The sequence below is a fragment of the Azospirillum rugosum genome (genome assembly GCF_017876155.1).
Taxonomy (GTDB): Bacteria; Pseudomonadota; Alphaproteobacteria; order Azospirillales; family Azospirillaceae; genus Azospirillum; species Azospirillum rugosum.
In genome coordinates this window covers 57,672-173,014 of record NZ_JAGINP010000008.1, presented here as the reverse complement: position 1 = coordinate 173,014, position 115,343 = coordinate 57,672, and the positions used below count along the sequence as shown (strand labels likewise).

General features: G+C 69.8%; 94 protein-coding genes, 2 pseudogenes and 1 riboswitch (2 of these 97 cut by a window edge). Of the genes and pseudogenes, 64 read left to right on the top strand and 32 right to left on the bottom strand.

Features of this window, described 5'->3' with window-relative positions; translation table 11 throughout:
- The 6 genes from J2851_RS13160 to J2851_RS13135 form a co-directional block, all read right to left on the bottom strand.
- Positions 1–598, bottom strand: the start of a protein-coding gene (locus J2851_RS13160) for a hybrid sensor histidine kinase/response regulator (RefSeq protein ID WP_209766727.1). Its footprint begins 3,467 nt before the window's first position; the window shows 598 of its 4,065 coding nt (coding positions 1–598); it begins with the start codon at positions 596–598; its stop codon lies off the left edge, out of view.
- A gap of 46 nt (positions 599–644) precedes the next feature.
- Complete coding sequence (locus tag J2851_RS13155; RefSeq protein WP_209766726.1) at positions 645–4,919, bottom strand: response regulator; 4,275 nt, start codon at positions 4,917–4,919, stop codon at positions 645–647.
- A gap of 310 nt (positions 4,920–5,229) precedes the next feature.
- A complete protein-coding gene (locus tag J2851_RS13150; protein WP_209766725.1) occupies positions 5,230–6,327 on the bottom strand; it encodes an alcohol dehydrogenase family protein in 1,098 nt (365 codons plus the stop codon).
- Positions 6,328–6,352: 25 nt separating this feature from the next.
- Positions 6,353–7,732, bottom strand: coding sequence for an aspartate aminotransferase family protein (locus J2851_RS13145; protein WP_246500625.1), 1,380 nt, complete (start codon positions 7,730–7,732; stop codon positions 6,353–6,355).
- A gap of 28 nt (positions 7,733–7,760) precedes the next feature.
- A complete protein-coding gene (locus tag J2851_RS13140; RefSeq protein WP_209766723.1) occupies positions 7,761–9,254 on the bottom strand; it encodes an NAD-dependent succinate-semialdehyde dehydrogenase in 1,494 nt (497 codons plus the stop codon).
- Between the two features lie 286 nt (positions 9,255–9,540).
- A complete protein-coding gene (locus tag J2851_RS13135) occupies positions 9,541–10,056 on the bottom strand; it encodes an Lrp/AsnC family transcriptional regulator (protein WP_246500624.1) in 516 nt (171 codons plus the stop codon).
- A gap of 21 nt (positions 10,057–10,077) precedes the next feature.
- Here J2851_RS13135 and ehuR point away from each other — a divergent pair, with 21 nt between their 5' ends.
- The 10 genes from ehuR to ehuB all read left to right on the top strand — a co-directional run bounded on the left by ehuR (position 10,078) and on the right by ehuB (position 19,773).
- Positions 10,078–11,517, top strand: a complete 1,440-nt coding sequence (gene ehuR / locus J2851_RS13130; protein WP_484793078.1) for a MocR-like ectoine utilization transcription factor EhuR — start codon at positions 10,078–10,080, stop codon at positions 11,515–11,517.
- Positions 11,518–11,651: 134 nt separating this feature from the next.
- A complete protein-coding gene (gene ehuA / locus J2851_RS13125) occupies positions 11,652–12,437 on the top strand; it encodes an ectoine/hydroxyectoine ABC transporter ATP-binding protein EhuA (protein WP_211114316.1) in 786 nt (261 codons plus the stop codon).
- Positions 12,438–12,470: 33 nt separating this feature from the next.
- A complete protein-coding gene (ehuC, locus tag J2851_RS13120; RefSeq protein WP_209766721.1) occupies positions 12,471–13,130 on the top strand; it encodes an ectoine/hydroxyectoine ABC transporter permease subunit EhuC in 660 nt (219 codons plus the stop codon).
- Positions 13,131–13,138: 8 nt separating this feature from the next.
- On the top strand, positions 13,139–13,795 hold the full coding sequence (ehuD, locus tag J2851_RS13115; protein WP_209766720.1) for an ectoine/hydroxyectoine ABC transporter permease subunit EhuD: 657 nt from the start codon (positions 13,139–13,141) through the stop codon (positions 13,793–13,795).
- Positions 13,796–13,809: 14 nt separating this feature from the next.
- Positions 13,810–14,589: an ectoine utilization protein EutA gene (eutA, locus tag J2851_RS13110; RefSeq protein ID WP_209766719.1), complete on the top strand. Its 780-nt coding sequence runs from the start codon at positions 13,810–13,812 to the stop codon at positions 14,587–14,589.
- A 2-nt stretch (positions 14,590–14,591) separates the two neighbouring features.
- Positions 14,592–15,602: a hydroxyectoine utilization dehydratase EutB gene (eutB, locus tag J2851_RS13105; protein ID WP_209766718.1), complete on the top strand. Its 1,011-nt coding sequence runs from the start codon at positions 14,592–14,594 to the stop codon at positions 15,600–15,602.
- On the top strand, positions 15,590–16,582 hold the full coding sequence (gene eutC / locus J2851_RS13100; protein WP_209766717.1) for an ectoine utilization protein EutC: 993 nt from the start codon (positions 15,590–15,592) through the stop codon (positions 16,580–16,582). Before eutB ends, eutC begins: the two co-directional genes overlap by 13 nt.
- 53 nt (positions 16,583–16,635) lie before the next feature.
- Positions 16,636–17,817, top strand: a complete 1,182-nt coding sequence (gene doeA / locus J2851_RS13095) for an ectoine hydrolase DoeA (RefSeq protein ID WP_209766716.1) — start codon at positions 16,636–16,638, stop codon at positions 17,815–17,817.
- An 11-nt stretch (positions 17,818–17,828) separates the two neighbouring features.
- A complete protein-coding gene (doeB, locus tag J2851_RS13090; protein ID WP_209766715.1) occupies positions 17,829–18,836 on the top strand; it encodes a N(2)-acetyl-L-2,4-diaminobutanoate deacetylase DoeB in 1,008 nt (335 codons plus the stop codon).
- A 73-nt stretch (positions 18,837–18,909) separates the two neighbouring features.
- A complete protein-coding gene (ehuB, locus tag J2851_RS13085; RefSeq protein ID WP_209766714.1) occupies positions 18,910–19,773 on the top strand; it encodes an ectoine/hydroxyectoine ABC transporter substrate-binding protein EhuB in 864 nt (287 codons plus the stop codon).
- 61 nt (positions 19,774–19,834) lie between these two features.
- On the opposite strand, the gene J2851_RS13080 is transcribed toward ehuB, so the two are convergent.
- The gene (locus J2851_RS13080) at positions 19,835–20,356 is read right to left on the bottom strand and encodes a YgjV family protein (protein ID WP_209766713.1); all 522 of its coding nucleotides are present in this window, start codon (positions 20,354–20,356) and stop codon (positions 19,835–19,837) included.
- A 318-nt stretch (positions 20,357–20,674) separates the two neighbouring features.
- Between J2851_RS13080 and J2851_RS13075 the strand changes: the two genes are divergently transcribed.
- The gene (locus J2851_RS13075; RefSeq protein ID WP_209766712.1) at positions 20,675–22,270 is read left to right on the top strand and encodes an FAD-dependent oxidoreductase; all 1,596 of its coding nucleotides are present in this window, start codon (positions 20,675–20,677) and stop codon (positions 22,268–22,270) included.
- Between the two features lie 62 nt (positions 22,271–22,332).
- On the opposite strand, the gene J2851_RS13070 is transcribed toward J2851_RS13075, so the two are convergent.
- On the bottom strand, positions 22,333–22,653 hold the full coding sequence (locus J2851_RS13070) for a hypothetical protein (protein WP_209766711.1): 321 nt from the start codon (positions 22,651–22,653) through the stop codon (positions 22,333–22,335).
- 238 nt (positions 22,654–22,891) lie between these two features.
- Between J2851_RS13070 and J2851_RS13065 the strand changes: the two genes are divergently transcribed.
- Positions 22,892–23,647, top strand: a complete 756-nt coding sequence (locus tag J2851_RS13065; RefSeq protein WP_209766710.1) for an HpcH/HpaI aldolase family protein — start codon at positions 22,892–22,894, stop codon at positions 23,645–23,647.
- A 258-nt stretch (positions 23,648–23,905) separates the two neighbouring features.
- On the opposite strand, the gene J2851_RS13060 is transcribed toward J2851_RS13065, so the two are convergent.
- The 4 genes from J2851_RS13060 to J2851_RS13045 are packed head-to-tail and all read right to left on the bottom strand — an operon-like array spanning position 23,906 to position 27,071.
- On the bottom strand, positions 23,906–24,688 hold the full coding sequence (locus tag J2851_RS13060; protein ID WP_209766709.1) for an amino acid ABC transporter ATP-binding protein: 783 nt from the start codon (positions 24,686–24,688) through the stop codon (positions 23,906–23,908).
- A 25-nt stretch (positions 24,689–24,713) separates the two neighbouring features.
- The gene (locus J2851_RS13055; protein ID WP_209766708.1) at positions 24,714–25,499 is read right to left on the bottom strand and encodes an ABC transporter permease; all 786 of its coding nucleotides are present in this window, start codon (positions 25,497–25,499) and stop codon (positions 24,714–24,716) included.
- A gap of 24 nt (positions 25,500–25,523) precedes the next feature.
- Positions 25,524–26,231: an ABC transporter permease subunit gene (locus J2851_RS13050; protein ID WP_209766707.1), complete on the bottom strand. Its 708-nt coding sequence runs from the start codon at positions 26,229–26,231 to the stop codon at positions 25,524–25,526.
- Positions 26,232–26,258: 27 nt separating this feature from the next.
- Positions 26,259–27,071, bottom strand: coding sequence for a transporter substrate-binding domain-containing protein (locus J2851_RS13045; protein WP_209766706.1), 813 nt, complete (start codon positions 27,069–27,071; stop codon positions 26,259–26,261).
- Positions 27,072–27,529: 458 nt separating this feature from the next.
- Here J2851_RS13045 and speB (J2851_RS13040) point away from each other — a divergent pair, with 458 nt between their 5' ends.
- The 4 genes from speB (J2851_RS13040) to J2851_RS13025 all read left to right on the top strand — a co-directional run bounded on the left by speB (J2851_RS13040) (position 27,530) and on the right by J2851_RS13025 (position 30,536).
- Positions 27,530–28,492, top strand: coding sequence for an agmatinase (gene speB / locus J2851_RS13040; RefSeq protein ID WP_209766705.1), 963 nt, complete (start codon positions 27,530–27,532; stop codon positions 28,490–28,492).
- A 243-nt stretch (positions 28,493–28,735) separates the two neighbouring features.
- On the top strand, positions 28,736–29,638 hold the full coding sequence (locus tag J2851_RS13035) for a LysR family transcriptional regulator (RefSeq protein ID WP_209766704.1): 903 nt from the start codon (positions 28,736–28,738) through the stop codon (positions 29,636–29,638).
- Positions 29,639–29,748: 110 nt separating this feature from the next.
- Positions 29,749–30,198 (top strand): hypothetical protein, encoded by a 450-nt coding sequence (locus J2851_RS13030; protein ID WP_209766703.1) that lies wholly within the window; start codon positions 29,749–29,751, stop codon positions 30,196–30,198.
- A gap of 77 nt (positions 30,199–30,275) precedes the next feature.
- The gene (locus J2851_RS13025) at positions 30,276–30,536 is read left to right on the top strand and encodes a hypothetical protein (protein ID WP_209766702.1); all 261 of its coding nucleotides are present in this window, start codon (positions 30,276–30,278) and stop codon (positions 30,534–30,536) included.
- A gap of 20 nt (positions 30,537–30,556) precedes the next feature.
- Here J2851_RS13025 and J2851_RS13020 read toward each other — a convergent pair whose 3' ends face one another.
- The 3 genes and pseudogenes from J2851_RS13020 to J2851_RS13010 form a co-directional block, all read right to left on the bottom strand.
- Entirely contained in the window at positions 30,557–31,402 is an 846-nt protein-coding gene (locus J2851_RS13020; RefSeq protein WP_209766701.1) for a phytanoyl-CoA dioxygenase family protein, read from the bottom strand.
- Positions 31,402–32,751 carry an MATE family efflux transporter gene (locus tag J2851_RS13015; protein ID WP_209766700.1) on the bottom strand — a complete coding sequence of 450 codons (1,350 nt, stop codon included), beginning with the start codon at positions 32,749–32,751 and terminating at the stop codon, positions 31,402–31,404. The genes J2851_RS13020 and J2851_RS13015 overlap by 1 nt, the downstream gene beginning before the upstream one ends.
- 16 nt (positions 32,752–32,767) lie before the next feature.
- Positions 32,768–33,517: pseudogene (locus J2851_RS13010) on the bottom strand (aldolase); the annotation flags it as partial.
- A gap of 161 nt (positions 33,518–33,678) precedes the next feature.
- Here J2851_RS13010 and J2851_RS13005 point away from each other — a divergent pair.
- Positions 33,679–34,560 carry a TauD/TfdA dioxygenase family protein gene (locus tag J2851_RS13005; protein ID WP_209766698.1) on the top strand — a complete coding sequence of 294 codons (882 nt, stop codon included), beginning with the start codon at positions 33,679–33,681 and terminating at the stop codon, positions 34,558–34,560.
- A gap of 19 nt (positions 34,561–34,579) precedes the next feature.
- On the opposite strand, the gene J2851_RS13000 is transcribed toward J2851_RS13005, so the two are convergent.
- Together J2851_RS13000 and J2851_RS12995 are read right to left on the bottom strand one after the other, a co-directional pair.
- A complete protein-coding gene (locus J2851_RS13000; RefSeq protein ID WP_209766697.1) occupies positions 34,580–35,515 on the bottom strand; it encodes a 2-hydroxyacid dehydrogenase in 936 nt (311 codons plus the stop codon).
- Positions 35,516–35,665: 150 nt separating this feature from the next.
- Positions 35,666–35,851, bottom strand: a complete 186-nt coding sequence (locus J2851_RS12995) for a hypothetical protein (protein WP_209766696.1) — start codon at positions 35,849–35,851, stop codon at positions 35,666–35,668.
- Between the two features lie 229 nt (positions 35,852–36,080).
- Between J2851_RS12995 and speB (J2851_RS12990) the strand changes: the two genes are divergently transcribed.
- The 3 genes from speB (J2851_RS12990) (at position 36,081) to J2851_RS12980 (ending at position 38,417) form a co-directional block, all read left to right on the top strand.
- On the top strand, positions 36,081–37,040 hold the full coding sequence (gene speB, locus J2851_RS12990; protein WP_209766695.1) for an agmatinase: 960 nt from the start codon (positions 36,081–36,083) through the stop codon (positions 37,038–37,040).
- 180 nt (positions 37,041–37,220) lie between these two features.
- The gene (locus tag J2851_RS12985; protein WP_209766694.1) at positions 37,221–37,970 is read left to right on the top strand and encodes an SDR family oxidoreductase; all 750 of its coding nucleotides are present in this window, start codon (positions 37,221–37,223) and stop codon (positions 37,968–37,970) included.
- Positions 37,971–38,000: 30 nt separating this feature from the next.
- Positions 38,001–38,417, top strand: a complete 417-nt coding sequence (locus J2851_RS12980; RefSeq protein WP_209766693.1) for a cupin domain-containing protein — start codon at positions 38,001–38,003, stop codon at positions 38,415–38,417.
- Here J2851_RS12980 and J2851_RS12975 read toward each other — a convergent pair.
- Both J2851_RS12975 and J2851_RS12970 read right to left on the bottom strand, forming a co-directional pair.
- On the bottom strand, positions 38,401–41,505 hold the full coding sequence (locus J2851_RS12975; protein WP_209766692.1) for a multidrug efflux RND transporter permease subunit: 3,105 nt from the start codon (positions 41,503–41,505) through the stop codon (positions 38,401–38,403). The two genes, J2851_RS12980 and J2851_RS12975, sit on opposite strands and share 17 nt — an antisense overlap.
- The gene (locus tag J2851_RS12970; protein ID WP_209766691.1) at positions 41,502–42,716 is read right to left on the bottom strand and encodes an efflux RND transporter periplasmic adaptor subunit; all 1,215 of its coding nucleotides are present in this window, start codon (positions 42,714–42,716) and stop codon (positions 41,502–41,504) included. The genes J2851_RS12975 and J2851_RS12970 overlap by 4 nt, the downstream gene beginning before the upstream one ends.
- A 568-nt stretch (positions 42,717–43,284) precedes the next feature.
- Between J2851_RS12970 and poxB the strand changes: the two genes are divergently transcribed.
- The 11 genes from poxB to J2851_RS12890 all read left to right on the top strand — a co-directional run bounded on the left by poxB (position 43,285) and on the right by J2851_RS12890 (position 57,676).
- Positions 43,285–45,021: a ubiquinone-dependent pyruvate dehydrogenase gene (gene poxB, locus J2851_RS12965; RefSeq protein ID WP_209766690.1), complete on the top strand. Its 1,737-nt coding sequence runs from the start codon at positions 43,285–43,287 to the stop codon at positions 45,019–45,021.
- A 209-nt stretch (positions 45,022–45,230) separates the two neighbouring features.
- Positions 45,231–46,724 (top strand): sensor histidine kinase, encoded by a 1,494-nt coding sequence (locus J2851_RS12960; RefSeq protein WP_246500623.1) that lies wholly within the window; start codon positions 45,231–45,233, stop codon positions 46,722–46,724.
- Complete coding sequence (locus tag J2851_RS12955) at positions 46,721–47,356, top strand: response regulator transcription factor (RefSeq protein ID WP_209766688.1); 636 nt, start codon at positions 46,721–46,723, stop codon at positions 47,354–47,356. The genes J2851_RS12960 and J2851_RS12955 overlap by 4 nt, the downstream gene beginning before the upstream one ends.
- Positions 47,357–47,496: 140 nt before the next feature.
- Positions 47,497–47,868: a response regulator transcription factor gene (locus J2851_RS12950; protein ID WP_307420492.1), complete on the top strand. Its 372-nt coding sequence runs from the start codon at positions 47,497–47,499 to the stop codon at positions 47,866–47,868.
- Between the two features lie 419 nt (positions 47,869–48,287).
- On the top strand, positions 48,288–49,427 hold the full coding sequence (locus J2851_RS12945) for a DUF3734 domain-containing protein (RefSeq protein ID WP_246500622.1): 1,140 nt from the start codon (positions 48,288–48,290) through the stop codon (positions 49,425–49,427).
- Between the two features lie 29 nt (positions 49,428–49,456).
- Positions 49,457–50,200, top strand: coding sequence for an acetoacetate decarboxylase (locus J2851_RS12940; protein ID WP_209766686.1), 744 nt, complete (start codon positions 49,457–49,459; stop codon positions 50,198–50,200).
- A gap of 38 nt (positions 50,201–50,238) precedes the next feature.
- Positions 50,239–51,012 carry a 3-hydroxybutyrate dehydrogenase gene (locus J2851_RS12935; RefSeq protein WP_209766685.1) on the top strand — a complete coding sequence of 258 codons (774 nt, stop codon included), beginning with the start codon at positions 50,239–50,241 and terminating at the stop codon, positions 51,010–51,012.
- A 200-nt stretch (positions 51,013–51,212) separates the two neighbouring features.
- On the top strand, positions 51,213–52,691 hold the full coding sequence (locus J2851_RS12930) for an NAD-dependent succinate-semialdehyde dehydrogenase (RefSeq protein WP_307419785.1): 1,479 nt from the start codon (positions 51,213–51,215) through the stop codon (positions 52,689–52,691).
- 17 nt (positions 52,692–52,708) lie between these two features.
- Positions 52,709–53,083, top strand: a complete 375-nt coding sequence (locus J2851_RS12925) for a RidA family protein (protein WP_209766684.1) — start codon at positions 52,709–52,711, stop codon at positions 53,081–53,083.
- 212 nt (positions 53,084–53,295) lie between these two features.
- Positions 53,296–55,974 (top strand): calcium-binding protein, encoded by a 2,679-nt coding sequence (locus J2851_RS36320; protein WP_281416024.1) that lies wholly within the window; start codon positions 53,296–53,298, stop codon positions 55,972–55,974.
- A gap of 106 nt (positions 55,975–56,080) precedes the next feature.
- Positions 56,081–57,676: a glycosyltransferase gene (locus J2851_RS12890; protein WP_209766683.1), complete on the top strand. Its 1,596-nt coding sequence runs from the start codon at positions 56,081–56,083 to the stop codon at positions 57,674–57,676.
- 48 nt (positions 57,677–57,724) lie between these two features.
- Here J2851_RS12890 and J2851_RS12885 read toward each other — a convergent pair whose 3' ends face one another.
- Entirely contained in the window at positions 57,725–57,904 is a 180-nt protein-coding gene (locus tag J2851_RS12885; protein WP_209766682.1) for a hypothetical protein, read from the bottom strand.
- 470 nt (positions 57,905–58,374) lie between these two features.
- Here J2851_RS12885 and J2851_RS12880 point away from each other — a divergent pair, with 470 nt between their 5' ends.
- The 14 genes from J2851_RS12880 to J2851_RS12815 all read left to right on the top strand — a co-directional run bounded on the left by J2851_RS12880 (position 58,375) and on the right by J2851_RS12815 (position 76,727).
- Entirely contained in the window at positions 58,375–58,536 is a 162-nt protein-coding gene (locus J2851_RS12880) for a hypothetical protein (protein WP_209766681.1), read from the top strand.
- A 368-nt stretch (positions 58,537–58,904) separates the two neighbouring features.
- Positions 58,905–62,498 carry a pyruvate:ferredoxin (flavodoxin) oxidoreductase gene (gene nifJ, locus J2851_RS12875; protein ID WP_246500621.1) on the top strand — a complete coding sequence of 1,198 codons (3,594 nt, stop codon included), beginning with the start codon at positions 58,905–58,907 and terminating at the stop codon, positions 62,496–62,498.
- A 14-nt stretch (positions 62,499–62,512) separates the two neighbouring features.
- Positions 62,513–63,514: a dihydroorotate dehydrogenase-like protein gene (locus tag J2851_RS12870; protein WP_209766680.1), complete on the top strand. Its 1,002-nt coding sequence runs from the start codon at positions 62,513–62,515 to the stop codon at positions 63,512–63,514.
- Positions 63,515–63,695: 181 nt separating this feature from the next.
- The gene (locus tag J2851_RS12865; RefSeq protein ID WP_209766679.1) at positions 63,696–63,890 is read left to right on the top strand and encodes a hypothetical protein; all 195 of its coding nucleotides are present in this window, start codon (positions 63,696–63,698) and stop codon (positions 63,888–63,890) included.
- Between the two features lie 144 nt (positions 63,891–64,034).
- Positions 64,035–65,471 carry an FAD/NAD(P)-binding protein gene (locus J2851_RS12860; protein WP_307419782.1) on the top strand — a complete coding sequence of 479 codons (1,437 nt, stop codon included), beginning with the start codon at positions 64,035–64,037 and terminating at the stop codon, positions 65,469–65,471.
- Positions 65,472–65,693: 222 nt separating this feature from the next.
- Positions 65,694–65,815, top strand: a riboswitch (guanidine-I (ykkC/yxkD leader).
- Between the two features lie 111 nt (positions 65,816–65,926).
- Positions 65,927–66,652 carry an urea amidolyase associated protein UAAP1 gene (locus J2851_RS12855; protein WP_209766678.1) on the top strand — a complete coding sequence of 242 codons (726 nt, stop codon included), beginning with the start codon at positions 65,927–65,929 and terminating at the stop codon, positions 66,650–66,652.
- Between the two features lie 13 nt (positions 66,653–66,665).
- Positions 66,666–67,310 (top strand): urea amidolyase associated protein UAAP2, encoded by a 645-nt coding sequence (locus J2851_RS12850; protein ID WP_209766677.1) that lies wholly within the window; start codon positions 66,666–66,668, stop codon positions 67,308–67,310.
- Between the two features lie 10 nt (positions 67,311–67,320).
- Positions 67,321–71,013 (top strand): urea carboxylase, encoded by a 3,693-nt coding sequence (gene uca / locus J2851_RS12845; protein ID WP_209766676.1) that lies wholly within the window; start codon positions 67,321–67,323, stop codon positions 71,011–71,013.
- Between the two features lie 11 nt (positions 71,014–71,024).
- On the top strand, positions 71,025–72,842 hold the full coding sequence (atzF, locus tag J2851_RS12840) for an allophanate hydrolase (protein ID WP_209766675.1): 1,818 nt from the start codon (positions 71,025–71,027) through the stop codon (positions 72,840–72,842).
- A 28-nt stretch (positions 72,843–72,870) separates the two neighbouring features.
- Positions 72,871–73,950, top strand: coding sequence for a putative urea ABC transporter substrate-binding protein (locus tag J2851_RS12835; protein WP_209766674.1), 1,080 nt, complete (start codon positions 72,871–72,873; stop codon positions 73,948–73,950).
- A 3-nt stretch (positions 73,951–73,953) separates the two neighbouring features.
- A complete protein-coding gene (locus J2851_RS12830; RefSeq protein ID WP_209766673.1) occupies positions 73,954–74,778 on the top strand; it encodes an ABC transporter permease in 825 nt (274 codons plus the stop codon).
- Positions 74,775–75,530: an ABC transporter ATP-binding protein gene (locus tag J2851_RS12825; RefSeq protein WP_209766672.1), complete on the top strand. Its 756-nt coding sequence runs from the start codon at positions 74,775–74,777 to the stop codon at positions 75,528–75,530. Before J2851_RS12830 ends, J2851_RS12825 begins: the two co-directional genes overlap by 4 nt.
- A 61-nt stretch (positions 75,531–75,591) precedes the next feature.
- The gene (locus tag J2851_RS12820) at positions 75,592–75,771 is read left to right on the top strand and encodes a hypothetical protein (RefSeq protein WP_209766671.1); all 180 of its coding nucleotides are present in this window, start codon (positions 75,592–75,594) and stop codon (positions 75,769–75,771) included.
- A gap of 95 nt (positions 75,772–75,866) precedes the next feature.
- Entirely contained in the window at positions 75,867–76,727 is an 861-nt protein-coding gene (locus J2851_RS12815; RefSeq protein ID WP_209766670.1) for a DMT family transporter, read from the top strand.
- Between the two features lie 141 nt (positions 76,728–76,868).
- Here the strand turns inward: J2851_RS12815 and J2851_RS12810 are convergent, their stop codons facing one another.
- Entirely contained in the window at positions 76,869–78,965 is a 2,097-nt protein-coding gene (locus tag J2851_RS12810) for a molybdopterin-containing oxidoreductase family protein (RefSeq protein ID WP_209766669.1), read from the bottom strand.
- A 147-nt stretch (positions 78,966–79,112) separates the two neighbouring features.
- On the opposite strand from J2851_RS12810, the pseudogene J2851_RS36700 reads away from it, so the two are divergent.
- A pseudogene (locus J2851_RS36700) lies at positions 79,113–79,373 on the top strand (peroxidase family protein); the annotation flags it as partial.
- 124 nt (positions 79,374–79,497) lie between these two features.
- A complete protein-coding gene (locus J2851_RS35740; protein ID WP_246500620.1) occupies positions 79,498–79,800 on the top strand; it encodes a hypothetical protein in 303 nt (100 codons plus the stop codon).
- A 236-nt stretch (positions 79,801–80,036) separates the two neighbouring features.
- Here the strand turns inward: J2851_RS35740 and J2851_RS12795 are convergent, their stop codons facing one another.
- The 4 genes from J2851_RS12795 to J2851_RS12780 all read right to left on the bottom strand — a co-directional run bounded on the left by J2851_RS12795 (position 80,037) and on the right by J2851_RS12780 (position 85,699).
- Positions 80,037–82,748 (bottom strand): PAS domain S-box protein, encoded by a 2,712-nt coding sequence (locus J2851_RS12795; protein ID WP_246500637.1) that lies wholly within the window; start codon positions 82,746–82,748, stop codon positions 80,037–80,039.
- Positions 82,749–82,800: 52 nt separating this feature from the next.
- Complete coding sequence (locus tag J2851_RS12790; protein WP_209766665.1) at positions 82,801–83,658, bottom strand: phosphate/phosphite/phosphonate ABC transporter substrate-binding protein; 858 nt, start codon at positions 83,656–83,658, stop codon at positions 82,801–82,803.
- Between the two features lie 158 nt (positions 83,659–83,816).
- On the bottom strand, positions 83,817–85,016 hold the full coding sequence (locus J2851_RS12785) for a YbfB/YjiJ family MFS transporter (protein ID WP_209766664.1): 1,200 nt from the start codon (positions 85,014–85,016) through the stop codon (positions 83,817–83,819).
- 68 nt (positions 85,017–85,084) lie between these two features.
- Positions 85,085–85,699 (bottom strand): TetR/AcrR family transcriptional regulator, encoded by a 615-nt coding sequence (locus J2851_RS12780; RefSeq protein ID WP_209766663.1) that lies wholly within the window; start codon positions 85,697–85,699, stop codon positions 85,085–85,087.
- 277 nt (positions 85,700–85,976) lie between these two features.
- Between J2851_RS12780 and hmpA the strand changes: the two genes are divergently transcribed.
- Complete coding sequence (gene hmpA, locus J2851_RS12775) at positions 85,977–87,194, top strand: NO-inducible flavohemoprotein (protein ID WP_417281607.1); 1,218 nt, start codon at positions 85,977–85,979, stop codon at positions 87,192–87,194.
- Positions 87,195–87,243: 49 nt separating this feature from the next.
- Here the strand turns inward: hmpA and bdcA are convergent, their stop codons facing one another.
- Positions 87,244–87,957, bottom strand: coding sequence for an SDR family oxidoreductase (gene bdcA, locus J2851_RS12770; RefSeq protein ID WP_209766662.1), 714 nt, complete (start codon positions 87,955–87,957; stop codon positions 87,244–87,246).
- Positions 87,958–88,030: 73 nt separating this feature from the next.
- On the opposite strand from bdcA, the gene J2851_RS12765 reads away from it, so the two are divergent.
- Positions 88,031–88,648: a TetR/AcrR family transcriptional regulator gene (locus J2851_RS12765; RefSeq protein WP_307419774.1), complete on the top strand. Its 618-nt coding sequence runs from the start codon at positions 88,031–88,033 to the stop codon at positions 88,646–88,648.
- A gap of 10 nt (positions 88,649–88,658) precedes the next feature.
- Here the strand turns inward: J2851_RS12765 and J2851_RS12760 are convergent, their stop codons facing one another.
- Positions 88,659–89,033, bottom strand: coding sequence for a VanZ family protein (locus tag J2851_RS12760; protein WP_209766661.1), 375 nt, complete (start codon positions 89,031–89,033; stop codon positions 88,659–88,661).
- 248 nt (positions 89,034–89,281) lie between these two features.
- Between J2851_RS12760 and J2851_RS12755 the strand changes: the two genes are divergently transcribed.
- The 3 genes from J2851_RS12755 (at position 89,282) to J2851_RS12745 (ending at position 95,395) form a co-directional block, all read left to right on the top strand.
- Positions 89,282–92,128: a PAS domain S-box protein gene (locus J2851_RS12755; RefSeq protein ID WP_209766660.1), complete on the top strand. Its 2,847-nt coding sequence runs from the start codon at positions 89,282–89,284 to the stop codon at positions 92,126–92,128.
- A gap of 54 nt (positions 92,129–92,182) precedes the next feature.
- Positions 92,183–94,126, top strand: a complete 1,944-nt coding sequence (locus J2851_RS12750; RefSeq protein WP_246500619.1) for a potassium transporter Kup — start codon at positions 92,183–92,185, stop codon at positions 94,124–94,126.
- Positions 94,127–94,192: 66 nt separating this feature from the next.
- The gene (locus J2851_RS12745; RefSeq protein WP_246500618.1) at positions 94,193–95,395 is read left to right on the top strand and encodes an MFS transporter; all 1,203 of its coding nucleotides are present in this window, start codon (positions 94,193–94,195) and stop codon (positions 95,393–95,395) included.
- Between the two features lie 171 nt (positions 95,396–95,566).
- Here the strand turns inward: J2851_RS12745 and J2851_RS12740 are convergent, their stop codons facing one another.
- On the bottom strand, positions 95,567–97,660 hold the full coding sequence (locus tag J2851_RS12740) for a methyl-accepting chemotaxis protein (protein ID WP_246500617.1): 2,094 nt from the start codon (positions 97,658–97,660) through the stop codon (positions 95,567–95,569).
- A 279-nt stretch (positions 97,661–97,939) separates the two neighbouring features.
- A complete protein-coding gene (locus J2851_RS12735; RefSeq protein ID WP_209766658.1) occupies positions 97,940–98,641 on the bottom strand; it encodes a protein-L-isoaspartate(D-aspartate) O-methyltransferase in 702 nt (233 codons plus the stop codon).
- Between the two features lie 199 nt (positions 98,642–98,840).
- Between J2851_RS12735 and J2851_RS12730 the strand changes: the two genes are divergently transcribed.
- The gene (locus J2851_RS12730) at positions 98,841–100,238 is read left to right on the top strand and encodes a phospholipase D-like domain-containing protein (RefSeq protein ID WP_209766657.1); all 1,398 of its coding nucleotides are present in this window, start codon (positions 98,841–98,843) and stop codon (positions 100,236–100,238) included.
- Positions 100,239–100,509: 271 nt separating this feature from the next.
- Positions 100,510–102,078 carry a methyl-accepting chemotaxis protein gene (locus J2851_RS12725; protein ID WP_209766656.1) on the top strand — a complete coding sequence of 523 codons (1,569 nt, stop codon included), beginning with the start codon at positions 100,510–100,512 and terminating at the stop codon, positions 102,076–102,078.
- 162 nt (positions 102,079–102,240) lie between these two features.
- Here the strand turns inward: J2851_RS12725 and J2851_RS36315 are convergent, their stop codons facing one another.
- Entirely contained in the window at positions 102,241–102,375 is a 135-nt protein-coding gene (locus J2851_RS36315) for a hypothetical protein (protein ID WP_281416023.1), read from the bottom strand.
- A 442-nt stretch (positions 102,376–102,817) separates the two neighbouring features.
- Here J2851_RS36315 and J2851_RS12720 point away from each other — a divergent pair, with 442 nt between their 5' ends.
- The 3 genes from J2851_RS12720 to J2851_RS12710 all read left to right on the top strand — a co-directional run bounded on the left by J2851_RS12720 (position 102,818) and on the right by J2851_RS12710 (position 106,277).
- Positions 102,818–104,494, top strand: coding sequence for an adenylate/guanylate cyclase domain-containing protein (locus tag J2851_RS12720; protein WP_209766655.1), 1,677 nt, complete (start codon positions 102,818–102,820; stop codon positions 104,492–104,494).
- Positions 104,495–104,873: 379 nt separating this feature from the next.
- Entirely contained in the window at positions 104,874–105,479 is a 606-nt protein-coding gene (locus J2851_RS12715) for a cold-shock protein (protein WP_209766654.1), read from the top strand.
- 213 nt (positions 105,480–105,692) lie between these two features.
- On the top strand, positions 105,693–106,277 hold the full coding sequence (locus J2851_RS12710; protein WP_209766653.1) for a hypothetical protein: 585 nt from the start codon (positions 105,693–105,695) through the stop codon (positions 106,275–106,277).
- A gap of 22 nt (positions 106,278–106,299) precedes the next feature.
- On the opposite strand, the gene J2851_RS12705 is transcribed toward J2851_RS12710, so the two are convergent.
- Positions 106,300–106,554, bottom strand: a complete 255-nt coding sequence (locus tag J2851_RS12705) for a hypothetical protein (RefSeq protein WP_209766652.1) — start codon at positions 106,552–106,554, stop codon at positions 106,300–106,302.
- A gap of 164 nt (positions 106,555–106,718) precedes the next feature.
- Positions 106,719–107,003 carry an HU family DNA-binding protein gene (locus J2851_RS12700; protein ID WP_209766651.1) on the bottom strand — a complete coding sequence of 95 codons (285 nt, stop codon included), beginning with the start codon at positions 107,001–107,003 and terminating at the stop codon, positions 106,719–106,721.
- A 351-nt stretch (positions 107,004–107,354) separates the two neighbouring features.
- Here J2851_RS12700 and selD point away from each other — a divergent pair, with 351 nt between their 5' ends.
- The 7 genes in view from selD to J2851_RS12665 are tightly spaced (at most 59 nt apart) and all read left to right on the top strand, a layout consistent with a single transcriptional unit that may run on beyond the window.
- Positions 107,355–109,529 (top strand): selenide, water dikinase SelD, encoded by a 2,175-nt coding sequence (gene selD, locus J2851_RS12695; protein ID WP_209766650.1) that lies wholly within the window; start codon positions 107,355–107,357, stop codon positions 109,527–109,529.
- A gap of 59 nt (positions 109,530–109,588) precedes the next feature.
- Positions 109,589–109,837 (top strand): hypothetical protein, encoded by a 249-nt coding sequence (locus J2851_RS12690; RefSeq protein ID WP_209766649.1) that lies wholly within the window; start codon positions 109,589–109,591, stop codon positions 109,835–109,837.
- On the top strand, positions 109,834–110,430 hold the full coding sequence (locus J2851_RS36790) for a hypothetical protein (protein WP_209766648.1): 597 nt from the start codon (positions 109,834–109,836) through the stop codon (positions 110,428–110,430). Before J2851_RS12690 ends, J2851_RS36790 begins: the two co-directional genes overlap by 4 nt.
- A 54-nt stretch (positions 110,431–110,484) precedes the next feature.
- On the top strand, positions 110,485–113,022 hold the full coding sequence (locus tag J2851_RS12680; RefSeq protein ID WP_246500616.1) for a molybdopterin-dependent oxidoreductase: 2,538 nt from the start codon (positions 110,485–110,487) through the stop codon (positions 113,020–113,022).
- 1 nt (position 113,023) lies between these two features.
- On the top strand, positions 113,024–113,953 hold the full coding sequence (locus J2851_RS12675) for a 4Fe-4S dicluster domain-containing protein (protein ID WP_246500615.1): 930 nt from the start codon (positions 113,024–113,026) through the stop codon (positions 113,951–113,953).
- Between the two features lie 14 nt (positions 113,954–113,967).
- Positions 113,968–114,942 carry an NrfD/PsrC family molybdoenzyme membrane anchor subunit gene (gene nrfD, locus J2851_RS12670; protein ID WP_209766646.1) on the top strand — a complete coding sequence of 325 codons (975 nt, stop codon included), beginning with the start codon at positions 113,968–113,970 and terminating at the stop codon, positions 114,940–114,942.
- A protein-coding gene (locus tag J2851_RS12665; protein ID WP_209766645.1) for a hypothetical protein crosses the window boundary here: on the top strand, positions 114,939–115,343 show its 5' portion. Its footprint extends 12 nt past the window's final position; only the first 405 of its 417 coding nucleotides appear in the window; it begins with the start codon at positions 114,939–114,941; the stop codon falls past the right edge of the window. The genes nrfD and J2851_RS12665 overlap by 4 nt, the downstream gene beginning before the upstream one ends.

The window sequence follows — 115,343 nt, the reverse complement described above, 5'->3', positions numbered from 1 at the left end:
CGGCCGCGGTGCCGAGCCAGAGCGTCCCGGACCGGTCGCGCAGCACGCTGCGGATTTCCCCCGGCGGCAGGCCGACATCCTCGGGCCTGTCGCGGCGCCATCGCCCGGACCGGCCGTCGAGGTGGGCCAGCCCGCTGTTCCCGACGGCCCAGGCCCCCTCCTCCCCGTCGTCCGCCAGTCCGCTCAGCCGGCCGAGGCCGCTGCCCTGGTCGCGGAAGGTGACGAAGCGGTCCTGACGGGAGTCGTACCGCGCGACGAGGCCCGACGCCGTGCCGAGCCAAAGCCGGCCCTGGGCGTCGGTGAACAGGTGCGTGACGATGTTCTCGGGCAGGGAGTCCGGATCTTCGGTGCGGTGCCGGAACACCCGCATGCGATAGCCGTCCCAGCGCGCCAGCCCGCCGGGCGTGCCGATCCAGACATAGCCCTCGCCGTCCTGCGCCAGCGCCGAACCGACGGAGTAGGGCAGGCCCTCGCCCGGGCCGATGTGGCTGAACAGCGAACTGGACAGGCTCGCCCAGGGGTCGCTGCCCCTGTCGAGGGAGTCGGCGTGGGCCGCCGCCGCGAGCACCAGCACGGACGCGCCGAGCGCGCTCCGCATGACGATGGTTGATCCCGAACCGGGACGCCGCCCCCGCGTCATGGCGTCAGGGGCGCCGCGGCTGGTCCCGCACGGCCGTCCGCAGCGCGTCCTTCAGCGTGGCGACGTCGTAGGGCTTGGACAGGTGGACGGCGGGGCCGGACCAGTCCGGGGCCGGCCGGTCGGCGGCGCGGTCGTATCCCGACGCGAACACCACCGGCAGCCCGGGGAAGCGCTGGCGCAGCCTTGCGGCCAACTGTTCGCCCGACAGGCCCGGCAGGCTGATGTCCGTCATCAGCACGTCAACGGACTCATCCCCATCGATCGCCGCCAGGGCGTCCTCGGCGTCCGCCGCCTCGATCACCGTGTGGCCCAGGCTGACCAGCATTTCCTCCGTGGTCATGCGGATCAGCGCGTCGTCCTCCACCAGAAGCACGCGCAGGCCGCCCTGCGCCCCGCCGGCATCGGGTTCCGTCGCGGACGCCTGGGACGGCACAAGGGCGGTGTCCTTCTGCTGCTGGTTGCGCAGGACGTGGCGCAGCTTGCGGGCCAGAACCTCCCGCGTGTAGGGCTTGCTCAGCAGCTCCACCCCGGCGTCGAGCCGGCCGCCGTGGACGATGGCGTTCTGCGTGTAGCCGGAGGTGAACAGCACCGCCAGGTTCGGCAGCCGCTCGCGCGCCTTGCGGGCCAGCTCCGGGCTGCGCAGCGGGCCGGGCATGACGACGTCGGTGAACAGCAGGTCGATCGCCACGCCGCTTTCCAGGATGGCGAGCGCGCTCTGGGCGTCCCGCGCCTGGAGCACGCGGTAACCCAGGTCGTTCAGCATGTCCACCACGGTCTGCCGCACGTCCTCGTCGTCCTCCACGACCAGCACGGTCTCGCTGCCGCCATGCGCCGGCGTGGCGTCGAGGGCGACCGGCAGGTCTTCGGCCTCCTGCGTGCGCGGCAGGTAGAGGCGGATCGTCGTCCCGTGGCCGGGTTCGCTGTAGATCTTGATGTGCCCGCCCGACTGCTTGACGAAGCCGTAGACCATGCTGAGCCCCAGCCCGGTGCCCTGTCCCTCCGGCTTGGTGCTGAAGAAGGGCTCGAACACCCGATCGATCACGTCGGGCGCCATGCCGCAGCCGGTGTCGGTGACGGCCAGCATCACGTATTGGCCGGCCCGGACATCCTCGTGCCGGGCGGCGTACTGGTCGTCCAGCTCGGCGTTGCCGCTCTCGATGGTCAGCGTGCCGCGCCCGCCCATGGCGTCGCGGGCGTTGATCGCCAGGTTCAGCAGGGCGTTCTCCACCTGGGCCGGGTCGACCATGGTGTTCCACAGCCCGCCGCCGCTGATCACCTCGATCTCGATCTCCTCACCCAGCGCGCGGCGCAGCATGTCGTCCAGGCTGCGGATCAGCCGGCCCAGGTTGACCGCCCGCGGCTCCAGCGGTTGGCGCCGCGCGAAGGCCAGCAGCGAGGAGGCCAGCTTGGCCCCGCGCGACACCCCGCTCAGCGCGTTGCGCACCCGGTGCTCCGCCCGCGATTGCCCGGCGACGTCCTTCAGGAGGAGCTGCAAATTGCCGCCGATGACCTGCAGCAGGTTGTTGAAGTCGTGCGCCACACCGCCGGTCAGCTGGCCCACGGCCTCCATCTTCTGGACCCGCCGCAGCTGTTCTTCCGTCTGGCGCAGCACCTCCGCCTGTTCCTTTTCGGCCGTGATGTGCCGCCCATAGGCGTAGAGGAGATCCCCTTCCACCGCCGTTTGCCAGGAAATCCAGCGCGGCGTGCCGTCCTTGTGCCGGTACCGGTTCTCGAAATTGGTCAGGTCCTGCTTCGCCACCGCGGCGTTGAATCCGCTCTGCGTCCAGTCCGCGTCCTCGGACCAGACGAAGTCGTGGAAACTGCGGCCCTCCACCTCCTCCCGCGCGTGCCCCAGGATGGCGGTCCACGCCGGGTTGACCGACCGGAACACCCCGTCCATGCCGAGCACGACGAGCAGGTCGCGGGAGTTCCGCCAGACCCGGTCGCGCTCGACCGTCCGTTCCGCGACGCGCTGTTCCAGCTCCTCGTTGGCTTCGCGCAGGGTCGCGTTCGTCTCCCGGCGCAGCTCCGCCAGCCGCAGCGCGCCCTCCACCCGGGCGAGAAGCTCGCGGGCGCTGAAGGGCTTCACCAGGTAATCGTCGGCGCCCGCCTGCAACCCCTCGATGGACGCCTCCTCCCCCGCCCGCGCGGACAGCAGGATGATGGGAAGCTCCTTGGTGTCCGGGTGCCGGCGCAGGGCGTCGATCACCCCGAAGCCGTCCAGAAGGGGCATCATGACGTCGGACAGCACGAGGTCCGGCCGCACCTGGTGGGCGCGCGCCACCGCCGCCCGGCCGTCGGCCACCGCCTCCACCCGGTAGCCGGCGGTGGTCAGCAGCCGTTCCACATAGCCGCGCATGTCGGTGTTGTCGTCGGCCAGAAGGACGGTCTTTCCCTTCGCGCGCTCCGACGCCTCGGCCGCCATGGGAACCGGCCGCGGCGCCGAGTCGGCGTCCGGCAGCCATTGCAGCGCCTCGGCCACGAACATGTCGGCGCGCGTCGACGTGGCGGTTTGGGGCGGGGCCTGCGGCGGTTCCCGGTGATGCTCCGCCGGCGGGACATGGGCCTTTCCGAAGGGAACGGCGACGGTGAAGGTGGTGCCTTCGCCCACGCGGCTGTCCACCGCGACGGTGCCGCCGTGCAGGTTGGTCAGATCCTTCACCAGCGCCAGCCCGATGCCCGTTCCCTCGTAGGTGCGGCCGACCTGCCCCTCGATCCGGTGGAAGCGGTCGAACACCCGTCCCAACTCGGCCTCCGGGATGCCGGCGCCGCTGTCCTGCACGCGCAGCACCGCTTGCCCGTCCTCCGCCGTCACGGTGACCGAAACTTCGCCCGACAGCGTGAACTTGAAGGCGTTGGAGATCAGGTTGAGGACGATCTTCTCCCACATGTCACGGTCGATCCAGACCGGTTCGGACAGCGGTGGGCACGCGATCCGGTAGCGCAGGCCCGCCTTGTCCATGGCCGACCGGAAGCTGCTCGCCAGATCGGCGGTGTAGGCCGCCAGGTCGACGGGCTCAAACGCCGCGCGCATCCGGCCGGCCTCGATGCGCGAGAAGTCCAGCAGCGCGTTGACCAGGCGCAACAGGCGCTGCCCGTTGCGGTGCACCAGCTCCAGATCAACGCGGTCGACCACCGCGTCCGGGCCGGACTCGGGCGGGTTGCGGTCCAGCATCGCCTCGACCGGACCCAGCATCAGGGTCAGGGGCGTGCGGAACTCGTGGCTGGCGTTTGAGAAGAAGGCGGTCTTGGCGCGGTCGATCTCCGCCAGGGCCTCGGCGCGCCGGCGCTCCCCCTCATAGGCGTCGGCGTTGGCGATGGCCCCGGCGATCTGGCCGGCGACCAGCCCGACGAAGCGCTGGTAGTTGTCGTCGAACAGCCGGAACGGGCTGAGGCCGACGATCAGGATCCCGTCGCGCCCGCTTTCGCTCGCCGCGGGCAGCGGCAGGACGGCGGCCTGCTCCGGCGCCTTGCCCCACGGGCCGGTGGGCAGCCCCGCGCCGAACCGCGCTTGCAGATCGGTCACCAGCTCGACGCCGCGCGACCGGTCGGGCACCGGCCAGACCGAGTCCGGCGCGTCCGTCAGGGTTTCGGGGGCGGCGGGATGGTTTCGGCCGATCCCGCTCCGCGCGCACAGGGAATAGGTCGTCCCACCCGGTTCGGCCAGGTACAGAAGGGCGAAGGGCAGGTCGTGCGCGTCGGCCTCCAGCGCGCGGGCGCTGCGCTCGCACACCTCGTCGCTGCTGCGGGCGTCGCCGGCGCTGGCGGCCAGGTCCCGCAGCAGGGAGAGCTGACGCTCCCCGATCACCAGCAGGGTGTCGTCGGTGTTGGCGCAGATGATCCCGCCGGCGTTGCCGTCGTCGTCGGGGATCGGGCTGTAGGAGAAGGTGTAGTAGGTCTCCTCCGGATAGCCGTAGCGCTCCATGATCAGGAGCTGGTTCTCGACGTAGGTGCCCTCGATGCCGGTCATGGCCTGGGCGAGCATCGGGCCGATGTCGCCCCAGATCTCCCGCCACACGACCGCGGTGGGCTGGCCCAGGCTGTGCGGGTGCTTGCCGCCGATGATCGTCTTGTAGGCGTCGTTGTAGAAGAACAGCAGGTCGGGTCCCCAGCCGATCCAGATCGGCTGCCGCGAGGTCAGCATGATCCGGATGGCGGTCTTCAGGCTCTGCGGCCAGGTCTCGGGCACACCCAACGGCGTGGCGGACCAGTCGAAGGTCCGCATGCGTTCGCCCATTTCGCCGCCCCCGGCGAGAAAGGTCGGGGCAGCCGTTTCCATGGCCGTTCCGCCGCTTCCGCTCATTCGAAGGAGTCCCCTGCTTTCCGGTCGGAACCTTTGGTATGTCATTGATAGAGTGCCTCCCGAAAAATGGCACTCGTTCGAAAGACATAGGCTTTCCCATGGGAAGGAAAACCGTAACCGGTTCGCAAGACGTGGGTTCCACAGGAATGGACGGGTATAATGGCGACCGGGCCGGAAGCGGGCGCGGCCGCCATGGCGATGTTTCGCCTTGGTCAATGCCTTCTTGCTTGGGTTTCAATGACGATCGGCGGATCCGTTCATCATCATACTTGCGCGCGACTTGGCCCTATTTCCCGTCCGGCCATTTCCGGTCGGGAACCACGACCAGCTTGCCGACGAAGCCCTTGCCCATGAAGTCCCGCTGCGCCCGGTGGAAGTCCGACAGGCGGTAGGTGCCCGCCAGCAGCGGCCTGATCCGGCCCTCCTCGATGTAGCGGAGCAGCCGGCGGAAGGCGCCGCGCGTCCCCTGGGAAGACCCGTGCAGCTGCAGATGCTTCAGGTACAGCGTGCGCAGGTCCAGCTGCACCACCGGCCCGGCGATGGCCCCGGCGGTGGTGTAGCGCCCCTCCGGCCGCAGGATGCGCAGCAGGTCGTTGAACATCGGCCCGCCGACGAGGTCGGCGACCACGTCGATGGGCCGCCCGCCCGTCGCCTCGGCCACCGCGGCGGGCAGGTCGGGGGCGGTGCGGGAGATGGCGGCCTCCGCCCCGATCTCCAGCATCGCGGCTTCCTTGCCGGGCGCGGTGACGGCGTAGGGGATGGCGCCCCGCGCGCGGCAGAGCTGGAGGATCGCGGAGCCGACGCCCCCCGACGCGCCGGTGACCAGCACCCGCTCCCCCGCGGCGACGGCGGCGCGGTCCAGCATGTGCTCCCCGGTCAGATAGGCGCAGCAGAAGGTCGCCAGCTCCGTGTCGGTCAGGGTGCTGGTGGTGGCATGGGCGTGGTCGGACGGGCAGGTCATGTAGTCGGCGTAGCCGCCGTCCCGCCCGTGCCCGATGTAGTCGATGTCGGCGAGGCTGTCGTCCTCCGCGTTGTAGATGCTGAAGTCGACCACCACCCGCTCGCCGACGCGGGACGGCGGCACGCCCTCGCCCACGGCGACGATCCGCCCCACCGTGTCGGTGCCCTGGATGCGCGGGAAGGTCAGGGTGGATCGCTCCCCCCGCCCACGCCAGGAGGACACGGCGTCCGGGTCGCTTTCCGTGCCGTAGGCGCCCTCGCGCACCCAGACGTCGGTGTTGTTCATGCCGCAGGCCGACACCTCCACCAGCACCTCGCCGGGCGCCGGGGAGGGGACCGGCACGTCGTCGCGGTAAACGAGCCGGTCGAGCCCGCCGTGCCCGGTCAGGACGACGGCGTGCATGGTGCGGGGCAGGCTGTCCATGGTCATCGCCTCCAGCGTTCCGGGGTCACAGCTCGGCCGCGACGGCCTTCACGGCGCCCAGCGCCGCGGCCACCACCGTGTCCGCCTCCTCCCGCGTCAGGCAGAGCGGCGGGGCGAAGCCCAGGATGTCGCCCTGCGGCATGGCGCGGGCGATGACGCCGCGTTCCAGCATCGCCGCGGACAGGCGCGGGCCGACCTTCGCCTCGGCCGGGAAGAAGCGGCGGTCGTCCTTGTCTTCGACGAACTCCACGGCGGCCATCAGCCCCTCGCCGCGCACCTCGCCGACCAGCCGGTGCCCGGCCAGCGCCTCGGCCAGCGCCGCGCGGAAATAGGCGCCGGTCTCCCGCGCGTTGTCGACGAGGCCCATCTCGTCGATCAGCGCCAGGTTGGCAACACCGGCCGCCGCGCAGATGGGGTGGGCGGAGTAGGTCCAGCCATGGCCGATCGGCCCCATCTGGTCCGATCCCTTCTCCAGCACCCGCCACATCCGCTCCGACACGATGGTGCCGGACAGTGGCGCGTAGGCGGAGGTCAGGCCCTTGGCGATGGTGATCAGGTCCGGCTTCATGCCGTAATGGTCGGAGCCGAACATGCTGCCCAGCCGCCCGAAGCCGGTCACCACCTCGTCGGCGATGAGCAGGACGTCGTATTTGGCCAGCACCGCCTGGATCTTCTCCCAGTAGCCGGCGGGCGGCGGGACGATGCCGCCGGTGCCCAACACCGGCTCCCCGATGAAGGCGGCGACGGTGTCCGGCCCTTCGGCCAGGATCATCTCCTCCAGCTTGTCGGCGCAGTGCTGGGAGAACTGCTCCTCGGTCATGGAGCGGTCGGCGCGGCGGAAGTAGTAGGGGGCTTCCGTGTGCAGGATCGGCGGGCGGGGCAGGTCGAAGGCCTTGTGGAACAGCTCCAGCCCGGTCAGGCTGCCGGTCATCACGCCCGATCCGTGATAGCCGCGCCAGCGCGAGATGATCTTCTTCTTCTCCGGCCGGCCCAGCACATTGTTATAGTACCAGACCAGCTTGATGTTCGTCTCGTTGGCGTCGGAGCCCGACAGGCCGAAATAGACGCGCGACATGCCCTGCGGCGCGCGGTCGATGATCATCTTGGACAGCGTGACCGACGCTTCCGTCCCATGCCCGACATAGGCGTGGTAGTAGGCGAGCTTGCCCGCCTGCTCCGCAATGGCGTCGGCGATCTGGCGGCGCCCGTAGCCGACGTTGACGCAGTACAGCCCGGCGAAGGCGTCCAGACTGCGCCGGCCGTCGCGGTCCACGATGTAGACGCCCTCGCCGCCGGTCACCACGCGGGTCGGCGTGTCGCCGCGCGCGTGCGCCGCCATGTGGGTGGAGGGGTGGAAGAAGTGGTCGCGGTCCCAGGCGGTCAGTTCGTTGGAGCGGTCGGTCATGGCGGTCATTCCCAGCGAAAAAATCGGTTCAGGCGAGGTCGAGGCAGACGTATTTCAGGTCGGTGAAGGCCTCCAGCCCGTGGCGGGAGCCCTCGCGGCCCAGCCCGGACTGCTTGACCCCGCCGAAGGGGATGGGCGCGCCGGTGATCTTCACCCGGTTCACCGCCACCATCCCGTACTCCAACGCCCGCGACAGGCGCAGGGCGCGCCCGGCGTCCCGCGTCACGGCGTAGGCCACGAGGCCGTAGTCGGTGTCGTTGGCGCGGGCCACCGCTTCCTCCTCCGTGTCGAAGGGCAGGATGGCGGCGACGGGGCCGAAGGTCTCCTCGCTCATGATGCGCGCGTCCGGGGCCACGTCGGCCAGAACGGTCGGCGCGAAGAACAGCGGCCCGGCCGGGTGCCGCCCGCCGCCGGTCAGGCAGCGCGCGCCGCGCTCCACCGCATCCTGCACATGCTCCGCGCATTTGGCGACAGCGCGCTCGTGCATCAGCGGGCCGATCTGCACGCCCTCCCGCAGGCCCGGTCCCACGGCCAGCGCCGCGACGCGGGCGGCGAAGGCCGCGCAGAAGGCCTCATAGATCGGGCGCTGCACGAAGATGCGGTTGGCGGCGAGGCAATCCTGGCCGGAGGTGGCGAACTTCGCATCCACGGCGATGTCCACCGCCCGGTCGAGGTCGGCGTCCTCGAAGACCAGCAGCGGCGCATGGCCGCCCAGCTCCATCACCAGCCGCTTCATGGTCGGCGCGCAGCGCGCGGCGATCAGCCGGCCGATTTCGGTCGATCCGGTGAAGCTCATGGCGCGCACCCGCGCGTCGTCGCAGAAGGCGCCGACGATGGGCTCCGGATCGCCGGTCAGCACGTTGAGGACGCCGGCCGGAAGCCCCGCGCGCTCCGCCAGTTCGGCAAGCGCCAGCACCGACAACGGCGTGTGGTGCGAGGCATGCGCCACCACCGTGCATCCCGCGGCCAGCGCCGCCGCGGCCTTGCGCGTCAGCATGGCGGACGGGAAGTTCCACGGCGTCGCGACGCCGACGACGCCCAGCGGCTCCCGCCGGACCATCATCTCGGCGCCGGGCAGGTGACCGCAGACGCCTTCCGCCGTCACCCGCTTGGCCTCCTCCGCGTACCATTCGACGAAGGACGCGGCGTAGTCGATTTCCCCGCGCGATTCCGCCAGCGGCTTGCCCTGCTCCAGAGTCATCAGCAGGGCAAGGTCCTCCTTGGCCGCGACGATGCGGTCGAACCAGCCGCGCAACAGCACCGCCCGTTCCTGCGGCAGCAGCGCGCGCCAGGCGGGAAAGGCGGCGCTTGCCGCATCGACGGCGGCGCGCGCCTCCTCGGCGCCAAGTGCTGCGGCATGGGCGACGGTGCCGCCGCCGGCCGGATCCCGCACGGTGACGGTGGCCCCGTCACGAGCGGCGGTCCAGCGCCCGCCGATGTAGCCGAGTTCGCGCAACAGCCGCCGGTCGGTCAGGCGGCCAAGGGCATCGTGGGTGTCCGGCCGGGCAAACTGTGCGGTCATGGGCGCCTCCGGTCGCTCGGGGAAAGTCGTCCCCCAAGGCTACCGGGTGCCGGCGGAGAAGGTGTCTGAAGCTGGGCCGCCGCGTGGAGGAAGTCTCTTCGCGGCGGGGGATGTGGAGAGAAAGTCTCTGCGGGTGTGTAGGAAGTGGTCGCACTGGGCCCCCCTCCCGACCTCCCCCCACTTCGCGGGGGGAGGGGTTAAGCGCGCGAGCGGCGGCAGTCCCCTCCCCCGCGAAGTGGGGGAGGGTTAGGGTGGGGGCCCAACGCGACCACTCCCCTCTATTCCCCTACGCCCCACCACCCATCAGCGCATCCAGCGGCATCGCCGGCTCATCCTTGACCGTCCGCGTCACGATATAGGTGAAATACCGGTCGATCCCGACCTCGCTCTCCAGAAGCCGGTCGATGATGCGCTGGTAGGCGTCCACGTCGCGCGCCACGACGCGCAGGATGTAGTCCAGCCCGCCGCCGACCGACCAGCAGGACACGATGTGCGGCTCGTCGCGCACGGCCCGCTCGAAGCGGTCGAAGTCACTCTGCCGGTGGGCGCCCAGCGTCACCTCCACCATCACCATGGCGAAGGGGGTTACCTGCCGCAGGGCGAGGCGGGCGTGATAGCCGGTGACGATCCCCGCCTGCTCCAACCGGCGCAGCCGCACCCAGCAGGGGGTGGGCGACAGCCCGACGCGGTCAGCCAGCGCCAGCTTGGTGATGCGCCCGTCGCGCTGGATTTCCGCCAGGATGCGCAGGTCGATGGGGTCGAGCTTCAGGTCGGTCATGATCCGGCTGGTGCGGGCGTCCAAGTGTCACGGTGCGCATCCACGATGTCCGTGCTTTTCTCCATTGTCAAATGTCCTGATTTTGCGCAGAAATGTTGCATGACAAAGTGGCACCCCGATGCTGCGGCCTTGAGCAGGCCGGTGTACCTGTCGCTGGCCGAACAGGTGCAAAGCGCCATTGCCGAAGGGCATCTGGCGGTCGGCGACCGGCTGCCGACGCACCGGCAGCTTGCCGACCAATTGGGCATTTCCGTCCAGACGGTCAGCCGCGCCTATGAGGAACTGATCCGCCGCGGCCTGATCAGCGGGGAGACCGGGCGGGGCACCTTCGTCCGCGCCGCCAAGTCCGAACCGGACCCGCCCTTCATCCCGCAGCGGGTGGACGAGGTCATCGACCTGTCGATCCTGAAGCCGGTGTGCGACCCCCTGCATGTGGAGGCGATGAAGCAGGGGCTGGTGGAGCTTGCCTCCTCCCTGCCGCCGTCGGTGGTGCTGTCCTTCCGGCCCAACACGCTGTTCGCCCGCCACCGCGCCGCCGCCGTGCCCTGGCTGCGCGACTGTGGGGTGGAAACCAGTGCGGCCAACGTCACGCTGACCAACGGCGCCACCGCTGGCATGACCATCGCGCTGATGGCCGCCGCCCCGCCGGGCTCCACCATGGTGACGGAGGAGATCGGGCACCACACGCTTCTGCCGCTCGCCTCCTACATGGGGATCAAGTTGCGCGGCGTGGCGATCGACGAGCAGGGGCTGCTGCCCGACGCGCTGGACGCCGCCTGCCGCGACGGGACGGTGCGGGCGCTGTTCGTGATGCCCAGCCCCATCAACCCGACGGCCAGCCACATGGGGGCGGCTCGCCGCGCCGACATCGTGCGGGTGGCGCAGCGGCACAACCTGTCGATCATCGAGAACGACCCGCTCGGCCCCATCCTGGAGGAGCGGCGGCCCCCGCTCGCCGCCCTGGCGCCCGAACGCACGCTCTACGTCACCAGCTTCACCAAATGCGTGATGCCGGGCCTGCGCACCGGCTATCTCGTCGTGCCGGACCGGCTGATCGCGGCGGTCGCCAACCGGCATCTGGTGACCAACTGGATGGCGACCCCGCTGATCGCGGAGATGGCAACCCGTTGGGTCGAGAGCGGCTTCGCCATGGAGATGGTCCGCTGGCAGCGCCGCGCCCTGCGCCGCCGCCACGAACTGGCGGCCGAGATCCTGGCGGGGATTCCGTACCGCGGCCATCCCGAGGGGCTGCACGTCTGGCTGCCGCTGGGCGACAGCCGGCCGGAAGCGACCTTCGTGTCGCACGCCCGTCTCCAGGGGGTCGCGGTCGCCGCAGGGTCCGCCTTCGCCATTTCGCCCGGCGCGCGGGCGGGGGCGCTGCGCATCTCCATCGCCTCGACCACCGAAAGCGAGCTGCGCGCCGGGCTGGGCGTCATCGTCAATTTGCTGAACAGCGACCCGGAGCCGGTGCTGCTCGCCATTTGACGTGGTTCATCCCGGCCGGACAACCACAATCTGTTTAAATTGTCATGATTCGATTTTGTGCATTGACATGATTTAGGGCCGGCCGCATCGTTTGCGCGACATCGCTTGCCGCACCGACGAGACGGGAGACCGGCATGACTGAGCCCATCATACACATCGATCACGTCACAAAAAGCTACGGCTCCTTCACCGTGCTGAAGGACCTCTGCTTTTCCGTGATGCCGGGGGAGAAACTGGCGCTGATCGGCCCGTCCGGCTCCGGCAAGACGACGATCCTGCGCACGCTGATGACGCTGGAACGCATCGACAGCGGCGTTATCCGGGTCGACGGCGACTACCTGTTCCACATGGAGCGCAACGGCCGGCTGGTTCCGGCGGACGAGGCGCACCTGCACCGCATGCGCGCCAAGATCGGCATGGTCTTCCAGCTGTTCAACCTGTTCCCGCACAAGACGGTGCTGGAGAACGTGACGCTGGCGCCGATGCTGACCAAGGGCGTGCGGAAGGCCGACGCGCAGCGCCGGGCCATGGAGCTGCTGGAGATGGTCGGCATGGCCGGCAAGGCCAATTCCATGCCGGCGGCCCTGTCCGGCGGGCAGAAGCAGCGCGTGGCGATCGCCCGCGCGCTGGCGCTCCAGCCCCGGATCATGCTGTTCGACGAGGTGACCTCCGCGCTGGACCCCGAGCTGGTGGAGGAGGTGCTGAACGTCATGCGCATGCTGGGCACCCAGACCGACATGACCATGCTGCTCGTGACGCACGAGATGAGCTTCGCGCACGACTTTGCCGACCGCGTGCTGTTCTTCGACCGCGGCCGCATCGTGGAGGAGGGACCGCCCGGTGACATCTTCACCAACCCGCGCAATGAGCGCACGCAGACCTTCCTGAAGAAGATCATCGCTGCCGGCCAGCGCATCTGACCGCCTCTTTTCCGATTTCTTGAAAGGCCGTTCATGGGGGACTGGTCTGGCTACATCGGGCTGATGCTCGACGGCGCGCGGGTCACGGTGGAACTCACCGTGCTCGGCTGCGCGCTGGCTCTGCCGGTGGCCTTCGCCGCCGGGCTGGGGCGGCTGTCGCGCTTCTGGGCGGTGCGCGCCTTGGCGCTCGCCTACATCGAGTTCTTCCGCGGCACCTCGATCTTCGTCCAGCTGTTCTGGGCCTATTTCGTCCTGCCGCTGATCGGGTTCGAGCTGACGCCGCTCCAGGCCGGCGTGCTGGCGCTGGGGCTCAACGTCGGCGCCTACGGGGCGGAGGTGGTGCGCTCCGCCGTCCAGTCCATCGGGCGGGAGCAGCACGAGGCCTGCGTCGCGCTGAATCTGACGCGCTGGCAGGGGCTGCGCCACGTCCTGCTTCCGCAGGCCTTCGTGGTGATGATCCCAACCTTCGGCAACAACGCCATCGAGCTGCTGAAGGCGACCTCCGTCGTCTCGCTGATCTCGCTGACCGACCTGACCTTCCAGGCGCAGGTCGTGCGCTCCCAGACGGGCAGCACGGCCATCCCGTTCCTGACGGTGCTGGTCATCTACTTCGCGCTCGCGTCCGCGATTTCGTTCGGCATGAAGACCCTTGAGCGCCGCATGACGCGCGGCCTCGACGGCATCCGGCACTGAGGTCCGCCATGGAATGGGACTGGGCGTTCGTACGAGAAATCATGCCGACCCTGCTGGACGGGCTGAAGATCACCGTGCTCGCCACGGTGCTGGGCTCGGCGCTGGCGGCGGTCGTCGGGCTGGCCTTCGCGCTGCTGCGGCGGTCGCCGAACCGGCTGGTGTCCCGCATCACCGCCTTCCTGGTGGAGTTCATCCGCGGCACGCCGCTTCTGGTGCAGCTCTACTTCCTCTTCTACGTGCTGCCGGGGGCGGGGATCCTGCTGTCGCCGCTGACCGCGGGGGTGATCGGGCTCGGCGTCCACTACGCCACCTACATGGCGGAGGTCTTCCGCGCCGGCATCGACAACACCCCGCGCGGCCAGTGGGAGGCTGCCAAGGCCTGCAACCTGACCGCCGTTCAGACCTGGCAACACATCATCCTGCCGCAGGCGATCCCGCCGATGATCCCGGCGCTCGCCAACTACTTCGTCGCGATGTTCAAGGAAACGCCGCTGCTGTCGGCCATCACGGTGGTCGAGCTGATGAGTCAGGCGCGGAGCGTCGCCAACTTCAACTACCGCTACCTGGAGCCGATGACGCTGGTCGGGGTGCTGTTCCTGGCGATCAGCCTGATCGCCGTGCCCGCCCTGCACCTGCTGGAACGCCGCTTCCGCCGCTACCGGTAACTGGATTTTTGATTATGGACACGATCACCATCACCCGCGCCGACATACCGCTGCGTTTCGACGACCGCCCGGTCCCCAAGCGCGTCGGCCTCGTCGTCCTCGCCACCGACCACACCAGCGAGCCGGACTTCCGGCGCATGGTGGCGGGCGAGACGGTCGGGGTCTACACCGCGCGCATCGCCTACGCCAACCCGACCACGCCGGAAAACCTGCGACGCATGCAGCCCCGGCTGGAGGAGGGCGCCGCCCTGATCCTGCCCGACGAGGATCTGGACGTGGTCGTCTATTCCTGCACGTCCGCCTCCGTCGTCATGGGCGACGAGACGGTGGAGCGGGCCATCCGCAACGCCAAACCCGGCGTGCCGGTGCTGACTCCGCCGTCGGCGGCGCGGCTGGGCCTGCGGGCCTTCAATGCGAAGCGCATCGCGGTGCTGACCCCCTACACGGAGGAAACCGCGCGCCCGATGGCCGCCTATTTCGCCGGCCACGGCTTCGACATCGCGGGCTTCACCTACCTCGACCTCGACGACGACCGGGTGATGGCGCGACTTTCGCCGGACTCGCTGGTCCAGGCGGCGGTGGAGGCGATGCCGGCCGACGCGGAGGCGCTGTTCGTCTCCTGCACCGCGCTGCGCTCCGCGCTGGTGGCGCGCCGCATCGAGGAGGCCATCGGCCGCCCGGTGGTGACCAGCAACCAGGCCACGGCCTGGGCGGCGCTGCGCCTGTGCGGCGACGCCCAACAGCGGCCGGAGTTCGGCCGTTTGATGACCCTTCCCCTGCCGGAGGGAGCCTGACCATGGCCGATCACGGCATCGGGCTGGAGGACGTCTTCCGCGCGCGGGCGCGGCTGAGCGGGCGGATCGCGGAGACGCCGACCGTCGCCTCTCCCACCCTGACGGAACGCTGCGGCGCGCCGGTCTTCCTGAAGCTGGAAACGCGGCAGACCACCGGCAGCTTCAAGCTGCGCGGCGCCACCAACGCCCTGCTGGCGCTGCCCCATTCCGCGTTGGCAAAAGGCGTGGCGGCGGCCTCCACCGGCAATCATGGGCGGGCGCTGGCGTTTGCGGCCGCCCAGGCCGGGGTGCGCTGCGTGGTCTGCATGTCGGCGCTGGTCCCGGCCAACAAGGTGGAGGGCATCCGCGCGCTGGGGGCGGAGATCCGCATCGTCGGCCGCTCCCAGGACGACGCGCAGGAAGAGGTCGATCGCCTCGTTCGCGAGGAAGGCTTCGCGACCGTCCCGCCCTTCGACGACGCCGGCGTGATCGCCGGGCAGGGGACGCTGGGGCTGGAGATCGTGGAGGCGGTGCCGGACGTCGATCTGGTGCTGGTTCCCCTTTCCGGCGGCGGCCTTATCGGCGGCGTGGCGCTGGCGGTTAAGGCGCTTCGCCCGCAGGCGCGGGTGGTCGGCGTCTCCATGGAGCGTGGTGCCGCCATGCACGCCAGCCTGACCGCCGGAAAGCCGGTGCTGGTGGAGGAGTTGGAAACGCTGGCGGACTCGCTGGGCGGCGGCATCGGGCTCGCCAACCGTCACACCTTCCGCCTCGCCGCCAGCCTTCTCGACGGGGTCGTGCTGCTGACCGAGGCGGAGATCGCCGCCGGCATCAGGCACGCCTACACCCGCGAACAGGAGATTGTCGAGGGGGCCGGAGCCGTGGGCATCGCGGCGCTCCTCGCCGGCAAGATCCCAGAAAAAATCGGGCTGCGCGGGCCGACCGTCGCGCTGCTGTCCGGCCGCAACATCGACATGGACCTGCACCGCCGGATCGTCTGCGGCGATGCCACGGGAGAAACCGCATGCCCCGCATGACCATCCTGACGGAGGCGGAGCTGCGCCGCCTCGTCCCGCTCGACCAGGACGCCGTTTCTTGCGTGGAGAACGCCTTCCTGGCGCTCGCCACCAAGCCGGTCGCCATGCCGCCGATCCTGCGCCTCGACATCCCGGAGCACCGCGGGGAGGTCGACGTGAAGACCGCCTACGTGCCGGGCCTGGACGGATTCGCCATCAAGATCAGCCCCGGCTTCTTCGACAACCCCACGCTCGGCCTGCCCAGCGTCAACGGGCTGATGGTGCTGCTCAGCGCCCGGACCGGGCTGGTGGAGGCCATGCTGCTCGACAACGGTTACCTGACCGACGTGCGCACCGCCGCGGCCGGGGCGGTCGCCGCCAAGCACCTGTCGCGCCCCGACTCCTCCATCGCCGCCGTCTTCGGGGCCGGCGTCCAGGCCGCCTTGCAGCTGGAGGCGCTGACTCTCGTCCGCCCGATCCGGGAGGCGCGGCTATGGGCCCGCGACCCGGCCCGCGCGAGCGCAGCGGCGGCGCGCCTGTCCGACCGTCTGGGCATCCCCGTCCAAGCCATGGCCGAGGGGCGCGCGGCCGTGGCCGGGGCCGACATCGTCGTCACCACCACGCCGGCCGACGCGCCGATCCTCTTCGCCGACTGGCTGTCGCCCGGCCAGCACGTCACCGCCATGGGCTCCGACGCCGAGCACAAGAACGAGTTGGAACCGGCCGTGCTCGCCCGCGCCGACCTTTACGTCGCCGACAGCCTGAAGCAGGTGCGGCGGCTGGGCGAGCTGCACCACGCCATTGCCGCGGGTGCCGTCCCGGCCGACCACGCCTTCCCCGAACTGGGCGCCGTGATCGCCGGGCAGGCGCCCGGCCGCACGTCGCCCGACCAGATCACCGTCTGCGACCTCACCGGCACCGGGGTCCAGGACACCGCCATCGCCACGCTGGCGCGCGGCCGAGCGCTCGCCGCCAACGCCGGAACCGTCTTCGACGCCTGACGCCCGCCTGACGCCCGCAAGGGCTCGGCACAGCCTTTTTCGAAAGGACAAACATGCCCGAACCGACCCTGAACTTCAGCCGGGACGAATACGCGGCCCGGCTCGCCAAGACCCGCAAGGCCATGGAAAAGGCCGGCGTGGAGGTGCTGATCGTCACCGATCCATCCAACATGGCCTGGCTGACCGGCTATGACGGCTGGTCCTTCTACGTCCACCAGTGCGTCGTCGTGCCGCCGGACGGGGAGCCGATCTGGTACGGCCGCGGCCAGGACGCCAACGGGGCCAAGCGCACCGCCTACCTCGCCCACGACAACATCATCGGCTACCCGGACCACTACGTCCAATCGACCGAGCGCCACCCCATGGACCTGCTGTCGCGCATCCTGGAGGATCGCGGCTGGGGCAAGGCCTCCATCGGCGTGGAGATGGACAATTACTGGTTCACCGCCGCCGCCTTCCGCTCGCTGACCACCCACCTGCCGAACGCGCGCTTCAGCGACGCGACCGCGCTGGTCAACTGGCAGCGCGCGGTGAAGAGCGCGCAGGAACTGGACTACATGCGCAAGGCCGCGCGCATCGTGGAGGCCATGCACCAGCGCATCCTCGACACCATCGAGCCGGGCATGCGCAAGTGCGACCTCGTGGCGGAGATCTACGACGCCGGCACGCGCGGCGTGGACGGGATCGGCGGCGACTATCCGGCCATCGTGCCGCTGCTGCCCTCGGGCGCAGACGCCTCCGCCCCGCACCTGACCTGGGACGACCGCCCCATGCGCACGGGCGAGGGCACCTTCTTCGAGATCGCCGGCTGCTACAAGCGCTACCACTGCCCGCTGTCGCGCACGGTGTTCCTCGGCACGCCGACCCAGGCCTTCCTGGACGCCGAGAAGGCGACGCTGGAGGGGATGGAAGCCGGCCTTGCCGCCGCGCGCCCCGGCAACACCTGCGAGGACATCGCCAACGCCTTCTTCGCCGTGCTGAAGAAGTACGGCATCACCAAGGACAACCGCACCGGCTACCCGATCGGCCTCAGCTACCCGCCGGACTGGGGCGAGCGGACCATGAGCCTGCGCCCCGGCGATCGCACGGTGCTGGAACCCGGCATGACCTTCCACTTCATGACCGGCCTGTGGCTGGAGGATATGGGGCTGGAGATCACCGAGAGCATCGCCATCACCGACAGCGGCGTCGAATGCCTCGCCAACGTGCCGCGCAAGCTGTTCGTGAAGTCGTGACGGAGTCGCCGATGCCGCTCGACACGCTGCCGCCGTCCCCCATCGCGCCGACGGTCGATTTCGACCGCGATGGCGTGCAGCACGGCTTCCTGCGCCTGCCCTACAGCCGCGACGATTCCGCCTGGGGATCGGTGATGATCCCCGTCACCGTCGTGCGCAATGGGCCGGGGCCGACCGCGCTGCTGACCGGCGCCAACCACGGCGACGAGTATGAGGGGGCCGTGGCCCTGTTCGACCTCGCCCGCACGGTTAAGGCGGAGCAGGTCACGGGCCGGGTCATCATCGTTCCGGCGATGAACTACCCGGCCTTCCAGGCGGGCACCCGCACCTCGCCCATCGACAAGGGGAACCTGAACCGCAGCTTCCCCGGACGGCCGGACGGGACGGTGACGCAGAAGATCGCGGACTATTTCAACCGCACCCTGCTGCCCATGGCGGACGTGGTGATGGACCTGCATTCGGGCGGCAAGACGCTGGACTTCGTGCCCTTCGCCGCCGCCCACATCCTGCCCGACAAGGAACAGGAGGCGCGCTGCTTCGCGGCGGTGGCCGCCTTCTCCGCCCCCTATTCCATGCGCATGCTGGAGATCGACGCGGTCGGCATGTACGACACCGCGGCGGAGGAGCAGGGCAAGCTGTTCGTGACGACGGAGCTGGGCGGCGGCGGCACCGGCCGGGCCTCGACCATCGCCATCGCCAAGCGGGGCATCGCCAACGTGCTGCGCCACGCCGGCATCCTGGCCGGCACCGTGGAGACGGCGCCGACCCGCTGGCTCGACATGCCGTCGGCCGACTGCTTCCGCTTCGCCGAGGACGCCGGGCTGATCGAGCCCTGCGTCGACCTGGGCGAGCCGGTGCGCAAGGGCGACCTGCTGGCGCGCATCCATCCCATCGGGCGCACGGGCCAGGCGCCGTCCGACTACCGGGCCGGCCTGGACGGCATCCTGGCCGCCCGCCACTTCCCCGGCCTCGTGAAGGCCGGCGACTGCATCGCGGTGGTGGGAACCCTGGAGGACTGAGGCCGAAAGCCAGGGGAAAACAAGAAAGACGACCGATCGAACAGGAAGCAACCTTCACCAAGGGAAGACCGACATGACACACTCGAAGACCTTCCGGACCCGTGTTCTCGGCGCGGCCGCCGTCGCCCTTCTGGGTGCGTTCGCAGCAAGCCCCGCCAATGCCGCGGACGACCCGCTCGCCAAGCTGAAGGAGCAGGGCTTCGTCCGCATCGGCATCGCCAACGAGCCTCCCTACACCGCGGTGAAGCCGGACGGCACCGTGTCCGGAGCCGCCCCGGACGTCGCCCGCGCCGTGATGGGCAAGCTGGGCGTCGGCGACGTCGTCGGCTCCATCTCCGAATACGGCGCGATGATTCCCGGCCTCCAGGCGCGCCGCTTCGACGTGATCACCGCCGGCCTGTTCATGAAGCCGGAGCGCTGCCGCGCCGTCGCCTACAGCCAGCCGATCCTCTGCGACGCGGAGGCCTTCGCGCTGAAGAAGGGCAACCCGCTGCAGCTCACCTCCTACCAGGACATCGCCAAGAACCCGAAGGCGAAGATCGGCGCGCCGGGCGGCGGCACGGAGGAGAAGCTGGCGCTCGACGCCGGCGTTCCGCGCGACCGCGTCATCGTCGTGCCGGACCCGCAGAGCGGCCTGAAGATGCTCCAGGACGGGCGCATCGACGTCTATTCGCTGCCGGTCCTGTCGATCCACGACCTCGTCACCAAGGCGAACGACCCGAACGTGGAGGTGGTGGCCCCGGTGAAGGGCGCCCCGGTCTATTGCGACGGCGCCGCCTTCCGCAAGCAGGACGTCGCGCTCCGCGACGCCTTCGACAAGGTGCTGGCGGAGATGAAGGCGTCCGGCGAGTTCGCCAAGATCGTCGAGCCCTACGGCTTTTCGGCGGAAGCCGCCAAGCAGACGAACCGCGAACAGCTCTGCGGCGGCCCGAACTGACCAACCCCAACAAAAAAGCCGGCGGCCTCGCGGTCGCCGGCTTTTCGGTGCGTGCGGATGGTCAGGCCGCCGCGGCCAGGGCCGGGGTGCCCATCGTCTCACGCCGTTCGCGCAGCAGGGCGCGGATGGTCCAGAGGTTGAAGCACAGGTTGACGATGTTGGCGGTGCAGCCGAAGGGCGAGCCGACCAGCGTGTCGTGGACGATCCAGGCGAGCGAGCCGGCGACGAAGAACAGGCGCAGCCGCAGAACGCTGGTCTGCCAGCGTCCGCAGGCCGCGAGCGTCAGCCCCAGACCCGACGCCAGCGATGCCGGGCCGTGCCACGTCAGGGCGGTCAGCAGCATCATGGCCGGCAGCGTGGACCAGTAGAGCACGGTCAACGCACGGTTGCGGCGGCCGGACGCGATCATCAGCGACTGGCTGAGCGACAGGCTGCTCATGCTGGCGCCGCTGACCGCGCCGATCAGCAGGTAATGGGTGATGAAGCTGGCCGAGCATAGGGCCTGCAACGTGATGATGGTCTTCTTCGAGCGGAACAGCGCCCAGCTGGCGCCGAAACAGACGCCGGCGACGCCGAACAGCATCGCAGCCGAAATTTCCGGGATCATTTTGGGGGGGACGGTCGGGGCAGGGCGGGATTGCGTTCAGGAATGTAGGTTACAGCATCGCTTCGTGCTCATGCGATCTCAGCGCGTCAGGCATGATGCGGTGCAACTTTTCGTATGGAATAAAGATGTTTGGTGTGTCGGCCGGGCACTATCATCCACACCGGTTACCCACACCGTCCCAACCCAGCCGTTCCGGGCACCGGCGCCTCCGCCGCGACGGCCGATTCCCCTTTGCCATTGCACAAGCAGAAAAATAAGCCAAATGTGATTGAGACAGAACTGATACGCAGAGCCATGATCCTGGATGGGGCGGAGCTGCCCGAAGATGCGGTAATCGACACCGAAATCTGCGTTGTTGGTGCCGGCGCCGCCGGCATCACCTTGGGAAAGGCATTCGACGCGCTGCCCTTTCGGGTTACGATATTAGAGGCGGGCAGCTACCATTATTCGCGGGCGGGGCAAAAGTTTTATGCAGGCTCCACCTCCGGGATGCCGTATCTGCCCCCGTCCACGGCGCGGCTGCGGTACTTCGGCGGGTCGACCAACCGCTGGGCCGGGTTGTGCCGGCCGCTCGACCCCATCGATTTCGAACGGCGCGACTGGATCCCCGGCAGCGGCTGGCCGTTTTCGGAAGCGGAACTCCGGCCCTATTACGCACGCGCGGCGGACCTGATCGGCTTGCCAACCGACCGCTTCGACGGCGACTACTGGTCCGGTCTGACCGACCGTCCGCTGCTGCCGCTGTGCCCGCAGCGCTTCATCAACGGCGCGACGCAGATCAAGCCCACCCGCTTCGGGACGGCGCACCGGGACGCGCTATCCTCGTCCCGAAACGTCACCTGCTTCCTCAACAGCAGCGTCGTCGACCTCCGGGTGGGCGACACGGACAACGTGGTGCGCGAGGTCGTCGTCGCCACGCCCGCCGGCCGCCGGTTCCGCGTCCGCGCCCGCGTCGTGGTGCTGGCCTGCGGCGGCCTGGAGAACGCGCGCCTGCTGCTCAACGCCGACGACGTGCGGCCGGCCGGGCTCGGCAACGGCCACGGCAACGTCGGCCGCTATTTCATGGAGCATCGCGTGTCCTGGCCCGGGATCGTCCGGCTTTCGGGTCCGGATCCCAGGCTGTGGTTCTACACGCGCCATGCGGCCCCCGGCGTCGCGATGGGCACGATGATGGTGGAAGGCTGCGTGCGGCCGACCGCTGACCTCATGCGGCGGGAGCGCATCCTCAACACCCATTTCGCGCTGGAGCCGTTCAGCAAGGGCCCGACGCGCGGCAGCCGGTCGCTCGGCGTGCTGCGCGACGGGCTGGGGCAGTGGCTGCGCGGCGGCGACATGGTGGCGGACGTCGACTACCACCTCGGCAACATCCTCCGCGATCTCGACTGGCTGACGGAAAACAAGCTGCGCAAATTTTTGGGCATCGACAAGTCCTCCACCACCTGGCTGATCAAGGCGGAGGTCGAGCAGGCGCCCAACCCGGCCAGCCGCGTGACCCTGGTGCATGACGTGGATGCGCTCGGCCTGCGGCGCATCAACCTGCATTGGCAGATGAGCGCCATCGACGAGCACAGCGTGCGGCGCGGCATCGAGCTGTTCGGGGAGGAACTGGAACGGCTGAACGTCGGCACGGCGACCGTGTCCATGCTGACCGGCAACGACGGCTGGTCCCGCTTCGACCATTGGGGCCATCACCATTGCGGCACCACGCGCATCAGCGAGCGGCCGCAGGACGGGGTCGTCGACCCGGACTGCCGGGTTCACGAGCTGGACAACCTGTACATCGCCGGCAACTCGGTCTTCCCGACGGAAGGAACGGCGACCCCGACCTTCACCATGATCGCCCTGACGCTGCGGCTGGCCGACCACCTGACCGGTGTCCTGGCGCGGTGATGTCCAAAGCGATGCGAGGATCCGCGCGCTGGTGCCAGCGCGCGGATCCTTCGCGGGGCGGATCAACGGATTTCGCCGACCTGCCAGACGAAGGTGTTGTCCGACGCCCGCTGCTGTGTCTGGCGCAGGTAGAGGTGCCAGGTGCGGCCGGTCTGGGGCACGTAGATCGTGATGTGCTTCCCGCGGGAATCGTCGTGTATTCCCTTCATGACCGTGATGTTGAAGTCCATCCGGACCGCCAAGGCGACCGCGCCATCGGAATGGTCGTAGGTCAGGTTGTTGATGCTGGGTATCTCTTGAATGATCCGCGTGACTTCGTTCTGGCTTCTGTTGGAGGTGTGGTTCTCGGGCTTGTTCCAGTTCGAATCGTAAGAGATGGGCATAACGCCTCCTGTTCAGGAATATTGAAGTCTGGCGGGTTTAGCTTTGCCCACTTCGGCGCTGCGCAGTAGCCCGGGAATCGGGGTCGAGAACAACCGTCAACGGTTGTGAGTGGGAAGGGCGCCATCGCGCGCTCCGCGCGGACTCCAACGTCCCGGGCGCCACCCCCAAAGCCCGCGCCGGCGTCCGCCCGGCGGGGTGTATCGTGCCAGACGCCGTCCACACCGCCCGGAGGGGGACATGCGCGGATTGAAGGAAAGGCTGCACGCCGGCACGGAGCTGCTGTCCGGCTTCCTCAACGTCATCCCGTCTCCGGTGGCCACCCAGGCCCTGGCCGCGGCCGGCGCCGACTGGGTGATGATCGACCAGGAGCATGGCCCGGTCGGGCCGGAAAGCCTCCACGCCATGATCGCGGCGACCGCCGGCACCGCTTGCGCGCCGCTGGTCCGCGTGCCCCGCCGCGACGAGGCCTTCGTGAAGCCGGCGCTCGATTCCGGGGCGGAGGGCATCGTCTTCCCGCTGGTCACGACGGCGGAGACGGTGGCCGACTGCGTGGCGCTGACCCGCTACCCGCCTCTGGGACGGCGCGGCTGGGGGCCCTTCGTCGCCCATTCGCGCTGGGGTGTGGATCTGCACGACTATCTTCCCCAGCGCGGCGGCCGCACGGTGTGCGGCATCCTGATCGAAACGCGCAGCGCCGTGGAGAACATCGCGGAGATCTGCAAGGTCGACGGCGTCGATTTCATGCTGATCGCGCCCTTCGACCTCTCCTCCGACCTCGGCGTCCCCGGCCGCTTCGACGCGCCGGAGTTCCGCGAGGCGGTGACCCAGGCGGAACGGGTCATCCTGGAGCACCGCATCCCGCTGGGCGGCGCCGCCATGACCGAGGAGCAGACCCGCACCCTCGTCCAGCGCGGCTACCGCGTCCTGGCCCACCACTTCGACGTGGTGATGCTGAAGCAGGCGGCCATGCGGATGAAAGGCTGGGCGGGCTGAGGTGGGTTTGTGACGTTGTCCTTTAAAGCGGATTGCGATCCGCTTTGGACCGCGACGGCGGTCCCGGCCGCCCATGCGGCCGTAGCCCGGCCGGCAAGTGAGGCCATTTGAATCTAAAGCGAACGGAAGTTCGCTTTAGGCGTCATTCCCGCGAAGGCGGGAATCCAGGGCACATCAGCCGCGTATGGCGGAGTTTCCTGGATCCCCGCCTTCGCGGGGATGACGATGAAAATTCCGCGTCCAAAACCTCATAGGCGCTCAGTGCAGCATCTGGTTCAGGAATGCCCGCAGCCGCTCGCTCTCCGGGGCGGCGAAGAAGCGCTCCGCGTCGGCCTGCTCGACGATCTCGCCGTGGTCCAGGAAGACGCAGCGGTCGGCGACGTGGCGCGCGAAGCCCATTTCGTGGGTCACGCACAGCATCGTCATGCCCTGCGCGGCCAGCTCCTCCATCACCTGCAGGACTTCCGCGACCATCTCCGGATCGAGCGCGGAGGTCGGCTCGTCGAACAGCATGATCTTGGGGTCCATGCACAGGGCGCGGGCGATGGCGACGCGCTGCTGCTGGCCGCCGGACAGCTGTGCGGGGTATTTGCCCGCCTGGTCGGCGATGCGGACGCGCGCCAGATGGTGCATCGCCCGCTCCGCCGCCTTGGCCACGGACAGGCCCAGCGCATGGCGTAGCGCGAACGTGCAGTTCTCCAGGATGGTCATGTGCGGGAACAGGTTGAAGTGCTGGAACACCATCCCGACCTCTCGCCGCACGTCCTGGACGCCGCGCCCGTCGGCGTCGAGGTCCACGCCGTTGACGGCGATCGTGCCGCCGTCGTGCCGCTCCAGCCCGTTGATGCAGCGGATCAGGGTGGATTTCCCCGACCCGGACGGGCCGCACAGCACGATCTTCTCGCCGCGCTCCACGGTCAGCGTCACGCCCCGCAGCACCTCCTGCTCGCCATAGCGCTTGCGCAGGCCCCGCATCTCGATCGCGGCCCGGCGCCGCAGGCGCGCGTCGAGCCCCGGATCCGTCGGTAAAGCCAGTCCCATGGCGCTCTTCCTTATTCGGCCTTCGTCATTCGGCGGGCTTGGCTGGCGAGCGGCGAAGCCGCCGGAACAGCGCGGCACCCGGGTCGGCCTGCCGCGCCGTCGCAGGCCGGCGGTCCGGGACTCCCACGGCGAGATGCCGGTTCAGCCGGCGGTCCAGCGTCTCAAGGGCGAGACGCAGCCCGTTGGTCAGCAGCCAGTACATCACCCCGGCGGTGACCAGCGGCGTGAAGGGGTCGTAGGTCATGGAGAAGATCTCGTTCGCCGCCCCCGTCAGGTCGGCGATGGTGACGGCCCCCACCGCCACCGTGCTCTTCAGGAAGATCAGCGCCTCGTTCTGGTAGGCCTTCAGGCCGTAGCGGACGGCGATCGGCAGCCGGACCTTGAGGAAGACCAGCCGCGGCGACAGGCCGAGCGCCAGGGCGGCCTCGACCGGCCCCGGCGGCACGGCGGATAGGCCGCCGCGCAGGATCTCCACCACATAGGCGGAGTGGTTGAGCCCCAACCCGAGGATGGCGCAGAACAGCGGGCTGGCGAACAGGATCCACAGCGGCGTTTCCCGGACGACGGACAGCTGCGGCAGCCCGGCATAGACCAGATACAGCAGCACGATGCTGGGCGCGCCGCGGAAGACCGCCACATAGGCCGCACCGATGGCGGCCAGGACCCGGTTGCGCGACATGCGCACCAGGCACATGCCGAAGCCCAGCACGGCGCCGACGGCCATCACGCTGGCGGTGATCAGGACGGTCATCCAGGCGCCGTTCAGCAGCGCCGGCAGGCTATCCCAGGCGAGGGCGAAATCGAAACTCATCAGGCCTCCGGCGCGACGTGCAAATCAAGCTTCAGAAGGCCGTACGCCGCGGTCGAGCCGGCGCGCGTGGCGGTTCGCCAGCCGGATCGTCGCCGCGGCGAACAGGACGAAGAACACGACCACGACGCCGTAGAAGAGGAACGGCTCCCGCGTGGAGCCCGACGCGACCTTCGCCGCGGCGATCAGGTCGGTCAGGCCGGCCAGCGACACCAGCGCCGTGTCCTTCAGCAGCACCACCCAGATGTTGACGAAGCCCGGGTAGGCGATGCGCAGCGCCTGCGGCAGCAGCACGCCCAGCCAGATTTGCCGCCGCGGCACCGACAGGGCCTCCGCCGCCTCCAGCTGCCCCTTGGGCACGTTCTGGATGGCCCCGCGCAGCAGGTCGGCCAGATAGGGCGTGTAGACGAAGGCGAGTGCCGCGACCGCCGCCCACAGGGGCGAGATCGCCGGCCGCTCGTCCACCCCGAACGGCACCAGCAGGGCGTGCAGGATCTCCGTCCCCCCGTAATAGAGGAGGAAGATCACCAGCAGCGACGGCACGCCCGTCGCCACCGACGCGTAGACGCGGCCGATCGTCCAGCGCACCCCGCGCGGCTTCAGGGTCAGGATCGCCATCAGCGTCCCCAGGACCGCCGCCAGGGCGTAGGAGATCACGGCCAGCTGCACCGTGACCCAGGCCCCCGCCAGCAACTCGTCGCCGTATCCCTCGGCACCGTAGGCAAGAAGGCCCATGGCGGCGTCCCCCCTTCCGCTTGGCTATCAGCTCTTCTTTGTGGCGCAGGCGGCCTCGTCCGGCGAGATCGGCGAGGACAGGTACTTCGCCCGGATGGTGGTGAAGGTGCAGTCGGCAATCATGCTCTTCAGGGCGGCGTTCATCTTCTCCACCACCGCCTCCTTGCCCTTCGGCACGGCCCAGCTGCTGCCCTGCTCGGCGACGGGAATGGTGGGGTCGCCGGTCCAGACGGTGAAGTCCGACAGCTTCCAGTCCTTGCCGTCCGGCGTGTCGATCAGCGACGCGGTCCAGTTCAGGCTGGCCCCGAACACCATGTCCAGGCGCCCGGCCAGCAGGTCCAGCTTCATCTGCTCCGGGTTGTCGTACAGGCTGGGCGTCACCGATCCGGCGAAATTCTCCGTGATGTACTTGGCCTGCGGCGTGCCGCGCTGGACGCCGATCCGCGTGCCCTTCAGCCCTTCCTTGGTGAAGGCGACCGTCTTGTCCTTGCGCAGGACGAAGGCGTCATGGTTGAAGATGATCGGCGTGGTGAACAGCATCTTCGCCTTGCGTTCCGGCAAGGGCGTCAGCTGCGACCCGATCGCGCCCAGCCGCCCCTGGAGCAGGGCCGGGATCAGCGCCTGGAAATCCATCACCTTGATGTCGCAATCCGCCTTCATGCGGCTGCACATCTCGCGCGCCAGGTCGGGCTCGATGCCCGTCACCTTGCCGTCCGCGGTCATCATGCTGAAGGGCGGGTAGGTTCCCTCGTTGCCGATGACCAGCGTGTCGGCGGCAAATGCTGGAGTGGTGAGTGCCGTAAGCGCAACGCCGATCAGAAAACGCTGAATGCTGTTCATCGCTTGGCTCCGTTCCATTCGGCAATGACTGGATGCCCCAGATGCTCAAGTACACGGACAAGCGAATTGGACTGTCAACACGAAACCAATGACCAAACAATAGGCGGGAAAGTCCAATGTTTAATCATTTCCGCGTCTGGTCGGCATTTGCGATGATCATTTCCTGTGCAGTGATGTCTGTCAAAGCGGGCTTTGAAGATTCGGTAAGCGTCGCGGCCCCGTGGATCGAACGATTGGGGTAGGTCGCATGCTCGTCTTTGGATGGCATGGCCTGAGGTTCTGAAACCGCAGGGATTTTCATTCCGACCGCCCGTTTGGACAAGCCTCCAACCATGATTTGAGCAAAGGAACTTTGCCGGCCCGGCGGAAGGCGGAAGGATGGGGAAAACGACCGAAGGCGCACCGCCCATGCCGCAATCCGACCTCGACACGCCATTCCCTTACGAGCGGAGGCTCTGATGGCCCACGGCTACGACACGGGCCGGCTCAACCTGCCGTTCGTCGGTTTCTGCACCTTCGGCAAGAGCCCCATCGCCACCGACTGGGACCGCATCGACGCCGACGTCGCCATCCTGGGCGCGCCCTTCGATGCGGGCACGCAGTGGCGGGCCGGCGCCCGCTTCGGGCCGCGCGCCATCCGCGAGGCCTCCACCCTGTTCTCCTTCGGGCACGCCGGCGCCTACGACCACGAGGACGACATCGTCTATCTTTCGCCGGAGAGTTGCCGGATGGTGGACATCGGCGACGCCGACATCGTCCACACCGATACGGTCCGCAGCCATGCCAACATCGAGGCGGGCGTGCGGAAGATCCTGGCGGCCGGCGCGCTGCCGGTCGTGCTGGGCGGCGACCATTCCGTCAACATCCCCTGCATCGCCGCCTTTTCGGAGCAGGAGCCCTTCCACCTCGTCCAGATCGACGCGCACCTGGATTTCGTGGACGAGCGCCACGGCGTGCGGCACGGCCACGGCAACCCGATGCGGCGCGCGGCGGAGCGCCCGTGGGTCACCGGCCTGACGCAGCTCGGCATCCGCAACGTGTCCTCGACCGCGCGCGACGGCTACGACGACGCCCGCGCCATGGGGTCGGACATCCTCAGCGTCCGCCAGGTCCGCAAGCTCGGCGTGGAAGCGGTGGTGGAGCGGATACCGCCGGGCCGCCGCTGCTACCTGACCATCGACATCGACGGCTTCGACCCCTCCATCGCGCCGGGGACCGGAACGCCGAGCCACGGCGGCTTCACCTATTACGAGGTGCTGGAACTGCTGGACGGCATCGCCCGCCGCAACCCGGTGGTCGGCATCGACCTCGTGGAGGTGGCACCCGACTACGACCACACCGGCGGCACCGCCATCCTCGGCGCCCAGCTCCTGATGAACGTGATCGGCCGCGTCCTGCACCACCGCCCGCGTTTTCGTTGAAGCGGGGCAATCTCGCCCTCTCCCTGCTCCGCAGGGAGAGGGAGGGACCCGCCGTAGGCGGGAGGGTGAGGGCTTGGTTTCTCGGAATGACCTTGCCCTCACCCTCCCACGCCTTCAGCGCGGGTCCCTCCCTCTCCCGCCGGAGGCGGGCGAGGGGGTAAGGGTAACTGGCCCCTCGCTTGCATACGTATGACGCGCCGCCCCAGTCCTCGGGCGGCGCGGTCAACGGGCGAGTGGTGACGCATGAACGTCGACAACATCGACCTCCGCCTTCTCCGGGTCTTCCACACCCTGGCGGAGAGCGGCGGCTTCGCCGGCGCGCAGGCCAAGCTGGGGCTGACGCCGTCGACCCTCAGCATCCACCTCAGCAACCTCGAACAGCGCCTGGGCATGACCCTGTGCGAGCGCGGCCGCAGCGGCTTCCGCCTGACCGAGAAGGGGGAGCGGGTCCACCGCGCCACCAAGCGGCTGTTCCTCGCGCTGGAGGAGTTCCGGACGGAGACGGCCTCCCTGCGCGGCCGGCTGGTCGGGGAACTGACCATCGGTCTCGTCGACAGCACGGTGACCGACAGCCGCTCCCCCATCGCCGCGGCCATCCGCCGGTTCGAGCAGCGCGACAACGAGGTGCACATCCGCCTCGCCGTCGACCGCCCCTCGGGCCTCAACCACGCGCTGCTCGACGGCCGCGTGAACCTCGCCGTCGCCGTCTTTCCGCACCACGTCGCCGGGGTGGAGTACGAGACGCTCTACACCGAGACCAGCCTGCTCTACTGCGGGCAGGGCCACCCGCTGTACGAGCGGATCGGCGCCGGGCTGGAGGTGCCGGACGTCACCCGCTATCACTTCGTCGCCCGCGCCTACAGCCTGGAACGCGACCTCGCCGCCATCGGGCAGGCCATCCCCAAGGCCAGCGTGGAGAACATGGAGGCGCAGGCCCACCTGATCCTGTCCGGCCAGTTCATCGGCTTCCTGCCGGAGCATTACGCCGCCCAATGGGTCGCCGCGGAGCGCATGCGCGCCGTCCGGCCCGACCGCTACCGCATGCCGTCGGACATCGCGCTGGCGCTGCCGGCGGCGGCGACCCGGTCGAACCATCTGGTCCGCGTGTTCTGCGACGACCTGCGGGCGGCCAACGCCGCCGCCTGAGGCGTGGTCGTCCTAACCCCCCGTTTCCCTGCCGGGCATGGTCCTCTGTGCTATGATGGCCGACACCGCGTGTTGACGGTGGCGGAACGAACGGGACGGGGATCGCTTCCATGAACAATCCTTGCCAACCGAACGGGACGGAGCAGAGGGCCGCGGACGCCGAGGACTACCGGCGACGCGGCGAGGCGCGGCGCGAGCACGCCGAGCAGCTGCGCGAGGCCGCGGAACAGCAGCGCGACACGGCCTACCGCGACCATGCGGCGGCCGAAGGCAACCGGACGATCGCGGAGGAGGGGCGGATCACCCGCGAAGACCAGCGGCGGGAAGCGGAGGCCCTTCGCCGGGACGCCGAGACGGCGCGCCTCGCGGCGGAGGAGGCCCGCCGTCACGAGGAGCAGGCCCGACAGCACGAGGAGGACACGCGCCGCGCCGCCGAGGAGGCCCGAGGCTACGCCGAGCAAGCCCGGAAAGACGCGGAATGGATGCGGGCGGTGGCGGAAGAGCAGCAGAAAATCCTGGAAGAAATGAGGGACGCCGTTCGACAGAAAGCGTTCGATTAGGGCTGCCCGGCCTTTTCTTTCGACCTACGACCTCAAACCCGCGAGGCGAACGGCCTTCGTTGTCGTTTCTTCGCGGCATGAACGACGCAGAATTCATCGAGCACTCCCGGCGGCTCCGTATGCGCGTGAAGCATTTCCTGGAGCAGGAACGAATGCTTCTGGAATGGGTGCGCGCTCGCCGCCTTCGGGACGAGGCCAACGCCTTGAACGCGCAGTTCACGGCGTTGTGCCTGGCGCACAGGGACCTGATCGCGCGCGTGGAGACGACGCTGAACGGTTCGGTGAGCGCTCGTCTTCGCAGACGCTTCCCCCTCCCGGCCTGTACGACGATCCCGTGACGGATGCCCGGCAGGGCGGGTCAGTAAGGCCGGTCCGGAAAGGTCACCGTCTCGCCGGGCAGACGCGGCCCCATCAGGACATTCTCGTGGTAGGTCGACAGGATGGCGCGGCGGCCCAGCACGTTGGCCTCGGTCAGGCCGGGCTCCGGCACCGGCTCCGGCGCGAAATGGCCCCAGCGGTCCACCCCGCGGACCAGCTGGCCGGAGCCCCGGCCGACATTCTGCCGCGCCTCGGCCGGGGTGTAGTCGTAGAGCAGGGCCATGCGCCGCGCATCGCTGCGGTTCGGGGCCGATCCGTGGACAAGGTTGCTGTGAAATATCGCCGCCTCGCCCGGCGCCAGGGTCAGGTCGACGGCGGCGCTCTCGTCCACGTCGATGACGCGGGCGACGAGGCGGCGGCGCTGGCCCGGCCCTTCGGTCAGGGAGAAGGGACGGACGCGGTCGTGCGTGCCGGGGATCACCCGCAGGCAGCCGTTCTCCGGCGTGGCCGGCGACAGCGCGACGTAGGCGATGACGAAGCACGGGTCCACCTGGATGCGCGCGGAATCCTGATGCCAGCCGTAATCGACCGCCGATCCCGGATTCTTGTTGCGGTAGACGCCGTTGGTCATCAGCACATTGGGGCCGATCAGGTCCTCCACCGCGTCGAGCAGCCGCTCGTTGCAGCCCAGCTCGTAGACCCAGTCCAGCAGCAGGTTCGCCTTGATGTCGAAGGCCCAGGCGATGTCCTGCGGCCGTTCGGCCTCGAACGCCTGGGTGCGGGCGACGAGGTCGGCCACCTCCTCGGGTGACAGCACGGGTATGCCCGACACGAAACCGTCGTCGCGAAAGCCCTGGATCTGCGCGTCGCTCAGCAGCTTGCCCATCATGCCTCCAAAGGTGGAGCGGCCCGGCCGCCGGACGGGCGGCGGGACAGCCACAGGAACCGGGTGAAGAGAAGGCCGGTCGCCAGCAGGCTCGCGGCCCCGATGGCGAGGACGAGGCCATAGGCCCCAAGCCCGGCCCCGATGCACAGCCAATGGCCGGCCGGAACCATGACGGCCACGTAGCACAGCAGGTGGCTGGCGGTCGGCAGCCACGTCTCGCCATAGCCGCGCAGCACGTTGCTGATCAGGCGCTGCATGCCGTCCACCAGATGGACCGGCCCGATCAGCACGATCATCGGGACCGCCAGCGCCGCCAGCGCCGGGTCGTTGGTGTAGAGCGCCAGCACGCCGCCGGGCTGTGCTGCCAGGGCGAGTGCTACGGCGAGCGCCACCGCGCCGAACACGGCAAAGCCCATCCAGGCGGCGCCGACCATGCCCGCCGGATCGTCGCGGCCGCGCGCCTGCGCCACCCGCACCGTTGTGGCGCCACCAACGCCGACCGCGATCATGAACAGCAGCATGTTGACGTTGATGGCGATGGTGTAGGCGGCCAGCTCCCGCGCACCGGCCCAGCCGGCGAACAGCGTCATGGTCGCGAAGGCCCCACTTTCGATGCCCATGCTCAGCCCCTCGGCGACGCCCATCCGGCGCTGCCGCCGCCCGGCCGCCCACGCGTGGTCGGACAGGGCGGGGCGCCCCAGCGCCGTCCGCTCCGGCAGCCGCCACAGGATGAAGCCGACCGCCGCCAGGGCGACGCCGATCCGCACCGCCAGCGTGCCCAGCGCCGCCCCCTCCGCCCCCAGCGCCGGGATCCCGGCGAAGCCGAAGACCAGCACGGCGTCCAGCGCCAGGTTGACGAGGTTCGCCCCCGCCATGATCCAGACCGCCGCGGCTGGCCGGCCCAACCCTTCCAGAAGCATGACGCTGGCGATGTAGACCAGCATCGCCGGCAGCGAGGCGGCGAGGATCATCGCGATCCGGCCCGCCCGTTCCGCCAGCTCGGCCGACAGGCCGGTGGCGAGCAGCAGGTCGGGCGCCTTCGTGGCCAGCAGCACGCCGACCAGCCCGATGGCCAGCGCGTAGACCAGCGACCGCCGCCAGATCGCGCCGGCCTCGTCCAGCCGGCCGCGCCCCACGGCGGCGGAAATCTCCACCATCCCGCCCATCAGCAGGCCCAGGCCGATGATCTGCATGGTCTGCACCACGCTGGACCCGAAGGCGAAGCCGGCCAGCGCGTCGGTGCCGTAATGGCCGACCATCATGCTGTCGACGGCGAGCATCGCGGTCTGGCCCACGCGCGACGCGCTGATCGGCAGGGCCAGCTTGGCAAGGCCGACCAGGGCGGCCAAGCGGCTACTCCCCGGATCAGTCGAGGTAATCGGGGGCCTCCCGCAGAAGCACGCGCTCCAGCGCCGCGAAATGGTAATCGGCCTCAATGGTGGCGAGGTCTGCGAACTGGCGGGCGGTGTGCTCGGCGGCCGCGGGCGGGATGTCCTTCAGCGGCCGGCCGGTGGACTCGGCCACCACCTGCAGCTGGCAGGCGCGCTCCAGGAAATACAGGTCGTGGAACGCCTCCGCGACGCTGCGGCCGTGCACGACGACGCCGTGGTGGGCCAGGAAGACGATGTCCTTGCCCTGCGTGCCGGAGGAGATGCGCCCGCCTTCCTCGGCGTCCATGGCGAGGCCGTTGTAGCTGCCGTCATAGGCGACGCGGTTCCAGAAGCGCAGCGAATTCTGATGGCAGAAGCGCAGCTCCCCGCCCTCCACGCAGGTCAGCGCCGTCGCGTGCAGCATGTGCGTGTGCAGGATGCACACCGCGTCGGGCCGCGCCCGGTGCCCCTCCGTGTGGATGAACAGGGCGGTCGGCTCCACCGTGCCCTGGCCCTCCAGGACCCGGCCGGTGCCGTCGCACAGCAGCAGGCGGCTGGCGGTGATCTCCGACCAGTGCAGGCCCATGGGGTTGATCAGGTACAACTCCTCAGCGCCGGGCAGCCGCACGCTGAAGTGGTTGCAGACCCCCTCGTTCAGGCCGAAGCGCTCGGCCAGCCGCAACGCCGCCGCCAATTGCCGCCGGAAAGTTGAAATCGCCGACATGTCCCTGTCCCTGCCCCTGGAATTGTCTGTTGTTGGCGAGCTTAAGTCAGTAAATCCGGAAGTTCAATGCCGCCAATATCCCCACTGTTGAAAGCACAATTTGAAAACGGTCAAACTACATTGCGCCACCACCATGATATCATCCTGAAGTCGCTGGAACAGGGAATTCAGGGAGAATTTTCATGGCGGGACTTTCCGAATTCGACTACAAGCATTTGGTGTTGGAACCGGTCGGCCCCGGATACGGCGCCGTGGTGACCAACCTCGACCTCAGCCGCCCGCTGCCCGACGCGGTGTGGGCGGAGATCGACCGCGCCTACCTCGACCACCGGGTGATCGTGTTCCGCGACCAGCGGCTGGAGCCGGCGGACATCGTCGCGTGCAGCCGGCGCTTCGGCCACACGGAGACGCACATCGATTCCAGCCACCTGCTGGACGGCCATCCCGAAATCATCATGATCGGCAACCTGAAGGTCGACGGCGTGATGAAGTCCCTGTTCGTCAACGCGCGGGAGGAATGGCACTTCGACTACTCCTACATGCCCACCCCGTCGGTCGGCGCGCTGTTCTACGCGGTGGAGGTGCCGCCGGAAGGCGGCGACACGCTGTTCGCCGACAGCACCGCCGCCTTCGACGCCCTGCCGGAGGACGACAAGGCCCTCCTGCGCGGGCTGACCGCGGTGCATTCCTGGGACCACCTGCACCGCCAGCTCGAAGCCATGGACCCGACGCGCAAGCCGTTGTCCGACGCGGCGCGGGCCAAATACCCGCCGGTGCGCCAGCCGCTCGTCCACCGCCACCCGCGCACCGGCCGCGAATCCCTCTGGCTGTGCCCGCAGGTGATCGTGGAGATCGAGGGCATGGCGCCTGCGGACACCGCCGCCCTGCTGGATCGGCTCAAGACCCACGTGACGGCACCTCCTTACCTGTACCGCCACGCCTGGCGGAAGAACGATCTGGTCGTCTGGGACAACCGCTCCGTCCTGCACACCGCGACGGTCTTCGACTACGAACGGCACCTGCGCCTGCTCTACCGCACCACCATCCTGGCGGACGCCGCCTGAACGCGGCCGGCGCGCAGGCTCAATAGCCGCGCGCCGGGTCCACGAGGTTCAGCAGCGGCGTGCCGGCCATGGCGCGGTCGAAATTCTCGATCACGATGGGGGCGGCGCTGCGCGGGGCGATGCCGCCCGCGACGTGCGGAGTCACCAGGATTTCCGGCAGATCGTAGAAGGGGTGGTCGGCCGGCACCGGCTCCTGCGACAGGACGTCCAGCGTCGCCCCGGCGATGTGGCCGGCGCGGACCAGCGCCGCCAGATCGCCCTCCACCAGATGGCCGCCGCGGCCCATGTTGATGATGCAGCTGCCGGGCCGCATGGCGCCCATCGTCTCCCGGTTCAGGATCCCAGCGGTGTGCTCCGTCAGCGCCAGCACGCAGACGAAGCCCCGCGCCGAGGCCAGGAAGGCCGGCAATTCCTCCCGCCCGGCAAACACCTCGATTCCGTCGATCGGGTGGCGCGACCGCGACCATCCCGTCACCGGAAATCCCAGCGCCCGGATGCGCTGCGCCACGGCGCCGCCGAGCACGCCAAGCCCCATCACCCCGACCGGGAAGTCCGCCTTCGTCGGCGGTTCCTCATGCGCCCAGCGACGCTCCCGCCCCTGCCGCTCGAAGCGGTCGAATCCGCGGAAGTGGCGGTAGACGGCGGTCACCGCGTAATCGACCATGGTCTCCGTCAAATGCGGGTCGATCAGCCGGGCGAGCGGCAGGCCCGGCGGCAGGGTGGACAGGTCCAACTGGTTGATGCCCGCCCCCAGCGACTGGATGGCCTTCAGGTTGCGGTAGGGACCGAGCCCGCCCGGCGGCGGCTTCCACAGCAGGGCGAACTCGAACGCCTCCGGCTCCGCCGCGGCGCGCCAGTCCACCACCTCCAGGTCCGGGCGCAGCGCGCGCACCGCCGCACCCCAGGCGACCGGATCGTCGATGTCGCTCGAAAACAGGATCTTCCCAGCCCCCATTCCTTTTGCCATCGTCCCTTTGCCCTCGTTGTTCGGCTTCCCGACAGGGTCGCAGGTCGCGCGCGCCCGGAGGTTACGAAACACTCAAAGCGGCCTTTGACCCCCGGAGTGCGCCTGCGCAATGCCGGTGCACAAAACATCACCAGACCGTCAACGCCGCCCGCCCCAGAACAGAGCGGCAAGTTGCGCCGCCCGTTCCGTGTCGCCCGCCTCCACGGCGTCCCTGAACAGCCGATAGGGACCGTCGTCTTCCGCCGCCTGGAGCCGCTGCAGGATCATCGCCAGCACGGCCCGGCCGCCGAACAGGGACCGACTGTCGCGAAGCTTCTCCGTCATGCCCGGCCTCCACAGATCGTCTCTGGGCCGGAGTCCGCGCAAATCCCGTGCCGACGGCCGGACCGCCGGTCACATTGGCGGCCTTCAATGCATCCCTTCATCAATCGGAATTTTTGCCGATGGGACCGGCGGCGATGATGGGGCAGGCCTGTTTCAGCGAACAGGGCCGCGGCGGTCGCCAAGGTGGTCGCCAAGACCGCGCCGTCGGAATTCGCAAACTGAGGACATCATGACCGACAAGGATTTCCAGCCCCTCGATTCCGGCATCGTTCCCCGCTTCGCCGGCATGCCGACCTTCATGCGGCTGCCCGTCGCAACGCCGGAGGAGGTGGACATCGCCCTCATCGGCGTGCCCTTCGACGGCGGCACGACGAACCGTCCGGGCACGCGGCACGGCCCCCGCGAGGTGCGCAACCAATCGAGCATCGTGCGCCGCGTCCACCACGCGACGGGGGTATCGCCCTTCGACCTCGCGCGGGTCGGCGACTGCGGCGACGCGCCGATCAACCCGCTGAACCTGGACGAAACCTTGGAGAGCATCGCCGGCTTCTACGCCGGCGTCCGGCGGGCCGGCGCCGCACCGCTCACGGTCGGCGGCGACCACCTGATCACGCTGCCGATCCTGCGCGGCCTGGTGGCGGATGGCCCGGTCGGGCTGATCCATTTCGACGCCCATTCCGACACCTACGACAGCTTCTTCGGCAACCGCTACAACCACGGCACCCCCTTCCGGCGGGCGGTGGAGGAGGGGCTGCTCGACCCCAAGCGCATGGTGCAGATCGGGCTGCGCGGCGCCATCTCCGACGCGGCCAACTACGACTTCGCGAAGGCCGCCGGCATCCGCCTGATCTTCATCGAGGAGTTCGTGGAGCGCGGCGCCAAGGACGTCATGGAGGAAGCCCGCGCGATCGTCGGCAGCCAGCCGACCTACCTGACCTTCGACATCGACGTCCTCGACCCCTGCTTCGCGCCCGGCACCGGCACGCCGGAGATCGGCGGCCTGACCACGCGCGAGGCGCAGGCCATGATCCGGATGGCGCGTGGGCTGAACCTGATCGGCATCGACCTCGTCGAGGTGTCGCCGCCCTTCGACCCGTCCGGCGGCACCGCGATCACCGCCGCGACCCTGATGTTCGAACTGCTCTGCATCCTCGCGGAGTCCGTCGCGGCCAAGCGCCCGCCGGGCTGACGCCGGGCACCTCCCTCCACTCCCAGCCGGAAAATTAACGCAGACTGAGTTAGTCTGCGTTTTCCGCTTGCGCCCGAAAACGCGGACTGATACGGTCTGCGTTATCGAGACGGGGCGTCGAAGTCCGGTCCCAGAATTCGCATCACGGCACGCGGTGCCGGCTGACCGGAGGGTTCACAGATGAAGATCGTCGTTGTCGGTGGCACGGGGCTGATCGGGTCCAAGGTCGTCGCGATCTTGCAGGGCGGCGGCCATGACGTCCTGGCGGCGTCGCCCAGCAAGGGCGTCAACACCGTGACCGGGGAGGGGCTGGACGAGGCGCTGGCCGGTGCTGCCGTCGTCGTCGACGTGGTCAACGCGCCCTCTTTCGAGGACAAGCCGGTGATGGACTTCTTCCACACCTCCGGGCGCAATCTCGCCGCGGCGGAGACGAAGGCCGGGGTCAAGCACCATGTCGCCCTGTCCATCGTCGGCACCGATGGGATCTCCGACCTCGGCTATTTCCGCGCCAAGGTGGAGCAGGAACGGCTGATCAAGGAATCCGGCATCCCCTACACCATCGTCCGCGCCACCCAGTTCCTGGAATTCCTCCCCATGCTCGCCGACGGCCATGCGGACGGCGACCAGGTGCGCATCGCCCCCGTGCTGTTCCAGCCGATCGCGGCCGAGGAGGTCTCGGCGATCCTGGCGGAAACGGCGCTGGCATCCCCGCTTAATGGCACCATTGACATCGCCGGCCCGGAACGCGCGCCCTTCCCCGACATCATCCGGCGCTATCTTAAGGCGGTGGGCGACACGCGCGTGGTCGTCAGCGCCGCAGAGCCGCGCTACTTCGGCGGGCGCGTCGTGGAGCAGTCGCTGGTCCCCACCGGTCCGGCGCGCCTCGGCCGCATCGGCCTGGACGACTGGCTGCGCCGCGCGCGGGCCTGAGCCGCAACCTCCACGCAAAGGAAACGATCCATGAAACGCATTCTCTGCGCGCTGGCGCTCGCCGCGCTGCCCTTCGGCGCCGCCTTGGCCGACACGCCTCAGGCCAAGAACGCCAAGGTGACCCAGGTCTACCAACATCCGCTGCCCAACGTCCCGGGCAAGAGCATCAAGGGCGTGCTCGTCGAATATGGTCCGGGCGGCTTCTCGCCGGCCCACACCCACGCGAAATCGGCGATCATCTACGCCACCGTGCTGGAGGGGGCCATCCGCAGCAAGGTCAACGACGGCCCGGAAAAGACCTACCAGGCCGGCGAGAACTTCACCGAGTTGCCGGGCGACCATCACGGCGTCAGCGCCAATGCCAGCGACAGCCGCCCGGCCAAGCTCCTCGCCGTCTTCGTGGTCGACACGGCGGAGACGGAGCTGACCATCACCGACCCGCGGTGACCGCCTCGGGGATCTGTTCCGATGACCGGCGGCGGGTCAGCCGGTCGAAGGCGAGGTAGATCACCGGCGTGGTGTAGAGGGTCATCAGCTGCGAGACCAGCAGCCCGCCGACCATGGCGTAGCCCAGCGGCTGGCGCAGCTCCGACCCCGTGCCGGTGCCCAGCATCAGCGGCACGCCGCCCAGCAGGGCCGCCATGGTCGTCATCAGGATGGGGCGGAAGCGCAGCAGGCAGGCCTCCCGGATCGCGTCGCGCGGGGGCAGGCCGCGCTCCCGCTCCGCCGCCATGGCGAAATCGACCAGCATGATGCCGTTCTTCTTCACGATGCCGATCAGCAGGATCAAGCCGATCAGCCCGATCACGTCGAACGGCATGCCGGCCAGCCACAGGGTGGTCAGCGCGCCAAGTCCGGCCGAGGGCAGGGTGGACAGGATGGTCAGGGGATGGACCGTGCTTTCGTACAGCACGCCCAGGATGATGTAGACGACGACCAGCGCCGCCGCGATCAGCGTGGGCACGCTGCCCAGCGAGTCCTGGAAGGCCTGCGCCGTGCCCTGGAACGACCCGACCAGCGCCGCCGGCGCGCCGATCTCGGTCATCGCGCCCGTGATGGCCTGCGTCGCTTGGCTCAACGACACGTTCGGGGCGAGGTTGAAGGACAGGGTGACCGCCGGGAACTGACCCTGGTGGTTGATCGACAGGTAGGTGATCGGCCGGGTGGAGATCTTCACCATCGCCGACAGCGGCACCTGCTGCCCGGTGGTCGGGGAGCGCAGGTAGAGCCGCTCCAGCGTTCCGGTCATCCCCTGCAGGTCGGGCGAGACCTCCAGGATGACGTGATAGCTGTTGGTCTGGGTGAAGTACTGCGTCACCTGCCGCTGGCCGAAGGCGTCGTACAGCGTGTCGTCGATCAGCTGTGGCTGGATGCCGAAGCGGGCCGCCTGGTCGCGGTCGATGGTCAGGGTGGCGGTCGTCGCGTTGGTCTGCTGGTCCGACGACAGGTCGCGCAGCTCCGGCAACTTGCCCAGCCGCGCCAGCACCTTGGGCGCCCATTCGTTCAGCTCGTCCAGGTTCGCGTCCTGCAACGTGTACTGGTACTGCGCGTTCGACGCCCGGCCGCCGATGTTGATGTCCTGCGCGGCCTGGAGGTAGAGCCGCACGCCCTGCACCTGCGCCACCTGCGGGCGCAGGCGGTTGATGATCGCGTCGGCGCTGGCCGTCCGCTGGCCGTGCGGCTTCAGCGTGATGAAGAAGCGTCCCATGTTCCCGGGCAGGCCGCCGACCGCCCCGACCGTGCCGACCCAGGTCGCCACGTCCGGATCCTTGCCGATGATGGCGCCGACCTGCTCCTGCATCCGGCTCATGGCGGCGAAGGACACGTCCTGCGGCCCCTGGGTCTGCCCGATGATCAGGCCGGTGTCCTGCTGCGGGAAGAAACCCTTGGGAATGGTCACGAACAGCCAGCCGGTCAGCGCGACCGTCGCCACGAAGAACAGCAGCGTGATCCCCTGGTGGCGGAGCACGACGTCGAGCCCCATCCGGTAGGCGGCGAGGATGCCGTCGAACCCGCGCTCCACCGCGCGGTAGAGGACGCCGTGGCGCGTCTTGTGCTCGTCCTTCAGCAGCCGCGCGCTCATCATCGGCGTCAGCGTCAGCGACACCAGCGCCGACACGGCGATGGTCAGCGTGATGGTGACGGCGAACTCGCGGAACAGGCGGCCGACGATTCCGCCCATCAGCAGCAGCGGGATGAAGACGGCGACCAGCGACAGGCTGATGGAGACGATGGTGAAGCCGATCTCCCCCGCGCCCTTCAGCGCCGCCTCGAACGGCGGCACGCCGTCCTCGATGTGGCGATGGATGTTCTCGATCATCACGATGGCGTCGTCCACGACAAAGCCGACCGCGATGGTCAGCGCCATCAGCGACAGGTTGTCCAGGCTGTAGCCGCAGACATACATCAGCCCCAGCGTCGCCGCGAGCGACAGGGGAACCGTGACCCCGGGAATGACGGTGGCCGGGACGTTGCGCAGGAACAGGAAGATGACCATCACCACCAGCGCGATGGTCAGCAGCAGGGTGAACTGCACGTCCTCCACCGAGGCGCGGATGGTCTGCGTGCGGTCCGACATGATCTCCGTGTGGACCGACGGCGGGATGGAGGCGGTCAGGCGCGGCAGTTCCGCCTTGATGCGGTCGACCGTGTCGATCACGTTGGCGCCCGGCTGCTTGAAGACGATCAGCAGAACGCCGCGCTGCCCGTTCTGCCAGCCCGCCTCCTGGTCGTTCTCCGGCGCCTCCACCGCCTGGCCGATGTCGCGGATGCGCACCGGGGCGCCGTTGCGGTAGGCGACGATGACGTCGTTCCACGGCTCCGCCTTGGTCAGCTGGTCGTTGTCGTAGATGGTGAAGCTGCGCGACGGCCCGTTGATGTTGCCCTTGGGGCCGTTGACGGTCGCCGTGGCGATCACCCCGCGCAGATCCTCCAGCGACAATCCCATGCCGGCGATCTTGGCCGGGTCCACCTGGATGCGCACGGCGGGCTTCTGCTCGCCGCCGATGGTCACCTGGGAGACGCCGCTGATCTGGCTGATCTGCTGCGCCAGCCGGGTGTCGGCATAGTCGTCCACCTGGGTGATCGGCAACGCATCGGAATGGACGGCCAGGATCAGCACCGGGCTGTCGGCCGGGTTGACCTTTCGGTAGGTCGGCGGGCTGGGCAGGTTCTTGGGCAGCTGGCCACCCGCCGCGTTGATGGCCGTCTGCACGTCCTGCGCCGCACCGTCGATGTTGCGGTCGAGCACGAACTGGACCGTCACCTGCGTGTTGCCGAGCGTGCTGGTGGAGGTCAGCTGCGTCACGCCCGGAATCTCGGCGAACTGCCGCTCCAGCGGCTGCGCCACCGTGGCGGCCATCGTCTCCGGGCTGGCGCCGGGCAGGGAGGCGGAAACCTGGATGGTCGGGAAGTCCACCTGCGGCAGGGGCGCCACGGGCAGCAGCGGGTAGGCCGCCGCGCCGGCCAGCAGCAGCGCCGCCATCAGCAGCGCGGTGGCGATCGGGCGGCGGATGAAGGGGGCGGAGATGTTCATGGCGCACCCGCCTCTTGCTGGACCGCCTCCTCCTGGATCGCCTCCGGCTGGACGGCGACGCGGACGCCCGGCTGGACCTTCAGCTGGCCGGAAACGATCACCCGCTCGCCCTCGCTGAGGCCGGCAGCGATGACCGCGGCCTGCGCGCCGATCCGCGCCGCGGTGACGGTGCGCATCTCCACCGTGCCGTCGGGCGTCACGACGTAGACGTACAGCGACCCGTTGGGGCCGCGCTGCACCGCGTCGGGCGGGACGGTCAGGGCGCCCTTGTCGGTGCGCAGCAGCAGGTCCGCCTCCACGAACTCGCCCGGCCACAGCGCGTTGTCGGCGTTCGGGAACTCCGCCTTCAGCTGAATGGTGCCGGTGGTCTGGTCGATCTGGTTGTTGATCAGCTTCAGGACGCCGTCGTCGGCCCGCGTCCGGTTCTCCCTGCTGGTCGCCGAAACGGCCAGCGTGCCTTTGGACATCGCGGCCTGGACGGCTTGCAGGTGGCCCTCCGGCAAGGTGAAGACGACGTCGATCGGGCGCGTCTGGGTGACCACGACGATGCCCGTGCTATCGGTCGCGTGCACGATGTTGCCGGCGTCTATGTTGCGGAAGCCCGCCCGCCCGTTCACCGGCGACCGGATCAGCGTGTAGCCCAGCTGCACCTGCGCGTTGTCGATGGTCGCCTGGTCGCCCCTGATCTGGGCCTGGAGTTCGGCGACCTGGGCGCGCTGCGTGTCCGCCTGCTGGCGGGAGGAGAAGTCCCGCTGGGCCAGCGTCTCGAAGCGGGCGAGGTCGAGCTGCGCGTTGGCGAGCGACGCCTCGTCCTGCGCCTTCTTGGCGGTGGCCTGGTCGAGGGCGGCCTGGAAGGGGCGGGGATCGATCTGGGCCAGCGGATCGCCGGCCTTGACCTCCTGACCCTCGGTGAAGAAGACCTTCTGCAACTCGCCGTCGACGCGGGAATGCACCGTCACGGTGTTCAGCGCCTGAACCGTCCCGATGCCCGACAGCCGGAACGGCACGTCCTGCCGCGCGACGGAGGCAACGCTGACCGGGATGGGCGGCGGTGGCGTCGGCGCCGCGGGCTTGTCCGCCCGGCCGTGGAGGATGTAGGCGCAAACGCCGCCGCCCAGCAGGGCGAGGGCCAGGACCGCGCCGACGGTCCGCCCGTGACGGGGCCCGTGCGGGAGCGTGTCCGGGGCCGTCCAAGTCGAGGCCTGACTCATGGGAATCCCTTTGTTCGCAGTCGCGCCACCGGCGCGCGACGCCCAGGGGGCTGCGCCGGGTCGGCCCAGTGTTTCTCGGTCCGCGGCGGGGAGTTGTTTTGAAAAGCGCGCGTTTGCCGTGCGCGGTCCCGGTCGCGAGGCGGATGCCTTCCCAGCATTTAAAAAATGGTCGGGTAAAAAAATGGTCGGGCGGCTTGCCTTTTCGGGGCATGAGACAAACCGCCCGACCAGTCCGGTCTGGGAGGAGAACCGGAAGTTTCGCTGCCTTCGCTACCGTGCAAGGAAAGACAGAGGAGCTGTCAGTCAAACTACGCCAGGACTCCGCGCCGGAACACCATACTTAGGTCTATCGGGCCAATACACTGGAACAGATCGCTCCTATAGGCATCGCTTCTCGCGCCTCCTCATCGTGAATCGGATTTCGCGCGAATTGGGTAGGACCTGATATTGCCGTGCGATCATTCAACGAAGATGTCGGCCGTTCAATAACGAACGGGTTCGCCTATGTTGCTCTGCGGACCATGTGAAGACGGCGCGGAGCGCCACAACCGTCCACGGAGACACCGTCATGTCAGAAACCGTTGCGGACCAGTTCGCGGCCGTTCTCGCCGCCGCCGGCGTGAAGAGGATCTACGGGGTGGTCGGGGACAGCCTGAACGGCCTCACCGACGCGCTGCGCCGTAAGGGCAAGATCGAATGGATCCACGTCCGGCATGAGGAGGTGGCAGCCTTCGCGGCCGGGGCGGATGCGCACGTGACCGGCTCGCTGGCCGTCTGTGCCGGAAGCTGCGGCCCCGGCAACCTGCACCTCATCAACGGCCTGTTCGACTGCCACCGCTCCCGCGCGCCGGTGCTGGCCATCGCCGCGCATATCCCCTCGTCCGAGATCGGCTCCGGCTATTTCCAGGAAACCCAGCCGCAGGAGCTGTTCCGCGATTGCAGCCACTATTGCGAGCTGGTGTCCAGCCCGTCGCAGATGCCGCGCACGCTGGAGATCGCCATCCGCGCGGCGGTGGGCAAGCGCGGCGTGTCGGTCATCACCCTGCCGGGCGACGTCGCCTTGCAGGCCGCCGCGGCCGCGCCGCCGCCGAAGCTGCACGGCCTGCTGCCGCCGGACCCGGTCGTGACGCCGGGCCCGGAGGATCTGGAGCGGCTGGCCGCCCTGCTGAACGGGGACGGGCGCGTCACGCTTCTGTGCGGCTCGGGCTGCCAGGGCGCGCATGACGAACTTCTGGCCCTGGGCGAGCGTCTCCAGTCCCCCATGGTCCATGCCCTGCGCGGCAAGGAGCATGTGGAGTGGGAGAACCCCTATGACGTCGGCATGACCGGCCTGATCGGCTTTTCTTCCGGCTATTACGCCATGCGCGATTGCGACGTGCTGCTGATGCTGGGCACCGACTTCCCCTACCGCCAGTTCTACCCGGAGGGCTCAAACGTCCGCATCGCCCAGGTCGATATCCGTGCGGAGCAGATCGGGCGGCGCGCGCCGGTCGACCTCGGCGTGGTGGGCGACGTGCGCGCCACGCTGCGCGCGCTGCTGCCGCTGCTGAAGCGCAAGACGGACGGCCGGCATCTGGCGACGGCGCGCCAGCATTACACGAAGGCGCGCAAGCAGCTGGACTCGCTGGCGGACGGCAGCAGCGGCCACCGGCCCATCCACCCGCAGCAGGTCGCGAAGGCGATCAGCGACCACGCCTCCGACGACGCCGTGTTCACCTGCGACGTCGGGCTCCCGACCGTCTGGGCGGCGCGCTATCTGGCGATGAACGGTCGGCGGCGCCTGGTCGGGTCCTTCTGGCACGGCTCGATGGCCAACGCCATGGCCCAGGCGATCGGCGTCCAGGCCGCCTTTCCGGGACGCCAGGTGGTCGCGCTGTCGGGCGACGGCGGCTTCACCATGCTGATGGGCGACTTCCTCAGCCTCGGTCAGCTCGGCCTGCCGGTGAAGGTGGTCGTCTTCAACAACGGCACGCTCGGCTTCGTGGAGCTTGAGCAGAAGTCGACCGGCTTCATCAACACCGGCACGGAGCTGAAGAACCCGAACTTCGCCGCCATGGCCGAAGCCGCCGGCGTGCGCGGAATCCGGGTCGAGGATCCGGCCGATGTCGACGCCGCGATCGCCGACGCGCTGGCCCACGATGGCCCCGTGCTCGTCGACGCGGTGGTGAACCGGACGGAGCTGGCGATGCCGCCGTCGATCACCCTGGAAATGGCCAAGGGATTCTCGCTCTACATGGTGAAGGCCATCATGAGCGGCAAAGCGGACGACATCATCGACCTCGCCAAGTCCAACCTGTGGCGGTAGCTATCCGTGGCCGATGAAATAAGCCGAATTGGCGGAATGGCGTTCTGGATCCGGCGCGGTGATCCATCCTACCGTTCCGCCACGTTCGAACGGTTTCACGAATCCAAGACATGCCGACGATGACCGGGCCCCAAAGCTTGAACGGGCCCCAATGTTTGAAAAGGCAGCGGGATGATCGCCGGGCCGGGATCCTCGCCGTTCCGCTGGCCATGGCGATCTTCGCCGTGGACACCTTCACCGAGGTGGAGATCGCCGTCGCGGTCCTCTACGCCATCGCGCTGCTGATCGCCGCGCGGGGGCTGACCCGGACGGGCATTGTCCGGCTGGGCTGCGGCTTCGCCGGGCTGACGCTGGCATCCTTCCTGCTGTCCCACTGGTCGGACATGGGCGTCGGCTCGGCCCTGCGCTGCGCTGTGTCGATCGCGGCCATCCTGATCACCACCTTCCTGCTGGAACGCGACCAGCGGTCGCGGGAACTGCTCGTCCAGACCAACGCGGCGCTGGCGCGCAGCGAAAAACGCTTCCGTTCCATCTTCGAGCAGGCGCGCTTTTCCCTGTGGGAGCAGGACTACACGGCGGTGCGGTCCGCGCTGGACGACCTCGGCGTGCGGGACGGCGCCGACCTCATGGCGCGGGTCGAGGCGCAGCCGGGCCTGGCCCGGCGCCTCACCAGCCTCATCACCACGACCGACGTGAACGACGCGACGCTGGAACTGCTCGGCGCTACCGACCGCGCGGAGGTGCTGGGATCGCTGGAACGCTTCCTGCCGCCGGACGACCCGTCGATGTGCCTGATCCTGCGCGCCCTGGTGGACGGCCGCGACCGGTACGAGGGGCGCGCGCGCCTGATCGGCCTGGACGGGCGCCCGCGCACCGTCCTGCTCGCCATCGCCCTGCCGGACGACGACGTCGGCTTCGGGCAGGTGGTCGTGGGCGTGGTGGACATCACCCAGCGGGAAAAGACGCAGGAGGCGCTGCTGGCCGCCCAGGCGGAGCTGGCGCGCGCCTCCCGCGCGGCCACCATGGGCGCCCTGTCGGCGTCCATCGCGCACGAGGTGAACCAGCCGCTGGGCGCCGTGGTGATGAACGCGCAGACCTGCCTGCGCTGGCTGCGCCGCGATCCCCCCGACATCGAGGCCGCGGCCAAGGCGGCGGAGCGCACGGTGCGCGACGGCAAGCGCGCCAGCGAGATCGTGCAGCGGACCCGCGGCATGCTGGTGAAGAGCGCCCCGCGGGACGAGACGATCGACCTGCGCGATCTGGTCCGCGAAACGGCGCTGCTGCTGGAGCGCGAACTCGCCGCCCACAATGCTACGCTGCGCACCGACCTCGCGGCCGACGTCCCGCCGGTCACCGCCAGCCGGGTGGAGATGCAGCAGGTGCTGATCAACCTGATGACCAACGGCCTCCAGGCGATGAGCGAGGCGCGCTCCCCCGTGCGCGAACTGGCCGTCGCGGTGCGCAGCCCGGAGCCGGGGCTGGTCAGCCTGTCCGTCCGGGACCGTGGTGCCGGCATCAGCGAGGAGAACCTGGCCAGGCTCTTCGACCCCTTCTTCACGACGAAAGCGGACGGGATGGGCATGGGGCTGGCGATCTGCCGCTCGACCATCGAGGCGCGCGGAGGCACACTGACCGCAAGAAACCATGCGGACGGGGGCGCGGAGTTCGACGTCGTGCTCCCCGCGGGAGAGGGGGCATCATGACGCAGAAGGCGGACACCGGCGCGGCGGACCAGCCGCTCGTCCTGGTCGTCGACGACGACGAACACATCCGGGAGGCGCTGTGCGACCTGCTGCGCTCCGTCGGGATCGAGGCGCTCTGCTTCGCCTCCACGCAGGAGTTCCTGCAGGCCACCCTGCCGGACCGGCCCGGCTGCCTCATCCTCGACGTCCGCCTGCCCGGCCTCAGCGGGCTGGAGTTCCAGCGGCACCTCGCGAGTGCGGGCAACCCGATGCCCATCGTCTTCATGACCGGCTACGGCGACATCCCGATGTCGGTCCGCGCCATGAAGGCCGGGGCCTCCGACTTCCTGACCAAGCCCTTCCGCGACCAGGACATGCTCGACGCGGTGTCCGGCGCCATCGAGAAGGACCGCGCCCGGCGGGCGAGCCGCGGCGCCGCGCAAGAGGCGGAGGCGCAGGCCGCCACCCTGACTCCGCGCGAACGCGAAGTGATGAACGCGGTCGTCAAAGGGCTGATGAACAAACAAATCGCCGGGAACCTTGGAATAAGCGAAGTGACGGTCAAGCTGCACCGCGGTAACGTCATGCGCAAAATGCAGGTGAGATCTGTCGCCGACCTCGTCCGCAAGGTGGAGCTTCTGGAATCCTCATGACCGCGCCGGTCCTATCCAGTCCTAATCGCGATCCTAGACGTATGTGTAGTATCTTCGTCCGGGCTTCTCGGTGACGATGGGGCAAGCGCAACGGTTTCGCGCCAGCCATTCCAAGCGTCCAGTCCGAAAGGCGATGGTCCGTGTGTTCTGCACCTGTCATAGCGGTGGTCGACGATGACGATTCCATTCGCGAAGCGCTCGGCGACCTGATCCGGTCGCTCGGCTACCGGTGCCTGGGCTTCGCGTCGGCGGAGGACTTCCTCGGCTTCGCCGACCGGCCTTCCATCGCCTGCATGATCTCGGACGTCAAGATGCCGGGCCTGACCGGCCTGGAGTTGCAGGATCGCCTCAATGCCGAGGGGCACCCGCCGCCGATCATCTTCATGACCAGCTACGCCGACGACGCGACGAAGGCGAAGGCCATGGGCGGCGGCGCCCGGTGTATTTTCGGCAAGCCGGTCGACGACGACGACCTGATCGCCTGCCTGCATTCCGTCGTGGACGCGCACTGACCCCGCACGCCCTCCGTCCCGCCGCGCAACCCTGAACCGCCACGGCCCCGCCGCGGCGGTTTTTTGCCGTGTACGCGCCCTCGCCAACCCCGCCCTATACGTTGGTCCAGATCACGCCGCCATGAAGTCAGGTTCCGGCCACACGGCAGTGTGATGGTGCTCCCGGGCCCCGGGGCGGATGATGGGCCCTGTCAGCCGCCGAGACCCGTTGGTTTCCAGCCTGGGCCAGCAAGCCTCGGCCGATAAAACCTAGGTTTGATTCCGGGTGCGGCGCGGACGGCTTATCCCTGTCAAGGCCGCGCCCTCGCTCACCGAAGGCGGACAGACCGGGCGGGCAGAATGGAGAGACGCCGATGCCCCATGACCAGTGGCTTCCGAACGCGGCCCCATCCGCCGCACGCCGCCCAAAGGCAAACCGAATGGATCGCCGCCCGCCCTTCGAATGCATCGCCCTCCTGTTGCAGGGCGGCGGCGCGCTGGGCTCCTACCAGGCCGGCGTGTACGAGGCCCTGGCCGAGGCCGACCTGCACCCGGACTGGGTGGCCGGCATCTCGATCGGGGCGATCAACGCAGCGATCATCGCCGGCAACCCCAGGGCGGAGCGCGTGGCGAAGCTGTGCGCCTTCTGGGAGTCCGTCACCGCGAACCCCTGGGCCGACTGGATGACCGGCGTGCCGCAATGGACCCCGCGCGGCGATTCCGCCCGCTCGCTGTTCAACCAGATGAGCGCCGCCAAGGCGCTGTTCGACGGTGCCGCCGGCTTCTTCGCGCCGCGCCGCCCCGCCCCCTGGCTGCAGCCGTTGGGCTCGCCGGAGGCGACGAGCTGGTACGACACCGGCGCGCTGAAGAGCACGCTGGAACGCCTCATCGACTTCGACCGGCTGAACAGTGGGGAGACGCGCTTCAGCGTCGGCGCGGTCAACGTGCGCACCGGAAACTTCGTCTATTTCGACACCACCACCCACACCATCCGGCCGGAGCATGTGATGGCGAGCGGTTCGCTGCCGCCCGGCTTCCCGGCGGTGGAGATCGAGGGGGAGCATTACTGGGACGGCGGCCTCGTCTCCAACACGCCGCTGCAATGGGTGGTCGACAGCCAGCCACGGCAGGACACGCTGGCCTTCCAGGTCGATCTGTGGAGCGCGCGGGGCGCCTTCCCGCGCAGCCTCGCCGAGGTCGCGACCCGGCAGAAGGAAATCCAGTATTCCAGCCGCACGCGCGCCAGCACCGACCAGTTCAAGACCATGCAGCGCGCCCGCCATGCGCTCGCCGGCCTGCTGTCGAAGCTGCCGCCCGAGTTGCGCGCCAGCGAGGAGGCGGAGTTGCTGAGCGCGATGGCCGACCGCAAGGTCTACAGCATCGTGCACCTGATCTACCGGTCGAAGGAGTACGAGGGCCACTCCAAGGACTACGAATTCTCGCGCCTGACCATGCAGGACCACTGGCGCGCCGGTTACCACGACGCCCTGCGCACGCTGCGCCACCCGGAGGTGCTGGAGCGGCCGTCGAACCACGACGGCGTCTTCACCTTCGACCTCGCCGCCGACGGCCGCGAATAGACCACCCCATCCCCTGAAGGACACCGGACATGAAAGCAGCCGATGTGCGCGAGCGCGCCTTCGCCATGCCGCTGGTCAGCCCCGCCTATCCGCCGGGCCCGTACCGTTTCATCGACCGCGAGTTCCTGGTCATCACCTACCGCACCGACCCGGCGAAGCTGCGGGCCGTCGTGCCCGAACCGCTGGAGATCGACCCCAACGAGCCGCTGGTGAAGTACGAGTTCATCCGCATGCCGGATTCCAGCGGCTTCGGCGACTACACCGAGACCGGGCAGGTCATCCCGGTGTCCTTCCAGGGGCGCCGCGGCGGCTACACCCACTGCATGTTCCTGAACGACGAGCCGGCCATCGCTGGCGGCCGCGAGCTTTGGGGCTTCCCGAAGAAGCTCGGCAACCCGGCGCTGGCCGTGGCGTCCGACACGCTGGTGGGCACGCTCGACTACGGGCCGGTCCGCGTCGCGACGGGCACCATGGGCTACAAGCACCGGGCGCTCGACCCGGCGGCGGTCAAGGCGTCGCTGGAGGGGCCGAACTTCCTGCTGAAGATCATCCCGCACGTCGACGGCAGCCCGCGCATCTGCGAACTGGTCGAATACCACCTGGAGGACATCGCGCTGAAGGGCGCCTGGACCGGCCCCGCGGCACTCGCCCTCACGCCGCACGCGCTCGCCCCGGTCGCCGACCTGCCGGTGCTGGAGGTCGTGTCGGCGACCCACCTCGTCGCCGACCTGACCCTGGGGCTCGGCACGGTCGTGCACGACTACCTGCGCTGATCCACCCCGGTCAAAATTTTCCCGAACAGAGGACAACCATGCGCCTGAAGGACAAAGTCGCTCTCGTGACCGGTGCCGCCAGCGGCATCGGCAAGGAAATCGCCCGGACCTTCGCCCGCGAAGGCGCCCGCGTCGTTATCGCCGACCTGAACCTGGACGCCGCCGAGGCCACCGCCCGCGAACTCAATGAGACGGCCCCGCTCGGCGCCTTTGGCATCGCGATGGACGTCGCCGACGAGGCGCAGGTGGAGGCCGGCATGGCCAAGGTGGTCGCCACGGCGGGCCACCTCGACATCCTGGTCAGCAACGCCGGCATCCAGACCATCGCGCCGCTCGACGAGTTCGACTTCGGCAAGTGGAAGCGGCTCCTGGCCATCCACCTCGACGGCGCCTTCCTGACGACGCGGGCGGCGCTGCGCCAGATGTACAGGCAGGGCACCGGCGGCAGCATCATCTACATGGGCTCCGTGCATTCGAAGGAGGCCTCGCTGCTCAAGGCCCCCTACGTGACGGCCAAGCACGGCCTGATCGGGCTCGCCAAGGTGGTCGCCAAGGAAGGCGCCAAGCACGGCGTGCGCGCCAACGTGATCTGCCCCGGCTTCGTGCGCACCCCGCTCGTCGACAAGCAGATCCCGGAGCAGGCCAAGGAACTCGGCATCTCCGAAGACCGCGTGGTCAAGGAGATCATGCTGAAGGACACGGTCGACGGCGAGTTCACCACGGAGCAGGACGTGGCCGAGGCCGCCCTGTTCTTCGCCGGCTTCGAATCCAACGCCCTGACCGGCCAATCGCTGGTCGTCAGCCACGGCTGATTCATGCAGTAACGAACCGCACCGGCCGCTGACCTAGTCCCCTCTCCCCTCTGGGGAGAGGGTTAGGGTGAGGGGGCTCCGGCGGATGCAGAGCTGTCCGGTCCCCCCTCAACCCCCTCACCCCGACCCTCTCCCCAGAGGGGAGAGGGGGAAACGGCCAACGCCAGCGCCCCTCTGAAATTATTTAAGGAGTGCAGCCCGTGCTGCAGGAACGGACGAACGCGCCCGCGGCCGAGGCCGCTTACCCGGAACTCGGCCTGCTGATCGACGGTGATTGGCTGGGAGCCGGGGAACGGGCGGGGCAGGAGGTCGTCGACCCGGCGACCGGGGCGGTGCTGGGGCGGCTGCCGCATGCCACCCCGGCGGATCTGGACCGCGCCGTCGCGGCGGCGGAGCGGGCCTTCGCCTCCTGGCGGACCAGCTCGCCCATGACCCGCTCGGCGGTGCTGCGCCGCTTCGCCGATCTGGTGCGGGCCAACGCGGAGGACATCGCCCGCGGCATCACGCTCGACCAGGGCAAGCCGCTGGCCGAGGCGCTGGCCGAGGTGCGTTTCTCGGCGGAGCACGCGGACTGGCACGCGGAGGAGTGTCGGCGCATCTACGGCCGCATCATCCCGCCGCGCGACCCGCGGATCAGCCAGTCGGTGGTGCGGGAGCCGGTCGGCGTCTGCGCCGCCTTCACGCCCTGGAACTTCCCCTTCAGCCAAGCAGTACGCAAGGTCTGCGCGGCGCTGGGGGCCGGCTGCACCATCATCCTGAAGGGGCCGGAGGACACGCCGTCGGCCGTCGTCGCCATCGGCCGGCTGTTCACCGAGGCCGGCCTGCCGCCCGGCTGCCTGAACCTCGTCTGGGGTGAGCCGGCGGAGGTGTCGCGCGCGCTAATCGAGGCGCCGGCGGTGAAGAAGGTGTCCTTCACCGGCTCCGTCCCCGTCGGCAAGCGGCTGGCGGCGCTGGCCGGGCAGCACATGAAGCGCACCACCATGGAGCTGGGCGGCCACGCGCCGGTCCTGGTGTCCGAGGACGCCGACGTGGAGGCCGCGGCCGACGCGCTGGCGGCGGCGAAGCTGCGCAACGCGGGCCAGGTCTGCATCTCGCCCACGCGCTTCTACGTGCAGCGGAGCGTCCACGACCGCTTCCTCGACCGCTTCGCCGCGCGCCTGTCCGCCGCGCGGGTCGGCAACGGATTACAGGCGGAGGTGGCGATGGGGCCGCTGTGCCACGCCCGCCGGATCGCCGCCATGGACGCGCTGGTCGAGGACGCGCGGGCGCGCGGCGCCGCCATCGCCACCGGCGGCCAGCGGCTGGACGGGCCGGGATTCTTCTACGCGCCGACGGTCATCCACGGCGCGGCGGACGACATCCTGGCGATGCGGGAGGAGCCCTTCGGGCCGCTCGCCATCGTCACGCCCTTCGACAGCGTGGAGGAGGCGTTGCGCCGCGCCAACAGCCTGCCCTTCGGGCTGGCATCCTACCTGTTCACCCGCTCCGCCGACACGGCGCACGCCGTCTCGCACGGGCTGTCTGCCGGCATGGTGTCGGTGAACCACTTCGGCCTCGCCCTGGCCGAAACGCCCTTCGGCGGCGTGAACGACAGCGGCTATGGCAGCGAGGGCGGTGCGGAGACCTTCGACGGCTATCTCACCACCAAGTTCATCACCCACCTGCACGCGGCACCGTGACCGGGAAGGAACCATTCATGCTCGAACCCATCGACACCGGAATCGCCCCGCCGAAGGGGCCGGTGACGCCCACACTGCGCGCCGGCAACCTCGTCTGGTCGGCGCACATTCCCAAGGACCCGGTCACCGGCGCGATCGTGGAGGGCGACATCCAGACCCAGACCCGCCAGGCGCTGCGCAACCTGGAGCAGGCGATGCGCGCGGCCGGCGGGTCGCTGGCGAACGTGGCGCAGATGTCGATCTACCTGACCGACCGGGCCGACTCCGCGGGCATGAACGCGGTCTACACGGAGTTCTTCACGCCGCCCTATCCCTGCCGCGCGACCGTGGTGGTGAAGGAGCTGCTGTCCCCCGGCGTGCGCATCGAACTGGTCGCGACGGCGGTGATCTGACGGGAGGTCCGCCGCCCATCCCTCCGCAACTGCAATGAAAGTCGATGCATTAATCAAGCAATGTTCAATCATGATCCTTTTCACAATCAAATAGAGATCCTAAACAACTCTCAATATTCAAATATAATTCACAGCTCTTCGTAAGTTGACTGTTGAGTTATGACTTCAACCATGCCTAATTTGCCGCCCGCGTGCTGGACGGAGGATTGGTCATGGACGTGCGTGGTACGGCTTTTGGCGAGACCCTGGTGGGGTCGGCGGGTGACGACCTCATCGAGGGGCTGGGTGGCAACGACTATCTGTGGAGCGACGGCGGGCGCGACACGCTGCTCGGCGGCCCCGGCGACGACACCGTGGGCAGCGACGGCGTGGGCGACGACCTGCAGGGCGGGGAGGGTACCGACACGCTGCTGGTCTTCAAGCCCGACCTGGCGGGCGGGCTGCGCGTCGATCTGGCCTCGGGCGCGCTGTCGAGCGGCGCCACGTTCAGCGGCTTCGAACGGCTCAACCTGCGGACCGGCGGCGGCAACGACACGGTGATCGGTGGCGACGCCGACGCGGCCGACGTCCCCTGGATGCCGAGCGGCGACCTGATCGAGACCGGCTTCGGTGACGATCACATCGAGGCCGGCGGTGGCAACGACCGCGTCTACGCCGGCTATGGCCGCGACACCGTCTATGGCGGCGCCGGCAACGACACCGTCTACGCCGACCGGGGCGACTGGGTCGACGCCGGCACCGGCGACGACCAGGTCTATGCGGAGGACGGCGCCACGCTGGACGGCGGGGCCGGCAACGACCGGCTGGACGTGATGCTGTGGGCGTCGCCGGTGCAATTCGACCTCGCCGTCGGCACCACCTCGGCCGGGATCAGCTTCCGCAACTTCGAGACGGTGAACCTGCGCGCCTCCTACGGCGACGACACGCTGGCCGGCGCCGACGGCAACGACACCCTCGACGGCGATTACGGAAACGATCAGGTGGATGGCCGGGGCGGTGACGATTCGCTGGAGGGAGGCTACGGCAACGACACGCTGGCGGGCGGCAGCGGGAACGACACCCTCGACGGCGGCTACGACAACGACGTGCTGACGGGTGGGGAGGGCGACGACCGGATCGACGCCGGCTATGGCAACGACCTCCTCGACGGCGGGGCCGGGGACGACGTGCTGAACGCCGGATTCGGCGCCGACACCGTGATCGCCGGGGCCGGTGCCGACACGCTGGATGGCGGGCCGGGCTGGGACCTGCTGGACCTGACCTTCGACGGCGCGGTGGACACGCTGTTCAACTTCAGCAGCGGCGACACCAACACCGGCATCTTCTTCCGCGGATTCGAGCGGGTGGTCCTGCGCGGCGGCGCCGGGAGCGACACGCTGACCGGGGCCGCCGCCAGCGACACCATCGACGGGGGTGCGGGCGACGACCTGCTGGACGGCGGGCTGGGCGACGACGTGCTGTCCGGTGGGGCGGGGGATGACCTGCTGCTCGGGAATGCGGGCGACGACCGGCTCGACGGCGGGGAGGGCGACGACACGGTTATGGGCGGCGAGGGCAACGACTGGCTGGACGGCGGAGCCGGTGCCGACGTGCTGATGGGCGGGGCGGGCGACGACATCGTGCTGGTGCAGGGCGCCGACACGGCGAGCGGCGGCGACGGGTTCGACACGCTGGTCGTCACGCTGGACGGCGCCGGCGATCGGCTGTTCGATCTGCATCGCGGCGACAGCCTGCCCGACGATGGGCGCTTCGTCGGCTTCGAGGCGGTGCGCGTCACCCGGATCGGCGTGGGGAACGACACGCTGATCGGCGGATCTCAAGCGGACCAGCTGTCGGGCGGCGGCGGCAACGACCAGCTGTGGGGCGGCGCCGGTGCCGACACGCTGGACGGCGGCGACGGGCGCGACATGGCGGTCTACCTGTCGTCGAAGGCGGGGGTCACCGTCGATCTGGCGACCGGCACCGGCCAGGGCGGCGACGCCGAGGGGGATGTGCTGACGGGCATCGAGAACCTGACCGGCTCCGCTTTCGCCGACCGGCTGACCGGCGACGGCGGGGACAACACGCTGCGCGGCGGCGGCGGTGCCGACACGCTGGACGGCGGTGCCGGCCTGCACGACCGAGCCACCTACGCCTACTCGGCCGTGGGGGTGACCGTGGACCTCGGAACCGGCACCGGCAAGGGCGGCGACGCGGAGGGCGACCGGCTGGCGGGAATCGAGGACCTGACCGGCTCGTCGCACGGCGACGTCCTGCGCGGCGACGCCGGCGACAACCTGATCCAGGGCGGGGCCGGGGCCGACACCATCGACGGCGGGGCCGGGCAGGACACCGCGGACTATGCCGGCTCGCTGGCCGTGCGCGTCGACCTGACGGCGGCGGTGCAGCAGGGCGGCGACGCGGCCGGCGACCGGCTGAGCGGGATCGAGAACGTCCAGGGCTCCGCCTACGGCGACTGGATCGTCGGCGACGGCGGCGACAACCGGCTGAGCGGGCTGGACGGGGCGGACACGCTGTACGGCGGCGGCGGCGACGACCGGCTGTTCGGCGGGACGGGCGACGACCGTCTGTTCGGCGGCGAGGGCGACGACGAGCTGTCCGGCCACACCGGCGACGACGCGCTGACCGGCGGCGCCGGCGCCGACGTCTTCATCATCTGGGGCGACGCCAGCGGGCAGGACCGGATCACGGACTTCAGCCTGTCCGACGGCGACCGCATCCGCTTCAGCCACACGGCCTTCGACGGCTTCCTGGACGTGCAGGCCGCCATCCGCCAGACCGGCGAGGGCGCGGTGATCCAATGGCTGGGCGGGTCCGGCGCCCTTCAGTCGGTCCTGCTGGAGGGGGTGGACGGGGCGGACCTGGACGCCACGCGCTTCCAGTTCGGCTGACAGCGAAGGGCGTTCACTCGCCAAAGTTTGACGATCCGGGCTGGCGGTCCTAGAAGTGGTGGGATCACGCGCCTCCCTTCCGCCACCGCCCTCCCGGATCGCCCCCATGCAGCACGACGCTGGTGACCGCCGCAACCTTCTCTCGGACCTGCTCGTGCGCCTGTGCGGGCCGGTCGGCACCGGGGACCATTTGAGGGCGATCGCCGCCGCCTGCGAGGAGGCGCGCGGCGGCCGTCTGGCGGACGATCCGGCCCTGATGGCGGAACTGGAGGCCGCCACCGCCGGACTTGACCCCATCCTGCGCGAGTCGGCGCTGGCCTGCGTGTCCGGGGACCTGCGCCGCTACGCCGCCATCCTCGACCGGCTGGAGAACGTCCTCGACCTCGCGGCGCTGGAGGGGGTCAACCACATCTACTGGTGCATGCAGCGCCAGCTGTTCCTGATGCGCATGGACGCGGCCACGGCGCCGGACTTCCTGACCTCCCGCCTCTTTCCCTTCTACGAGCGCTTCGTCGGGGAGATCGCGCGCCGGCTGGACGCCCATCCCGTTCCGCGCCCGGCCGGGGCGCCGGCCACCGGGCGGGTGGTGATGGTCACCAACCAGCTCCTGTCCGGCTACCACCAGCCGTCGCGCGACATGGTCCGGCAGGCGGCCCGGCTGCAGCAGGATTGCGGGCGGGAGGTGCTGATCCTCAACACCAACATGATGCCCGAAAGCTATTACAGCCCCTTCGTCCCGCCCTTCGCCGCGGCGGTGGAGGAGCAGCTGAACGGGGAACAGGTCGCGACGTTCGAGGGCCAGCGCATCCGCATGCTGTCGTCGATCCAGCCGGGCCTGGGCGCCGACAAGGTGAAGGGCTTCCTGGCGGCGGTGGAGGCGTTCGACCCGGATGTGGTGATCGGCTTCGGCGGGTCCGTGGTGATCGCCGACCTGCTGGCCCCGGCGCGCCCGCTCGTCCACATCCCGACCACCTCGGGCACGCCCGTGACGCTCGCCGACATCGCGCTGGATTACGGGGGGACGGCCCCGCCGGCGGGGGGCGGGCGCCTTGCCGCGGCGTGGCGGCCGTTCCGCCTGGGCATGATCCCGCGCCGTGACGGCGATGTCGCCTCGGGGGGCGCCTCGGGAGTCAAGGGCGGGCGGGCCGCGTTCGGCATTCCCGACGACGCCTTCGCCTGCGTGGTCGTCGGCAATCGGCTGGATGCGGAGGTGGACGCCGCCTTCCTGGCCCTTCTGGAACGCGTGCTCGACGCCGTGCCCCGCGCGACGGTGCTGTTCGCCGGGGCGGCGGAAGCGCTGCCCGGCCGCCTGGAGCGGTCCCGGCACGCCGGGCGGCTGCGCCCGCTCGGCTTTGTGGAGCACATGGAGGGCCTGCTGGGCCTGTGCGACCTGTTCCTCAACCCGCGCCGAACCGGTGGCGGCGGCAGCGCGGTGCACGCGCTGGCGGCCGGAGTTCCCGCGCTGTCGCTGGCCGTCGGGGACGTCGCCAGCGTCGTCGGCCCGGCCTTCCTGGTGGACGACGAGGAAGCCTTCGTCGCGCGGGCGGCGGCCCTGGCCGGCGACGCCGCACTGCTGGAACAGGCCCGCGCCGACGCGCGCGACCGCTTCGCGGTGATCGCCGCGGAGGGCGGCGACGCGACGCAGCTGGCGTCCTACCTGGACGAAGCGGTCACGCTGTTCCGGAAGAGGACGCAGGGGTGACGCGGCCCGGGCAGCGCTCCGTCAACCGTCAAAGGCGGCCCTGCCGGATCAGTTGAAGTAGAACTGCTGGTTGGCGGTGTCGGTGATCGCCTGCCAGTCGATGTGCGACGGCGCGGCGGCCGGGGCGGCCTCCGTGTGCACCGCGGCGCTGGCGGCGACGGTCAGCAGGGAGGCCAGGGCGACGCCGACAACGACGACGAGGCGCTCAAGCGAGTGGGTCTTCTGCATGGGGATGCTCCTGTATTCCGGTGACGCGGCTTCGGGGTCTCTTCAATGCCCGCCACATTTGTGAGGCAATGATGTCACCGAGACGTCGCCAAGAAATCGGCGCAATTCGCATGCCTTGCATAACGATGCTGCATTGCGGCATAGCACTGCGAAAGAGTTACAAAGTAAAAGCAAGCAAGTCATCGTAGCGCTGTTACGGATTTTTGCAGCGCTGCGATTGGGCGGAGTCTGGCGCCGGCGTTCTGGGGCGTTCTGGGGCGTGCCGTCGGGCAACAGGAAGTGTGATTGCCCTGAGCCGACGGGCCGCTGTGCCTCCATGCGGCCCAATGTCGCGCACCGGGGCGGAAAAACTGATATACTAGTATTGACGCTGACTGTGCGGTGCAGCACGATGTCGGCGCCGGTGCGGATCGCCCCATGCAGCGTCCGGCCGGCACCCCCCTCCACACCACCGATCCGGAGTGTCGATCGTGCCCGATTGCAGCCTCCCTTCAACCGCCACGTTTGCGGATACGACCACCCTTGCCAAGTCCGGCGAGGCCCATGACACGCGCCTTCGGGACGGGCTGACGGTCAGCTTGGCGACCTGGCCGGGCGGCGTCGGCGAAGAGCCGGTGTTCGAGGCCGCCTGACCAGTGGCGTTGGGGCCAGCGGATCGGGGCGGTGCGGCATGCTGTCGCCCCCGCCCTAAGAGATCACGGAACGCGCTTTCCGTTTGCCATCATCAGGTTTTCAATTCCCCAGACGACGTGGCCGCGAAGGGTGTTCGGGCGGGCGCGGCCCAGGGGAGCGGATACGGCGCGTGCCGCCCGCAAAAACGTCGTCCGGCAGACGGAAGCAGACGGAGACCAGGACAAAGACACGCTGCGGGGGCCTTGCGTCGCGGGTGCGACGGTCCCCCGGCACGACACAGCCAATGAAGGCCCAGCCACCGAAGACGTCGGGCCCCGCCGCATCGCGGGCCGGTGGGATCCGTCGTCGCGACGAAGGACACGCCAGCATGCCGAAGGGCACCAGCAAAACGCACACGGGCATCACGATCATGGACGGCAACGAGGCGGCCGCATCGGTCGCCTACCGCTCCAGCGAGGTCATCGCGATCTACCCGATCACCCCATCCTCGTCGATGGGCGAGCTGTCGGACGAATGGTCGGCCAAGGGCAAGGCCAACGTCTGGGGCGCCGTCCCCCAGGTGATCGAGATGCAGTCGGAGGGCGGTGCCGCCGGCGCGGTGCACGGCGCCCTGCAGGCCGGGGCGCTGGCGACGACCTTCACGGCGTCGCAGGGCCTGCTGCTGATGATCCCCAACATGTACAAGATCGCCGGCGAGCTGACGCCCTTCGTCCTGCACGTCGCGGCGCGCACGCTGGCCACCCACGCGCTGTCGATCTTCGGCGACCATTCCGACGTCATGGCCTGCCGCCAGACCGGCTTCGCCATGCTGGCCTCGGCCAACGTGCAGGAGGCGCACGACATGGCGCTGGTGGCGCACGCCGCGACCCTGCGCGCCCGCGTGCCCTTCCTGCACTTCTTCGACGGCTTCCGCACCTCGCACGAGGTGAACCGGGTGGAGACGCTGTCGGACGACGACCTGCGGGCCTTGCTGGACGAGCGGGCCGTCACCGCGCACCGCCGCCATGGGCTCAGCCCCGACCATCCGGTGTTGCGCGGCACGGCGCAGAACCCCGACGTCTTCTTCCAGGCGCGCGAGGCGGCCAACCCCTATTACGAGGCCTGCCCGGCCATCGTGCAGGAGATGATGGACCAGCTGGCCGCGCGCACCGGCCGCGCCTACCGCCTGTACGACTACGCCGGCCATCCGCAGGCGGAGCGGGTGGTGATCGCCATGGGCTCCGGCGCCGAGACGGTGGCGGAGACGGTCCGCCATCTGGTCGCGGCGGGGGAGCGGGTGGGGTGCCTGACCGTGCGGCTGTTCCGGCCCTTCTCCATCGCCGACTTCGTGACGGCCCTGCCGGAGACGGTGCGCCGCATCGCCGTGCTGGACCGCACCAAGGAGCCGGGCGCCGTCGCCGACCCGCTGTACCTGGACGTGGTCGCCGCCCTGGCCGAGGCGCGGGCGGCCGGAAGCTTTGCTTCCGAACCAGTGGTGATCGGCGGGCGCTACGGCCTGTCGTCCAAGGAATTCACGCCGGCCATGGTCAAGGCCGTGTTCGACGAGCTGGCCCGGGAGCGGCCGAAACGCCGCTTCACCGTCGGCATCACCGACGACGTGTCGCACAGCTCCATCCCCTGGGACCCGTCCTTCGACATCGAGGACGCGGAGGTCTCCCGCGCCGTCTTCTTCGGGCTGGGCGCCGACGGCACGGTGGGCGCCAACAAGAACTCCATCAAGATCATCGAGCAGCGCACCGGCGGCCACGCCCAGGCCTATTTCGTCTATGACAGCCGCAAGTCCGGCTCCTCCACGGTGTCGCACCTGCGCTTCTCGCCGCACCCGATCCGCGCGCCCTACCTGATCGCGCAGGCGCAGTTCGTCGCCTGCCACCATTTCCCGCTGCTGGAGCGCATGGAGGTGGTGGAAATGGCAGCCCCCGGCGCCACAGTCCTGCTGAACGCCCCCGGCACGCCGGAGGAGGTGTGGGCCAGCCTGCCGCGCGAGGTGCAGCAGGCCTGCATCGACAAGCGGGTGGCGCTCTACACCGTGGACGCCAGCGCGGTGGCGCGCGAGACCGGCCTGGGCCGGCGCATCAACACCATCATGCAGACCTGCTTCTTCGCGCTCGCCAAGGTGATGCCGGAGGCCGACGCCATCGCCGACATCAAGGCGGCCATCCAGAAGACCTACGGGCGCCGCAGCGAAGAGGCGGTGCGCCGCAACTTCGCCGCCGTGGACCAGGCGCTGACCCACCTGAAGCGCATTCCGCTGCCCGACCACGTCACGGCGGTCCATGACCGGCCGGCGGCGGTGCCCGACAGCGCCCCCGACTTCGTCAAGCGCGTCACCGCCATGATCATCGCCGGCCACGGCGACAAGCTGCCGGTCTCCGCCTTTCCGGTGGACGGCACCTGGCCGACCGGCACGGCGAAGTTCGAGCGGCGCAACATCGCCAGCGAGGTGCCGGGCTGGAACGCGGAGCTGTGCATCCAGTGCAACAAATGCACGCTGGTCTGCCCGCACGCCGTCATCCGCGCCAAGGCGGTGCCTGAGGAGGCGCTGGCCGATGCGCCGGAGGGCTTCACCACGCTGGCCTACCGCGGCAACGAGTTTCCGGGCGCGCGCTACACCCTCCAGGTCTCGCCGGCCGACTGCACGGGTTGCGGGCTGTGCGTGGAGGTCTGCCCGGCCAAGGACAAGGCAAACCCCAAGCGCAAGGCGCTGGAGATGCGGCCGGTCGAGGCGATGGCGGCCGAGCAGCCGGCCTTCGACTATTTCCTGACGCTGCCGGAAGCGCCGCGGGAGAAGGTGCCGGTCACCGTCAAGCACACGCAACTCCTCCAGCCGCTGTTCGAGTTCTCCGGCGCCTGCGCCGGCTGCGGCGAGACGCCCTACCTCAAGCTGCTGAGCCAGCTGTTCGGCGACCGCGCGGTGATCGCCAACGCCACCGGCTGCTCCTCGATCTACGGCGGCAACCTGCCGACCACGCCCTACGCCACCAACGCCGACGGGCGCGGGCCGGCCTGGGCCAACTCCCTGTTCGAGGACAACGCGGAGTTCGGCCTGGGCATCCGCGTCGCCATCGACCAGATGACCGAGCACGCCCGCGACCTGCTGGTGCAGCTGTCGTCGCAGCTCGAACCCGGACTCGTGACCGAGCTGATGGAGGCCGATCAGGGAGGTGAGGCCGGCATCGCCGCCCAGCGTGCCAGGGTCGCGCTGCTGAAGGAACGTCTGGCCGCGCTGAAGGACCCGATGGCGGGGCGGTTGGCGGAAATTGCCGACTATCTCGTGCGCAAGAGCGTGTGGATCGTCGGCGGCGACGGCTGGGCCTACGACATCGGCTATGGCGGCCTGGACCATGTGCTGGCGTCCGACCGCGACATCAACGTGCTGGTGATGGACACGGAGGTCTATTCCAACACCGGCGGCCAGCAGTCCAAGGCGACGCCCATCGGCGCCTCGGCCAAGTTCGCCATGGCCGGCCGCAAGGTCGCCAAGAAGGACCTGGGCATGATCGCCATGGCCTACGAGCACGTCTATGTCGCCCGCACGGCCTTCGGCGCCAAGGACGCGCAGACGCTGCACGCCTTCATGGAGGCGGAAAGCCACCGCGGCCCGTCGCTGATCCTGGCCTACAGCCACTGCATCGCGCACGGCTACGACCTGGTGAACGGGCTGAAGCAGCAGAAGCTGGCCGTGGAGACCGGCCACTGGCCGCTCTACCGCCACGACCCGCGCCGCCTCGCCACGGGTGAGCCGCCGCTGGTGCTGGACAGCCCGGCGCCGACCACGCCGATCTCCGCCTTCATGGCCGGTGAGGCCCGTTTCAAGGTGGTGGAGCGCGACAACCCCGAGCGCTACCGCGACCTCGTCAAGGCGGCGGAGGCCAACGTGCGGCTGAAATACGACCTGTACCGCCACATGGCCGGCTTCGCCGAGGCGCCGGCCGGTGCCGATATCGGTGAAAAGCATTGAGCGGAGGACCCGTCATGGATCTCTCGACCACATACCTGGGCCTTCCCCTCGCCCATCCGCTGATGCCCGGCGCCTCGCCGCTGGTGGACGACCTGGACACGGTGCGCCGGCTGGAGGACGCCGGCGCTGCGGCCATCGTCCTGCACTCCCTGTTCGAGGAGCAGATCACCCACGACCAGCTGGGCATGCTGGCGGTGCGGGAGGGCTCCGACGCGCTCTCCGCCGAGGCGCGCGGCTTCTTCCCGCCGCTCGACCAGTACGCGCTGGGGCCGGAGGGCTATCTGCGGCAGGTCGCGCGCATTAAGGAGGCCGTTTCGGTCCCGGTCATCGCCTCCCTGAACGGCGTCACGCCCAGCGGCTGGATCCGCTACGCCGGCCTGATCCAGGAGGCCGGGGCGGACGCGCTGGAACTGAACGTCTACTTCATGCCGCTCGACCCGACCATGAGCGGCCAGGACGTGGAGGACCGCGTGGTGGAGGTGGTGCGGGCCGTGCGCCGGTCCGTCGCCATTCCGCTGGCGGTCAAGCTGTCGCCCTTCTTCTCCTCGCTGTCGGCGCTGGTGACGCGGCTGGAGGCGGAGGGGGTGGACGGCCTCGTCCTGTTCAACCGCTTCTACCAGCCGGACATCGACGTGGAGCAGCTGGAGGCGGTGTCGTCGCTCGACCTGTCGCAGCCGCAGGAATTGCGCCTGCGCCTGCGCTGGCTGGCGGCGCTGTCGGGGCGGGTGAAGCCGTCGCTGGCGGCATCCGGCGGCGTGCATTCGGCGATCGACGCGCTGAAGGCGGTCATGGCTGGCGCGCACGCGGTGCAGATGGTGTCGGCCTTGCTCCAGCACGGGCCGTCCCACCTGACGACCGTCCGCGACGATCTCGCCCGCTGGCTGGAGGAGCACGAGTACGACTCCCTGGCCCAGGCGCAGGGCAGCATGAACCTGCTGCGCTGCCCCGACCCCACGGCGTTCGAGCGCGGCAACTACCAGAAGATCCTGCAAAGCTGGAAGCGGACGGGGTGGTGAAGGAGCCCGGGGAGGCCGGCGCCTCCCCGTCACTCCGACCGGCGATCCCCGCTCCACGCCTCTTCCGCTACGGCGCGGCCGTTCCCCCGGCGCATCCGGGGTGGTTCCGGTTGCTGTTGACCCCGGCCCAGTTCCTGTTTGTTATGGCAGGAAAAGCCCGAGGGGATGGAAGGAGAGGACGTTGGAGGTCGAGACCCTGTATTTCCGGACGCTGGAGGGGGCGGTCGAGTTCCTGCGCTCCGAAGGGTTTGTGTTCCAGGGGGCGCCGAACCGGTGGAAGAAGGACAGCGAAGGCAAGGTTCTGCGGGCGGACATCCACGTGTCCGGCGCCCAGCACGCCACCATCGTGATCTACCGCCCGGGCGCCGAAAGCTGAGGCGCCTTCGAGCGGCAATCATTCGTCAATGAACGAGTTGGCGGGGAACCTCTTGGCGCAGCCCCGCGTCAGCCGCTAATCTTGCACCGCACAATTTCCGCCACCCACGGCGCCGGCTTGGGCCGGCGCGAAGGAACCGCCTGCGTGATCGATCCCGGACCCCGCTCCCTGGAAGAGTTGGAAGCGCGCCTCGCCCGTGACCTCGACCTGCTGACCCTGCCGCCCGCGGAGTGGGTGCCCCCGCGCCCAGACGAGCTTGGTCGGAGCGTGCTCGACGTGGCGGTCGTCGGGGCCGGCATGGCGGGGCTGACCGCCGCCTTTGCGCTCCGCAAGCTCGGCATCGCCAACGTCCGGCTGTTCGACCGCGCCCCGGCGGGGCGGGAAGGGCCCTGGGGCACGTTTGCCCGGATGGAGACCCTGCGCTCGCCGAAGACGCTGACCGGGCCGGCGCTGGGCTTCGCCAACCTGACCTTCCGCGCCTGGTACGAGGCGCGGTTCGGGCGCGAGGCGTGGGAGGCGCTGTTCCGGATTCCGCGCCTGCAATGGCTCGACTACCTGACCTGGTACCGCCGCGTCACCAACCCGTCGGTCGAGAACGACACGACGCTGACCCGCCTGTCCGGCGATGCCGACGGCGTGACGCTGAACCTTGAGGGGCCGGAAGGGACGCGCGCGGTCCGCGCCCGCCGCGTCGTGCTGGCGAACGGCCGGGACGGGTTGGGCGGTCCCTTCATCCCGCCCTTCTGGCGGAACGTCGACAAGCGCTTCTGGGCGCACGCCCACGAGACCATCGACTTCGCCGATCTTGCGGGCAAGACCGTGGCCGTGCTGGGCGCAGGGGCGGGTGCCGTGGACAACGCCGCGGAGGCGCTGGAGAGCGGGGCGGGCAAGGTCTACATGCTGGTCCGCCGCAAGCAGCTTCCGCGCGTCAACAAGAGCCTCGCCGCCGGCAACGCCGGCATCCTGCTGGGCTTCAACGACCTGTCGGACGAGCGGCGCTGGGCGCAGAACCAGTACATCGCCGACACCGCCGTGCCGGCCCCGCACAACTCCATGCTGCGCTGCTCCCGCCACGCCAACTTCAGTTTGCTGACCGGCTGTGCCGTCGAGGCGGCGCGGGTTGAAGGCGGCCGGCTGGCGCTGGACACGACGCGCGGCCCGGCGGTGGTCGATTTCGTGATCCTGGCGACCGGCTTCACCGTGGACTGGGCGCGCCGTCCGGAGCTGGCCGATCTCGCCCGGCACGCCCTTCTGTGGCGCGACCGCTACGTCGCCCCCGGCCGGGAGGGCAGCGAGTTCGCCGAGCACCCGTACCTCGGCCGCGACTTCCAGTTCCAGGAGCGGACGCCGGGCGCGGCACCCTGGCTGCCGCGCGTCCACGCCTTCAACTACGCCGCGGTGCTGAGCCACGGCCGGGTGACCGGCGACATCCCGGGCATCAGCGCCGGGGCGGAGCGGCTGGCCGCCGGCATCGCGGGCGCCCTGTTCGCCGAGGACTACGACCACCACTGGCAGCGCCTGCAGTCCTTCGAAACGCCGGAACTGCTGGGCGACGAGTGGACGGAGGCGGAGGGGTTCTGACCGAGAGGATTTTCACCACAGAGACACGGAGGCACGGAGGAAGCCCTCTCTGTGTCTCCGTGTCTCTGTGGTGATTTTTTGGCCTGAATCGGTCAATCGCACAAGAACTCGGCATTGCCGGTCAACTTTTGTGCAATGACCGGCCGATCGGCCCCCACCCATCGCCGAAACGCCGCGGAGCCCGTGAACTCCGCGGGTTGGCATCGCCGTTGCAATGATGGACGCAGAAGCCGCTAGGGTTCCGGCCGGGCCGCACCAAGGTGCGATCCGGCGGCTGGTCCGAGAGCGGCGACCCGTCCGGTGAACAGCGGACGGGCACACGGCGGGACAAAAGCCCGGGAGGTTCCGAACACGGAGGCGTGCAGCCCCGGTGGGACTTCCCCCCTTACGTCTGCACTCCTCCTTTCGAAAAACGCTCCGGCCGGGACCACCCGGTTGGGTGAGGAGGCAAGTCCGTGGACAGGCACGACGTCCTTTACGAAGACGAGATCCCCGGCGGGAAGCATTGGTCCTTCACGGTGCGGCGCGGCACGGTCCTGCGCCTGATCGACCGCGAGGGCGGCGCCAACGTGGGCATGCTGTTCTACAACCCGCAGAATCCGTTGGAGCGCTACAACGCGCCCGACACGCTGAAGTGCCAGCACACCTTCAAGCTGACCGCGGGCCACTGCCTCTATTCCGACATGGGGCGCATCTTCTGCTCCATCATCGAGGACACGGCGGGCTGGCACGACACCGTGTGTGGCAACTCCACCAAGGCCCTGGTCGCGGAACGCTGGGGGCAGAAGAGCTACCAGGAGCACCGCAACGACTGGACGCTGAACGGGCACGACAGCTTCCTGGTGGAGGCCGCGAAATATGGGCTCGGCCGCCGCGACCTCGCCGCCAACGTCAACTGGTTCAGCAAGGTGCGCACGGAGGAGGACGGGACGATGGTCTTCGATCCGTCCGCCGCGAAGGCCGGCGCCCATGTGGACCTGCGGTTCGAGATGGACACGCTGGTGCTGTTCCACACCTGCCCGCACCCGCTGAACCCCGCCGCGGAGTACCCGCGCAAGCCCATCACCTACCAGCTCCGCAAGGCCGACCCGGTCGCCGAGGACGATTTCTGCAAGAATTCGCGGCCGGAGAACGGGCGCGGGTTCGCGAACAATCACCTCTATCACCTCTGCGGTTGCTGAGGGAGCGCCGGTCATGATCAAGGAAAGCACCCTCAGCCCCGCCGCCGCCGCCTACCGCAAGGTCGTCCCGGCCGGCGATTACTGGATGGAGGTGGTCCGCCAGGGCCAGACCTTCCGCATCGTGGACCTGGAGGGCAACCAAGCCGCCGACACGCTGTTCTACAGCGCCGCCGACCCGGCCGAGCGCTACAGCGCCGTGGACACGATCCGGGAGCAGCGCAACGTCTACCTGTCGGTGGGCACCAAGCTGATCTCCACCATGGGCAACCCGATGCTGGAGATCGTCGCCGACACGGTCGGGCGGCACGACACGCTGGGCGGCGCCTGCGCCACGGAAAGCAACACCGTGCGCTACGCGCTGGAAAAGAAGTGCATGCACGCCTGCCGCGACAGCTGGATGCTGGCGGTGGCGCAGAACGAGCAGTTCGGCCTGACCAAGCGCGACATCACCCACAACATCAACTTCTTCATGAACGTGCCGGTCACCCCCGATGGCGGGCTGACCTTCGCCGACGGCGTCAGCGGCCCCGGCAAGTATGTGGAGATGCGCGCGGCGATGGACGTGATCGTCCTGATCTCCAACTGCCCGCAGCTGAACAACCCCTGCAACGACTACAACCCGACACCCATCGAGGTTCTGGTCTGGGATCAGGCATAAGGGGTTCACGATGTTCACCAAGGTCCTGATTGCCAACCGCGGCGAGATCGCTTGCCGCGTGATCCGAACGCTCGACCGCATGGGCATCGCGTCTGTCGCCGTCTATTCGGAGGCCGACGCCCATTCCCTGCATGTCGCCTTGGCGGGGGAGGCTGTGTGCATCGGCCCGGCCGCCGTGTCGGACAGCTACCTGAACGCCGACCGCATCCTGGCGGCGGCGCAGGCCACCGGGGCGCAGGCGATCCACCCCGGCTACGGCTTCCTGTCGGAGAATCCGGGCTTTGCCGAGGCCTGCGCCGCGGCCGGCATCGCCTTCATCGGCCCGACGCCGGAGCAGATGCGCGCCTTCGGCCTGAAGCACACTGCGCGGGAACTGGCGGAGCGCAGCGGCGTCCCCCTGTCGCCGGGCAGCGGCCTGCTGGATGATGCGGAACAGGCCAGGGGCGAGGCCGCGCGCATCGGCTACCCGGTGATGATCAAGAGCACGGCGGGCGGCGGCGGCATCGGCATGCAGCTGTGCCGCGACCCGGAGACTCTGGCCGCGCAGTTCGAGGCGGTGCAGCGCCTGTCGCGCAACAACTTCAAGGACAGCGGCGTCTATCTGGAGAAGTTCGTCGAGCGCGCCCGCCACATCGAGGTGCAGATCTTCGGCGACGGCCGCGGCACCGTGGTGGCGCTGGGCGAGCGCGACTGCTCCGCCCAGCGGCGCAACCAGAAGGTCATCGAGGAAACGCCGGCCCCCGGCATCTCCGAGGATCTCCGCCGCCGGCTGTTCGACGCGGCGGAGCGGCTGGGCCGCGCGGTGGGCTACCAGTCCGCCGGCACGGTGGAGTTCGTCTACGACGACGCGGCGGGCGAGGCCTATTTCCTGGAGGTCAACACCCGCCTGCAGGTCGAGCACGGCGTGACCGAGGAGGTCACCGGCATCGACCTCGTGGAATGGATGGTCCGGCAGGCCGCCGGCGAGCCGCTGCCGTTGGAAGAGCACAAGGGCACTGCGCGGGGCGCGTCGATCCAGGTGCGCGTCTACGCCGAGGATCCCGGCCGCAACTTCCGTCCCTGCTCCGGCATCCTGACCGAAGCGGCGTTCCCCGAGGATGCCCGCGTCGAGACCTGGGTGGAGCAGGGCAGCGAGGTCACGCCCTTCTACGACCCGCTGGTCGCCAAGGTGATCGTGCGCGGTGCCGACCGCGCCGACGCGCTGGCGAAGCTGCGCGACGCGCTGGCCCGCTGCCGCCTGTCGGGGATCGAGACGAACCTGGGCTACCTGCGCCAGCTCGCGGCCGATCCGGTCTTCGCGGCGGGCGGGATCACCACGCGCTACCTGGAGACGGTTGCCTATTCCGCGCGCACGCTGGAGGTCGTCACCCCCGGCACGCTGACCACGGTGCAGGACCATCCCGGCCGCGTCGGTTATTGGGAGGTCGGCGTGCCGCCGTCCGGGCCGATGGACCCGCTGGCCTTCCGGCTCGGCAACCGGGCGCTCGGCAACCCGGACGGGGCGGCGGGGCTGGAGATCACCGTCTCGGGACCAACGCTGAAGTTCAACGCGGAGGCCGTGGTCTGCCTGACCGGAGCCGCCATGCCGGCGGACATCGACGGGACGCCGGTGCCCTTCTGGCGGCCGGTCACCGTGCCGGCGGGGGCGACGCTCCGCATCGGCACGGTCAGCGGGGCGGGCTGCCGCGCCTATCTGCTGGTGCGCGGCGGTCTGGACGTGCCGGACTATCTCGGCAGCAAGTCCACCTTCACGCTCGGCAAGTTCGGCGGCCATGGCGGGCGGGCGCTGCTGCCCGGCGACATCCTGCATCTGGGTGATGCGCCGGCCGGCGAGGCGCTGCCCGTGGAGACGGTGCCCGCGCACGGCCACGCCTGGGAGATCGGCGTCCTCTACGGCCCGCACGGCGCCCCGGACTTCTTCACGGACGAGGACATCGCGACCTTCTTCGCCGCGGACTGGGAGGTGCACTACAACTCCAGCCGCACCGGCGTCCGCCTGATCGGCCCCAAGCCGACCTGGGCGCGCAAGGACGGCGGGGAGGCCGGGCTGCACCCGTCCAACATCCACGACAACGCCTACGCCATCGGCGCCATCGACTTCACCGGCGACATGCCGGTGATCCTGGGGCCGGACGGCCCAAGCCTGGGCGGCTTCGTCTGCCCGGCGACGATTGTCAGCGCGGAGCTGTGGAAGGTCGGCCAGCTGCGGCCGGGGGACAAGGTGCGGTTCCGGCGGCTGACGGCGGAGGAAGCGGAAGGGTTGGAGGAGGCGCTTTTCTCTCCCTCTCCCGCCCCGGGAGAGGGAAGGGGCCCGCGAAGTGGGAAGGGTGAGGGTGCTGCCAAGGATCAGCGCCTTGATCCTCGCGCGACCCTCACCCGGCGCTTCGCGCCACCCTCTCCCGGGGCGGGAGAGGGGGTCGAGGGCGCCGCCATCCTCCACCGCATCCCCGCCACCGCAACCCGCCCCGCGGTCGTCTACCGCCGCGCCGGCGACAAGTATCTGTTGGTCGAATACGGGCCACTGGTGCTGGACCTGAACCTGCGGTTCCGCGTCCATGCGCTTCAGCAGGCCCTTATCGCCCAGGATCTTCCGGGCATCCTCGACCTCACGCCGGGCATCCGGTCGCTGCAGGTCCATTACGACAGCCGTGTCCTTCCACTGAGCACGTTGCTCGACCGGCTGGTCGGGGCGGAGGAGGAGCTGGCGGGGATCGACGACCTAGAGGTGCCGACGCGCGTCATTCACCTGCCGCTGTCCTGGGACGACGAGGCCACGCGGCTTGCGATATCCAAATACATGCAGTCGGTGCGCGCCGACGCGCCCTGGTGCCCCAGCAACATCGAGTTCATCCGGCGCATCAACGGGCTGGACGACATCGAGGCGGTTAAGCGCATCGTGTTCGACGCCAGCTACCTCGTGCTCGGCCTGGGCGACGTGTATCTGGGGGCGCCGGTCGCGACGCCGGTGGACCCGCGGCACCGGCTGGTCACCACCAAGTACAACCCGGCGCGCACCTGGACGCCGGAGAACGCGGTGGGCATCGGCGGCGCCTACATGTGCGTCTATGGCATGGAGGGGCCGGGCGGCTACCAGTTCGTCGGCCGCACCTGCCAGATGTGGAACACGCACCGGACCACCGACGCCTTCGAGCCCGGCAAGCCCTGGCTGCTGCGCCACTTCGACCAGGTCCGCTTCCACCCCGTCAGCCACGACGAGCTGATGGCCTTCCGCGCCGACTTCCCGCTCGGCCGCGCCAGCCTGCGCATCGAGGAGGAGACCTTCCGCCTCGCCGACTACAACCGCTTCCTGGACGAGAACCGGGAGAGCATCGCCGCCTTCAAGACGCGCCAGCAGGCCGCCTTCGAGGAGGAACGCGCGCGGTGGGAGGTGTCGGGCCAGATCGGCTACGCCGCCGACCTGCCGGACGCCGGTCCCGGCGGCGCCGATGCCGACCTGCCGCCGGGCGGGGAGGCGGTGCCGAGCCCCGTGCCCGGCAGCGTGTGGAAGATCGCCGCGGAGCCCGGCACGGCCGTGAAGGCCGGCGACCCGCTGCTGATCGTGGAATCGATGAAGATGGAAATTGCGGTGGCCGCGCCGATGGCCGGCACCGTCGCCGAAATCCGCTGCGCCGAGGGGCAGGCGGTGACGCTGGGCCAGACGCTCGCCGTCCTGCTGCCGGCCTTGGTCCCTGGGGCCGCGTGATGGAGACCCGTATGAACACCATGAGCCTGGAAATCGCGGCCCTCGCCAAGGGCTACGCCGAGGGCAGCCTGACGCCGGACGCGGTGCTGGACGCCGTCTATGCCCGCATCAATGAACGTGGCGAGCGTCCGGTCTGGATCCATGTGCTGAGCCGCGCCGAGGCGGGGCGGCAGCTGGAGGCCGCCCAAGCGCGCAAGGCCGCGGGCGCCGACCTGCCGCTGTTCGGCATCCCCTTCGCGGTGAAGGACAACATCGACGTGGCGGGCGTGCCGACCACGGCCGGCTGCCCGGACTTCGCCTACACGCCGGACCGCTCGGCGACCGTGGTGCAACGGCTGTTGGACGCCGGCGCCATCCTGATCGGCAAGACCAACCTGGACCAGTTCGCCACCGGGCTGGTCGGGACGCGGACGCCCTACGGCATTCCGTCCTCCGTGTTCGACGAGCGGTACGTGTCAGGCGGGTCAAGCTCCGGTTCCGGCGTCGCGGTGGGGGCGGGGCTGGTCAGCTTCGCGCTCGGCACCGACACGGCGGGGTCGGGGCGGGTGCCGGCGGCCTTCAACAACGTCGTGGGACTGAAGCCGACCAAGGGGCTGGTCAGCGCCAGCGGCGTCGTCCCGGCCTGCCGCACGCAGGACGTGGTGTCGATCTTCGCCGGCACGGCGGGCGACGCGCTGGCCGTGCTGAAGGTCATGGGCACCTTCGATCCGGCCGATCCCTACTCCCGCAAGGCGCCGGCCGCAGCGACGGAGCCCGCGGCCTGGCCGCTGGGCTTCCGCTTCGGCGTGCCGCGGGACGGGCTGGAGTTCTTCGGCGACGAGGCCGCCGCACGCCTGTACGCCGCGGCCGCCGACCGGCTGGAGGCGCTGGGCGGCACGCGGGTCCCGGTGGACTTCACGTCCTTCCGCGACGCGGCGCAGCTGCTCTACTCCGGCCCCTGGGTGGCGGAGCGGCTGGCGGCCATCCGCGACTTCGCCAAGGCCTCCCCGGAGGCGATCCACCCCGTGGTGCGCGGCATCGTCCTGGGTGCCGAGGCCATTGGCGCGGTGGACGCCTTCGCCGGCATGTACCGGCTGGCCGAGCTGATCCGCCGGGGCGAAGCCGAGTGGGCCAGGATGGACGTGCTGCTGCTGCCGACCACCGGCACGACCTACAGCATTGAGGAACTGCTGGCCGATCCCGTGCGGCTGAACAGCAACCTGGGATACTACACGAACTTCGTGAACCTGATGGACCTGTCGGCCATCGCGGTGCCGGCGGGATTCCGGCCGGGCAACGGGCCGAAGGGGGGCTTGCCCTTCGGCGTGACGCTGGTCGGGCCGACCTTCGCCGACGGGGCGCTGGCGGTGTTGGCCGACCGGCTGCACCGGGCGCAGGCCCTGCCCATCGGCGCCACGCGGCACATGCCGCAGGGGCCGGCGCTGGACGCGGACTCCGCGGCACCGGGCACGGTTCGGCTGGCGGTGGTCGGCGCGCATCTCAGCGGCCAGCCGCTCAACCACCAGCTCACCGGGCGCGGGGCGCGGCTGGTCCGCACGGCGCGGACGGGCAGCGGCTACCGCCTCTTTGCCTTGGCCGGAACCACGCCGGCCAAGCCGGGGCTGGTGCGTGACGCCGCGGGGGCCGGCGGCATCGAGCTGGAAATCTGGGAGCTGACGGAGGCCGCCTTCGGCAGCTTCGTCGCCGAGGTTCCGCCGCCCATGGCGATCGGCACGCTCACGCTGGAGGACGGCACCTCCGTGAAGGGCTTTCTGTGCGAACCCGCGGCGCTCGCGGGGGCTGAGGACATCACCGGCTTCGGCGGCTGGCGCCGCTGGCTGACGCGATAACGACCATCCAGGAAGAGGGGTTTAAACGATGCGGACCTTGCTCAAGAACGTCGTGTTCGGCGTGGCCTTCGCCGCCACCGTGGCCGCCGCCCAGTCGCCGTCCTTCGCGGCGGAGAAGAAGAACTTCCGCGTGGCGTGGTCGATCTACGCCGGCTGGATGCCCTGGGGCTACGCGGCCGACAGCGGCATCATGAAGAAGTGGGCCGACAAGTACGGCATCAAGGTCGAGATCGTGCAGATCAACGACTATGTCGAATCCATCAACCAGTACACGGCCGGCGCCTTCGACGGCTGCGTCATGACCAACATGGACGCGCTGACCATCCCCGCGGCCGGCGGCGTGGACACCACCGCCCTGATTTCCGGCGACTATTCCAACGGCAACGACGGCATCGTCCTGAAGAAGGGCAAGACCCTGAAGGACATCAAGGGCCAGAAGGTCAACCTGGTCGAGTTGTCGGTGTCGCACTACCTGCTGGCCCGCGCGCTGGACAGCGTCGGCATGAAGGAGAAGGACGTCACGGTGGTGAACACGTCCGACGCGGACATAGTGTCGGCCTACAGCTCCTCCGCCGACGTGACGGCGACGGTGACCTGGAACCCGCAGCTGAGCGAGGTCGCGAAGACCGCCGGCTCCACCATGGTCTTCGACAGCTCCAAGGTGCCGGGCGAGATCATCGACCTGATGGTGGTCAACACCGGCACGATGCGCGACAACCCTTCCTTCGCGAAGGCGCTGGTCGGCGCCTGGTACGAGATCATGGGCTTGATGACCAAGCCCGACACCGCCGAGGGCAAGGCCGCGCTGGAGGCGATGGCCAAGGCATCCGGCACGGATCTGGCCGGCTACAAGCAGCAGCTGGTCACCACCAAGATGTTCTACACCCCGGCGGAGGGGGCGTCCTTCGCGGCGAGCCCGGAGCTGGTGAAGACCATGGACCTCGTCCGGACCTTCTCCTTCGACCACGGCCTGCTGGGCGAGGGGGCGAAGAGCCGCGATGCCGTCGGCATCCTGTTCCCCGGCGGCACGGTGCTGGGCGACGTGAAGAACGTGAAGCTGCGCTTCGACGACGCGGTGATGAAGCAAGCCGCCGACGGGAAGCTCTGATCCATGCGCCGGATCATCAACCGGCGCCCGGGCCGCGGGGGTGCGCTCTTCTGGGGCGCCCTCCCGTTCCTGGTGGCCTGCGCGGGCTATGGGGTGGCATCGGCCCTGCGGCTGGCGGAGAACCCGAACGACAAGCTGCTGCCGCCGCTGTCCGCCATGGTCGCCGCCGTCGCCCGCGTGGCCTTCACCCCGGACGCCCGCACCGGCGACTACCTGATGTGGGCGGACACGCTGGCCAGCCTGCACCGGCTTGGGCTGGGGCTCGGCGTCGCCACGGCGCTGGCGTTGGTGATCGGCATCGGCATGGGGCTGATCCCCTATGTGCGGGCGGGGCTGTCGCCCTTCGTCGCCATGCTGTCCATGGTGCCGCCCATGGCGGTCCTGCCTGTCCTGTTCATCGTCTTCGGGCTGGACGAGCTGTCCAAGGTCGTGCTGATCGTCGTCGGCGTGGCGCCCTTCCTGGTCCGCGACCTCGCCATGCGCACGGTGGAGATGCCGCGGGAGCAGCTGATCAAGGCGCAGACCCTGGGGGCGAACACCTGGCAGATCGTGCTGCGGGTGGTGCTGCCGCAGATGCTGCCGCGGCTGGCCGACGCGTTGCGCCTGTCGCTGGGGCCGGCCTGGCTGTTCCTGATCTCCGCGGAGGCCATCGCGGCGACGGAGGGGCTCGGCTACCGCATCTTCCTGGTGCGGCGCTACATGGCGATGGACGTGATCCTGCCCTATGTGGCCTGGATCACCCTGCTGGCCTTCGCGTCGGACCTCCTGCTGCGCTGGTTCAACGCGCGCTGCTTCCCCTGGCTGCGGGCGGGAAAGGCTTCCCCATGAGCAACGTCACCGTCCGCGACCTCTGGATGGAATACCCGAACCAGGTGGTGCTGGAGCGCGTCAACCTGGAAATCCCGTCGGGCGAGTTCTGCGCGCTGGTCGGCCCGTCCGGCTGCGGCAAGACCACCTTCCTGCGCCTGCTGCTGGGGGAGGAGCGGCCGACCCGCGGCCGGATTCTTCTCGACGGGGAGCCTCTGGTGGCGGAGCCCGGCCCCGATCGCGGCGTGGTGTTCCAGCGCTATTCGGTCTTCCCGCACCTGACGGTGCTGGAGAACGTGATCCTGGGCCGCGAATTCCAGCAGTCCCGCTTCCTCGGCCGCCTGTTCGGCGCGCGCCGCCGCGCCGCCCTGGAGGAGGCGCGGGGCGTGCTGGAGGCGGTCGGCCTCGGCAACCATCTGGGCAAGTACCCGGCGGAGCTGTCGGGCGGGATGCAGCAGCGCCTCGCCATCGCGCAGGCGCTGATCCTGAAGCCGAAGATCCTGCTGCTCGACGAGCCCTTCGGCGCGCTCGATCCCGGCACCAAGGCACAGATGTACGAGCTTCTGCTGCGGCTGTGGTCGGAGGAGAAGATGACCGTCTTCATGGTCACCCACGACCTGAAGGAGGGCTTCACGCTCGCGACCCGCGTGCTCGCCTTCGACAAGGTGCGCGTCGACCCAACCGACCCCGGCGCCTATGGCGCGCGCATCACCTACGATTTGCCGCTGACCCTGAAGAAGGCGGCCATGGGGGCCTTGGCACCGGTGGGCTGAAGCGCCGCCACTGGCACGCCCCTTGCGACGGTGAAAGCACTGGAAGCATTGGGAGGCTGCCATGGGACACGGCTTGCAACGGTTGGGGAAGGCCGGCTTGGGCGCGCTGCACGCGCTGCTCCAGGCCCGCGCCACCGCCCTGCACCCCTGGCTTTTCACCGCGACGGGGACCGCCGCGTCCGCCGGGGCGATGATGGCCGAGGCGGCGCGCATTGAGCGAAGCGGCCGCGGGGCGTCGTAGCCGCTCTGCCTCAACCGGCGGCAGTCCGGGTGTGACTGCACGGGGTTTGGGCGGACGACGCGGCTCCGCCCCCAAGGCCCTGTGGAGGATCATCCATGAACGCTGCCCTGTGGGGAGCGGCCGCCGCCCTGTTCTTCGGGCTCGCGGATTTCCTCGGCCGCTTCACCGGCCGCGCGCTGGGGCCGCGCAACGCCCTGCTGGGGCTGATGCTGGTGGGGGCGGTGCTGCTCAGCCTCTACGGAGTCGGCTCCGGGCTTCCGGTGCCCTGGCGGGCGGAGACGCTGCCCGTGCTGCTGGTGGCCGGCGTCGCGTCGATGGTCGCCCCGCTGGTCTTCTACAAGGCGCTGACCCTGGGGCCGCTGTCGCTGGCCGCACCGATCACCGCGGCCTACCCGGCGCTGATCGTGCCGGTGGAGGTCGCCTTCGGCGCCCGGCCGGGCGTGCTGGACTGGGTGGCCATGGCGGCGACCCTGCTCGGCACCGTGGTGGTCGCCCGCACCGCGGGGGAGGACCCGGACGCGGCGCTGGCCGCCGACCGGACCAACCGCCGCACGTCCATCGCCTGCGCGGCACTCGCCAGCGCGCTGTTCGCCGTGGCTCTGCTCGCCGGCCGCCACGCGGTGGAGGCCTATGGGGAGGTGCAGACCCTGTGGGTCGGCCGGGTGGTCGGCTTCCTGGCGCTGGGCGCCGCCATGGCCGCGGCGCGCGTCCGGCCGCTGCTGCCGGTGCGCTGGTGGCCGGTGCTGCTGGTGCAGGGGCTGGTCGATGCGCTGGCCTATCTCTGCTTCTATGTCGGCAGCCAAGGGGAGGACGCGTCCGCCGCCGCGGTCGCCAGTTCCGCCTTCATGGTGGTGGTCGTGCTGCTCGGCTGGGCCTTCCTGCGCGAGCGCATCTCGCCGGCCTGCTGGGGCGGGATTCTGCTGGTGTTCGGGGGTGTGGCGGCGTTGTCGGGGTGAGGGGTTGTGGCGGTGTGGCGAGTGGTCGCGTTGGGCCCCCCTCCCAACCTCCCCCCACCTTCGGCGGGGGGAGGAGTTTATCCCCTCCCTCGCCGAAGGTGGGGGAGGGTTAGGGTGGGGGCCCAGCGCGACCACTCTCCCTCAATCCCCCACCCGCACCACCCGCACATGGTTGTCGTGGAATGCCGCACCGCCGAACGGGGCGACGGCGTCGGCGCCGGTCAGGGTGTTGATGCCGCGGCCGCCGTCGTGCGCGCGGTTCGGCCAGATGGACTCCGCGATCACCACGCCACGCCGCACGCCGTCGAACAGCCGCGCGTGCAGCAGCACCGATCCGCGCCGGTTGGCGACCTCCACCCGGTCGCCCTCCGCCACACCCAGCGCCGCCGCGTCGTCCGGGTGGATCAGAAGGGAGGGGCGGGACTCCCGCGCCGTGCCGGTCGGCGTGTCGGTGAAGGAGGTGTTCAGGAAGTTGCGCGCCGGCGCGGTGACGAGGCGGAAGGGATGCTCCGCGTCGGCCTCCTCGGTCACCGCCCAATGGTCGGGGAAGCCGGGCATGGTCTCCACCGGCCCGAAGGTGGAGGGGGCGGAATAGGGCACCCGGGGCCAATCCGGCTTCAGGCGGAACTTGCCGTCCGGCCAGTGGAAGCCCTTCACGTAATGCGCGGTGTCGAAGTCCGGCTGCACGTCGAGGAAGCGCGCCGCCTCCAACTCCTCCAGCGTGCCGTGCTTGGACGCCCGCAGCGTGGCGTCGATCAGCTCCCGCTCGGTCATCCGGAAGCCGGGATGCTGGTCGCTGCCCAGGCGGCGGGCGAGGTCGCCGATCACCGCGTGGTTGGGGCGGCACTCGCCGGGCGGGTCGACCAGCTTCGGGCCGAACAGGATGTGCTGGTTGCCGCCGGCCTGGTAGAGGTCGTCGTGCTCCACGAACATGGTGGCGGGCAGCACGATGTCGGCCATGCGCGCGGTGTCGGTCATCACCTGCTCGTGCACGCAGACGAACAGGTCGTCGCGCGCGAATCCACGGCGCACGCGCGTCTGGTCCGGCGCCACGGCCATGGGGTTGGTGTTCTGGATCAGCAGGGCGGTGACCGGCGGGCCGCCGGCCAGCGCGTCGGCGTCGCCGTCCAGAATCGGGCCGATGCGCGACTGGTCGAGCATGCGCACGGCCGGGTCGCGCAGGTCGAGCCCCTCGATCAGCGTCTTGTTCCAGCCGTAGATGCCGCTGTTGGAATGGAAGGCGCCGCCGCCCTCCACGGCCCAGGCCCCGCTGACCACCGGGATGCAGGAGGCCGCATGCATGTTCACCGCCCCGTTCCGCGAGCGGGTGAAGCCGTAGCCCAGGCGGAAGAAGCTGCGCTTGGTTTGCCCGATCGCCCGCGCGAAGGCCTCGATCTCCGCCGCGGGCAGGCCGGTGATGGCCTCCGCCCATGCGGGCGTGCGGTCGGCGAGGTGCGCCTCCAGCCCCGCGGGGTCGTCGGCTTGGGCGGCGAGGTAGGCGCGGTCGGCCAAGCCGTCGCGGAACAGCACGTGCATCACCGCGCAGGCGAGCGCGCCGTCCGTGCCGGGCCGGATCAGCAGGGGGATGTCCGCCTGGTCCATGGTGGGTGTGCGGTAGACGTCCACCACGGCGATCTTCGCCCCGCGCTCCTTCCGGGCGCGCACGGCGTGGGTCATCACGTTGACCTGGGTGGAGACGGCGTTGGTGCCCCAGATCACCACGAGGTCGGACTTTGCCATCTCCCGCGGGTCGGCCCCGGCGAGCTTCCCGGTCCCAGCGATCCAGCCCGACCAAGCCGGGTTGGTGCAGATGGTCGAGAAGAAGCCGGACCAGCGCCGGGCGTGGCGCAGCCGGTTGATGCCGTCGCGCTGCACCAGCCCCATGGTGCCGGCGTAGTAGTAGGGCCACACCGTCTCCGGCCCATGGCGCCGCTCCGCTTCCAGAAAGCGTTCCGCCACGATGTCCAGCGCGTCGTCCCAGGAGATCGGCTCGAACTGGCCGGAGCCCTTGGGGCCGGTGCGGCGCAGCGGCCGGGTCAGCCGGTCGGGGTTGTTCACGCGCTCCGCGTAGCGGGCGACCTTCGCGCAGATCACGCCGGCGGTGTAGCTGTTGTCGGCCGCACCGCGCACGCGGCCGATGCGGGCACCATCGACAACCTCCACCTCCAGCGCGCAGGTGGACGGGCAGTCGTGCGGGCAGGCCGAGGCGTGCGTTCGAACGGCGGAGGCGTCAGGCATGATGGTCTCTGGTCCGGGGTGCTGAGCGGCGCATCCTAGACCGATGGCCGCGCCGGAGGATACCCCCGGCGATTGGCGTGCCGCGCCGTCCGCGAAAATGGGGAAGGATCGGCACCCCGAAAGGATGGCGGACTGACCCGTTGTGCGATGGTTGGACAGGGATTCTGTCCCTATCTCACGCGTCGCAACTCTGGACCCGCACGCGATATGGTCTACGGATCGGACGCGCGGATCGTCGACGACCTGCGCAATTTTCTGGACGATCCTCCGGTCGCGCAGGACTTGGCCGCCATCAACATCCAGCGCGGCCGGGACCTCGGCCTGCCGACGCTCAACGGTGCGCGCGAGGCGCTGGGGCTGAAGCCCTACACGGGCTTCGACCAGATCACGGACGACAAGGCCACAGTCGCGGCCCTGCGCGACGGGGATCGCCTCTGGTACGAGAAACCAGGGGTTCGACGCCGACACGCTGAAACCCATCAAGGACACGACGCTCGCCGACATCATCGAGCGGAACACCGACACGCCCTATGTGCAGGACGACGTCTTCACCTTCTACGACCGGCACACGCCGGACACACGGTCCGAGCAGCCGGAGGCGCCGCAGCTGCTGATCGGGACGGAGAGCAGCGACCGTCTGGTCGGCGGGCCGGCGGGTGACGCGCTGGTGGCGGGGCAGGACAGGCTGGAATTCGACGACGCGGGCGGCCTGCGCTACGGCGACGCCAGGATCCGGGCGCAGGACGGCGGCACCGCGGTGGACATCGGCGGACACCGCATCGAAATGCCGGGCGTGCAGCCCAACCAACTGTCCTCCCGGGACTTCATTTTTTAACACTATTCTGCCAAGTCCAAAAAAGCGGCATGCAGTTGAAAGCCCTTCTCCCCTTGTGGGCGAAGGGTTGGGATGAGGGGTATACGGCGAAGCCGCAAGCGCGTATCGATTTGTTTTCCGGACTACCGCCCGTAACTACCCCTCACCCCAACCACGCTTGCCTGCGAACGCCTTTGGCGTTCTTCGGCTTCGCGCCCACAAGGGGAGAGGGGCTTTTGACAACGTATCCGGTGCCTTCAAACGACTTGGCTGGCAGAAGGGTGTTTAACGCCTTCGGGTTCGGAGGCGGCGACGTCCGCGGCGTGTTCCGGCCCCACCGTGCCCCGGACCGCCGTGGATATGGCGGCGAACAGCTGCGGCAGCCGGATCGGCTTGGTGGCGAAGGCGTTCATGCCGGCCTGGGCGCATTCCTTCCAGGCGGACTCCGACGCGTGGGCTGTCAGGGCGACCACGGGTGTCCGGCTCTGCGGTCCCGGCAGCTGGCGGATTCGCCGGGTGGCGGTCAGCCCGTCCATCTCCGGCATCTGGACGTCCATCAGCACCACGTCGAAGCCCTGCCGCATCACGGCGTCCACCGCCTCCAGCCCGTTGCCGGCCAGGGTGACGGCGTGGCCCTGGCGGACCAGCATGGCTTCGACGACGTTGCGGTTCACCGGGTTGTCATCCACCGCAAGGATGCGCAGCGTGGGCAGCGCTTCCGGCGCCTTGTCCGGATCCTCCGCCGCGGCGGCGCTGTGGATGGCCGCGGGATCGCCGATGTCGCAGCCGATGGAGAAGATGAAGACGCTGCCGCGCCCCGGCGCGCTGTCCACCCGGATGGTCCCGCCCAGCAGGGTGCACAGGTCCTTGCAGATCGCCAGCCCCAGGCCGGTGCCGCCGAAGCGGCGGGTGATGGAGCTGTCCGCCTGGGTGAAGCGCTGGAACAGCGTCTTCGCCGCGTCCGGCGTGATGCCGATGCCGGTGTCCTCGATCTCGAACTCCAGCAGCACGCGCCCGCCGTCGAGCTGCTTGGCACGCCGGGCGCGCACCGCAACATGGCCGGATTCGGTGAACTTGATGGCGTTGCCGACCAGGTTGTAGAGGATCTGGCGCAGCCGCGTCGGGTCGGTGACCACCGCCGTCGGGACCGAGGGCTGCATCCGGCAGGAGAGTTCCAGCCCCTTCTCCGCCGCCCGGGGGCGCAGGACCTGGACGACGGATTCCGCGATGTAGCCGGGATCGCAGGTTTCCAGCTCCACCTCGATCCGGCCGGCCTCCAGCTTGGAGAAGTCCAGGATGTCGTCGAGGATGTGCAGCAGCGATTCCGCCGACTGGCGCGCGACGGTGAGCTTTTTCCGGTGGTCGGGCTTCAGTTCCTCGTAGTCCAGGAGGGAGAGCATGCCGAGCACGCCGTTCATCGGCGTGCGGATCTCGTGGCTCATGGTCGCCAGGAATTCCGACTTGGCGCGGCTGCCGGCCTCGGCCATCTCCTTGGCACGGCGCAGGTGTTCCTGGGTCTTGCGGCGCTCGGTGATGTCGCGGACGATGCCGATGAACAGCGGGATGCCGACCGATTCCAGGTTGCCCACCGCCAGCTCGATGGGGAACAGCTCCCCATTGCCGCGCCGGCCGGTGTCCTCCCGCGTGCGGCCGATGACGTGGGCGACGCGGTTTTCCAGATAGTCGCTCATCCGGGCGTCGTGCTGGGCGGCGGCCTCCCCGGACATCAGCACGGTCAGGGGCTGGCCGACCAGCCCGCCGCGGGGAATGCCGAAGATCTCCTGCGTGGCCCGGTTCACGTCGGTGATGACGCCCTGCTGGTTGGCGATCACCACGCCGTCGCCCACCGCGTCCAGGATCGCCTTCAGGTGCCGCTCCGCCATCTCCTCCGACTGGCGGTGGGCGACGCGCAGCTCCTCCTCCGCCAGCTTCTGGGCGCTGATGTCCAGGTCGATGCAGATCCACTTCTCGATGGCGCGCTGGCTGTCGAAGATGGGGATGACCGTCCGGTTCAGCCACAGGGCCGAGCCGTCGCGCCGGGTCCGCCGCACGACGCCGCGCCAGATGTCGGCCGTGAGGGTGGCGGGCAGGGTGGACGATGGAACGTCGTCGTCCATCACCAGGGGGCGGCCGACCACATCGCCGCGGTCGACGCCCAGCGTGTCGCAATAGAGGTCGTTGACGACGGTGATGCGCCCTTCCGCGTCGATCTCGCTGACGATGGCGGTCTGGTCCAGCGCGTTCTTGTGCTGGACCAGCGCGTCCATCAGCGCGTCGATGCGCTGGCCGAACTGGCTGCGCAGGCTGAGCGCGGTGCGGTTCACCACGTCGATGGCCTGCCGGATTTCCAGCGGCGCGCTCTGCATCAGCTGGGCCTGGGCGTCCAACTCGCCGACCTGGACGCGCTGCTCCAGCGCCTTCAGCGTGTTCAGGTTGGTGAGCCAGCGCATCAGCAGCAGGCGGACCACCGCCAGGCCGACCACCAGCCCGCCGAGCGTCAGGGTCAGCGTCGCCTTGATGAGGGACCAGACCTCCTCCGACGCGGTCGCCACGTCGAAGGACAGGCGCAGGACGCCATAGTCGCGCCCGCCCGCGGAGATGACGCGGTTCACGTCGTAGAAGCGTTCCGCGAACAGGTCGATCAGCCACTGCGGCACATAGCCCTTCGTCCGGCCCTGTTGCCCCAGCGCGATGCGGGCGCCGGAGATGTCGATGAAGGCCACGCGGTCGAAGGAGGTGTGGGTGACGGCGGTCTCCATGGTGCGCTTCACGGCGTCGTAGTCGCCGATGATCACGCTTTCCTGGATGGCTTGGGCCGTCACCTCGATCAGCATGCCCGCCGTCATCTGCGCGTCTTCCAGACGCTGCGAGATGTAGTGGTGGAAGTACAGCGACAGGCTCAGGAAGATGCAGAGCGAGAACATCGCCGCGTAGAGCAGGAAGACCCGCGCCGACAGCGACTGCGGCATGAACTGCACGGTCGTGTGATCCTTATCCTGAGCCTGTGGGGTGCGGCTGGAGCTATTGCAGCGACGCGGGGGCCGTGCGGTAGAACTCCACGTAGGACTCGTAGTCCTCCTCGCGGGCGGGGATGAACTGCGTGAAGGGCGACAGCTTCACCGCTTCGGACACCCGCTTGATCACCGCGGCCCCCTCCGGATCCTGGCCCATGGCGAGGAAGGCGTCGGTCACCGCCTTCACGTCGGCCTCCGGCACGGAGGGGGAGACCATCAGGGCCAGGTCGTTGAAGGGCTCCGAACTCCACAGGGTGCGGAAATGCTTGTTCTCGCGCCGGGTGTAGCCTTCGGCGAGCTGGGAGTTCACGCCGACTGCCTTGACCTTGCCGCTGAACAGCTGGGCGAAGGCGCCGTCATGGTTGCCGCCGAACACGACCTTCACCGGGATCTGGCTGGCCAGCAGATGCGCGTAGGTGACCTTGTAGGCGACGAAGGCCTCCCGTCCGGGGAAGACCACTTCCTCGTCGGCCAGCTGCTTCAGCTCGGTGACGGGGGAATCGGCGGTGGTCAGGATCTGCCCCTGGACCGCCGGGTAGTCGCGCCGGACCAGCAGGCGCCAGCCCATGCGGCGCCGGTTCTCGTTGAACAGGTGGTTGGTGAAGGCGAACTCCACCTCCTTCGCCAGGACGTAGCTGGTCGTGTCGGCGGAGGTGCGGCCGATCTTCAGCACGAGGTTCACGCCCGACTTGGCGGAGATGTACTGGATGATCGGGTTCCAGTAGGAGGCGGTCAGCTCCACGCCGAACTGGTTGACCGGGGAGAACTTGTAGGTGCGCGATGCATCCGCCGCCTGCGCGGAAACCGCCGGGCCACCCAGGGAGAGACAAAGTAAAAAAAGTCTGAACCAATGCTTGGCGAACATTATTTCCCCCTGACTGTCTAAAAATAATCCGCTCCGGGCGGAGCGATCATTTTACCGTTCACAATACAGGGGCGCAACATGGGCTCGAATGGGGGGCTCAAACGACAGAGGCCCCGCGCGGACTCTTCGTCCGCGCGGGGCCGGCAGCGACAGGCGGGTCAGCGCTTCAGGTCGGCCAGGAAGGCCACCACCAGGGAGGCGGCGCCGCAGGCGAAGATCAGCGCGTAGCTCTCCCCGCTGTGCGCGAACAGGAAGGAGTAGCCGTAGCCGGCCAGCGCCTGGAACAGGGCGAAGGCGGTGGTGGCCCGGCTCCAGGCCGCGCGCTGTTCCATCGGGTGGCCGGGCAGGGCCTCGTGGATGCGGCCGAGCACCAGCGGCACCACGCCGGAGGTCAGGGCGCCGATGACCACCGTGGACAGCGCGATCAGCGCCGGGCTGGTGGTCACCGCCAGGATCGCGACGGCGACGGCCTGGAGCAGCAGGGCCACCCGGTAGGACAGGCGGAAGCCGAACCGGTCGCCCGCCTGCCCGGCCAGCAGCGGGCCGACGATGGCCGCCGCACCATACAGCGCCCAATAGAGCGCCCCGATGTCCGACCCCTTGCCCAGGCCGCGGGCGATGAAGTCGACCAGCAGCATCATCGGCGCCACGAGGCCGAGCGCGTTCAGCGCGTATTCCGCGTAGAGGGCGCGCAGGCCCTTCGTCTCCTTCGGCGCTTCAACGGGGGCTGCGGCCGGGACGACGGAGGGGGGCCAGCCGAACCAGCTGATCGCGGTCAGGAGGAGGCTGATGGCGCCCAGGCCCATCCAGGTCTCCCACAGGCCGAGGCGGAGCAGCACGGGCACCAGCGTGCCCGACGCCGCGATGCCCAGCCCGACGCCCAGGAAGATCAGGCCGCTCGCCATGCCGCGGCGGCCAGGGGGGATGTGCGGCAGGATCGACGTGGCGGCCAGCACCATCATCGCCCCGCCCGAGACGCCGGACACCAGCCGCCAGACGAAGAACCACGGCAGGGACAACGGATAGGCGCAGGCGAAGAAGGCCGCCGTCACCGCCACCATCAGCAGGCGCAGCAGCAGGCGCACAGGCATCAGCGTCGCCAGAGGGCGGCCGAGCAGCGCGCCGATCAGGTAGCCGGCGAAGTTTGCCGCCCCCAGCGTCACCACATCGGCGGCGGTGAACCACTGCGCCTGGATGAGCGGCGGGATCAGCGGCGTGTAGGCGAAGCGGGCCAGCCCGATGCCGATGAAGCTGCTGGACATGCCGGCGATCATGGCGAACCAGGCGGCGGCGTCCAGCCGGTCGCTCGCCGGAGCGGGGGCAAGCGCGGCGGCGGCCGTGTTCGTGTCCGTGGACATGGGATCATCCTTGTTCGGTTCCGCGCGCGCCCCTCCATCGCAAGGCGAGGGGGCATGCGAAGACGCGGTCATTCCGAGAGTGTTCCGTTGGCAGGAAGCGGCGGCAGGCCAAGCAGGGTGAGCGCGGCGTTCGCCGCACCCGCCAGCAGGTCGCGGTCGGGCCGGACGCGGCAGAGCACGCGGATCCCCAGCACCGTGGCCAGAAGCTGGCGGGCGCCGTCCTCCGCGCTGACGGCGGTCGTGGCCTCCCCCGCGGCTTGCGCGGCGGCGAGGATGCGGCGGAAGAAGGCTTCGTACTGCTCGAGTTCGCCGGCCAACGCCTCGCGCATCTCGGCATCGTGCGACGCCTCGACGGCCGAGTTGACGAGCAGGCAGCCGCGGTTCTGCGGGTCGTCCAGCGACCGTTCCACAACGTCATTGAGGAACTGCGTGATCGCCGCGGCCGGCGACGGGCAGCCTTCCACCCGGGCGATGCGCTTGTGCAGCGTCTGGGCGATGTAATGGTCGAGCGCCCGCCGGAACAGCGCGCGCTTGTCGCCGAAAGCGTTGTAGATGCTGGCGGGCGTCATCCTCATCCGCTCCGCCAGGTCGCGGGTCGAGGTGGCCTCGAAGCCACCGGTCCAGAAGCACTGCATCGCCGCGTCCAGGACCGTGCCCTCGTCGAATTCGCGCGGTCGCGCCATCGCCCACCCCGTTTTAGATCGTTCGCTCTAAAACACGATATTAGAGCGGTCGCTCTAAAACGCCAAGACGGGATCGCCTGATCTTGGCCGCGCCCGACGATGGGGAGCGTCGCGCCGCGCGCATGGCGTTCGGCGTCTAAACAAATATTCCTATTGCATCTTTTGAGCGGAAAACATTTATTTGAGCCGCATGTTTTACCGCGCCCACCGAATTACGGCCACCGGCCGGCCGGTGCGGCGCCGCCTTTCACCCGATCCGTCCACCAGATCAGGACCTATGATGCAGCAGCCTCTCAGCGCCCAGACCATCGCCGTCGTCAAGGCAACCGCCCCCGCCCTGGCGGAGCATGGTCCGGCGATCACCCGCGCGATGTATGTCCGCCTGTTCAAGGACGCGCACATCGCCGCCCTGTTCAACCACTCCCACCAGGGGCAGGGCGGCGCGCAGACCAAGGCGCTCGCCAACGCCATTCTGGGCTATGCGCAGAACATCGAGAATCTCGGCGCGCTGGCCCCGGTGGTGGAGCGCATCGCGCAGAAGCACGCCGGCCTCCAGATCCTGCCGGAGCATTACCCCTTTGTGGCGACCGCCCTGCTGGGCGCGATCAAGGACGTGCTGGGCGACGCCGCCACGGACGAGGTCCTGGGCGCCTGGGGCGAGGCCTACTGGTTCCTGGCCCGCATCCTGATCGGGCGGGAGCAGACCATCTACGACGCGACCGCCGCCGCCGAGGGCGGCTGGATGGGCTGGCGGGACTTCACCGTCTCGGCCAAGGTGAATGAGAGCGCGATCATCACCTCCTTCGTGCTGACCCCGGCCGACGGCGGGCCGGTGCTGCGGCACAAGCCCGGCCAGTACCTGACCTTCCAGCTGCCGGTGCCAGGCGCCGAGGCGCCGGTGCGCCGCAACTACAGCATCTCCGCCGCGCCGAACGGCCGCAGCTACCGCATTTCCGTGAAGCGGGAGCCGGGCGGAGCGGCGTCCAACTGGCTGCACGACCATGTGGCCGTGGGCACCGTCCTGAAGGTGTCCCCGCCGGCCGGCGACTTCTTCCTGCCCGAGCGGCCGGAACGGCCGGTGATCCTGCTGAGCGGCGGCGTCGGCCTGACTCCCATGGTCAGCATGGTGGAAACCATCGCACAGGCGCACCCCGGCCTGGAGACCCACTACATCCACGGCACGACCAGCAGCGCCACCCACGCCATGGACCGGCACGTCCGCGACCTGGCCGCGGCGCGCAGGAACATCTCCGTCGCGACCTTCTATTGCGAGCCGCTGGCCGGCGACCGCGCCGGCGTCAGCCACGACGCCGACGGCTTCATCACGGTCGACTGGCTGCGCGCCAACACGCCGCTGAGCGAGGCGGACGTCTATCTGTGCGGGCCCAAGCCCTTCCTGCGGACCTTCGTCGGCGGGCTGTCCCGCGCCGGCGTGGCGGGCGACCGCATCCATTACGAGTTCTTCGGCCCCGCCGAGGAGCTTGCGGCCGCCTGACGCGGTCCCGGGGGCGGGCGGGTTCGACCCCGTCCGCCCCCCGTTCGACTCAGGCGCCGAAGCCGCCGTCGATGGTCTGGAACGACCCGGTGATCATCGCGCCGTGCGGGCCGGCGACAAAGGCGGTCAGCTCGGCCACCTCCTCCGCGTGGGCGTGGCGCTTGATGGCCATGTGGCTGTGCATGAAGCTCGCCATCGGGCCGCCGGCCGGGTTCATGTCGCTGTCGGTCGGGCCGGGCTGGATGGCGTTGACGGTGATGCCGCGATCCCCGAAGTCGCGGGCGAGGCCCCGCACCATTCCCTGCACCGCGGATTTGGTGAGCGCGTAGGCGGCGGCGCCGGCGAAGGGCATGCGGTCGCCGTTGACCGAGCCGATGACGATGATGCGGCCGTTCGGATTCATGCGTCGGGCGGCCTCCACCGCCGCGTGGTAGGGCGCGCGCACGTTGACGTCGATCATCCGGTCCACCGCGTCGGGGTCGAGCGTCAGCGGATCCCCCATCACCAGCGTGCCGGCGTTGATCACCAGCACGTCGAGCGGACCGCGCCCGGCGACCACCGCGATCAGCGCGTCGCGGTCGGCGCTGTCCACGCGGATCGCCTCCGCCCCGGTCTCAGTGGCGAGCGCCTCCGCCGCGTCCTTCGACCCGGCGTAGGTGAAGGTGACGGCGCCATCGGCGGCGGCAAAGCGGCGGACGATGGCGGCGCCAATGCCCCGGCTGCCGCCGAGGACGAGGATCGTCTTGCCCGTGAAATCGGTCATCATCGGTTCCTTGAGTTTGTGTAGTGACCGCTATATATACCGAGCAGACGGATCGCCGCAAGGAGTTTCTTTAGTGACCACTACACATAAATCCGAGGCACCGGCGACCGGACCACGCGGCCGGCGGCGGTCCTTCGATCTGGACGAGGCGGTCGATACGGCGATGAGGCTGTTCCACGCCCGCGGCTACGACGCGGTGGGCGTGGCGGAGCTGGGGGCGGAGTTGGGGATCAAGCCGCCCAGCTTCTACGCCGCCTTCGGCAGCAAGGCCGGGCTGTTCGAGCGCGCGCTCCAGCGCTACGCCGCCGGGGAGGCCAACATCTTCGCGAAGGCGCTGGAGGAAGGCGGCGGCGTCGCCGCGGTGATCGCGCGCACGCTGGATCTCGCCGCCCGGCTCTATCCGGAGCGGAACGGGGTGGCCGGCTGCCTGGTGCTCGACGGCGCCCGCAACAGCGCCGATCCGGAGGCCTGCGCCCTGTCCGCCGCCGCGAAGACGGCCAGCCGCAACGCGCTGCGCGATTTCATCGCGGCCGAGCGCCCGGACCGCGCGGAGGATCTGGCCGATTTCGTCGTGATCGCGATGGCCGGCATGTCGGCCGCGGCCCGCGACGGCGCCGGGGAGTCCACCCTCAAGCCCTTCGCGGAGACCATCAGCCGCGCCTTCCAGCGCGAACTATCGTCGGAGGGATGATCTCAACCGTTCAGCGCACGGAACGCCGCGCGAGCAGCATGTTGCGGACAGCCAGCCCCGCCACGGCCAGACCGATGACGGCGCCGATGGAACTCGCCCCGAAATCGCTGAAGCCCGGGTGACGGCCGGGCGAGAAGTGCTGCAGGATTTCCATCGTTCCGGCCAGGGCGGACATCAGCCCGCCCAGAACCGCCCAGCGCTCCTCCACCCGATAGGCGATGCCGACGAAGAAGCCGGTGCCGGCGTAGGCGGCGGTGTGCTCCAGGTGCCCGTCGGCGCCGGTGCGGACCATCTCGTCCGCTGGAGCCAAGGACAGGACGACGATGGTCACGATGCAGGCCCAGGCCGCCAGCGTGACGGCCGTCTTTACGCCGGTCCGATTCATTCCGCCCCCGACACGGTGATTGCGCGCAGCAGGATATGCGGACGGCCGGTCCGGTGCGGCAAGGATTGGATCGGCGTAACCCGACCAACCCCGCAAATAGAGGACATACCTCCAATGGGGAAGTCCCGTCACATTGTGCCGGGCCACCCCGAGTGGCTATATCGTCGTGCCATGATCATGAACCGCCGCTGCCCCGACGCCATGCCGACGCCTGATCCCATCCGTCTGCCGGACACGACGGCCATTCCATGAGCCTCGCCAAGGGTTGCCGGAAGTCCGCCGACCTCTTCCTGGCCGATGGGGGCGAGGCGGGAGCGCTGATGCGCGGCCGCGACTGGGCGTCCTCTCCCCTGGGGGAGCCGGACGGCTGGGATCTGCCGCTGCGCACGCTGGTCGCCGTGATCCTCGGCTCGCGTCAGGCCATGTTCCTGGTCTGGGGACCGGAGCAGACCCTGCTCTACAACGACGCCTATGCGGAGATCCTCGGCGACAAGCACCCCGCGGCGCTCGGCCGGCCGTTCACCGAGGTCTGGAGCGAGATCCGCGACGATCTCACGCCCATCGTGACGCAAGCCTACGACGGCGAGCCGGTCCACATGGACGACATCACCCTGGTCATGCACCGCAAGGGCTATCCGGAGGAAACGCATTTCGCCTTCTCCTACACGCCGGTGCGCGGCCAGTCCGGCGGCGTGGCGGGCCTGTTCTGCGCCTGCATCGAGACGACGGAGGAGGTGTTCGCCAAGCGGCGGCTCGTGGCGGAGAGCGACCACTTCCGCGAGCTGTTCCGCCAGGCGCCGGGCTTCTGCTATGTCTGGCGCGGCCCCGACCACGTCTTTGAAATGGCCAACGACGCCTATTTCCAGCTGGTCGGCCATCGCGACATCATCGGCAAGCCGGCGCGCGAGGCGCTGCCGGAGATCGAGGGGCAAGGCTTCTTCGACTGGGCGGACCGCGCCTTCGCCAGCGGCGAGCCCTTCGTCGGCCAGGGCGTGCCGGCGAAGATCCGGCGCAGCCCGGGCGCCCCGCTGGAGGAACGCTTCGTCACCTTCGTCTTCCAACCGATCCGCGACGCCGACGGCCGGGTGACCGGCCTGTTCGTCCAGGGCAGCGACGTCACGGAGGCCAAGAAGGCCGAGGCGGCGCTGCGGGCCAGCGAGGCGCGGCTGCGCGCCGCGCTGGAGATCAAGACGGTCGGCGCGATCTATCTCGACGAGGACGGGCGCATCACGGACGCCAACGACGCCTTCCTCGCCATGGGCGGCTACAGCCGGCAGGATTTGGAAAACGGGGTGATGACCTGGCGGCGCCTGACGCCGCCGGAATGGCTGGAGTGCTCCGAAAGGGCCGTCACCGAACTGAAGGCGAACGGCCAGACCACGCCTTATGAAAAGGAGTACTTCCGCAAGGACGGCTCGCGCTGGTGGGCGCTGTTCGCCGCCACCCTGCTGGAGGACGGCAGCGCGTTCGAGTTCGTGCTGGACATCACCAAGGCCAAGCAGGCCGAAAAGGCGTTGCGCGACCTGAACGCCACGTTGGAGAGCCGGGTGGCCGAACGCACGGCCGACCGCGACCGCATGTGGCGCCTGTCCACCGACATCATGATCGTCCATCGTCTCGATTCCACGCTCACCGCGGTCAATCCCGCCTGGACCGCCACGCTCGGCTGGTCGGAGGAGGAGGTGCTGGGCATGCGCGCGCTGGACCTCGTCCACCCGGACGATGTCGAGGCGACGCGCGGCGAGAACCGTGGGATGGCGGCGGGGCAGCCCACGCAGCATTTCGTGAACCGCCTGCGCCACAAGGACGGCCATTACCGCTGGTTCTCCTGGATGGCCGTGCCGGACGGCGGCCTCGTCCACGCGGTCGGGCGCGACGTCACGGTCGAGAAGGAGCGCGAGGCGGCTCTGCGCCAAGCCGAGGACCAGCTGCGCCAGGCGCAGAAGCTGGAGGCGGTCGGGCAGCTGACCGGCGGCCTCGCCCACGACTTCAACAACCTGCTGCAGGCGCTGGGCGGCTGCCTCGCCATGATCCGCCGCCGCACCGACGAGCCGAAGGTGCAGCCCCTGCTGGACGCCGGCCAGCAGGCGGTGGACCGCGGCGCCAAGCTGGTCCAGCAGCTGATGGCCTTCGCCCGGCGCGAGGGGCTGCGGCCGGAGCCGATCGACGTGCGCGACCGCGTGCTCGCCATGTCGCCCCTTCTGGAACGGGCGCTCCGCGCGGACATCCGGCTGGCGACGACGTTCGGGCCGGGCCTGTGGTCGGTGGAGGTGGACCCGACGCAGTTCGAGCTGGCGCTCATCAACATGGCGGTGAACGCCCGCGACGCCATGGCCGACGGTGGCCTGCTGACGGTGAAGGCGGAGAACGTCCTCCTGCCCCCCGGCGATCCGTCCGGGCTGGACGGCGAGTTCGTCCGGCTGAGCGTCACCGACACCGGCACCGGCATGGCGCCGGAGGTGCGCGCCAAGGCCTTCGACCCGTTCTTCACCACCAAGGAGGTCGGGCGCGGCAGCGGCCTCGGCCTCGCGCAGGTGTACGGGCTGGCGCGGCAGGGCGGCGGCATGGCCTGGATCGACAGCGAACCGGGGCGCGGCACCGCGGTGGTCCTGCTGCTGCGCCGGTCCACCGCGGCGGTGGCCGCCGTGGAGGCGCCGTCCCTGCCCGCGACGGCGCCGGTGCGCCGCAGCGGGCGCGTCCTGCTGGTGGAGGACGACCCCATCGTCGCCTCGACCGTCGCCGCGGCGCTGGAGGACAGCGGGTACGAGGTGGCGCGGGTGACCACGGCCGACGAGGCCCTGCCGCTGCTGGCGAGCCGGGCGCGCATCGACCTTCTCTTCTCCGACGTGGTGATGCCCGGGCGGCTCAGCGGCGTCGATCTGGTGCGCGAGGCGCGGCGCCTGCGGCCGAACCTGCCCGCCGTGCTGACCACCGGCTACAGCGAGACGGTGGCAAGGACGGAGGGCGTGCGGCTCCTGCCCAAGCCCTACCGCATCGAGGAGCTGATCCGCGTGCTCAACGCCGTGTCGGGCGAGGCCGCCGCGAAACTGGCGGCCGGCGCCGAAAAGGCGGAGGGTCTGGCCGGGAATCCGTGACGTGTGCGGGCCGCGCCCTGTTGGGGAACGGCAACCGATGACACGAGCACGGCAATGGACAAGTCCACCCCCGCAGCGCTCGCCGACGGCATGGCCCTGACCGGACCGGTCGGCGGCCATCCCCCGACCGAGGCGGAGCAGCACAAGAGGCTGGCGCCCCTGCTGCTCGCGGCGCTCGGCGTCGTTTACGGCGACATCGGCACCAGCCCGCTCTACACCCTGCGGGAATGCTTCGGCCATGTCGGGCTGCCGCTGACCGAGGGCAACGTGCTGGGCATCCTGTCGCTTGTCTTCTGGGCGCTGATCCTGGTCGTCACGGTCAAGTACGTGATCTTCGTCATGCGCGCCGACAACAAGGGCGAGGGCGGCATCCTGGCGCTGATGACGCTGGCCCTGCGCAAGGCCGAGGCGACCGCCTTCCCGCGCCCGGCCCTGCTGGTGCTGGGCATGTTCGGCGCGTGCCTGTTCTTCGGGGACAGCCTCGTCACGCCGGCCATCTCCGTCCTCAGCGCGGTGGAGGGGCTGAAGGTCGTGGCCCCGGCGCTGGAGGCCTGGGTGATCCCGCTGACCGTCGTCATCCTGGTCGGCCTGTTCGTGGTCCAGCGCGCCGGCACGGCCAAGGTGGGGCGCCTGTTCGGCCCGGTCATGCTGCTGTGGTTCGGCACGCTGGCCGTGCTGGGGGTGGTGGAGATCGCCCATGGGCCGGGGGTGCTGCGCGCCCTGTCGCCGGTCTGGGCCGTGGCCTTCGCCGTGGAGAACCAGTGGCTGGCCTTCTTCGCGCTGGGCTCGGTAGTTCTGGCCGTGACCGGCGGCGAGGCGCTGTACGTCGACATGGGCCATCTCGGCCGGCTGCCGATCCGGGTGGCGTGGCTGGGCCTCGTGCTGCCGGCGCTGCTGCTGAACTACATGGGGCAGGGCGCCCTGCTCCTGCGCGACCCGGCGGCGCTGGAGAACCCCTTCTACCATCTGGCACCGGGCTGGGCGCAGGTGCCGCTGCTGGTGCTGGCGACCGGGGCGACGGTGATCGCCAGCCAGGCGGTCATCTCCGGCGCCTATTCCATCAGCCGGCAGGCCATCCAGCTGGGGCTGATCCCGCGCATGCCGATCCGCCACACCTCGGAGAAGGAGATCGGGCAGATCTACGTGCCCAAGATCAACTGGACGCTCTGCGCGCTGGTGATCGCGCTGGTGCTGGGGTTCGAATCCTCCTCCAACCTCGCCGCCGCCTACGGCATCGCGGTGACGGGGGAGATGTCGATCACGGCGCTGCTGTTCTACGTCGTGGCGCGGGCGCTGTGGCGGTGGCCGCGGTGGCTGGCCGGGGCGCTGACCGCCGTGTTCCTGGCGGTGGACCTCGCCTTCTTCAGCGCCAACCTGCTGAAGGTGCCGCAGGGCGGCTGGTTCCCGCTGCTGGCCGCCGGGATACTGTTCACGCTGATGTGGACGTGGCGGCGCGGCCGGCGCGCGATCGCGGAGCGGCTGGCCGAGCAGGGCATGTCGGTGGACCGCTTCCTCGCCCGGCTCAAGCACCGGAAACCGCACCGCGTGCCCGGGACCGCGATCTTCCTGACCCGCAGCACCGTGGTCGTCCCCCACGCGCTCCTGCACAACCTGAAGCACAACCACGTGCTGCACGAGCGGGTCATCTTCCTGACCGCCATCAACGAGGAGGTGCCGCGCATCGGGGACGACCGGCGGTTCGAGGCGGAGGATCTGGGCCACGGATTCTGGCGCGTCGTCCTGCATTTCGGCTTCATGGAGACGCCGCACGTGCCGCAGGCGCTGGAGCTGATGCGCCGGCACGGCTTCACGCTGGACATGATGACCACGTCCTTCTTCGTCGGGCGGGAGACGATCGTGCCGTCGAACCATCCGGACATGAAGCCCTGGCAGGAACGCCTGTTCATCGTGATGGCCAGCAACGCGGCCTCCGCCTCGGATTTCTTCTGCGTCCCGCCCAACCGCGTGGTCGAACTGGGCGCGCAGATCGAGGTTTAGGTGTTGGGAAAGGCAGCGCCGATCAGCGACACTGCGCGCCGTTCCTGAGCGACCGTTGAGGCCATCTTGTCCGTCCGTCCCTCGCCCGCCGGGGCCATTCCCGGCACCGTCGTCGCGCTCGGCTTCGTCAGCCTGTTCATGGACGTCTCGTCGGAGATGATCCACAGCCTGCTGCCGGTGTTCCTGGTGTCGGGGCTGGGGGCCAGCGCGCTGTCGGTCGGGATCATCGAGGGCATCGCCGAGGCCACGGCGTCCATCACCAAGGTCTTCTCCGGCGTGGTCAGCGACTGGGTCGGCCGGCGCAAGCCGCTGCTGCTGCTCGGCTACGGCATGGCGGCGCTGACCAAGCCGGTCTTTCCGCTGGCCGACAGTTTGGGAACGGTGCTGCTGGCCCGCTTCCTGGACCGCATCGGCAAGGGCGTGCGCGGGGCGCCGCGCGACGCGCTGGTCGCCGAGGTGACGCCCGTGGAACTGCGCGGCGCCGCCTTCGGCCTGCGTCAGTCCATGGACACCGTCGGCGCCTTCGCCGGCCCGGCGCTCGCCATGCTGCTGATGCTGCTCAGCGGCGGCGACGTGCGGTTGGTGTTCTGGGTGGCGGTGATCCCGGCCATGGTCGCCGTCGCCGTGATCGTCGTCGGCGTGCGGGAGCCGGACGCGGAGCCGTCGGCGGAGAAGCGCCGCTTCCCGATCCGGCGCAGCGAGCTTCGGCAGCTCGACGGGCACTATTGGGGCATCGTGGCGCTCGCCTCCGCCCTGACACTGGCGCGCTTCAGCGAGGCCTTCCTGCTGCTGCGCGCCCAGAGCGTCGGGGTGGAGGACGCCTACGCGCCGCTGGTCCTGATCGTCATGAACATCGTCTACGCGGCGTCGGCCTACCCGCTGGGGCGGCTCGCCGACCGGCTGGACCGGCGGACGCTGCTGGCGGTCGGGGTCGGGCTGCTGGTGCTGGCCGACCTCGTCCTGGCGGCGGCCGGGTCGGTCTGGGCGGTTCTGGCGGGGTCGGCCGCCTGGGGCCTTCACATGGGGGCGACCCAGGGGCTGCTGGCCGTCTTCGTCGCCGATGCAGCACCCAAGCACCTGCGCGGCACGGCCTTCGGCCTGTACAGCCTCGTCACCGGCCTCGCTTTGCTCGCGGCGAGCGCGCTCGCCGGCGCCCTGTGGACCGCGGCGGGGCCGGCCGCGACCTTCCTGGCCGGCGCGGGCTTCTCCGTTCTGTCGCTGGTGGGCCTGCTGATGCTCGTGCCTGGGAAGACGGAAGCGGGCGCATAGGCGCTGACTCCCGCGCCTTTGTCCCCTCTCCCAGCCCTGCTGGGAGAGGGAGGGACCCGCCGCGCACGCGGTGGGAGGGTGAGGGCAAGGTTTCCGCGAGAATTCTGGCCCTCACCCTCCCGCTTCGCGGGCCCCTCCCTCTCCCTGCGGAGCAGGGAGAGGGGTTTGTGGTCACGCCGCGCGGACCTGGGTCAGGAAGCGGTCGATCTGCTGGAGCAGGTGGCCGGTCTTCTCGGAGACCTGGCCGGCCGCGGTCAGGACCTCCTGCGCGGACTGGCCGGTCTGGCCGGCGGCGGAGCGGACCAAGCCGATGTTCTCCGACGCGGCGGCGGTGCCGCCGGCCGCCTGCTGGACGTTGCGGGCGATGTCGGCCGTTGCCACGCCCTGCTCCTCCACCGCGGCGGCGATGGTCGTGGAGATCTCGTTCAGACGGGCGATGGTGGAGGCGATGGCGCGGATCGCCGAGGCGGCCTCGCCGGTGGCGGACTGCATGGCGCCGATCTGGCCGGCGATCTGCTCGGTCGCCCGCGCGGTCTGGGTCGCCAGCTGCTTCACCTCCGACGCCACCACAGCAAACCCTTTTCCGGCCTCCCCGGCGCGGGCCGCCTCGATGGTGGCGTTCAGCGCCAGCAGGTTGGTCTGGCCGGCGATGGAGTTGATGAGGTCCAGCACCTCGCCGATGCGGCCGGCCGTCTCGCTCAGGCTGCGCATGGTCGCGTCGGTGCGCGCGGCGTCGTTGGACGCCTGGCCCGCGATCACCGCGGACTCCGTCACCTGCTTGGCGATCTCGTTGATCGAGGCCGACAGCTGGTGCGCGGCCGACGCCGCACCGTCCACGTTGGCCGACGCGCTTTCGGCCGCCGTGGCCGCGCCGGCGGCCTGGGTGGAGGCGTGCTCGGCCGTCGCCACCATGCTGGAGGCGGTCTGGTGCATCTGGGTCGCCGCGGCGGAGACCGTTTCCACCACCATCTTCACGCCGTTCTCGAACTGGTCGGCGAGCGACAGCATGGCCTCCCGGCGTTCCGCGGCGGCGCGGGTCCGCTCGGCCTCCGCCTGGGCGCGGGCGGCTTCCACCTCGCGGGCGGTGTCGCGGAAGACGCGGAGCGCTGCCCCCATTTCGGCGATTTCGTCGCGCCCGTCCAGCGTGACCTCGGCGGCGAGGTCGCCGGAGGCGATGCGGCGCATGTCGGTCTTCAGCGCCATCAGGCGGCGCATCAGGTTGCGCCCGACATAGAGCCAGACGACCAGGATCGACACGATGATGCTGACCAGGCAGACGGCGATCTGCGTCAGGCGGCTGGTGTCGAGCATCCGCGTCGTGTCCGCCGTGGTGGCGGCGATGCCGCGCTCCTGCCCCTGGACCAGTTCGCCGATGGCGGAGGTCATGCGCGCGGACAGGGCGTGGTTGCTCTCCACCAGGGCGCGGGAGCGCTCCCGCAGGTCCAGGACGCGGCGGCGCGTCTCGACGGCGCCGGTGTCGCCGCTGGCGATCCCGGCCATCTCCTTCACCGCGGGGGTCAACGCCTCTGTCAGCTTCTCAGGAAGCTGCGGCAGGACGCTGTTGATCACGGCAATCGACTGGGACAGGCGTGCCTCGATGACGTTCAGCCGGTCGCCGTCGGTGGTGGTGCCGGCTTCCAGCAGCAGGTTGCGCGCGTTGCTGGCCTCGTCCGTCAGCGTGCGGATCGGCTGCATCCGTAGGCCGGCATCGACCATGGTGGAGGCCGCCGCGCGCATGTCCTCCGGCGTGGTGTCCGGATCCAGCACCGTCTGGCGGGCCTGCCCCTCCTCGCTGGCGATGACGGTCTTCCAGGGCGAGGTGAAGCGCTGGATCTTGGTGTCGGCGTCGAGGATGGCGGGCACCTGCTCCGCGATGCGGCCGTTCTGGGCGATGCGCTGGGCGGCGGCGCCGTCCAGCTCGGCCAGGTTGGCGAACAGCGCCTTGGCGGTGTCCTCGATGCCGTTCAGCAGATCGCGGTCCGTGTCGGTCTTGCGCAGCTGGTCGAGGCGGGCGGAGAATTCCTCCTTCACCGCCTGGACGCGGGCGGAGACGGCGTCGCGGGCCGCGGCGTCGCCGGCGGAGGTGAGGGCCGGCGCCAGGGCGACCAGCCGCTCCGTCTGGTAGGCGACGCTCATGCCTTCCTTCATGGAGGGCACCGCCTGTCCCACGATGGCGTCGATGGTGTCGCGGACGTTGCCGTAGCCCACCAGCGCGACCGACGCCGCGCCCAGGGTGCCCGACAGCACCACGCCGATCGACAGCATCAGCTTGCCCCGAACCCCTATGCGCAACCCGGCACCGGAGGTGTCTTGTGCGCTCAACCCCTGGTTTTGCATCCTTCTTCGTCCCGGCGGATTGTTATTTTATGTTCCGGGAAGCCTGCTCAACGGCAACTAAAAACGCAAGTAACAAAACAGCCTTTCCGATTGGTCTTGTTAACTATTCGTAATTGTTTCCATGGTGAAATGCAGATATCGCGTGAGGAGCCGGATTCCCGTCCGGCGCCCAGCCTTCGGTTGTGCCTGCGCACGCCCGGCGGTCGATCATTGCACGGTTTCGAGCTGCGTGAAGCGGACCGGGATCACCGGGCGCAAGGACAGGCGGCCCTGCGCGTCCCCCTGTGCGTCCCCTTGCGCGTCCTTAATCCCGACGGTCAGCGTCTGCGCGCCCGCCCCGCCCATCGGCAGGACGATCCGGCCGCCGGGCTTCAACTGCTCGACCAGGGCCGGCGGCACCCGTTCGGCCGCCGCGGTGACGATGATCCGGTCGAAGGGCGCGTGCTCGGCCCAGCCGCGCGACCCGTCGCCGGTGCGCACGCCGATGTTGACGTAGCCCAGTTTCTGGAACAGCGCCTCGGCCGCCGCCGCGAACTCCTCCACCACCTCCACGGTCCAGACCTGGCGGACCAGACTCCCCAGCACCGCCGCCTGGTAGCCGAGCCCGGTCCCGACCTCCAGCACCGTGTCGTCCGGCCGGACGTCCAGCAGGTCGGTCATCAGCGCGACGATGAAGGGCTGGGAGATGGTTTTGTCAAAGCCGATCGGGAGCGGCATGTTGTGGTAGGCATAGCCGGCGAGCTGCGCCGGCACGAAGAGGTGGCGCGGCACGCCGCGCATGGCGGCCATGACCCGCCCGTCGAGCGCCGCCTTGCCGATTTCGTCGCTGGCCAGCTCCGCCTGGATGGCGATCACCTCCACCATGTGCCGGCGCAGGATGGCGTAGTGCTCCTCGCTCATCTCCTTCATGGCCGACTCTCCTTGGACAACACTGTCATAAGAAGTCGGTCGCGCGGCGGCGCCGACCATTGCCAGGAGGGGATAACGCTCATTGATCGTAGAGGGGGTACCGCGTACCGCGACGGGCAATCGGCCGACGACGGCGTTGCGCAAGCGTCGCCGCGAGCACTATCTCCCTCACAATGGTGAGGTGGAACAGACGGTTTCGATGCGCATGCAGGACGCGATCCCCTATCTGCTGACGGTCCTGCACATCGGCACGGCGGTGTGGGTGACGGTCCACGCCCTGCTGAAGAAGCGGGACGTGGCCTCGGCGATCGGCTGGATCGGCCTGGCCTGGCTGTCCCCGATCGCCGGGAGCGTCCTGTACGTCACCTTCGGCATCAACCGCGTGCACGCCCGCGCGCAGAGCCTGCGGCGCCCGTTCCTGCGCACGCGGTCGGGCGGAAGCGCCGCCGCTGTCCCGTTCCAGGGGCTGGCCCTGGCTGTGGAGCGGATCACCGGCCGGGGCATCGAATCCGGCAACCGGCTGGAGATGCTGTCGGCCGGGGACGGCGCCTATCCCCTGATGCTGGAGGCGATCGGTCGGGCGCGCACCAGCATCGCCCTGTCGAGCTATATTTTCCGCGCCGACGCCGCCGGCCAACGTTTCATCGAGGCCCTGGCGGCGGCCCGCAAACGCGGCGTCGAGGTGCGGGTGCTGATCGACGGCATCGGCGGCGGCTACCTGCTGTCGCCCGCCTACCACCGGCTGCGCGACGCGGGCATTCCGGCGGCGCGCTTCCTCCATTCGCCGTTGCCCTGGCGCATGCCCTTCCTGAACTTGCGCAACCACAAGAAAATCCTGGTGATCGACGGGCGGGTCGGCTTCACCGGCGGGCTGAACATCGGGGCGGAGAACCTGCTCGCCGACTCCCCCCGGCACCCCGTGCGCGACACCCATTTCCGCATCGAGGGGCCGGTCGTCGCCCAGCTGATGGAGGCCTTCGCGGAGGACTGGCAGTTCGTCACGGGGGAGAGCCTGTCCGGGCCGGACTGGTTTCCGGTCCTGTCCCCGGTCGGCGACACGCCGGCGCGGGTCGTCACCTCCGGCCCGGACCAGGACATCGAGAAGCTGGAATACACGCTGCTGAACGCCATCGCCGTGGCGCGCCGATCGATCCGCATCGCCACCCCCTATTTCCTGCCCGACGACCGGCTGTGCAGCGCGCTGGAGATGGCGGCGCTGCGCGGCATCGCGGTGGACGTCGTGATCCCGGCCAAGGGCAACCACCGCGTCCTGGACTGGGCCGTTCCGGTGCAGATCCGGCCGCTGGCCGCCGCCGGCTGCCGGATCTGGCTGGCGCCGCCGCCCTTCGTGCACGCCAAGCTGATGACGGTGGACGGCTGCTGGGCGCTGGTCGGCAGCGCCAACTGGGACGTGCGCAGCCTGCGGCTGAACTTCGAGCTGGACCTGGAGGTCTACGGCGACGCCTTCGCCGCGCTGGTGGACGCCGCGATCGACACCGGCCGGTGCCGGCTGGTGTCGCTGGACGACCTCGACGCGCGCAGCCTGCCGGTCATGCTGCGCGACGCGGCGGCGCGGCTCCTGCTGCGCTATCTGTAGCGCCACGCTGCAAGGCGCCATTTCATTGTTGTACGTAATATTGGCCGCCCGGCCGCCCTCATCGCGGGCGGTCGTCGCGAGTGCGCATAAAGGAATATTATCGACCGCAGCAATGCGACCAAATGATCGTGAAGAGCGACGCTGAATCAATTTGACCGACATTCGAGCGGAGAGTTATATCACCAAAGTTCATCGATGGGATTCTGCGTCCGCGCAAGCATTTGCGCGGGTATTGGCGTTCGCAGATGGTTAGTATTCGAAGGGATAAGGAATGTTCGACCTGTACAGTCGGAGCCTGATGGCCCGGGTGGTGGTGCCCATTGCCGGCCTGCTGGGCGTGATCGCCTTCGCCTCCATGCTCGGCGCCGTCTACATGAACATGGCTTCGGCCCGCGACGCCTTGGCGGCGCGCGCGCAGATGACCACCACGGTGCTGTCCGGCGGCGCGGCGGAGGTGCTGTGGAACATGGACACGGGCGTGGCCAACTCCATGCTCGCCGCACTCGCAGCCGATCCCGACTATTCGGGCAGCACGATCCGCGGCAAGGACGGCAAGGTCTTCGCCGCCCACGGCAAGCCGCCGGTCGCCTCCGACGACACGATCATCCTGCGCACGGCGCCGGTCACCCGCGGCAGCGGGTCGAAGGTGACGGAAATCGGCTCCATCGAGGTCGGGCTTTCCACCCAGCGCGTCTATGACGAGATCCGCAGCACCACGCTCGTGATCGCCGGCGTCTGCGCCCTGGTTCTGCTGGGCGTCTGCGGCGTGCTGCTCACCATCGTCCGCGGCGTCACGCGGCCCATCGTGCGCATGACCGCGGTGATGAGCGACCTGGCGTCCGGCCGCACCGACGTGGAGGTGCCGGCGCTCGGCCGGCGCGACGAGGTGGGGCGCATGGCCGCGGCCGTGCAGACCTTCCGCGAGAACGCCATCGCCAAGGCGCGGCTGGAGGCCGAACAGGCGGGCCACGCCGCCGAGACGGACCGGCAGCGCCGCGCCGCCCTGGCGGCCGTGGCGGAAACCTTCGACACCGACGTCGGGCAGCTCCTGGCCACCGTGAACCGCACCGCGGAGGCGATGAGCGGCGCCGTGGGCGAGGTCGCCGCCAGCGCCAGCGAGAACGCGTCGCTCAGCAGCGGCGTCGCCAGCGTCGCGGACGACGTCAGCGGCAACGTGGAAACCGTGGCCGCCGCCGTGGAGCAGCTGGCCGCCTCCATCCGGGAGATCGCGGCCCAGGCGCAGAACTCGCACGGCGTGTCCGACGGGGCGAGCCGCCGGGTCAGCGGCACGGTCGGCCTGATGAACAAGCTGGTGGAGGACGCCAGCCGGATCGGCGACGTGCTGACCCTGATCACGTCCATCGCCGGCCAGACCAACCTGCTGGCGCTGAACGCCACCATCGAGGCGGCGCGTGCGGGCGAGGCCGGGAAGGGCTTCGCGGTCGTCGCCACCGAGGTGAAGAACCTTGCCGGGCAGACCGCCAAGGCGACGGAGGAGATTTCCGCCCTCATCAACGCGATTCAGGCCTCCACCGGCGACGCGGCGGGCGAGATCGGCGGGATCGCCAAGGTGATCGGCACGCTGTCGGAGATCAGCGCCTCCATCGCCACGGCGGTGGAGCAGCAGAACTCCGCGACCATCCAGATCAGCCGCGCGGTGCAGCAGGCCGCCCATGGCACCCAGCAGCTGCGCGAGAACGTGCAGGGCGTCGCCCAGTCGGCCCGGCGCAACGGGGAATCCGCGGCCGGCCTGCACCGGGACATCCGCAGCCTGGAGGAGAGCCTGCACGCGGTGCAGTCCCAGGTCGACCGCTTCGTCGACAAGCTGACCGCCGGCTGACGGCCCGACGTCGTACGGCAGGACGGACCCGCCAAACGAAAACAGGCCGCGCCGGAGGCGCAGCCCGTTTTTCGGTTCATCCCTGGGGTCGGGCTGTCGCCGAAGCGGCGGCCGGCCCGGCCGGGGTGGCGTGCGCCCGGATGATCAGGCCCCGGACAGGTCTCAGTGAGCGAGAGCGCTGTAGACGATGTAGACCGGGGTCGCCTTGAACCAGGCGGTCACGAAGGCGCCGATCGCCTGGATGGCGGTGGACGGCTGGTGCGAAGCGCCGGCGGGGGAGAAGGTCGTGGTCGTCATGATGTCCTCCATCGATCTGATGGAGCGACTATAGCCTGGTATACCAAATGCCAGATACGCAAAGCCCGCAAGGCTGAAAGACCGAAAAATTACAGCCACATCAAGCGTTTGCCCCACTTACCATCGGCGTTGCAAACAATAAGCCGCAAAGCGCCTGTGGCCATTCCGGGCTGCGCGGCAGGACCGGCATAGGCGGTTTCGCCGAGTTGCGCGCGGTCTGGCGGCTCTGGAAGGCTAGGTCCCGGAGTCATGCAGGGTCCAGGGAGAGAGACTGCGGGCCGCCTTCGGGCGGCCTTTTTCCTGCCGCACGGTCCGTCCCGATCACGGGTTGGGGAGCGGGCCTTGAAACCATCCGCGGGAGCACCGACGCTTGAAGCGCCGGGCATCGGCGGCGTGGGCGCGCTCCCCGGCCGGCACGTGCAGGAGGGGGAAAGGGGGCGCGATGGCGGTCAGAGAAGAGGATTGGTCCGGCGGGCTGCGATGGAACGCCCTGGTCACGGTGCGCGGCCTGCGGCTGTCCACCGGACTGGTCATCTTCACCTTCCTCACCACCCACCTGCTGAACCATGCCTTGGGCATCGTGTCGCTGGAGGCGATGGCGGAGGCGCAGGACTGGTTCGTCGCGGTCTGGCGCAGCGTGCCGGGCACCGTGCTTCTCTACGGGTCCTTCCTGGTCCACGCCGCCCTGGCGCTGCTCGCGCTGTACCGCCGGCGCACGCTGCGCATGCCGGGATCGGACCTGTGGCAGCTCGTCCTCGGCCTGTCCATTCCGTTCTTCCTGATTCCCCATGTGCTGGGGACGCGGGTCCGGTCGGCGATGTCGGGATTCGAGGACACCTACGACATCGTCCTCCAGCTGATGTGGGTCGAGGTCCCGACCAACGGCCTGCGGCAGGCCTTCATCCTGGTCGTCGCCTGGACGCACGGCTGCATGGGCCTGCATTTCTGGCTGCGCCACCGCCGCTGGTACCCGCGCGCCTTTCCGGTCCTGTTCGCCCTGGCGCTGATGGTGCCGGTGCTGGCCCTGATCGGCTTCGCGCAGGCCGGCCGGGACGTCGCCATGCTGGTCGAGGCCAACGGGTTGAAGCCGATGGTGCCGCCGCCCCCGGCCATGGGCACCGCGTGGTGGATCGCCTACGGCGTGGCCTGGGGCTCCCTGCTCGGGGTGCTCGGCGCGCGGGGCCTGCGCTTCCTGCGGCAGCGCCGCACGCTGGTGCGCATCCGCTACCCGGACCGCCAGACCGTCGCCGTGCCGCGCGGCTTCACGGTGCTGGAGGCGAGCCGGCTGGCCGGCATCCCGCACCTGTCCGTGTGCGGCGGGCGGGGGCGCTGCTCCACCTGCCGGGTGCGCGTTCTGGGCGACGTCGCCGACCAGCCGGAGCCCGCGCCGGAGGAGCGGACGACGCTGGCGCGGGCCGGCGCGCCGCCGGGCGTGCGCCTGGCCTGCCAACTCCGCCCGGTGTCCGACGTGGCGGTGATCCCCCTGCTGCGCGCCACCGCGCTGGACCCGCCGCCGGCCGAGCAGCGGTGGAACGGGGAGGAGCGGTTCATCGCCGTGCTGTTCTGCGACCTGCGCGGCTTCACCGCCCTGTCGGAGCAGAAGCTGCCCTTCGACGTGGTCTATCTGCTGAACCAGTATTTCGCCACCGTCGGCAACGCCGTGGAGCGGGAGGGCGGGCGCGTGGACAAGTTCATCGGCGACGGGGCCATGGCCCTGTTCGGCGTGGAGAGCGAGCCGACGCAGGCCTGCCGTCAGGCGCTTGCCGCCGCCGCGGCCATCGCGCGTGGGGTGGAGGACCTGAACGGCAACCTGCAGCGGGAGTTGGGGCATCCCCTGCGCCTGGCCATGGGGCTGCACGCCGGCGTCGCCATCGTGGGGGAGATGGGCTATGGCCCCGCGACCTCGCTGACCGCGGTCGGGGACGTGGTGAACGTGGCGAGCCGCCTGGAAGGGATGGCGAAGGAACTGGACGCCGAACTGGTCGTGTCCGACGGCACGGTGCGGCGCGCGGGCGTGGTGCTCGGCTCCGGAGAGGTGCTGGACCTGCCGGTGCGAGGCCGCACCGCCACGGTGCGCGCCGTCGTCCTGCCGCGGGCCGGCGCGGCGGTGGTCGCCTGAGCATACGCGCGAGGAGCGCACCGAAGGGGGCGCCCCGAATAGGCCGCCCCGAAAAGGTCGGCACCGGGAACGGGAACCCGGGGGCCGGGCCGGCGTTTCCCAAGTCATCCCCGGCGCGCCGCTCCGCACGATAATCATCGGTTCCGGCATGATGTCGTTGCAGGAAGCGGCCCGGGTGGATTATGCACCGTTGGACGCCGCATTGTTCGTCTCTTCGCCCTTTGGGGCCGGTGACGCCGCCCGGTTTTACCCGGCCGCCCGCGGAGCGCGATGGTGCGTCCGGTGGGCTGGTGGCGTGACGGGTGCGTTGCATCGCCGTGCAAATACCGTCAGTGTTGCTTTCGTTTCCTTCCGACAACCGAGCATCCAGAGTGAACGAGTGAACGACGAACTGAAGAATGTCACCGCGACGGTGAAGTGGTACAAGGCGGACAAGGGCTTCGGCTTCATTCGTTTGTCCGATGGAAGCGGGGAAGCGTTTCTGCATTCCAAGGTCCTGGCCCCCTTGGGGGAGGTGACGCTGACCGAAGGGACCATCCTGGTCTGCGACGTCGTGCCCAGCCCGAAGGGCCCCCAGGTCGCGGCCATCCATTCGGTCACCCCGGCCGCCCCGGCGGAGCCGAAGCCGCCGCGCGAGCCCAAGGCGCGCCGCACCCGGACCGCCGCCGTGCCGCCGGTGGACGGCAAGCCGGCCAAGCCGCAGGGTGTCCGGGAGGTGCCGCAGCGCCGTGTCGAGCGCCTGCCGGCGGCGCTGATGGCGATTTCCCCGGACGACATGACCTATGGGACGGTGCGCTGGTACAACCTCGACAGCCAGTCGGGCCTGATCGACCCGTGGAACGACGAGACCGGCATCGGCGTCTATTTCGACCGCACGATCCTGCGGCAGTCGGGCCTGGATATCGTGGCCGACGGCGAGGATGTCCGCTTCGTCGCGGAACAGGGCGACAGCGGTCCCTTCGCGCTGCGCGTCGAGCTGGCCTGATCCGGCCCCTGTCCCCATCGCTTTTCCCTGGACCAGGGGGGTATGCCCCCTGATCCGCCCCACCCCCAATGATCCGGGAATGGCGGCCCCCGCCGGCGTGTAGGTCCTGTCATCAGGGTGGCGGCCCAGCGTGGCGGGTCCGGGGAGGCGGACATGGGACAGATTTTTTGGGGACAGGTTTTTGGACGACGAGCGCTTCGGTCCGGCGCGGTGATGCTGGCGCTGTCCGCGGCGGCGATTCCCGCGGCAACGGCCTGCAGGGCCCAGGCGATCGATTGCTGGCTTCTGGAAGGCCAGGCGCTCGACCGCGCCCACCAGCGCGGCCTGTGCAAGGACGCCTTCGCGCGCAACTCCGTGGGCGGCGCGCCCGCGGCGGGTGAGCCAGTCGTCGTGCCCAAGCAGACCAACGACGCCCCGCGCGATGTTGCGCGCGGCAACCAGCGCGATCGGGAGGTCGCGGCCGTTCCCAGCCCGCGGCCGGCGACACCCCCGGCCAAGCCGAAGCGGGAAGGGACCGCGCAATCGCAGCCCCGGCCGGCCCGGGCAGCGGCCCCGGCGCAATCCCAGTTGCCGTCGTGGAGCACGGGGCGGGAGGAACCGTCCTGGAACACGCCCCGGCCGGCGGATCGGGTGGCCCGCGTGGAGGAGACCGTCCCGAAGGAAACCGCCGAGATTCCGGTCGAACCCTGGCCCGTCCGGCGTCAGCCGCCGCCCTCGACGGACCCCGTTGAGATCTTCATGGACAACCTCCAGCGGGATTTCCAGTCGCTGGTGACCAAGCTGATCAGCGGTCGCTGAACACCCCGGATTCAGGCCGGATTCAGGCCGGATTCAGGGGGGCGTCCGGCGACGCCGGACCCTCGTCCGGCCCCGCGGGGGCGGAGGGCACGGCGCCGCTCCCCTTCGCGCCACGGTCGGCGTTCCGCGGCGGCGGTTCGATGACCGGCCCGATCTTCACGTCGCGGGCGGCGAGCGGGACGATGTCGCCGATCGGCATGAAGGATCCGTCCGCCTGCTCGCGGGCGGGCTCCCAGACGCCGTCGATCTTGATCCAACGATAGGTGCTGCTGCTCATGCCATCGCCTTGCTGCGGTCGGTTCGTCGATGCCGACCGGTCAACAGGCGAGGGGGCCCGCCCGTGTCCACAAAACTTCCTGCCCTTAAACGGCCCCCCAGAAACGGCAAAGGGGCAGCGTTGCCGCTGCCCCAGGCGCGACGGGTCGGCCTGCCTCGACGGCGTCAGTCGGCCTTGCCGTTGATGGCGTCCTTGAGGGCCTTGCCGGCGGAGAACTTCGGGGCCTTGGAGGCCGCGATCTTGATCTCGGCGCCGGTCTGCGGGTTGCGGCCGGTGCGCTCACCGCGCTCGGCGATCTCGAACTGCCCGAAGCCGGGCAGCTTGACGGTCTCGCCCTTGACGAGCGCGTCCTGCAGGCTCTCCAGCACGGCGTCCAGCGCCTTGCCGGCGTCCGCCTTGGTGCCGCCCAGCTTGGCGGCGATGGCGTCGATGAGGTCGGCCTTCGTCATTCCCTACTCCTCTGTTCATTTCGAAACCCGCAGCATCGCTGGGGTTCTCGGCGCCTCTGACGTACTCTGCCGCTTTCCTGTGCGCAAGCCTCTCCAGGCCAAACCGGCCGGGAAAAGGCTCAAAAGCCACTCGAAGCAAGAAAATTCCTGGCCGAATGGGATAAATTCCGGTTTGCGGGAGCGCCGCACCGGCGCCGCACCGGAAAACCGGCGACTCGGCGGAGCCCGCCCAGGGGAGCCGGCCCTTGTGGAACTCCGGCGGCCCCTGCGGCATTATGCCGGGACCGGTCGCGTCCAAGGTCCCAACCGGGGCATCGGGCCGGTGGTCCAACGGCCCGAGCGGCATCCGCGATGCACACCAGCCCCATCGAAAGTCCCGTTGGCCAGGATCTCGTGCTCGTCGGCGGCGGGCACGCCCATGTGCATGTGCTGAAGAGCTTCGGCATGCGCCCCATCCCCGGCGTGCGTCTGACGCTGGTCGCGCGCGACCTGGAGACGCCCTATTCCGGCATGGTCCCCGGCCTGATCGCCGGGCATTACCAGCGCGCCGACTGCCACATCGACCTCCTGCGCCTCGCGCGGTTCGCCGGGGCGCGGCTGATCCACGCGGAGGCGGTCGGGATCGACCGCACTGCGCGGCGGGTGCTGCTGCGCGGGCGGCCGCCGGTCCGCTACGACGTGCTGTCGCTGGACATCGGCTCCCGCCCCTCGCTCAACACGCCGGGGGCGGCGGAGCACGCCATTCCGCTGAAGCCCATCGACGGGCTGATCGACCGGTGGGAGCGCCTAGCCGACCGGCTGTGCGCGGCGGCCGAACCGCTGCACGTGGCGATGGTCGGCGGCGGGGCGGCGGGGGTGGAGGTCGTGCTGTCCATGCAGCGCGCGTTGCGCCACCGCTGCCCCACCGTGCTGCCCCGCTTCACGCTGGTCACGCGCGGGCGGCTGCTGGACGGGCACCCGCCGGGCGTCGCCCGCGTCTTCCGGCGCCTGTTGGCGGAACGGGGCGTGGAGCTTCGGGAGGAAACCGCGGTGGCGGCGGTCGAGGCGGACGGGCTGGAGCTTCAGGACGGCACGCGCATCGCCTGCGACGCGGTGGTCTGGGCGACGCAGGCCGGCGCCGCCCCCTGGCTGGCCGGGGCGGGCCTCGCGCTCGACGAGCGCGGCTTCGTCGCGGTGGACGCGGGCTTGCGCGCCCTGAACGACCCGCTGGTCTTCGCGGCCGGCGACGTCGCGTCGGTGAAGCCGCACCCGCGGCCGAAGGCCGGCGTCTTCGCCGTGCGGCAGGGGCCGCCGCTGGCCGCCAACCTGCGGCGGGCCTTGGCAGGGCAGAATCCGAGACCCTTCACGCCGCAGACGCGGTTCCTGTCGCTGATCGGCGCGGGCGACGCCCACGCCGTGGCCTCCCGCGGGTCCTGGGTGGCCGAGGGGGGCTGGGTCTGGCGGCTGAAGCAATGGATCGACCGGCGCTGGATGCGCGGCTACCAGGACCTGCCGGCCGTGCGCCCGGCGTTGCGGGGAGGGGCGCCGGCCGAGATGCGCTGCGGCGGCTGCGGGGCCAAGGTGCCCGCCGCCGTGCTGGCGCGCGTCCTGGAGCGGCTGGACCTGCCCGGCAATGGCGATGACGCGGCGGTGGTGGACCTGCCGGCGCAGGGGCCGCTGTTGCAGACGGTGGACTTCTTCCGCGCCTTCGTCGACGACCCCTATGTCTTCGGCCGCATCGCCGCGACCCACGCGCTGGGCGACATCCACGCCATGGGCGGGGCGCCGCTGACCGCGCTCGCCATCGCCGGGCTGCCGCCGGCCCGCGGCGCGATCCAGGAGGACGACCTGCACCAGATGCTGCGCGGCGGGCTGGAGGTGCTGGACGCCGCGGGCGCGCGCCTCGTCGGTGGCCACAGCGCGGAGGCGGCGGAGCCCGGCCTGGGATTCGCCGTCACCGGCGTCGCCGGGCCGACCGTCCTGCGCAAGGGCGGGTTGAGGCCCGGCGACGCGCTGGTGCTGACGAAGCCGCTGGGCACCGGCGTGGTGATGGCGGCGGCCATGCAGGGCAGGGCACGGGCCCCTTGGGTCGCCGCGGCGCTGGAGGGGATGCAGCGCTCCTCCGGCCCCGCCGCGGCCTGCCTTGCGGAGCATGGCGCCGCCGCCTGCACCGACGTCACCGGCTTCGGGCTGCTCGGCCACCTGCTGGAGATGCTGGACGCCTCAGGGGTGGACGCGACGCTGGACCTTGGCGCCGTCACGGCGCTTCCGGGGGCGCTGGAGCTTCTGGACGCCGGGGTCGCCAGCACCCTGCATCCGGAAAACGCCCGCGCCGGGGTGCGGCTGGTGGGCGCCGTGCGGGGTGCGCGGACAGAACTGCTGTTCGACCCGCAGACGGCCGGGGGACTGCTGGCCGGCGTTCCCGCGGACCGGGCGGAGGACTGCGTCCGGGCGCTGCAGGGCCTCGGCTACCCGCAAGCCGTGGTCATCGGCGCCGTCGTGGCGCAGGTCGGCCCGGCGCCGCGGGTCGTCGCCCGGGGGGCATAAATTTCCCGAGCCGGGCGAACCGATCCGGCCGCGCGTCGTTGACGTCTCCGGATGCCACGATGCCGTTGGGGACCATGCGCACGGTCGAGGGAACCATCACGCTCGCCCAGGAAGGGCGTTTCCAGCTCGTCAGCGACGAGGGGATCGCCCGCCTGTTCATGCTGGCGCACGACGCGCCGATCGAGCCGCAGGATCTGCCGGATCTCGTCCGGGCCAGGGCGCGGGTCGCCGTCCGCTACGACGAGCGCCCGGACCTGATCGCCGCCATCGTCCACGAAATTGGCTATGCCGAGGAGACGCGCCCATGAAGCCGATCCGCCGCCGCACGCTCGCCGACCACGCCCGCGGCTTCCTGCGCGACTGGTCGCTGCCCCGGCAGTTCCGCGGCGAGAGCCCCTATTCCGACGCGGCGAAGAGCAGCGGCTCCGCCCGCCTGCGCCCACGGCTGGAGGAGGCGGACAAAGTCGGCACCAACATCTGCCCCTACTGCGCGGTCGGCTGCGCGCAGCTGATGTACGCCAAGGACGGGACCTTGATCCATGTGGAGGGCGACCCGCGCAGCCCGATCAACCAGGGCACGCTGTGCCCCAAGGGGGCGGCGACCTTCGGCTGGCTGACCAGCGAGCTGCGGATGAGCAAAGTGCTCTACCGCGCGCCCCATTCCGACCGCTGGGAGGAAAGGCCGCTGGACTGGGCGATGGACCGCATCGCGCATCTGGCGAAGCAGACCCGCGACGAGACCTTCGTGCACAAGCTTCCCGACGGGACGGTGGTGAACCACACGCTGGGCATGGCCTCGCTGGGTGGGGCCACGCTGGACAATGAGGAAAACTACCTCATCAAGAAGCTGTTCAGCGGCGGTCTGGGCATGGTCTGGATCGAAAACCAGGCCAGGGTCTGACACTCCTCCTCGGTGCCCAGTTTGGGCGCCTCCTTCGGCCGAGGGGCGGCCACCTTGCCCCAGTGGGATCTCGCCAACGCGGACTGCATCCTGGTGATGGGGTCCAACATGGCGGAAAACCACCCGATCGCCTTCCGCTTCGCGCTCCAGGCCAAGCAGAAGGGGGCGACGCTGATCCATGTCGACCCGCGCTTCACGCGGACCTCCGCGCTCGCGGACATCCACGCGCCGATCCGGGCGGGGACGGACATCGCCTTCCTCGGCGGCATCATCCGCCACATCCTGGAAAACGACCTGTGGTTCAAGGACTACGCGCTGAACTACACCAACCTCGCCACCATCATCGAGGACGCGTTCGAGGACCCGAGCCGGAACGACGGCAAGTTCTCCGGCTGGAACGAGGCCAAGAAGTCCTACAGCTTTGAGAGCTGGCAGTATGAGGGGGAGTTCGTGCCGTCCTCCCTGGCGGAGCATTTCGTCAACACGACGGAGTCCTTCTCCGACCAGACCAAGCGCCTGCAACAGGGGCCGACGCCGAAGGACGAGACGCTGCAACACCCGAACTGCGTCTACCAGATCCTGAAGCGCCACTTCGCCCCCTACACGCCGGAGATGGTGGAGCGGGTGACCGGCTGCCCGAAGGAGACCTTCGTGACGGTCGCCGACGCGCTCGCCCGCGCCTCCGGCCGGGAGAAGACGGGGACGATCTGCTACGCGGTCGGCTGGACGCACCATTCCACCGGCGTGCAGATGATCCGCGCTGCGGCGATCATCCAGCTCCTGCTCGGCAACGTCGGGCGGCCCGGCGGCGGCATCCTGGCGCTGCGCGGCCATTCCAGCATCCAGGGCTCCACCGACATCCCGACGCTGTACAACCTGCTGCCGGGATACCTGCCGCAGCCGCACGGGCTGAAGCCGCACCACACGTTGCAGGACTACATCGACCACGAGACGACGCCCACGGGCTGGTGGCATAACTTCCCCAAATACATCGTCAGCCTGCTGCGCGCCTGGTACGGCGAGGCGGGGAAGACGGAGAACGGCTGGGGGTTCGAGTGGCTGCCCAAGATCATGGGCGACCATTCGCAGAACCCCATGACGCTCGCCATCGAGGACGGGCTGATCAAGGGCCTGTTCCTGCTGGGGCAGAACCCGGCGGTCGGCGGCAGCAACGCGGGGCTGGTGCAGAGGGCGCTCGGCAAGCTCGACTGGATGGTGGTGACCGACTTCGCGGAAACGGAGACGGCGTCCTTCTGGTACAAGGGCAAGCCGGTGCAGGCCGGGGAGCTTGCGCCCAAGGACATCAAGACGGAGGTGTTCCTGCTGCCGACCTCGCTGGCGGGGGAGAAGGCGGGCACCTTCACCAACACCCACCGCCTGATCCAGTGGCACGACAAGGTGGTGGACGGGCCGGGCGACAGCCGGTCGGACCTGTGGTTCGTCTACCACCTCGGCCGCCGCCTGAAGGAGCTTTACCGCAGCAGCGCCGACCCCAGGGATCTGCCGATCCGTTACCTGACCTGGGACTACCCGGTCGAGGGCGAGCGGGAGGAGCCGGACGCGGAGGCGGTGCTGCGCGAGATCAACGGCTACACCTGGCCCGACCGCCGGCAGATCGAGGACTTCAAGGATTTGCAGGACGACGGCTCCACCGCCTGCGGCTGCTGGATCTACACCGGCGTCTTCCCGAAGAACGACCACAACCAGGCGCGGTCGCGCAAGCCGGACGGCCCGGACGGGCCGGGCACGCATCTCGGCTGGGGCTTCGCCTGGCCGTCCAACCGGCGCACGCTGGTCAACCGCGCCTCCGCCGATCCCGCGGGCAAGCCCTGGTCGGAACGCAAGAAGCTGGCGTGGTGGGACGCGGAAAAAGGGGAGTGGGACGGCTACGACAAGGTGGACTTCTCCACCCAGAAGGCGCCGGACTACAGGCCGGACTGGTCGAAGGAGCCCGCGGGCATGGACGCGCTGAGCGGCACCGACCCCTTCATCATGATCTCCGACGGGCGGGGGGCGCTGTTCGTTCCCTCCGGCCTGAAGGACGGGCCGCTGCCGACCCATTACGAGCCGGTGGAATCGCCGGTGAAGAACCCGCTCTACGGCCAGCAGCACAACCCGACCGCCAAGATCTGGGACCGTCCGGACAACCCGATCCATCCGCCGGGGGACCCGCGCTATCCCCACGTCCTGACCACCTACCGCCTGACGGAGCATCATTCCGGCGGCACGCCGACGCGGTCCGTCGCGTCCACCGCGGAATTGCAGCCGGAGGGATTTTGCGAGATCGCGCCGGAGTTGGCGAGGGAATTGGGCATCGAGAATCTCGACTGGGTCGTCCTGTCCACCCCGCGCGGGGAGGTGGAAACGCGCGCGCTGGTGACCGAACGGCTCCAGGCCTTCCGGGTGGACGGGCGGCTGGTCCACCAGATCGGCATGCCCTGGCATTTCGGCTGGAACGGCTACGCCACCGGCGACATCGCCAACGTCCTGACCGCCGTCGTCGGCGACCCGAACACCGGCATGCACGAGAACAAGGCGCTGACTTGCCACCTGCGCAAGGGCCGCCTGGACCGCCCAGGGAAAGGAGACTGAGATGGCCGTTTCCATGGGCGTCCCCGCCCGCGCGCTGGACTACGCCGACCCCATCCTTCCGGGCCTGATCCCGGACGAGGCGGAACTGACCGCCGGCGTCCGCATCGAACCGGGCAAGAGCTACGGCTTCTTCACCGACACCACGCTGTGCATCGGCTGCAAGGCTTGCGAGGTGGCCTGCAAGGAATGGAACGCCCTGCCGGCCGACGAGGTCGGGCTGACCGGCAACAGCTACGACAACACCGGCCGGCTGTCCGCCAACACATGGCGGCACGTCGCCTTCGTCGAGAAGATCGGCACGAATGGGAAACGCGCCGCGGAGATGGCGCCCTTCCAGTCGAACTGGCTGATGATGAGCGACGTGTGCAAGCACTGCCACAACGCCCCCTGCCTGGAGGCCTGCCCGACCGGCGCCCTGTTCCGGACGGAGTTCGACACGGTGGTCGTGCAGCAGGACATCTGCAACGGCTGCGGCTATTGCGTGCCGGCCTGCCCCTTCGGCGTGGTGGACCTGAACGAGGTGGACGGCAAGGCGCACAAATGCACGCTCTGCTACGACCGCCTGAAGGGCGGGCTGGAACCGGCCTGCGCCAAGTCCTGCCCCACCGACTCCATCCAGTTCGGCGAGGTGCCGGATCTCGTGGAGAAGGCCAGGGCGCGCGTGGAGGACCTGCACGGTAGGGGGGCCGTGGACGCCTACCTCTACGGCGCGCCGGGGGAGCCGGGTGCCACGGGGGACCTGGGGCACCTGAACGCCTTCTTCCTGCTGACCGACCGGCCGGAGGTCTACGGCCTGCCGACCGCGCCGACGCGCGCATCCAACCGGGTCGCTCCGGCGCTGGGCGCTGGGCTCGCCACCATGGCCGGCCTGACGCTCGCCGCCATCGCCCTGTTCGCCACCAATCGGTTCGCCACCAACCGCCGCCGCTGAAGGGAAACGCGACCATGCCGCAGGACAGCGCCGTGCGACCTTACGCGGGCGAGACCTACTATGGCTGCCCGGCGCTGAAGGCCAGCCCCTTCGGCTGGAAGACCGCCGGCTACATCTTCCTGGCCGGCCTGTCGGGGTCGGCGCAGATCCTGGGCACCGTCGCGGATCTCGGCGGTGGCCGTGAAAAGCGCAATCTGGTGCGCAACGCCCGTGGTCTCGCCATCGCCGGGACGGTGGTCGGTCCGGCGCTGCTGATCGGCGACCTGCACACGCCCAGCCGCTGGTACAACATGCTGCGCATCTTCCGGCGCACCTCGCCCATGTCTATCGGCAGCTACATTCTGACCGGCTTCGGCGCCTTCAGCGCGCTGACCCTGGGGGCGGATCGGCTGGGGCTGGCGGGCGTGGCGCGCGTGGCGCAGGTCCCGGCCGCCGTCGCCGGGACGGGGATGAGCGTCTACACGGCGGCCCTGCTGTCCGCCACCAGCACGCCGCTGTGGGCCGCCTCGCCGCGGCTTCTGTCGGTGCGCTTCGGCGCCTCGGCCATGGCGTCGGCCGCGGCGGCCCTGTCGCTGGGGGAACGGCTCGGCGGACGGCCGGAGGGCGCCGAAACGCTCGACCGCGTCGCCATGGCCGCCAGCGCCGTGGACCTCGTCGCCTCCGTCGCGGCGGAGCGGGAATACAAGGCCGAAGGTGTTGCCGGCCCGGTGGAGGAGGGGCCCTGGGCGCCCGTCGAAAAGATCGGGGCCATCGCCGTCGGGGCCGCGGTGCCGCTGGTCTGCCACGCCATCAACGCCCGGCGGGAGCGCCCATCGGCGGCGCTGTCGGTGCTGGGATCGCTGGCGATCCTGGCGGGCGGGATGGCGCTGCGCTCCGCCATGCTGCACGCCGGCAACCGGTCGGCCACCCGCCCGCGCGACTATTTCCGCTTCGCGCGGCCTCGCCCGGCACTCGATCACCGGCCCGCACCGGACAGGATCGCCCGATGAGCGCGCAAGCATCATCGCCGGCAAGCGATTGCGGCGACGCGCTTACCGTGCTCGACCGCATCCTGGGCACCGGCGCGGAGGATGTTCCGCCCGCCGAGGTCTACAACGCGATGGCGGAGGCTTCGCGCTGTCTGGTGCGGCTGCGCGACGGGCTGATCGCCCGCCGCCGCGCCGGGGACGAGGGCGCGTCGGCCCGGCTGGCGCATGTGAACGCCGCCCTCAGCGTCGCCTTCGGCGGCGAGTACCCGCTGGTGGGCGTGCACCGCAATCGCATCGAGAAAACGCGGGAGCAGCTGCGCAAGCTTCTCGACGAGATCGGCGGAGCTAAAGCGGATTGCGATCCGCTTTGGACCGCGACAGCGGGCCCGGACGCCCATGCGTCCGAAGCCCGGCCGGCGAGT

What these genes read in the sequence shown, in the direction of transcription:
- eutC (WP_209766717.1), top strand. Translation starts at nt 15,590, where the DNA reads ATGCCCCGCATGACCATCCTGACGGAGGCGGAGCTGCGCCGCCTCGTC.
- doeA (WP_209766716.1), top strand. Translation starts at nt 16,636, where the DNA reads ATGCCCGAACCGACCCTGAACTTCAGCCGGGACGAATACGCGGCCCGG.
- ehuC (WP_209766721.1), top strand. Translation starts at nt 12,471, where the DNA reads ATGGGGGACTGGTCTGGCTACATCGGGCTGATGCTCGACGGCGCGCGG.
- J2851_RS13055 (WP_209766708.1), bottom strand. Translation starts at nt 25,499, where the DNA reads ATGAGTTTCGATTTCGCCCTCGCCTGGGATAGCCTGCCGGCGCTGCTG.
- J2851_RS13150 (WP_209766725.1), bottom strand. Translation starts at nt 6,327, where the DNA reads ATGGACAGCCTGCCCCGCACCATGCACGCCGTCGTCCTGACCGGGCAC.
- J2851_RS12740 (WP_246500617.1), bottom strand. Translation starts at nt 97,660, where the DNA reads ATGCTGTCGATCGGCGTGGTGCTGTCGGGCACCCTGGGCGCGGCGTCG.
- J2851_RS13000 (WP_209766697.1), bottom strand. Translation starts at nt 35,515, where the DNA reads ATGGGGGCTGGGAAGATCCTGTTTTCGAGCGACATCGACGATCCGGTC.
- J2851_RS12985 (WP_209766694.1), top strand. Translation starts at nt 37,221, where the DNA reads ATGAAGATCGTCGTTGTCGGTGGCACGGGGCTGATCGGGTCCAAGGTC.
- J2851_RS13140 (WP_209766723.1), bottom strand. Translation starts at nt 9,254, where the DNA reads ATGACCGCACAGTTTGCCCGGCCGGACACCCACGATGCCCTTGGCCGC.
- J2851_RS13065 (WP_209766710.1), top strand. Translation starts at nt 22,892, where the DNA reads ATGCGCGGATTGAAGGAAAGGCTGCACGCCGGCACGGAGCTGCTGTCC.
- J2851_RS13060 (WP_209766709.1), bottom strand. Translation starts at nt 24,688, where the DNA reads ATGGGACTGGCTTTACCGACGGATCCGGGGCTCGACGCGCGCCTGCGG.
- J2851_RS12970 (WP_209766691.1), bottom strand. Translation starts at nt 42,716, where the DNA reads ATGAGTCAGGCCTCGACTTGGACGGCCCCGGACACGCTCCCGCACGGG.
- J2851_RS13145 (WP_246500625.1), bottom strand. Translation starts at nt 7,732, where the DNA reads ATGACCGACCGCTCCAACGAACTGACCGCCTGGGACCGCGACCACTTC.
- poxB (WP_209766690.1), top strand. Translation starts at nt 43,285, where the DNA reads ATGTCAGAAACCGTTGCGGACCAGTTCGCGGCCGTTCTCGCCGCCGCC.
- J2851_RS13020 (WP_209766701.1), bottom strand. Translation starts at nt 31,402, where the DNA reads ATGGGCAAGCTGCTGAGCGACGCGCAGATCCAGGGCTTTCGCGACGAC.
- J2851_RS12980 (WP_209766693.1), top strand. Translation starts at nt 38,001, where the DNA reads ATGAAACGCATTCTCTGCGCGCTGGCGCTCGCCGCGCTGCCCTTCGGC.
- J2851_RS12760 (WP_209766661.1), bottom strand. Translation starts at nt 89,033, where the DNA reads ATGAATCGGACCGGCGTAAAGACGGCCGTCACGCTGGCGGCCTGGGCC.
- ehuA (WP_211114316.1), top strand. Translation starts at nt 11,652, where the DNA reads ATGACTGAGCCCATCATACACATCGATCACGTCACAAAAAGCTACGGC.
- eutB (WP_209766718.1), top strand. Translation starts at nt 14,592, where the DNA reads ATGGCCGATCACGGCATCGGGCTGGAGGACGTCTTCCGCGCGCGGGCG.
- J2851_RS12705 (WP_209766652.1), bottom strand. Translation starts at nt 106,554, where the DNA reads ATGAGCAGCAGCACCTATCGTTGGATCAAGATCGACGGCGTCTGGGAG.
- J2851_RS12700 (WP_209766651.1), bottom strand. Translation starts at nt 107,003, where the DNA reads ATGACGAAGGCCGACCTCATCGACGCCATCGCCGCCAAGCTGGGCGGC.
- J2851_RS12995 (WP_209766696.1), bottom strand. Translation starts at nt 35,851, where the DNA reads ATGACGGAGAAGCTTCGCGACAGTCGGTCCCTGTTCGGCGGCCGGGCC.
- J2851_RS13045 (WP_209766706.1), bottom strand. Translation starts at nt 27,071, where the DNA reads ATGAACAGCATTCAGCGTTTTCTGATCGGCGTTGCGCTTACGGCACTC.
- ehuB (WP_209766714.1), top strand. Translation starts at nt 18,910, where the DNA reads ATGACACACTCGAAGACCTTCCGGACCCGTGTTCTCGGCGCGGCCGCC.
- J2851_RS12815 (WP_209766670.1), top strand. Translation starts at nt 75,867, where the DNA reads ATGAACGCTGCCCTGTGGGGAGCGGCCGCCGCCCTGTTCTTCGGGCTC.
- speB (WP_209766705.1), top strand. Translation starts at nt 27,530, where the DNA reads ATGGCCCACGGCTACGACACGGGCCGGCTCAACCTGCCGTTCGTCGGT.
- J2851_RS12710 (WP_209766653.1), top strand. Translation starts at nt 105,693, where the DNA reads ATGCTGGCGCTGTCCGCGGCGGCGATTCCCGCGGCAACGGCCTGCAGG.
- J2851_RS13025 (WP_209766702.1), top strand. Translation starts at nt 30,276, where the DNA reads ATGAACGACGCAGAATTCATCGAGCACTCCCGGCGGCTCCGTATGCGC.
- J2851_RS12675 (WP_246500615.1), top strand. Translation starts at nt 113,024, where the DNA reads ATGGCCGTTTCCATGGGCGTCCCCGCCCGCGCGCTGGACTACGCCGAC.
- J2851_RS12890 (WP_209766683.1), top strand. Translation starts at nt 56,081, where the DNA reads ATGCAGCACGACGCTGGTGACCGCCGCAACCTTCTCTCGGACCTGCTC.
- uca (WP_209766676.1), top strand. Translation starts at nt 67,321, where the DNA reads ATGTTCACCAAGGTCCTGATTGCCAACCGCGGCGAGATCGCTTGCCGC.
- J2851_RS12795 (WP_246500637.1), bottom strand. Translation starts at nt 82,748, where the DNA reads ATGCCGCAGTCGCTGTCGGCGCGGGTCTTCCTGCTCTACGCGGCGATG.
- J2851_RS12935 (WP_209766685.1), top strand. Translation starts at nt 50,239, where the DNA reads ATGCGCCTGAAGGACAAAGTCGCTCTCGTGACCGGTGCCGCCAGCGGC.
- hmpA (WP_417281607.1), top strand. Translation starts at nt 85,977, where the DNA reads ATGATGCAGCAGCCTCTCAGCGCCCAGACCATCGCCGTCGTCAAGGCA.
- J2851_RS12850 (WP_209766677.1), top strand. Translation starts at nt 66,666, where the DNA reads ATGATCAAGGAAAGCACCCTCAGCCCCGCCGCCGCCGCCTACCGCAAG.
- ehuR (WP_484793078.1), top strand. Translation starts at nt 10,078, where the DNA reads ATGTCCGTGCTTTTCTCCATTGTCAAATGTCCTGATTTTGCGCAGAAA.
- nifJ (WP_246500621.1), top strand. Translation starts at nt 58,905, where the DNA reads ATGCCGAAGGGCACCAGCAAAACGCACACGGGCATCACGATCATGGAC.
- J2851_RS12750 (WP_246500619.1), top strand. Translation starts at nt 92,183, where the DNA reads ATGGACAAGTCCACCCCCGCAGCGCTCGCCGACGGCATGGCCCTGACC.
- J2851_RS12755 (WP_209766660.1), top strand. Translation starts at nt 89,282, where the DNA reads ATGAGCCTCGCCAAGGGTTGCCGGAAGTCCGCCGACCTCTTCCTGGCC.
- bdcA (WP_209766662.1), bottom strand. Translation starts at nt 87,957, where the DNA reads ATGACCGATTTCACGGGCAAGACGATCCTCGTCCTCGGCGGCAGCCGG.
- ehuD (WP_209766720.1), top strand. Translation starts at nt 13,139, where the DNA reads ATGGAATGGGACTGGGCGTTCGTACGAGAAATCATGCCGACCCTGCTG.
- J2851_RS12720 (WP_209766655.1), top strand. Translation starts at nt 102,818, where the DNA reads ATGGCGGTCAGAGAAGAGGATTGGTCCGGCGGGCTGCGATGGAACGCC.
- eutA (WP_209766719.1), top strand. Translation starts at nt 13,810, where the DNA reads ATGGACACGATCACCATCACCCGCGCCGACATACCGCTGCGTTTCGAC.
- J2851_RS12825 (WP_209766672.1), top strand. Translation starts at nt 74,775, where the DNA reads ATGAGCAACGTCACCGTCCGCGACCTCTGGATGGAATACCCGAACCAG.
- J2851_RS13030 (WP_209766703.1), top strand. Translation starts at nt 29,749, where the DNA reads ATGAACAATCCTTGCCAACCGAACGGGACGGAGCAGAGGGCCGCGGAC.
- nrfD (WP_209766646.1), top strand. Translation starts at nt 113,968, where the DNA reads ATGCCGCAGGACAGCGCCGTGCGACCTTACGCGGGCGAGACCTACTAT.
- J2851_RS13050 (WP_209766707.1), bottom strand. Translation starts at nt 26,231, where the DNA reads ATGGGCCTTCTTGCCTACGGTGCCGAGGGATACGGCGACGAGTTGCTG.
- J2851_RS13070 (WP_209766711.1), bottom strand. Translation starts at nt 22,653, where the DNA reads ATGCCCATCTCTTACGATTCGAACTGGAACAAGCCCGAGAACCACACC.
- J2851_RS12940 (WP_209766686.1), top strand. Translation starts at nt 49,457, where the DNA reads ATGAAAGCAGCCGATGTGCGCGAGCGCGCCTTCGCCATGCCGCTGGTC.
- J2851_RS12925 (WP_209766684.1), top strand. Translation starts at nt 52,709, where the DNA reads ATGCTCGAACCCATCGACACCGGAATCGCCCCGCCGAAGGGGCCGGTG.
- selD (WP_209766650.1), top strand. Translation starts at nt 107,355, where the DNA reads ATGCACACCAGCCCCATCGAAAGTCCCGTTGGCCAGGATCTCGTGCTC.
- J2851_RS12790 (WP_209766665.1), bottom strand. Translation starts at nt 83,658, where the DNA reads ATGTTCGCCAAGCATTGGTTCAGACTTTTTTTACTTTGTCTCTCCCTG.
- J2851_RS13155 (WP_209766726.1), bottom strand. Translation starts at nt 4,919, where the DNA reads ATGGAAACGGCTGCCCCGACCTTTCTCGCCGGGGGCGGCGAAATGGGC.
- doeB (WP_209766715.1), top strand. Translation starts at nt 17,829, where the DNA reads ATGCCGCTCGACACGCTGCCGCCGTCCCCCATCGCGCCGACGGTCGAT.
- J2851_RS36315 (WP_281416023.1), bottom strand. Translation starts at nt 102,375, where the DNA reads ATGACGACCACGACCTTCTCCCCCGCCGGCGCTTCGCACCAGCCGTCC.
- J2851_RS12690 (WP_209766649.1), top strand. Translation starts at nt 109,589, where the DNA reads ATGCCGTTGGGGACCATGCGCACGGTCGAGGGAACCATCACGCTCGCC.
- J2851_RS12730 (WP_209766657.1), top strand. Translation starts at nt 98,841, where the DNA reads ATGCGCATGCAGGACGCGATCCCCTATCTGCTGACGGTCCTGCACATC.
- J2851_RS13005 (WP_209766698.1), top strand. Translation starts at nt 33,679, where the DNA reads ATGGCGGGACTTTCCGAATTCGACTACAAGCATTTGGTGTTGGAACCG.
- J2851_RS12785 (WP_209766664.1), bottom strand. Translation starts at nt 85,016, where the DNA reads ATGTCCACGGACACGAACACGGCCGCCGCCGCGCTTGCCCCCGCTCCG.
- J2851_RS12810 (WP_209766669.1), bottom strand. Translation starts at nt 78,965, where the DNA reads ATGCCTGACGCCTCCGCCGTTCGAACGCACGCCTCGGCCTGCCCGCAC.
- J2851_RS12820 (WP_209766671.1), top strand. Translation starts at nt 75,592, where the DNA reads ATGGGACACGGCTTGCAACGGTTGGGGAAGGCCGGCTTGGGCGCGCTG.
- atzF (WP_209766675.1), top strand. Translation starts at nt 71,025, where the DNA reads ATGAACACCATGAGCCTGGAAATCGCGGCCCTCGCCAAGGGCTACGCC.
- speB (WP_209766695.1), top strand. Translation starts at nt 36,081, where the DNA reads ATGACCGACAAGGATTTCCAGCCCCTCGATTCCGGCATCGTTCCCCGC.
- J2851_RS12735 (WP_209766658.1), bottom strand. Translation starts at nt 98,641, where the DNA reads ATGAAGGAGATGAGCGAGGAGCACTACGCCATCCTGCGCCGGCACATG.
- J2851_RS36790 (WP_209766648.1), top strand. Translation starts at nt 109,834, where the DNA reads ATGAAGCCGATCCGCCGCCGCACGCTCGCCGACCACGCCCGCGGCTTC.
- J2851_RS12725 (WP_209766656.1), top strand. Translation starts at nt 100,510, where the DNA reads ATGTTCGACCTGTACAGTCGGAGCCTGATGGCCCGGGTGGTGGTGCCC.
- J2851_RS36320 (WP_281416024.1), top strand. Translation starts at nt 53,296, where the DNA reads ATGGACGTGCGTGGTACGGCTTTTGGCGAGACCCTGGTGGGGTCGGCG.
- J2851_RS13080 (WP_209766713.1), bottom strand. Translation starts at nt 20,356, where the DNA reads ATGCTGTTCGGCGTCGCCGGCGTCTGTTTCGGCGCCAGCTGGGCGCTG.
- J2851_RS13035 (WP_209766704.1), top strand. Translation starts at nt 28,736, where the DNA reads ATGAACGTCGACAACATCGACCTCCGCCTTCTCCGGGTCTTCCACACC.
- J2851_RS13075 (WP_209766712.1), top strand. Translation starts at nt 20,675, where the DNA reads ATGATCCTGGATGGGGCGGAGCTGCCCGAAGATGCGGTAATCGACACC.
- J2851_RS12830 (WP_209766673.1), top strand. Translation starts at nt 73,954, where the DNA reads ATGCGCCGGATCATCAACCGGCGCCCGGGCCGCGGGGGTGCGCTCTTC.
- J2851_RS12975 (WP_209766692.1), bottom strand. Translation starts at nt 41,505, where the DNA reads ATGAACATCTCCGCCCCCTTCATCCGCCGCCCGATCGCCACCGCGCTG.
- J2851_RS12945 (WP_246500622.1), top strand. Translation starts at nt 48,288, where the DNA reads ATGGATCGCCGCCCGCCCTTCGAATGCATCGCCCTCCTGTTGCAGGGC.
- J2851_RS12885 (WP_209766682.1), bottom strand. Translation starts at nt 57,904, where the DNA reads ATGCAGAAGACCCACTCGCTTGAGCGCCTCGTCGTCGTTGTCGGCGTC.
- J2851_RS12960 (WP_246500623.1), top strand. Translation starts at nt 45,231, where the DNA reads ATGGCGATCTTCGCCGTGGACACCTTCACCGAGGTGGAGATCGCCGTC.
- J2851_RS12870 (WP_209766680.1), top strand. Translation starts at nt 62,513, where the DNA reads ATGGATCTCTCGACCACATACCTGGGCCTTCCCCTCGCCCATCCGCTG.
- J2851_RS12780 (WP_209766663.1), bottom strand. Translation starts at nt 85,699, where the DNA reads ATGGCGCGACCGCGCGAATTCGACGAGGGCACGGTCCTGGACGCGGCG.
- J2851_RS12955 (WP_209766688.1), top strand. Translation starts at nt 46,721, where the DNA reads ATGACGCAGAAGGCGGACACCGGCGCGGCGGACCAGCCGCTCGTCCTG.
- J2851_RS12835 (WP_209766674.1), top strand. Translation starts at nt 72,871, where the DNA reads ATGCGGACCTTGCTCAAGAACGTCGTGTTCGGCGTGGCCTTCGCCGCC.